Origin of the sequence: Brachybacterium sp. FME24 (assembly GCF_014897705.1) — a bacterium.
GTDB lineage: Bacteria > Actinomycetota > Actinomycetes > Actinomycetales > Dermabacteraceae > Brachybacterium.
Genome location: NZ_JABUXV010000019.1, coordinates 1 through 85,343, shown reverse-complemented (window position 1 = coordinate 85,343; position 85,343 = coordinate 1). Strand labels below are relative to the sequence as shown.

The window sequence follows — 85,343 nt, the reverse complement described above, 5'->3', positions numbered from 1 at the left end:
CATCTCGGAGAAAATCCCAGGAAGATCCTGTCAACGATCTCCTGAATCCAGACACCTCCGGGCGCACTTTTGTCCTGAGTCGCGTCATCGTTTACGAACGGTGACGCGGCTCAGGTTTTTTGTGGGGCTTCTTCGTGCGTGCGGATCAGAAGGGCTCGCCGGCCAGGATCACCGATCTGCCGGTGCGCGCCAGCCCGCCCGTCAGTAGCTGTGGGGATCCTGGTCCTTCGCGACGCCGGTGACGTGCTCGGCGTGCGAGAGGGTCTCCGCCAGCAGGCGACGCACGTGCTCGTCGGCCGCCCGGTAGAAGGCGAAGGTGCCCTCCTTGCGGCTCTCGACCAGGCCGGACAGGCGCAGTTTCGCCAGGTGCTGGCTGACGGCGGCCGGCGTCGCCCCCACGGCCTCGGCCAGCGCGTTGACGCTGGACTCCTCCTGGAACAGGGACCAGAGGATCTTCACGCGCGTCGGGTCCGAGAGCATCCGGAAGGTGCTCGCCGCGATCTGGGCGTGCTCGTCGTCGGGGACCGGGCGTGCGGGCTCGTCATGCATGGCAGCACTGTACGGGAACCTTGCTATCTGCATGCCTATGCAGATACATTGCAATGGTGAAACCCCACGTCTCCCCCCGCGCGCCCGAGCGACCGCACGACCACGACCACGACCACGACCACGACCACGACCACGACCACGACCACGGTGAGACCGGCTTCTGGGGCCGCGTGCGCCATGCGCTCACGCCGCACAGCCATGACCACGGCGAGGCCATCCGCACCGCCGAGGAGGCCAGCTCGATCGGGATCCGAGCCGCGTGGATCAGCCTGGCCGGCATGGGGGCCACCGCTCTGCTGCAGATCGTCATCGTCGCCCTCAGCGGCTCCGTCGCGCTGCTGGCCGACACCCTGCACAACCTCGGCCATCTCGCCACCACGATCCCGCTGATCATCGCGTTCCGCCTGGGGCGGCGCGCGCCCACGCGGCGGTTCAGCTACGGCTTCCGTCGGGCCGAGGACCTGGTGGGGCTGCTGATCGGCGCCGTCATCGCCGCCTCGGCCGCCCTGATCATCTGGGAGTCCCTGCGGGCATTGACCACCGCTCGCGACATGACGCACCTGGGCTGGGTGCTGGCGGCCGCGCTCATCGGCGCCGCCGGCAACGAACTGGTGGCGATCTACCGCATCCGCGCGGGCCGACGCATCGGCTCCGCAGCGCTCGTCGCCGAAGGCCACCACGCCCGCACCGACGCCCTGACCTCGATCGCCGTCGTCATCGGCGTGATCGGCGCCTGGGTGGGCCTGCCCTGGATCGATCCCCTCATCGGCCTGCTGATCGCTGCGGTCATCGTCCTCGTGCTCCTGGCCTCGATGCGCACCGTGATCCGGCGCCTGATGGACGGCGTCGAGCCCGGCACGCTGGACACCGTGGAGCGCGCTGCCGCCTCGGTCCCCGGGGTCCTCTCCGTCCAACAGGCGCGCGCCCGCTGGCTCGGGCACCGCCTGGAGGCCGAGCTCTCCCTCACCGTCGACCCCGCGCTCAGCCTGGGCGAGGGCGAGGCGATCGCGCGCGCGGTCCAGGAGGAGCTGCACCGGCATCTCCCCCACCTCGACCGGGCCGGGATCCACCTGCGCTCCGCGACACAGCAGGACCCGGTCGCGCCGTAGATCGACGCGCCGGGTCCGGTGCCTGACGGGAGGGCCTCACGGCCCGTGCGCACCCCTTACTGCGCGGCGGCGAGCACCTCGCGCACGGAGGTCCACGACTGCATGAGATCGCGGGCCCCGGGATGGGTCTCGGCCGCGATCGCATCGACGCGGGCCTGCTCGAGCAGCTCATCGATCTCGACGCGCACCCCGCGGTCGACCGAGGCGACGGCCGCCTCGACCATGGCGAAGCTGAGCAGGTTCTCGTGCACCTCGCACATCGGGGTACGACCCTCGCGCAACGCACTGACGAACTCGATCAGCGAGGCGGCGATCTGGTCGGGCTCCTCGCCCGACTCTGCCGCGACCGCGGCCTGCAGGTGCTTCGTCGCCTCCTCGTCGTCCGTGCCGAGCACGGGAGCGCCCTTGCCGTCCCAGGTGGCCGAGCCCAGCTGGGCCCCGATCCGCCACTCGCTGTTCCAGTAGGTGGGCAGCCCGCGCGCGTTCCACGTGCCGTTGTAGACGAACAGCGACCCGTCCGACATCTCGAACGTCGCCGTCACCGTCGCGTCATGGCTGTACACGCTCCAGTCGGGCTGGGCGCCGCGGGCGGTGACCGCGACCGGGTCCGCGTCCATGATGTAGCGCGCGGTGTCGAAGGCGTGGATGCCCATGTCCCGCAGCAGCGGGTGCAGCTGCGTGCGCCGGTACCCCTCCATCTCCGTGTACAGCGAGAAGAAGGCACTGGTCAGCACCGTCGGCCCGTGGGCGGCGACGAAGCTGCGCAGCTGGCGCACCTGCCGGAAGAAGCGCCGGGACTGGGAGACCATGAACGGCACCCCGGTCAGTTCCGTGTGCGCGACCAGGCTGAGGGCCTCGGGCAGCGTCTCGGTGACCGGCTTCTCGCCCAGCACCGGGATCCCGGCGTGCAGCGCCTTCACCGTCACCGGGTGATGGGCGACCGGCACGGTCGGGTCGATGAGCAGGTCCGCGCCGAGCTCGACGGCCAGGTCGACCCCGTCGGACCCGACGCCGACGGCCGACGGATCGGCGACCCCGGCCTGCTCGACGACGCGCTGCGGGGCACCCTCGACGAGGTCGGCGACGCCCACCAGCTCGGCGACCGGGCTCGCGGCGACCTCGCGCGCCCACCAGCTGCCCATCCCCCCGGCGCCCACCACGACCACGCGGGCCGGGCGGTCCGCGGGGAGCTTCGGGAATCCGGTGAGGTGCGGAGCCAGCGTGGGAGCGGCAGCGGTATCGGTGCCGTGACCGGCGTTGATGTCGACGTCAGATGACACGCGTGACTCCCTCGGCGTCGTCTCCGCGGAACCAGTCGCGCGGCGCATTGGCGATCTTGACCGGAGCGGCCGGGCGGTCCTCGGGGCGCGCCCACACCACGGCATTGGCCAGCACGCGCTGGATCTCGACCTGGCGGTAGACAGGGTACTCCTGGTCACCGGGGCTGAAGTAGAAGACCTTGCCCTTGCCGCGGCGGAAGGCGGCGCCGGAGCGGAACACCTCGCCGCCGGCGAAGGAGGAGACGAAGACGAGCTCGTCGGGCGCGGGGATGTCGAACATCTCGCCGTACATCTCCTGCTCGGGGATGACGATCGGGTGCGGGACACCGCGGGCGATCGGATGGGAGCCGCTGACGGTCCACACCCGCTCCTCCTCGCCCTCGTTGCGCCACAGCAGGGAGCAGGTGGTGCCCATGAGCGCCTTGAACGGCTTGGAGTAGTGCGCCGAGTGCAGCGGGATCAGACCCATGCCCTCGTGGACGCGGCGCACCACGCGGGCGACGACCTCGTCGGGGACGTCCTCATGGGCCATGTGGCCCCACCAGGTGAGCACGTCGGTCTCGGCGAGGGCCTCCTCGGAGAGGCTCTCCTCGATGTCGTCGAGCAGGGCGATCCGCACCTCGGCGTCGACGCCGTCGGCCGCGAGCACGTCGCGCAGGCCATCGGCGATGACCGTGTGCATGCCCTCGGGGTAGATCTCCTGGACCTTCGGATCGACCTTCTCGTGCCGGTTCTCGCCGAACACGGCGATGCGCAGTGTCATTGCAGTCCTTTGTTGTGTGGCAGATGCACTGAGGGCGACCCCGTCAGCGCGGTTCGTCCATCGTAGGGGCGCATTCCCACGAGGGAAGAGTCCTGTCCACGACGCGCCGCAACGGATTCGGGCGGGGCTCTGCGGGGCGACTCCTCGGCCCGTGGGCCGACGGGCGGGTCGATGGTGGGCCGATGGTGGGCTGACGACAAGCCACCGGACTCGCCGGACCTGCGCTCTTGCGCCCGTGCTCGCGCCGCGCCAGCTGTGCATCCCGAACCGTGACCTGGATGTGACGTGCTACTCATCGGTACGGGGCTACTGTCGTCGACGGGTTCCCTCAATGGCGAGGGAACCTGTCAGCCTGTCTGAGGCTCATGGCACGGAAGCCCACCGGGGACTCACGTCCGCCGCACCTGCACCAGTCGGCCCGCGTCCGCGAGCTGCTTCTCCAGGGCGGCGGCGGTCTGCTCATGCTCGCGAGCCGCACGGTCACGACCCAGCGTTCCCCCGAGCGCGGCGCCGACGTCGGCCCCCCAGCGGTAGCGGATATCCGTGGTGCGGGCCCCCTCCCGGATCTCGATCTGGGCGGTGAGGAAGAACCGTCGGCCCGCGAGGGCGCCGAGCAGGATCGTGCGGCGACGGCTTCCCCGCTCGTACTCGAGGCGCCCGTCCGCGCGCACCCGGGCTGTCCACCCCCGGCCCACGAAGAAGTCCTCGAGGATCGTGCGCACTGCGGCCTGATCACCGCGCACGACGAACACCACCTGCTCGGAGCGACGCCGGCTCACGCGTGCTTCTCCGCTGCCTCGGTCGCGGAGTCGGCCACGATGGGCGCCGCGTCAGCGAGCCGGGCGCCGCCGATGCGCCGCAGCTCGGCGTTGCCCAGGTGCGGCACGTCGCGGTGGTCATGAGGGTCCGCGCCGGCCCCGAGCGCGAGCGCGATCTGCAGGACGTCGCCGTGGGCCACCAGCACGACGGGCGCGCCGCTGGTCAGCCGGTCGGCCTCGCGCAGCACCTGGTCGACCCGGGTCGCGACGGCGGCGACCGCCTCGACCTCGTCCTGGTGCGCACCCCGCGCACGGTCCACGGCCCACACCAGGTCGTACGAGCTCGCGGGGCCTTCGTCGTGGATCCCGAAACTGCGCTCCCGCAATCGCTGATCCAACTGTGGAGCCGCGGCCCCGATCCCGCCGGCGAACTCCTCGGCGGTCTGGCGGGCACGCGCGAAATCGCTGGAGATGATCACCGCGTCGACCCCGAGGCCCTGCTCGCGCGCCGAGCGCGCGGCGCCCTGCGCCTGGTCCCGGCCCAGCGCGGTGAGTCCCACCTTGGTCAGGGCGCGCGGCCCGGGGGCCGAGACGATCACGCCGTCCACGTTGGCCGTGGACTCTCCGTGCCGCAGCACCCACACGTCATGCATCGCCGCTCCCGCTCGCTGGGGAGCATCCGGGGCTGTCTCGCCGAGCAGGACGCTCCCGGATGCTCATCGTCGGATCACCCTGGTCAGGGCGTGGTGACCTTCCCGGGGTTGAGGTTGCGGCCCGGGTCGTTGTCGGCGAACAGGCCCTTGACCATGCGCACGCCCACCTCGCCGATGTCCTCGGTGATCCAGGGCTGGTGCTCGGTGCCCACCGCGTGGTGGTGGGAGACGGTCGAGCCGAGGTCCACGAAGGCCTGCTGCACCGCGTTCTTGGCCGCGAAGTACTGCTCCAGCGCCTGCTCATGGGAGGAGTACGGGAAGGCGAAGGTGAAGTACAGGCAGGCGCCGGAGTGGTAGCTGTGCGACATGTGGCAGAACATGAAGCCGGGCAGATCCTGCTTCTCCTGCACCGCGTAGAACGCGTCGTACACCGACGTGTGGACCTCGTTGATGCTCGACCAGGTGGCCCCGGTGTCGCACACGTCGCCGAAGACCTGGTAGTTCAGCAGGAAGTCGCGCAGATACGGGGTATCGAACTTCTTCTGGTCGTAGATCGCTCCCGGCCCGGCGCCGAGGGTGATGCCGCCGGCGTTCTTGACGATCTTCTTCACGATCGACTTCTGCTGCTCGACCGACTCCTTGGACCCCTCGAAGCAGACGTAGGAGATCGACATCTCGTTCGTCGTGTCCCAGCCCTGGGAGCGCAGGTAGGCGAACAGGCCGTCCTGCACCTTGGCGGCCACCTTGCCCTTGGTGGAGCTGGGTTCCTTGACCATCGCGAGGCTGAACTCGGTCTCGGGGCCGTCGGACAGCCGGGTGAAGGTGGGGGCGACGTCGGTGGAGCGGGCGATCGCGTGCATCCCGCGGATGCCGTGCTCCCAATCGGGGTACATGTAGGCGATGACCTGGCGCACCGGGGAGATGCGGTGCACCTGCACGGTCGTCTCGGTGATCACACCGAGCCGTCCCTCGCTGCCCAGGATCATCTCGTGCACGCTCGGGCCGGAGTCACGGCCCGGGATCGCCTTGGTGACGGCGATGCCATCGGGGTGGACCACGCGCATGCCGCGCACGATGTCCTCGATGTCCCCGTACTTGTCGGACTGCATGCCCGAGGACCGCGTCGCCGCCCAACCGCCGAGGGTGGAGTACGTGAACGAATCCGGGAAATGGCCGACGGTCCAGCCCAGGGCGTTCAGCTGCTCCTCGAGGTCGGGGCCGTAGACGCCGGCCTCCACGCGAGCCAGGCCCGCGGTGTCGTCGATCTCGATGACTTCGCGCATCCGGCCGAGGTTCATGGTGAGCACCGGGCGCTGCTCGGTGATATCCGGGGTGACGGAGCCGGAGATGCAGGAACCGCCGCCGTAGGGGATCAGCACGAGGTCCTGGTCCAGGACGACCCGCAGGAGCTGCGCGACCTCCTCCTCCGAGGCGGGGTAGACCACGGCGTCGACCAGGCGGCCGAAGTCACCGGCGCGCACACGGAAGAGATCCGGCAGGGAACGGCCGAAGGAGTGCACCACGCGGTACTCGTCGTCATCGAGCAGGTTCTGCTCGCCCACCACGCCGGTGAGCTGCGCACGGATCTCGCCGGGCAGCCGGCTCGCGGGCACGTCGAACTCTGCGAGGTCGGGCTCGATCGGCGTCGCCTTCGCGGCCAGATCCACGCCCACCTTGTTCTTCGCCAGCGGCGCGAAGGCGGGCTTGTTGTCGTAGCGGAAGGTGACGTCGTCCAGGCCCCACCCCCACCACTTGTGCCGCTTGACCTCGCGGGCGCTCAGCCGTTCGCTCATGCGGTCTCCTCCTCGTCCCGGGCGTCCGCGCCCAGGACCTCATCGTGGTGCAGTTGGTACAGGTCTTTGACGCGTTCGCGGATCCGGCCGGAGAAGTCGACAGCGGATTCACCCTCGTCCGAGATGATCGGCTCGCCGAAGACGACGCGCACAGGGGGGCGACCCTTCTTCGGCCAGTTGCGGCCCTTGGGCATCGCCTCGTAGCCGCCGATGATCGCCGCCGGAACGACAGGCACACCGACTCCGATCGCGAGCGCCGCGGCGCCCGGGCTGAAGTCGGCCATCTTTCCCGTCGTCTGCCGGCCGCCCTCAGGGAACACCAGGATCGGGACCCCGGAGCGCAGCAGTCGGCGCGAGGTGCCCGAGTGCTTGCGGCTGCCGCCGCGGTCGATCGGGAAAGCATTGAGCATGGTGCGCACGAAGGCTCGGCGGGGCCACCCCTGCTCGAACCAATATTCCGTCGCAGCCCCCGTGCACAGGAATCGGCCCTGGTTCCACGGCAGGCTCATCGCCAGAAGCGGCCCATCGACGTGACTGGTGTGGTTCGCGACCAGCACGAACGGCCCGCGAATGCTCTTGACCCGGCGGTGCGCCTTGACTTCCGGAGTGACCACGGAGTTCACGAAGGCGCGGAAGAGCACGCGCTGCAGCACGAAACGTGCCGCAGCCCGCCAGCCCGAGCGGTACTTGGCCAGCTCGCCAGTGGGCTTCTCCCAGCCTTCGCCGCGCGATCGCGCGGAGAGCGACTCCATGAAGCGACGGCCGGCGCTGGGCCCCTTCGCCCCAGGTTCCTGCGAAGCATTGGCCTGACTGTCGGGGCCGACGTGCTCGCCGTCGTCGCCGGAGTCCTCGGAGGCGCCGGAGCCTGCGGATCCTGCCACACCGTCGACTCGCGCCGGGAAATCGGCGCCGGCAGAGTCGACGGGGTCGTCAGGTTCCTGCGCGGAGTTCTTCGGGCTCATGCGATCACTTCTCCCGGCTGCGACGATGACTGAGCACGGCGCTCAATCGGGCCACGATCCCACGCGGGGTCGTGCGCAGCACACCGGCGATCACCTTCCACCGCTTCGAGGGGACGGAGACCGGTTTGCCGCGCGCCACATCGCGCAGGCAGTCCTCGACCAGGCGGTCGGCGTCCAGCCACAGCACGCCCGGGATCGAGGATCCCTTGATGCCGGCGCGGTTGTGGAACTCGGTGCGCACCCAGCCCGGCATGAGTGCGGTGACCTGCACGCCCGTGCCGTCGAGCTGCACGCCGAGCGATTCGGAGTAGTTGCCCACCCAGGCCTTGATGGCCGAGTAGTTGTTCTGGGTCACCAGCGCGCTCACGGAGCCGACGTTGATGATCCAGCCGCGGCCCCGCTCGCGCATGCCGCGACCGGCGGCGCCGCCCAGCTTCAGGACGGAGCGGATCATCACCTCGAAGCCGAGGTCGTGCGCGGTGAGATCCTTCTCGAGCAGGCTCGCCTTCACCGAGAAGCCGGCGTTGTTCACGAGCACGTCGACGGGATCGACGGAGGTCTCGAGGCGGTCCGCGACGCGCTGCTGGGCGGCACGGTCGGCGAGATCGGCGACGAGGGTCTCGACCGCGACGCCGTACTCCCGTCGCAGCTGCTCGGCGTAGTCATCGAGGCGGGTGGCGTCCCGTGCGACGAGGACGAGGGAGGCTCCGCGACCAGCGAAAGCCTTCGCGAAAGCGGCCCCGATGCCCGCGGTGCCACCAGTGATCAGGGCCCTATGCATGGCGGCTACGATACACTAGCGCCGCCCTGACCAGCGCGGGGATGACCCCTGGTGAGGCGACCCCCAGGCGCGTCGAACGCGAGCTGGGCCACACACTTTCCACCTCCTGCCGTACCCGTCCACAGAGGGATTCCATGTCGAACAGCACCACGCCCGCCGACCAGCCCGCCACCTCCGGTGGGCTCCGAGCCGAGGACCGACGAATCCTGCTGACCGGTGTCACGGGCTTCCTGGGCCAGGCGGTTCTGCGCTCCCTGCTGGAGACCACCGAGGGCACCCGCGTCACCGCTGTCGTGCGCCCCAAGGGCTCCGTCAGCGGGCGCAAGCGCCTCGAACAGCTGCTGCGCAAGCCCGTGTTCTCCTCCTGGGCCGACGCGATCGGCGACGGGGGCAAAGAGACGGTGAAGGCGGCCTTCGACGCTCGCGTCGACGTTCTCGAGGGTGACCTGACCGACATGCCCGAGATCCAGGACCCCTTCGATGTGGTCATCCACTCGGCGTCCTCCGTCTCCTTCGACCCGCCGATCGACGAGGCCTTCCGCACCAACGTCGGCGGCGCCCGGAACCTGTACGAGGCGCTGCTCGCCTCGGGGCAGGATCCGCACGTCATCCACGTCTCGACCGCGTACGTGGGCGGCATCGCCAAGGGTCTGCGCCAGGAGGGCTCGCTGCAGACCGACGTCGACTGGCGCGCCGAGTACCAGGCCGCGCTCGACGCCCGGGCGCGGGTCGAGGCCGAGTCCCGTCGGCCCGAGACCCTGCGCTCCCAGATCCGCGGCGCGAAGCTGCGCGACGGCCGCATGGGCCCCAAGGCCGTGGCCGCCGCCTCCGAGGAGGCCCGCCGCAGCTGGGTCGACGAGCGTCTGGTCGACTTCGGCCGCACCCGCGCCCAGTCCGTGGGCTGGACCGATATCTACACCTTCACCAAGGCCATGGCCGAGCAGGTCGCCGAGGAGCTGTGGGCCGACGCCGGCCACCGCGTCTCCTTCGTGCGCCCCTCGATCATCGAATCCGCGGTGCGCAAGCCCTTCCCGGGCTGGATCGACGGCTACAAGGTCGCCGATCCGCTGATCATGGCGTATGGCCGCGGCGCCCTGCCGGAGTTCCCGGGCCTGGCGGATTCGATCCTCGACATCATCCCGGTCGACCACGTCGTCAACGTGATCGTCGCCCTGGCCACGCAGGACGTCTCCCGTCGCGGCGACGACGCCTACTTCCAGGTGGTCTCGGGCGCTTCGAACCCGCTGCCCTTCCACGAGATGTTCACCGCAGTGCGCGAGTACTTCGTGGAGCACCCGCTGCAGGACGACAAGGGCCGCCCGATCGAGGTCCCCGAGTGGACCTTCCCCGCCGTCGAGATGGTCGAGCAGCGGTTCCGCGCCAAGGAGCTCGCCGCGAAGGCCGGCTCGGCAGCGGTCGCGTTCCTGCCCGCCACCAAGCGCACCCGCGAGTGGACCTCCGGCCTCCACAAGGCGACCTCGGGCCTGACCACCCTGCGCATGTACATCGAGCTGTACCGCCAGTACACGAAGACCGAGATGGTCTTCGACGACGCCAACACGCGTGCCCTGCGCGAGGAATTGTCGGCCGATTTCCTCGAGGGCCACGACTTCGACATCTCCGGGATCGTCTGGTCCGACTACTTCCAGCAGCAGCACCTGCCGGCCGTCACCGACCTGACCAAGGCCTACTCGCGGGCGAAGTCCGCCCAGAACAAGCGTTCCTCGCGCCCCGCGCCGGAGCTCAAGCACGACGAGAGCTCCCTTGCCATCTTCGACCTCGACGGCACCGTGCTGGCGACCAACATCGTCCAGCAGTACTTCTCCGTGGTCCGCGCGACCCGCCCTCGCCGTGCCTGGCCCGCCGAGATCGGGGGCCTGCTGGCCGCCGTGCCCGGCTACCTGCGCGCCGAGCAGCGCGACCGCTCCGAACTGATCCGCCTGGTCAACCGCCGCTACAAGGGGTACCGCGGTGACGATCTGCGCACCCTCATGCAGGGCGAGGCGGGCCGTCGCATCCGCGCCTCGATCCGCCCCGAGGCTCTCGAGCTCATCGAGCGCCACCGCGCCGCCGGTCACCGCACCGTGCTGGTCTCCGGCGCCCTCGACCTGCTGGTGGAGCCGCTGGCGGACCTGTTCGACGAGGTCGTCGCGACCCATATGGACGAGGACGCCTCCGGGGTCATGACCGGCTACCTCGCCACTCCCCCGCTGGTCGACGAGGCCCGCGCGAACTGGCTGCGCAAGTACGCCGACTCCCACGGAGCGGACCTTGCGAAGTCCTACGGCTACGGCGACTCCCACGCCGACGCCGCCTGGCTCGCCCTGGTCGGCACCCCCACCGCCATCGCCCCGGACCTGGGGCTGTACGCGGTGGCGAAGAAGAAGCGCTGGCAGATCCTGGAGTGGTGACCTCCCCCGCCTGAACCGCACCACCCCGCACCCACCCACGCACCTCGCATCCCACGCACCCACGCACCACACGCACCACACGCACCACACGCACCACACGCACCACACGCACCACTGATGATGGTTACCGGCTAGTAGCCCGCGTGAAGAGGCGGAATAGCCCCCTCCATCCGCCTCCTCAGCCGGGGTGGACGCGCGGGGTGCTCTGCGTCCGGGTGCTCGTCAGGCGCCTCGGGGCACCAGGAGGTCCGCGACCACGGGCCGGTGGTCCGAGGCCTCGAGCGCGAGGTCGTCCTGCGCCACGTGGGCTGCGAGCACCTCGATCCCCGCGGAGACCGTCACGTAGTCGATGCGCTTGGTCGGTGCGGCCGCCGGGTACGTCAGACCCTCACCGGCGCCGGCCGCATCCCACACATCCGTGAGATCTGACCACAGCGGTCCGAGCTCGGGCGCCTCGGGCGGCGCATTGAGGTCGCCCATCAGGATCCGTGACGCGCCGGGACCGTCGGCGGCGAGGATCTCCTGGGTCTCGGCCACCTGGATCTCGCGCAGGGTCGGATCCCCGCGGTAGTCCAGATGGGTGGAGTACACGTGGATGCGCGCCCCCTTCACCTCGAGGACGGCCTCGGCGAAGCCGGGCAGCTTGGCGGCATCCGGGTCCGGGTCCGGGTCCTGTGTGGACAGGCGTGTGAGCTCATGGTTCGTCGAGGCGACGACCGGGAACCGGGACAGGATCGCGAGGCCGTACTCGCGTCGCGGATCGCCCGGCGCCTCGGGCTCGTGCGAGTAGATCGGTGCGAAGAGGTCCCGCATCCCCAGATCGCGGGCGATCTCGCCGATCAGGTCGCGGTACTCGCTGCGCTCGCCCCAGTGGCGGTCCACCTCCTGCAGGGCGATCACATCCGCCTCGAGGGATCGCAGAACGCCGATCGTGCGCTCCAGATCGAAGCGGGCGTCCCCGCCCGCGCCGCCTGAGCCCGCAGCGATGTTGTAGGTCGCGACCCGCAGGGGCACCGGTGGCGGCGCCGCCTGGGCCCCCGGGGTCATCCCCGGCGCGGCCAGGGCGGTGAGGGGAACGGCAGCGAGGATCGGGAGGACGGCGCGTCGACGGATCGACATGGTCTGCTCAGCTCTGTACGGGCGCGCTGAGGCGCCGTCGGGCGATCGGACGCCTCGAAACTAGCAAGCAGCCGACGTGATGTCGACCACCCACGAGGTCACAGCACGGAGGCGAGGAAGCCCTGCAGCCGCTCGGAGCGGGGATGGTCGATGAGCTGCTCGGGGGTGCCGCGCTCGATGATGCGGCCCTCGTCCATGAAGGCGACCTGGTCGGCGACCTCACGGGCGAAGCCCATCTCATGGCTGACCACGACCATGGTCATCCCGTCGGCCGCGAGATCCTTCAGCACGGCGAGCACCTCGGCGACCAGCTCGGGGTCCAGGGCGCTGGTGGGTTCGTCGAAGAGCATCAGTTCGGGCTCCATGGCCAGCGCGCGGGCGATCGCGACGCGCTGCTGCTGACCGCCGGAGAGCTCCGAGGGGTAGTGGTCGGCGCGGTCGGCGAGGCCCACGCGTTCCAGCAGCGTCCGTGCTCGCGCCTCCGACTCGGCCTTGGAGATGCGCAGCACCTGCACCGGTGCCTCCATGACGTTCTGCAGCGCCGTCATGTGGGGGAACAGGTGGAAGCGCTGGAAGACCATGCCGATGCGGGCGCGCTGCGCGGCGATCTGCTGAGCGGAGAGCTTCTGCAGGCGGCCGTCGGGCAGCGACTGCTCGGCGTAGCCCTGGGTGACGCCCTCGATGCGGATGGTGCCGGCGGTCGCCTCCTCGAGCTGGTTGATGCAGCGCAGCAGGGTGGATTTGCCGGAGCCGGAGGGGCCCACCAGCACCGCGACCTCGCCGGAGCGCACCGTGAGGTCGCAGTCCTTGAGGACGTGGAGGTCGCCGAAGGTCTTGTGCAGTCCTTCGACCTCGATGACGACGGGGCTCGACGGGGCGGTGGAGTCGGTGGAGTGGGTGGCGTCGGCAGCGGCTGAGCGGGCAGTGCCGTCAGGAGTGGGGTTCGAGGTCATCACAGCTCCACCTCCGGGAGCGGATCGTGCGGGGTGGTGCCGGAGCGGGTCACGGCGGCCTGGCGGCCGGAGCGGGAGCCGCGGCGCGGGGCGACCGGGGTGCGGTCGTCGAAGCCGCGGCCGAAGTGCTTCTCCAGGAAGTACTGGCCCACCATGAGCACGCTGGTGATCGCGAGGTACCACAGCGCTGCGACGATCAGCAGCGGGATCGGGGTGAACAGCTTGTTGGCGATGCCGTTGGTGGCGAACGTGAGGTCCAGGGTGAAGGGCACGGCGAGCACCAGCGAGGTGGTCTTGAGCATGCCGATGGTCTCGTTGCCCAGCGGGGGCACGATCACGCGCATCGCCTGCGGCACGATGATGCGGCGCAGGATCTTGCCGTTGCCCATGCCCAGGGCCTTGGAGGCCTCGGTCTGCCCGCGGTCCACGCTGTTCAGGCCCGAGCGGATGATCTCTGCGAGGTAGGCGCCCTCGTTCAGACCGAGACCGATCACCGCCGCCCAGAACGCGGTGAGCAGGTCACGGGTGGAGAAGCTCAGCAGCTCCGGGCCGAAGGGCACGCCCACCACGAGCTTGGGGACGATCACTGTGAACAGGCCCCAGAACACCAGCTGCGTGTACACGGGGATGCCGCGGAAGACGAAGATGTACGCCCAGGAGACGCCGCGCAGCACGGGGTTGTCGCTGCGGCGCATCACGGCCGCGAGCAGCGCCACGACAGTGCCCAGCACCATCGCCAGCACCGTCACCAGCAGTGTCCAGCCGACGCCCTGGACCACCTTCACGTCCAGGATGTAGGTGGCGACGGTGCCCCATTCGAGCACGGGGTTGGTGACCAGGAAGTTCACCAGGGCCAGCACCAGGAGGCCGACGATCACCGCGGAGACCCAGGTGCCGGGGCGGGGTGCTGCCTTGGCGCGGATCGGGGTGAACTGCTCGGGGTCGGCCGGGCGGGCGGTGGCCGCCGTCGTGCGCGACGCACCGGGGGTGCCGGACGGGGTGTCGCCGCCGGTCGGCGAGGCGGGGTGGGGGTCGGTGCTGCTCACGGCTGGGGGTTCACTTCCGCGGTCGGGATCAAGCCTGCTTCATTGCCCCATGCAGCGAGGATGCGCTCCATGTGGCCGGAATCGATGAGGTGCTGCACGGCGGCGCGGATCGCCTCGGCCAGCTCCGGCTGGTCCTGGGCGACGACGATGCCGTTGAGGGCGGATTCCTCGATCTCGCCGATGGCCTCGAGGGTCCCGCGGGAGCGGGCGATGGCGTAGGCGGTCACCGGGGAGTCGGCCATCAGGATGTCCCCCTTGCCGCCGGCGACGTTGGTGGCCGCATCGGAGTTGGAGGCGTAGGCGAGCAGGTCGTAGCCGGGCTCGCCCTCGTCCTTGCACTGCGCCGAACGCTCGAGCGAGAGCTCCTCCTGGTACGTGCCCACCTGGACGGCGACCCGCTTGCCGCAGAGCTCATCGGGGTGGATGTCGTAGGGGTTGCCGGCCTTGACCGCGTAGGAGATGCCCGCCTGGAAGTAGGAGACCATGCTGACGGCCGCCAGGCGCTCCTCGTTGACGGTGAAGCTCGAGATGCCCACGTCGTAGGTGGAGCCGACGGCGGGGATGATCTGGGCGAACACCGCGGCCTCGGTGCGGGTCGCCAGGCCCAGGACGGCGCCGATCCCGGCGAGGATGTCCACGTCGTAGCCGATGGCCTTGCCGGAGGAGCCGACGAACTCGCCGGGGGCGTAGTTCAGGGCGGCGCCGTTGATCAGCTCGCCGCGTTCGCGGATCCGGGCCGGCACCAGCTGCGCGATCTCCGGGATCTCGGCGATGTCGGAGTGGTCCACGACGGGGACCGCGTTGGATTCTGCATCCAAGCGCTCGGAGGCCCGGGTGCAGGAGGCGAGCGCGGGGGTCAGCGCTGCGGTGGCCAGGGCCAGCGGGGCGGCACGCAGCAGCGTGCGCCGACGGGGACGGGTGGAAGTCACTGGTGAATAGTATTCATGGTCTTGCATGGAAACCAAACGATGTCGCATGGCTCACCGCGACGGGGCGGCACCGGGATCCACGCGTCCGGTCTCATGCGCCCACATCGCGGCTTCGACCCGGTTCCTCACCCCCAGTTTGGTGAGGATTCCGCCGATGTGCGTCTTCACCGTCCCCAGCGAGAGGTGCAGCTGCGCCCCGATCTCCGTGTTGGTGCGGCCGACGGCGAGCAGCTCGAGCACCTGCTCCTCGCGCGGCGAGAGCGGGTCGATGGGGCTGCGGGGCGGGGCGGAGGGCCGACGGGAGAATTCACCGAGCATCCGCGCGGTCACCCGCGGGGCGATCAGCGCGTCTCCCGCCGCGGCGGCGCGGATCGCCTCACCCAGCAGCTCGGGGCCGGCATCCTTGAGCAGGAACCCGCGGGCTCCGGCGCGCAGAGCCCCGTGCACGTACTCATCGAGATCGAACGTGGTGATCACGACGACCGCGAGCGGATCTGCGACACGTTCGCCAGCGAGCTTCCGGGTCACCTCGATGCCGTTGAGGCCGGGCATCCGGATGTCCACGAGGCAGACGTCCGGCCGCAGCTCCTGGGCCCTGCGGACGGCCTCGATCCCGTCAGCGGCCTCGCCGATGACCTCGATGCCGTCCCGGGTGCCGAGCAGCAGGCGCAGCCCGGTGCGCACGGATTCCTGGTCGTCGGCCACCAGCACGGTGAGCGGGCGCTGCGTCGGGGCGCTCATCGTTGCGCCTGCGCCTGCGCCGGGGCGGTCGGGAGCTCGGCGCGCAGCAGCCAGCCTCCCTCGAGAGCCGGCCCGGCCTCGAGGGTGCCGCCCAGGAGGCTCGCGCGCTCCCTCATCCCGATCAGTCCGTGGCCGCCGGTGGGCACCTCGCCCTCCCCCAGGCGACCCGGCGCACCGGGGAGAGCACCGCGGCGGGAGACGGCACGCTCGGGTGCGTCATCGCGTATCTCGAGCACGACCTGGTCGGCGGCCACGCGCACGCTCACCTCGATCGACTGCGCGCCGTGAGCATGGCGACGGGCGTTGGTGACGCCCTCCTGGGCGATGCGGAACAGGGTGGTGCGCACGATCTGCGGCATCTCGGCGGTCTCGCGTAGGGAGCCGGGAGCGGTGGCGGAGGCGGCGGCTGCACTGGCGCCGGTGCTCGCGCTGGTGCCGGCGCCGGCGCTGGCCCCGAGCCTGACGGTGACCTGCGGCGGCCCGGGATCGGCGAGAGATTCGAGCTGTGCGATGCCGGGGGCGGGGTCGAGTTCGACGACGGACGGGTTCTCGGCCCCTGCCCCGTGCCCGCTCGGATCCCGCAGGGACCTGACCAGCGCGCGCATCTCGGCGAGCACCGACTGCGCCTCACGTTCGATGACCGCCAGGGATTCGGCGACCTGGGCGCGGTCCTCGGGCATCGCCGTCGCCACCTGGGCGCGGATGGCGATGGTGGTGACGTGATGGGCGACCGTGTCGTGGAGGTCGCGGGCCACGGCCTCCCGCTCGCGGGCACGCGCCATGTCGAGTGTCCTGGCCCGGGCGGCGACGCGTTCACGCACGAGTGCGCCGCTCAGCACCGCGGAACCGACCACCGCGAGCCCCACGAGGGTATCGGCGAGCGTGGCCGCGTGCTGCGTCAGGGTGGCCGACATCCCGATGGCGAGCACCACCCCTCCGACGGCACGCATGTTCTTCGTGCCGTGGCGGAACAAGGAGTAGGGCACGGCGAGCAGCACGATCATCGCCGCCATGGCGACCGGATCATGGCCGAGGCGCGCATGAACGATCGCGAGAGCTGCGCCGAGAACGGTGGTCCATCCCAGCAGGAGCAGCGGATGGCGTCGACGCCAGGGCAGGCCCCCGATCATCACGATCGTGAGCGCCGTGGTGAAGGCGGGCAGGAGGAGCTCGCTGCGCAGCATTCCCTCGGCCAGGGCGAGCGCCACGAAGGGCAGCACGAGCGCGGCATCGCGGGGGCGGGGGCCGACGGCCGACGTCGTGAACAGGTCCTGCACCCAGGAAAAGGCGGAGCGGAGCATGTTCGGCATCGTAGTCATCTCCCGGTTCCGCTCGGGACGCCTTGGGCCGCGCGGGTGCGTGGGCCTCGCCGTTTCCGCGAGCCGTGGGCGTCGCCGCGGCGCGGCCGGACGTAGCGGGCGATCACCAGTTCGGCGACCACGACGTTGAGCAGCCAGCCGGCGTCCATCTGGAGAAGCCGCCCGAGCTCGTCGGGCGCTCCGAACAGCAGCAACGGGGGCCCTGAGGTGAGCACCTGGGTGCCGGCGCCCATCGCCAGCGCGTACGCCCGGATCATCCAGGCCGCGTGGGTCGGCACGTCGCGTCGGCCGATCGCGATCAGCGCCAGCACGAGAGCCAGCGCCATGGCGGCTCCGACCACGTACCGCGAGATCAGCAGCCCGAGACCGTCGATGGCTGGGAACTGGTAGGTCGCCGTCATCCACAGCCCGCTCAGGGCCACGGCGAAGCCGGCCGGGACCAGCAGGTATCTGCCCAGGGCGCGATGGACTCCCAGGTGGCGACGGCGCATCGTCGGCAGGAACTGGAAGATCCCGAGGAGGGAGTAGATCAGGACGCTGACGATATGGATCGCGATGGGCACCGGCATCGCGACGAAGCGCGCCGTCTCCGGGGTCGCGGGAGCTCCGGAGGCGAGCCCCTCCAGTCGCATCGCGCCGGCCAGCGACGGCACCAGGGCGAGCAGGAGCAGTCCGGCGGCCAGCAGCCACTCGCGGCGCGGGATCCGCGGTCGTCGGCCTCGCGGTCGTCGGGCTCGCGTGGCGTCCGAGGCGGGCTGGGTGGGGTCGGTCGCGGTGGCGGGCTCGAGCTCCGAGGGAGGCGGGGTGCGATCGGTCGATGACGGGGCCGGGGGTGACGGGCGGGAGCTGGGTGTGGTGACCATGGGTCCAGATTCCCCGCTCCACCCCGGCTCCGCTTCGGCCATGTGGCCGAACCCGAGCGCAGTATCGGACCGGGCGAGCGGCGGCCCTCGGGCGATCGGCGAGGTGACCGGACGTGGGTCCCTCAGAGACGCAGGAGTTCCGCGCAGGCGAGGGCCAGGATCTCCTCGGCACGATCGATGGAGTGCTCACCGGACAGGACGGCCCCGACCAGACCTCCGGACAGCGCCACGAGCGCCTGTGCGCGCAGCTCACCGCCGGAGTCCTCGACCAGGCCAGCCGCATCGACCAGGACTGCGGACAGCATCGCCGGCGCAGCGGGCGGCGATCCTCCGTCCCGGATGGACGCATCGTGGAAAGCCTGGAGCACACGTGCGTCCTCGACCTGCTCGGGAGTGCGCGGGAGCAGGGCGAGCAGGATGATGCGCGCGTGCTCCGCTCCCCCGGGCTGCGCCTGGCCGACCGCAGCGCGCATCCTCCCGGCCGATCGCAGCATGGCCGCGTCCCGTACCGCCGCCAGCACGTCGCTCTTCGTCCCGAAGTAGTACTGCACCAGGCGGACGGAGCACCCGGCCTCCTGGGCGATCCGGCCGAAGGTCGCGGCCGCGAGCCCTGCGCGGAGGATGACCGCTCGGGCCGCTTCGGAGATCTCCCGGCGCCGCTGCTCATGGTCGACGCGCTTCGGCATCTTCCCTCCTTCCCTTTATGGTATATCGGTACCATAATAGGGCATCTCGTCCCACGTTCTGCAGGAGGATCCCATGGCCGCACGTCTCGGACGGTTCACCGACGCGGCAGCCGCCGCACGCTACCGGGAGGCCTACGACGCGCTCGCCGCGCACTGGCCCGCAGAAGCCGACGAACTGCATGTTCCCACTGCATTCGGTGACACCTTCGTCCGCAGGGCCCCGGGGGGCGACGGGCCGCCCCTGGTGCTCCTCCATGGTCTCGAAGGCACCTCCCTGTCGTGGGCCCCCTTCCTCGAGGAGCTCACCTCAGGCCGCACTGTGCTGGCCCCGGACACGCTCGGCACCGCCGGCCGCAGCACCCAGACCGCACCGATCCGGACGGAGGCGGACCGCGCCCGCTGGCTCGACGAGACCCTCGACGGCCTGGGTGAGGACCGGGTGCATCTGCTGGGGTACTCGAACGGATGCGCCTCGGTGCTGGCCGCGCTGATCCACCGTCCCCAGCGCATCGCCGGCGCGGTCCTCATCGAACCGATGCTCGCGCGACCGCCCCTGGCATCACTGGCCCGGTTCATGGTCGCCGGGGCGATCCCGACTCACCGACGGATGGATCGCATGTCGCGCTGGCTGACCCCGGGGGTGGATCCCGGGCCCGAGGAGCTCGCGCTGGCCACCGCTTCTCGCCGCTCCTATCGGACGGCGCTGCCGTGGCCCGCCCCGCCCACGCCCGAGGAGCTCGCTGGAATCCGGGCACCGGTCCTCGTGCAGATGGGGCAGGAGTCCGTGCTCTCGAACCCGGACGCCGCCGAGGAACTCGCCCGACGCCACCTGCCCCGCGCGAGCGTCCACCGCTACGACGGGCTCGGCCACGGGCTGCTCCATCAGGCGCCGCAACGCGTCCTGCCCGACGTCCAGGAGCACCTGCGCCGGGCGGACGCCGACTGACCATCCTGTCGTTCCGACCAGGAACGACGCCCCATTCCCCTGCCCGCCGCCGCCGTGCTCGCCGAGCGCCGGGCACCCGGGGACCGGGCTCGGATCGCGTCCCTCAGAGCGCCATGCCGCCGGTCGCGGTGGAGACCTCGGCCTCGGCGCCCTGACCGGCCAGCTCCTCCTCGGCGTCGATGTCGACCGCGGCGCCCTCGAACTGCGAGCGGTACAGGCGCGCGTAGGCTCCGTCGGCCCGCAGCAGCTGCTCGTGGGTGCCCTGCTCGACGATGTCGCCACTCTCCATCACCAGGATCAAGTCGGCGTCGCGGATCGTGGAGAGACGGTGGGCGATCACGAAGGAGGTGCGGCCCTCGCGCAGCCGGTTCATCGCGTTCTGCACCAGCACCTCGGTACGGGTGTCCACGCTCGAGGTGGCCTCGTCCAGGATCAGCAGACTGGGCGCCGCGAGGAACGCGCGAGCAATGGTCATCAACTGCTTCTCCCCGGCGGACAGCGAGGATTCGTCGTCGTCCACGACCGTGTCGTACCCGTCGGCCAGCTGGCGGGCGAATTCGTCGACGTGGGTGGCGCGGGCGGCCTCGAGGACCTCCTCGTCGGTCGCATCCAGGCGGCCGTAGCGGATGTTCTCCCTGAGGCTGCCCTTGAACAGCCAGGTGTCCTGGAGGACCATCCCGGTCCTCGAGCGCAGCTGGGCGCGGGTGAGATCGCGGATGTCGATCCCGTCGATCGTGATGCGGCCGCCGTCGACCTCGTAGAAGCGCATCACCAGATTCACCAGCGTGGTCTTGCCCGCGCCGGTGGGGCCGACGATCGCGACCGTGTGACCGGGATCCGCGACCAGGGAGAGGTCACGGATCAGCTCGCGCTCGGGCGTGTAGGAGAAGCGCACATTCTCGAACTCCACGCGGCCCTCGCGGATCCCCGCGGCCGCGGTGTCCACCGTCGTCTCCGCCTCCTGCTCGTCGGCGTCCAGCAGCTCGAAGACCCGCTCGGCGCTGGCCACCCCGGATTGCAGCATGGTCGCCATCGAGGCGACCTGGGACAGCGGCTGGGTGAACTGACGGGAGTACTGGATGAACGCCTGCACGTCGCCGAGGGACAGCTGGCCCGAGACGATCCGCAGGCCGCCGACGATCGCGACCGCCACATAGGACAGGTTCCCGACGAACATCATCAGCGGCATGATCAGCGAGGACACGAACTGCGCACCGAAGGTGGCCTTGAACAGCTTCTCGTTGCGCTCCTCGAAGCGCTGCGCGATCTGCTCACGACGGCCGAAGACGGTGACCAGGCTGTGCCCGGTGTACGCCTCCTCGACCTCGGAGTTCATCACCCCGGTCGCGTCCCACTGCTGGGCGAACAGCTTCTGCGCCTTCGACCCGACGACGGCCGTGAGCAGGACGACCACCGGGATCACGGCGAGCGCGATCAACGACAGCTGCCAGGAGATCGTGAGCATCATGACCAGCACGCCGAGCACCGTGAGGATCGAGTTCACCAGCCCCGTGACCGTGTTCATCAGGGTGTTCTGGATGTTGTCGATGTCGTTGGTGACGCGCGAGAGGATCTCGCCGCGCTTCATCCGGTCGAAGTACGCCAGCGGCAGGCGGTGCAGCTTCTCCTCGACGTTGCGGCGCAGGCGGTAGACCATGCGCACGATGATCCGGTTCAGTGCGACGCCCTGGATCCACATGAGCAGGGCAGAGCCGATGAACAGGGCGACGGCGAGCGCCAGCACCTGATGGAGGGAGGTGAAGTCGATGCCCTCGCCGGGGGTGAGCGTCATCCCCGAGAGCATGTCGGCGAACTGGTCCTCGCCCCGCTCCCGCATCTGCGCGATGACCTCCTTCGGGTCCGCGCCGGCGGGAAGGCCCTTCGAGATCAGCCCGGTGAAGATGATGTCCGTCGCGCGGCCCAGGATCTTGGGGCCGACGACGCTCAGCGCCACCGAGACCACGCCGATGAGGATCGCGGCGACCATGAACTTGCGTTCCGGGCCGATCTCGCGGACCAGCCGCTTGGTCGAGGGCCAGAAGTTCTTGGCGCTCTGACCGGGGCGCAGGCCGCGCTCGGCATCCTTCTCGCTCGCGATCTCGGCTGCTGCCTGGGCCTCGTCGCCGGCCGCCTCGTGCTTCTCGTCGGAGGAAGTCATCCGGCCACCTCCTCCTCGACGCCCTGGGACTGGACGATCTCCTGATAGGTCGACGAGCTCTCCAGGAGCTCGGTATGCGTTCCCTGGTCGACGATCCGGCCGTTGTCGAGCACCAGGATCAGATCGGCGTTGGTGATGGTCGTGATGCGCTGGGCGACGATCAGGACCAGCGCGTCCCCGGTCTCCGGGGCGAGCGCCGCGCGCAGCTTCGCATCGGTGGTCAGGTCGAGCGCGCTGAAGGAGTCGTCGAACAGGTACAACGACGGCGTCGCGGCGAGCGCACGGGCGATGCACAGGCGCTGACGCTGACCTCCGGAGACGTTGGTGCCGCCCTGGGCGATCGGGGATTCCAGCTGCGTGGGCATCGAGGCGACGAAATCGCGACCCTGCGCGACGGTCAGCGCATGCCACAGCTCCTGCTCGTCGGCCGCGGGATTGCCGAACCGGAGGTTCGAGGCGACCGTGCCGGAGAACAGGAAGGGCCGCTGCGGGACCAGGCCCACCCGGTCCCAGAGCACGCGGGCATCGAGGTCGCGCACGTCGTGGCCGTTCAGCAGCACCCGGCCCTCGCTCGCGTCCATCAGCCGCGGCACCAGGTTGATCAGCGTGGTCTTGCCGGCGCCGGTGCCGCCGATGATCGCGACCGTCTGGCCGGCGCGGGCGGAGAAGGAGATGTTCTCGAGCACCGGGCGCTCGGCGCCGGGATAGGTGAAGGAGACGTCATCGAAGGTCAGCTCGATGGGCCCGGAGATCTCGCGGACCCCGTCCAGGCGCTGGACCACGCTGGTATCGGTCTCCAGCACCGCGGTGATGCGGTCCGCCGAGACCATCGCGCGGGGGATCATCATCGTCATGAACGTCGCCATCATGACCGCGATGAGGATCTGCATCAGGTAGGCGATGAAGGCGGTGATCGAGCCGATCTCCATCTGACCGGAGTCGATGCGGGGCGCGGCCACCAGCAGCACCAGCACGCTGGAGACGTTGAGGATGAACATGATGATCGGGTTGATGAGGATCATCAGCAGGCCGATGCGGCGGTTCAGGTCGGTGAGCTGGTCGTTGACCACGCCGTAGCGCTCACGCTCACGGTCCTCGCGCACGAAGGCGCGCAGCACCCGAATGCCGGTGATCTGCTCGCGCAGCACCCCGTTGATGTCATCGATCTTGCCCTGCATCTGCTTGAACAGCGGTGCGGCCTTGGCGATCAGGATGCCGACGGCCACCAGCATCACCGGCACCATCACCGCGATCAGCCAGGCCATGCCCGGCTCGACCCGCAGCGCCAGCACGACGCCGCCGATCCCCGTCACCGGCGCCTGGACCAGCATGTTCAAGGAGAAGAAGACCAGCATCTGCACCTGCTGGACGTCATTCGTGGACCGCGTGATGAGCGAGGGAGTGCCGAACTCGCTCAGCTCCCGCGGAGAGAACGACGAGACCGTCGAGAACACCGAGGAGCGCAGGTCCTTGCCGACCTTCATCGCCGAGCGCGCGGCGAAGAAGTTCGCGACCACCAGCGCGATGATGTTGCCGAACGAGATGAGCAGCATGAGCTTGCCGAGATCCCAGATCACCGAGATGTTCGCCTTGGCCACGCCGTCGTCGATGATGTCGGCGTTCAAGGTGGGCAGGTACAGAGCAGCCAGCACGCCGATGACCTGGAAGAGCACCACCAGGGCGATCCACAGTCTGTACGGCTTGAGGGAGCTCAGCACGAGTCGCAGCAGGGTCACGGAGCTCCTTCGTCCACGGGCACGGGCCGGACCGTGCCAGTGCGCCTGGAAGAGCATAGTCCGCGCACCCTCCCGTCAGCATCAGACTTTCGTGGGTACCGCACGCGCGGCCGCGGAGGTGGATACCTCGAGCGAAGTTCGTACCGCGCGCGGGGGCCACGGAGGTGGGCACGTCGAGCCGGGTTCGTCCCGCCCACGGGCAGTGCCGTCGGCACGAAGGGGTCGCTGAAGGAGGTGCGCGCACGGGACGCGCACCTGTTCGCTGCCGGCTCGCGCACAGCCGGTGGCGCGCCGTTGGTGGCGCGCCGTTGGTCACGTGACGCCAGCCGCGGGGCTGGTCAGGCTGCGACTCGGTTCTCCGCACCGGGAACCTTATGCTGCGTCGTCTACCGTGGGGCGCGTGAATCGACCTGCTCAACGCATCATCATCGCCGTCCTCGCCCTCCTGCTGGTGGTGCCGATCGGCGTGATCGGGCTCAACTCCGCGCTGGGCCCCCGCGACGAGGAGCAGCAGCCGGAGGCGACGAGCGCCCCGGAGAACCCGGAGAACCGCCCCACGGCGGATCCGGCCGATCAGCCCCCGCGCCCCGACCTGCCCCGCCCCGAGGAGCCCGCCGGCCTCACGGAGCAGTCCCCCGAGGGCGCGCAGGCCACCCTGACCTATCTGCTGGAGTCCTACAGCTACATGATGAGCAGCGGCGACGTCTCCACATGGGAGAACTCCGTGGACCAGCAATGTCAGGTGTGCGTGTCCTTCCTCGACAACGCCCAGCTCCTGGCCGAGCAGGACGGCTACCTGGTCGACGGGGACTTCGTGGTCCACTCGACGACGTTCTCCGGCACCGGCGAGCCGCCCGCCACCGGTGAGGTCGTCGCGGACTTCACCCAGGAGCACAGCCTCCTGGTCGATGACCCGAACCTGCAGCCGAACGCGCTCGAGGAGATCTCCGGCCAGCTGATCGCCCAGATCGCCTGGGACGGAGAGCGCTGGCGCGTGACCGACATGAGCATCGCCCCCGAGGGCAGTGGCGCCTCCGACGGCGGCGGTAGCGGTGGCGCGAGCGATGCCGGGGGCGAGTCCGCCGGCGCCTGACGCCAGCTCTGGCGCTGGCGCTGGCGAGGGCGAGGGCGTATGCGCTGGCATGGGCGTTTGCACTGGCATGAGCGTTCGCGCTGGCATGAGCGTCGGTGGCAGCGGCGCCGGCTGATTCCCGACACCCTCTTGGCCACCCCGCTCACACTTGGCCACCCCGCCTGAATCGGCGGAAAGAGGCCTTGTCACCGCCTATTCAAGCGGGTTGCCCGCAGCCATCGCGACGGGGGCACGCTGTGGCGATGACGGGCAGGGCGACAACGCGCCCTTCGCTGGTACAGCTGGGAGTCGCCCTCGACGGTCGCCCGCGCCAGTCGGGTCACCGGGGCCACCGGGCCACCGCCCGCGGTGACGTGGGCCTGATCATCGCCGCGGACCGTTCCTCCACAGCGCCGGTTGTGGATGGTGAGCGAGGTCGCTGTCGACCTCGAGCCACCCTGGGTGCATGCCGCGTCCCCCGGATCCCCTCCCGAGCGCACTGCCCTGGCAGGTGTTCACCAGCGCAGAAGCGCGGAACGCCGGAGTCTCGTCGGATCGTCTCAAGCGAGGTGACCTCACCCGCCTCCGCCGGGGACTGCAGGCGAGAAAGGGGGACCCGGTCACTGAGGCCTCCCTCGCTGCTGCGATCTGTCGTCACGAGGGCCCGGCGGTCGTCGTCGGGCTCTCTGCGGCCCGTCTTCTGGGGATGCCACTGCCCCGACTGCTCGAGTCATGGAGCCTGCGCACACCGCTGCACGTGTCGATCCCCGGGGGTCGCAATGGATCGGACCGCGTCATCCGCTGGCACGATTTCGCGATCACCCCCGAGGAGACCCAACGACTCACCTATAGACAGCGCAGGTCATACACCAGTTCCGCAACGGCTCCGCGCTCCACCCTGCGGGTCACCAACCGCGCGCGCACATGGCGAGACCTCGCGCAGAATCTGCCGCACGTGCCGCTCGTCACGGTCGGGGACCACCTCGTCCGCACGCCCCGCCCGGACTTCGAGCCCGGGCGCGAGCTCCCCTGGTGCACTCTCGAGGAGCTCCGGGCCGTCTGCACTGGTCGCCACGCGCAGGCCCTTCGTCGTGCTCTCGCGGACATCCGGATCGGCTCCGATTCCCCGATGGAGACCTTGCTGCGCCTGGCGTTCATCGAAGCCGGTCTCCCAGAGCCGCTGATCAACAAGCCCTTGATCGGCGCCGACGGCCGAGCCCGCCACGACCCGGACTTCCAGTGGCCGCAGTACCGAGTGTGCGTTGAGTACGAGGGTGCCTCACATAAGGAAAATGACCAGGTGAAGCGTGACATTCGGAGGGCCCGTCAGGTGAAATCCGCAGGATGGGCAGAGATCCGGCTGTACGAGGAAGACACGCGACGCAACTGTGCGCAGGCCATTCGCCTCGTCCGGGACGAACTTCGGGAACGAGGATGGCGTCCATGACGGGAACCGTCACCACACGCCTGGTGCCTCCGCGTATGGCCCAGCTCCGCTCCCGCAGTGCCTGGAGTTTCACCGCGCGTGAGTAGGCGGAATCAGCCATCCTCAACGCCTATTCGTGCGGGGTACCGACGGGTAGCCCTGGTTCGTGCGGGGTACCGACGGGTAGCCCTGGTTCGTGCGGGGTACCGACGGGTAGCCCTGGTTCGTGCGGGGTACCGACGGGTAGCCCTGGTTCGTGCGGGGTACCGACGGGTAGCCCTGGTTCGTGCGGGGTACCGACGGGTAGCCCTGGGAGTGCGGGCAGGGGGCTACGGGGACGCGAGGGGTCGATGCGCCCGAGACGAGAGGGCCACCCGGACGGGTCATGGAACCCTCGGCTCTATTCCCTCGCCGGCCGGTAGAGGAACAGGTCGGTGCGGTACGGGACGCCGATGACGTCGCCCGGTGCGTGGCCGAGGTGCTCGTGCAGGTACCAGTCGAGGTTCGCGAGCACCTTCGCGCGGCGCTCCTCGGGGGCGGTGATGACGTAACTGCGGGTGCGGGCGAGGTCGATGACGTCCTGCGTGGGCATCGGATCCTCCCAGGCGTGCACGCTGCGCTGCACGAGGGAGGGGCCAGGGCCGACGGTGGGCAGGAAGTCCTCGCGGTGGATATCCCCGGCATGCATGATCCGCGAGAGCCGGTGCACCCAGGGGATCGTCACGTCGAGCATGTTCCACACCAGAGCGAGAACGCCGCCGGGAGCAAGCAGTCGCGTGACCTCGGCGGACGCCGCCTCGGCGTCGAACCAGTGCCAGGCCTGGGCGACGGTGACGAGGTCCGCCGAGGAATCCGGGAGCCCAGTTTCCTCGGCAGGGGCAACCCGCGTGGAGAGGGCGGTGGCGTGGGAAGGGCCGGGAGAGTCCGGATCGGAGGACGGGCCGCCGTTCCGCGCTGCCTCGAGCATGGCGCGACTGGTGTCCACCGCGGTGACGTGGAGGCCCCGCTCCGCGAGTGCCCAGGAGAGCTTGCCGGTGCCGGCCCCGAGGTCGACGGCGCGGAGGGAGCCAGGAGTCGAGGCACGGCGAACGTCGCCGTCGGCACTCGCCTCCGCGCCGTCACCGTTCACCGCGGCGAGGATCTCGTCGAGGGCGGCGCAGGGGTAACCGGGCCGAAGGCGGTCGTAGTCCTCGCCCTGGCTCTGGAAGGCAGCCGCGAGAGTCCCTTTGCGCTCCGCGTTGCCGAAGCGAGGCTCATGGCGTGCGGAGATCGGGGGGACGGGAGGGTTCTGAGGGTCCGGCACGATCTGGATCCTAGAGGAGCCTCGACCGGATCGCTCTCGAGGAGATCAGTAGACCCCGACCTGCGACGCCAGCCATGGGACCGCGAGACTCACCAGAAAGGCGATGACCAGCGCGAGGCACGCCAGGACCAGCAACCAGGGCGATGCCGTGCGTCGGCGCACAAGAGCCGCTACGGCGAGAGCGGTCGCCACGAGCGCGAGCAGCCCTGCGACGAGCGACACGGGGATGAGGGCCAGCACGCTCTCGATCCAGTCGTGACGCTCCACGGCCTCCGTGGAACCGTCCGGGGGCGGCAGGTAGTAGGTGACGCGAGCGGACGTCGAAGCCACCAGGGTCGCGAGGACGGACCAGAGCGTCGCAAGACCCCCGAGCCCGACCGTGAGAATCGTACGCCGGGACCGGGTTGACCGAGGAGTCCCTTCGTCGGCCCGAGCTCCCCTGCCCATGCCCGTTCCCGTGCTGCTCGCGTCGTGCCTCGTCCCCATGGTTCTCCCCCTCATGCCGGCCGTCCGGACACCCCTTCAGGTGCAAGAGTGCCCGGGAGATCGGCCCGCGTCGATGGGGAGTTCTCACCGCGACGAGCGGTGCGCCACCCAGGACTCGTGCAACCCGGCGTAGATCCCGCCCTCGAGCTCCACCAGTTCGGCGTGGGTGCCGGCCTCGACGAGGTCGCCGTGGTCGAGCACCATGATCCGGTCCGCGCGTTCGGCCGTGGAGAGCCGGTGGGCGATGGTGATGGTGGTGCGGCCTCGGGCGAGTCCGTCGATGGCCTGCTGCAGGCGCACGTCGGCCGCGGGATCCACGGCGCTGGTCGCCTCGTCGAGCACGATCACGTCGGGATCGGCGAGGTAGGCGCGGGCCAGGGCCACCAGCTGCCGCTCCCCCGCGCTGAGCGATTCCCCGCGCTGGCCGACAGGGGTGTCCAGTCCTGCGGGCAGTTCGTCGGCCCAGGAGCCGAGCCCCAGCTCGTCCAGGGCGCGGCGCATGTCCTCGCCGGTCGCGTCGGGTCTGCCGTAGGCGAGGTTCCCGGCCACGGTCGTGTCGAAGAGGAATCCTTCCTGCGGCACCATGATCACGCGAGAGCGCAGCGAGGAGTACGGGATGAGATGCAGCGGCACCTCGCCGATGAGGAGCTCGCCGCTGGCGGGGTCCATCATGCGGGTCAGGAGCTTGGCGAAGGTCGTCTTGCCGCTGCCGGTCTCGCCGACGATGGCGATGCGACTGCGGGCGGGGATGTCGACGCTGATGCCGTGCAGCACCTCGGGCCCGGTCGGGTAGGAGTAGCGCAGGTCGCGGATCTCGATGTCGAGCAGCCCCTCGGGCAGCGCGGTCGCCCCGGGCCTGGGGTCGAGGCGCTTCCCGGTACGGGGGTCCATGGCGCCACCGGGGTCGGAGACGTCGGCCGGGGTGTCGAGCACGCCGAGCACGCGCCGCCAGCCGGCCACCGCGTTCTGCGCCTCGGAGAGCATCTCGATGCCCATGCGCACGGGCTGGCTGAACAGGGAGACCAGGAAGACGAAGGCGATCACGCCGCCGGCGGTGAGATCCGCCCCGGGAAGGTTCACCCCGAGCGTCTGCGTGCCCAGCAGGATCCCGATCACGACGACGATCGCGGTGGCGAGTCCGTCGGCCGTCTCGGAGAGGAAGAAGGACGCGGACTGTGGTCTCAGCACGGAGAACTGGGCGTCCCGGACGTCGCGGACGCGCCCGAACTGCCCGGAGCGGGTGCGGTTCTCGACGCCGTAGGCGCGCACGGTGGCGGCGCCGACGAGGGATTCGGAGACGGAGCCGAGCATGGTCCCGACGTTCGCGCGGACCGTCTGGAAGCGGGCGCGGATGCGCTTCTGCAGGGAGCCCATGATCAGCAGGATCGGGAGGTAGCAGATCCACACCACCAGCGCGAGCGGCCACGAGTAGAACGCCATCACGGCGGTGGCCAGGACCAGCTGCATGCTCATCACCACGAGCATGATGCCGCCGAAGCTCATGAACTGGCTGACGGTGTCGACGTCGCTGGTCACGCGGGAGACGAGGGCGCCGCGCTGCTCGGTGCCCTGGGTGAGCAGGGACAGGTCGTGGATGTGGCGGAAGGCCCGCTTGCGCAAGGTGGCCAGCGAGGTCTCGGCGAGGCGGAACAGGCGCCGGTTCATGAGCACGTTGCAGGTCGCGGTCAGCAGCAGCACGACCGCCGCGAGACCCGCAGCGCCGGCGACGAAGCCGAGGTCGGGCTGCTCAGGAGCGATGATGCCGCGGTCCAGGATCGACTGCACCGCGATCGGCACGACGACCTTGCCGCCGGTGGCGACCACGGCCAGCAGCAGGGTGATCCACAGTCCGCGCAGCAGCTCGGGGGTCAGCGAGAGTCCGCGGCGGATCGTGTGCAGGGCGGATTCGTCGGTGGTGCTCTCGCTGCCGAGCGCCGAGGAGGCGCCGGCGTCGCGGGCGGCGGGTGCGGCGGTCATCGGCCTGCCTCTTCATCGATCGGGGCGGGGTCGTCGGCCGACGGGGCGGGCTCCTCGGCCGGCAGAGCGAGGTCGGCCGGTAGAGCGGGGCCGGCCGACGGGGCGGGGTCGTCTGCGGAGGGGCCCGATTCTGCGGTCCCGCCCGTCTCGGCGAGCGGGTCCACGGTGAACAGGGCACCGGTGGTCGCCGGCGGCTCGCTGTCGCACTCGCTATCTGCCGTGACGTCCTCCCGGCGGTAGCGCCCCTCCCCGTGCCGCTCGACGGCGTCGGTGACGGTGCGTGCACGCTGGGCGTCCACCGCGATGCTCGGGTCCGGGCCGTCGCTGGGCTGCGGTCCCGCGGACTCCAGCAGGTTGTGGGAGATCGCGGCTTCGTCGTACGCGTCGACCAGAGCACGGTAGCCCTCGCTGTCGGAGCGCAGGTCCTCGTGGGTGCCGGCCGCAGCCACCCGGCCATGGTCGAGGAACACGACCTGGTCCGCGAGCGAGATGGTCGACTTGCGGTACGCGATCAGCAGCAGCGTCGAGGTGGTCATCTCGCGGCGGATGCCGTCGAGGATCGCGAGTTCGACGCTGGGGTCGCAGGCGGAGGTGGCGTCGTCGAGGATCAGCAGGCGCGGCCGTCGGGCCAGCGCCCGGGCCAGTGCGATGCGCTGTCGCTGGCCACCGGACAGGGACCCGCCGCGCTCCCCCAGTTCCGTCTCGAGCCCGTCGGGCAGGTTGTCGACGAAGCTCTCCGCCTGGGCCACGCGCAGCGCCCAGCGCAGGGTGGTCTCGTCGATGTCCTCGCCGAGGGTGACGTTCTCGCGCACGGTCGCGTCGAACACGAAGGCCTGCTGCAGCACCAGGGCGACGTCCTCGGTGAGCGCGTCGACCGTGAGGGAGTGCAGGTCGGCGCCGTCGAGACGGATGCGGCCGGCGCTGGGCTCGATCAGGCCCGCGGCGAGCAGGGCCAGGGTGGACTTGCCGGAGCCGGTGGCGCCGACGATAGCGAGCACGCGGGTGCCGGCGTCCGGGTCCGCGTGCAGGCTGACGTCGTGCAGCGCGGCGCTGGTGCGCAGGATCTGATCCTCGGAGCGGGAGCCGCGGCCGAGGATCACCTGGGAGGGATCGTCGCGATAGACGAAGGCGACGTCGTCGAAGGCGAGCACGCCGGGCCCCTCGGGCAGAGGGTCGGGACCATAGGTGCGCTGCTCGGTGACGTCGAGGATCTGCTGCACGCGACCGCCGCCGACGACGGTGCGCGAGAGGTCGCCCAGCACCCAGCCGAAGGAGCGGATCGGCAGGGACATCAGGGTGAACAGGTAGGACACCTCGACGAGCTGGCCGGTGGTCAGGTGGCCCTCGCCGATGCGCCAGGCGCCCAGCACCGCGACTGCGAGGATGCCGAGGTTGGGAAGGGCATCGATCGCGGGGTCGAACCAGCCGCGCACATAGCCCATCCGGATACCGGTGGTCCGCAGGGAGTCGGCCGCGGTGTCGAACCGGCGCACCTCGATGTCCTCGCGGCCCAGGGACTTCACGACGTTCGCGCCGTCGAAGGATTCATGGGCGATCTCGGCGACCTCGGCGCGCAGCTGCTGGGAGCGCACGGCGATCGGGGTCGCGAAGCGCTGCAGGAGCACGTTCAGCACGATCAGCAGCACGATCAGGGCGACCATGATCAGCAGGATCACGGGGTCGATGCGGGCCACGACGATCGTCGCGTACACGAGCATCACGATGGTGGACAGGGCGAAGGGGAACGGCGCCATCGCGAAGAAGGTGGCTTCGACGTCGGAGTACACCGAGCTGAGCAGCGTTCCGGTGGACTGGCGGCGGTGCCACAGCAGCGGGACCTTCGCGTACACCGTGGTCAGGCGTTCGCGGTAGAGGCGGAACAGGTCGAACTGGGCGGCGGCCGCGAAGATGCGACGCGCCATCACGGTGACCGCGCGGGCCACGGCGATGCCCAGGATCGCTAGACCGCCGGCGATCACGACGCCGAGCTCCGGTTCACCAGTGGCGAAGGAGGGCACGACGACGTCTTCGGTGACGCGGCCGATGATCGCGGAGGTCGCGATCTGCAGCAGGGCGAAGGCGACGGCGCCGAGCACGGCGAGGGAGAACCAGGTGCGCTGCTCCCAGGAGCCCTTGAGCAGTCGCTTCAGGCCAGGGACCAGCACGGCGGGATGGTCGCGTTCGAGGTTCGCGGCCGCGCGCGTGGCGGGCGTGGTCATACGGTCACGAAGTGGACGACGACCGCGATCGCGAAGGTGATCGTGGACAGCATCGCCAGGGAGAACTCGATGATGATGCCCAGGCCGAGCGCCTTCATCGCGATCCAGGCGGAGTTCAGGCCCTTCTTCAGGTCCTTCTGGCGCAGCGCCTCGGCGATGCACAGGCCGAGCACGAAACCGATCGGCAGGCCCAGGAACGGGATCACGAAGATGCCGATGATGCCGGCGGCGATGCCGACGTAGATCGGCCACATCGGCACGTCGGCGCGATTCAGCTTCCGCCCGGTCAGGACGTAGCTGGTGGTCATGCCGATGGCGCCGAGCACCAGGACGATGGCGAACGCGATCCAGGCGGGCCAGCCGCCGATCACGATCGCCCAGATCAGGGTGGCGATGACCAGGGTGATGGTGCCCGGGAGCACCGGGACGATGATCCCGACGAGGCCGACGATGTAGGCCAGACCGACCAGGACGGTCACGATGATCTGGACGGTGAGGGAGTCCACGGGTCCTCCGGGAGAAGCAGGGATGCGGGGGCGCGATCGACCGACGGGAAAGCGCCGTGCCGAGCCTGGCCCATCCTATCGGCGCATCACACCGGCGGCGGGTCGACGTCGACCATCCACGCACTCCTCAGGGCAGGCGAGCCACCTGTCCGGCCCAGGAGAAGCCACCGCCGAATCCGATCATCAGGGCGATCGCCCCGGACGGGACCCGGCCCGCCTCCCGCAGCCGGGAGATCGCCAGCGGAATCGTGGCGGCCGAGGTGTTGCCGGAGGTGATGACGTCGTCGGCGACGACGGCATCGGGGCGCAGCTCCAGCGCCTGGGCGAGCGGTTCGATCATCCGCAGATTCGCCTGGTGCGGGATGAAGACGTCGATGTCGGACATCGTCAGCCCGGCGGATTCCACGATCCCTCGGGCGATGCCGGGGGCTTCTCGCAGCGCCCACCCCAGCACCTGTCGCCCTTCCTGGGAGAAGCAGGTCTGCGGCGGGCTGATCGTCACGGCATCGGCAAGATCGGGGACCGTCCCCCACATGACCGGGGACACCGCGGGCTCGTCGGTCGCGCGCAGCACCACGGCGCCGGCCCCGTCCGCCGTGAGGATGCAGGTGGTGCGGTCGGTGTAGTCCGTGAAGGCGGAGAGCTTCTCCGCCCCGATCACGAGGCTCGTGGTGGAGGCGCCGGCGCGGATCGACTGATCGGCCACGGCGAGCGCGTGGCTGAACCCGGAGCAGGCCGCGCCGACGTCGAAGGAGGCGGGACCGTCGAGGCCGAGAGCCTGCGCGACACGACCTGCCGTACTCGGGGACCGCTCTTCGTTGGAGCAGGTCGCCACGATGACCTGGGTGATCTCGGCAGGGTCCACCTCGGCGTCGACGAGGGCGGCGCGGGCGGCGGCGGTCGCCATCTCGGCGACCGTCTCGTCCTCCCGGGCCAGGCGTCGGGATTCGATGCCGGTGCGCTGGCGGATCCAGGCATCGCTGGTCTCGACCATCTGCTCGAGGTCGTGATTGGTCAGGATCCGGTCGGGACGATAGTGGCCGGTCCCGGCGATCCGCGACCCGGGCACGGCCCGTGGGGTGGAGAAGGTCGGCCGGTGGGAGCCGGTGGGCATCGTCATGAGATCTCTCCTGCGTCGGGGACCCGATGAGCCTAATGCGCATACCCGGCCGCACGGTGACCGCTGGCGCAGTGGTCAACGGCGCTGGTCAGCGGCGCTGGGGGATCTCACTCCTCAGAGCAGGTTGACCATCACGACGAAGGTGAAGGTGCCCAGTCCCACGCTGAGCAGGGTGCGCCGCCCGCCGAGGAGATGCGCAGCGATGGTCACGACGGTCGCCACCAGGGCAGGGACGATCCGCCCGGGATCAGCGTCGATCGAGGTGCGCAGGGTCGAGACCGTGAGGATCGCGAGGATCCCGACCGGCATCCACAGCGCCATCGCAGCCACGAAGCGGGAGTCCCGCAAGGGCTGCAGGATCACGAAGGGGACCGCGCGCAGGGCGAAGGAGATCCCGAGCCCGATCACCATGACGGCCAGGAAGTACCAGGTCTCAGGCATCGGCTGGCTCCCTGCGGGAGATGAACAGGAAGCGCGCGACGAGCAGTGCCAGGAAGCCGAGCAGCCCTGCGAACAACGCCGATCCCGGGACCAGCAGCAGGGCGAGGCTGAAGGCGAGGGCGGCGAGCAGCAGCGAGGGGATCTCGCGGCGGGACCGACAGGCGTCGAGGGTGAGGGTGATGAACAGGGCGCACAGCGCGAAGTCGAGGCCCTCGATCTGTCCGGGCAGGAAGGAGGCGATCGCGACGCCGACCAACCCGCCGCCCACCCAGTAGCTCTGGAACGCCATCTGCATCGCGACCAGACGGGGACCGGTCCAGGTGCCGGGCCGCGCGGCGGAGACGGCGTAGGCCTCGTCGATCAGGGCGTAGACCGAGTACAGGCGCGCGAGGGGGTGGCGCACCACGCGCAACGGGAAGGAGAACGCGTAGAAGACGTGGCGGAAATTGACCAGCAGGGTGGTCAGGGCGATGGTCGCCAGCGGGGTTCCGACCACCATCAGGCCCACCAGCAGCAGCTCGACCGATCCGGCGAACAGGAAGATCGACAAGCCCGGCGCGACCCACCACGGAAGACCGCTCTGCACCACGAGCAGGCCGAACGCCACCCCGATGGGGAACATGCCCAGCCCTGCCGCGAAGGAGAGCCGGATACCGGTGGCGATCTCATGGCGCCGACTCGGGGCGACGGGCTCGGCCGACGGTGCCGCCGGCATGACTGGTGGAGCGACCAGCGCGGCTGGTGCGGTCGCCGACGCGGCCGGTGGAGTCGCGAGCGCCGCCGGGGAGGCGAGCGCGGTCTCGGAGTCGACCTCCGCGCAGGCCGCGGGCTCGCCGCCGGGAGATTCCCAGGAGCTGAACTCGTCGCCGCGCCCGGGCTGGTCGAACCGGCCGGGCTCGTCGCCGTGGCCGGGCTGGTCGCTCTGCCCGGGCTGGTCGAACAGGTCGAGCCCAGGGGCGTTGCTCGAGCGCTGATCGCTCCACAGATCTGTCACACCAGCAATCATCCCAGCAGATCGCCGCCTCGCGATTGCGGACTTCCGTGCATCCTCCCCGTACACTGCAATATATGGACCTGGATGTGGTGGATCGCGCAATCATCGACCATCTCCGCGAAGATGGGCGCCTCTCGAACGTCGCCCTGGCGGAGCGAGTGCATCTGACCCCGGGCCCCTGCCTGCGACGAGTGCAGCGCCTGGAGGCCGAGGGAATGATCCTCGGATACGCCGCGCAGGTGGACCCGGCGGCGCTCGGTCAGGCCTTCGAGGTGATCCTGGACGTGGAGATGTCCGCATACGACAAGCGCACCATCGAGCATTTCGAAACCACTGTGGCCGGGTTCGACGAGGTCGTCGAGCTGTATCGGCTGTTCGGCGCCCCCGACTACTTCGTACGGGTCGCCGTGGCCGACCTCGCGGCCTACGAGCACTTCCTGACCGAGGAGATCATCACCATCGCGGGAGTCTCCAAGATCTCCTCGCGCTTCGCGATGAAGGTGCTCAAGAGCCAGCGTCCCGCTGCGAGCGCGGCGCCCGCTTCTCGGCCGACGCCGCGCCGCTGAGCACGACCCCTCTGGTCTCGTACAGCGCCGCGCCGTACCGTTCCCGGCGTGAGCGAGTTCGTGCGTCTGGCCCTGGCGGGCATTGCGGGCGGCCTGGGGGTCTTCGCGGTGATCGCGCTCCCGGCCGTGCTGCTGCAGCGCCGACGGTTCGGGCGCGTGCGACCGCTGCGGCTGGTCGGCGTGCTGGTCATCTGCGTGTACACGATGACCCTGGCGGGGCTGACCGTCGCACCCGCCTATGAGGTCGCGGAGACCTGCCGCGCCCGCGTGGGCGGTGAGCTGCGGCCTTACCCCTTCAACTCGATCGCGGAGATCCTTGCGGTGCGCGCGGAGGGCACGCGTGGTCTGGGCCTGTTGGTGAGCTGGCCGGTGCTGCAGCTGGTCTCGAACATCGCGTTGTTCATGCCGTTGGGGGCAGTGCTGCGCGGGGTGTTCCGGCTGGACGCGACCACGGCACTCGCGATCGGGGTGATGCTCTCGGTGCTGATCGAGGCCACGCAGTACACGGGAGCGTGGGGGCTGTATCCGTGCGGGGTGCGGATCGCGGACATCGATGACGTGTTCGCCAACTCTCTCGGCGCGCTGCTCGGCGCGCTGGTCGCTCCGCTGCTCACGCGGTGGAGGGTGCCGCTGTTCGTGCACGAGCGGCCGCTGGAGGACCATGCCGATCTCTGGCGGGGCGACGACTCGTAGGTCACGGGAGATCCTGAGCCTCGAGGTATCTCGTGAGGCGCTGACGCGCCGTCTCAGGCGGTGATGGTGAGCGTCGAGGAGCGGTCCGGGAGCCGGCGCACGTGGATCTGCTCGGCGATCTGGGATTTCATCTCGCCGACGTGACTGACGATGCCGATGGTGCGGCCGTTCTCGGCGAGCCGGCCGATCTCGGCGACGACTCGTTCGAGAGTCTCCGGGTCCAAGCTGCCGAAGCCCTCGTCGATGAAGAGCGTCTCCATCTGCACTCCCCCGGCTTCGGCGGTGACGATGTCCGCCAGGCCGAGGGCCAGGGCGAGGGAGACGAAGAAGGTCTCTCCCCCGGAGAGGGTCTCCGGCAGGCGCCTTTGATCGGTGCGGTGGTCGATGACCAGCAGGTCCAGTCCGGTCTTCTTGGCCCCGCGGGCGCCGGTGTCGCGCAGCAGCTCCAGGGTGGAGTCGGAGAACTCGGCGAGGCGGGTGTTGGCGGCCGAGACGACGTCCTCGAAGCGGCGCATGAGCACGTAGGTGGACAGCTGGATGCGGTTCTTCCCGTCGGCGGAGCGGCCGGTAGCAAGGTCCGCGATCCTCATGACGGCGCCGGCGGTGAGATCCAGAGCGGCGAGCTGGGCGAGAGCGGTATCGAGCGCGGTGCGGGCCCCTGTCGTGCGCTCGGCGGCGGCGCGCAGGCGGGCCGCATGGTCGCCTGTCTCGCGGGCTGCGGCGCGGGCGGCGGTGAGAGCTTCCTGCGCGGTGGCCACTGCGGTCTCGGCGATCGTGCCGGCCTCTTCGCTCGCGTCGACCGCAGCGATGCCTTCCTCGGCCATGCCGTCGGTGAGCCTGGCCTGGTTGACGGTGCGATCCGACAGGAGGGTCGTCAGGGACGCACGCTCGGCGTCGGGTAGGACTGCGGCGGTGAGGGCGTCGTCGTCGGCGAAGGGTGCGAGATCCGCGGCGTCCAGTCGCTCGGTGGCGTCCTGGCGGGCGGTGGCGCTCTCGGTCTCCAACTCGGTGACGCGGGCGGCGCCTTGCTCGATGGCGAGCTGCGCTTCTCGCAGGGAGGTGGCGGTCTTCGCGCGCTGCAGTTGGGCGGTGCGACGCTGTGCGACGGTCTCGTGCTCGCCGCGCGCCTCGCGGGTCCTCTCGGTGTCCGCCGCGAGGGCGGCCTCGGTCTCGCGCAGGGTGGCCGACCGGCCCTCCAGTTCCCGTTCGAGCGTGGTGCGCTGCGCGGTGAGGGTGGTCGTCTCCTGGTCGAAGGCGTCGATCCGTGCACCGAGGCCCGCCACGCGCGTTGCTGCGGCCTCGGCCGTGGCGACCAGTGCTTTCGCGTCGGTCTCGGCGGCGGTAGCGACGGCGAGGGAGCGGCCGCCGGCCTCCTTCGTGGCGGCATCGCGCTGGGTGCGCACGGTGGTGAGCGCCTGGGCGGTGCGGGACTGGTCGCCGTCCGCGGTCGCTCGGCGCTGTTCGGCGGCCTCGATCTGCTCTGGGCCGACGTGGTCCTCGGCGCGCTGGGCGGGCGCCGGATGCTCGGTGGAGCCGCAGACGGGGCAGGCGTCGTCGGTGCTGAGCTGCAGGGCGAGCTCGGAGGCGATGCCGGCGTGGCGTCGGTCGCGCAGGGACTTCTCCTGGTCGGCGGCCTGCTTCGCGGCGGCGAGGGCCTCGGTAGCGGTCTTCTCGGCGCGGGTGACCTGTGTTGCGAGGCGGTCGGCGGTCTTTGCCGCGGTGGCCCGCGCCGCGGCGGTGACCAGGGCTGCTCGCGCATCGCCGAGTCCGTCGGCCGTCTTCTGTGCGGTCGCGCGGTCGGCGAGGAGCGTTTCGCGAGCCCCGGGGCGGGCGCCGAGCTGCTCGGCGAGGCTCGCGATCCTGGTGGCGAGGGTGAGGTCCTCGGCCCGACGCTTCTCGAGGGCGGCGCCGCGGGCGGGAAGCTGTTTCTCGAGCGCGGCGAGTTCAGCCAGGGCGCCGGCCGCGGTGGTGGCCTCCTCGGCCGCTGCGGCGAGCGCGGGCAGCGGCTGGGCTGTCTCGAGCAGGTCGACGAGGTCCGGGTGCGTGGTGCGGTGAGCGGTCGCAAGCTCCTCGCGGGACTCCGTCAGGGCGCGCAACCGCTGAGTTGCCTGGGCGGCGCGGGCGAGCGCCGCAGCGGCGGGGCGTGCGGCCTCGTCCCCGGTCAGGCGTTGCTGCGCCTGAGCGGCGGCGGGCTCCTGGTCGACCAGGCGTGCGGCGAGGGCGTCGAGGGTGCGGCGTCGGGTGATGCGGGTGCGCAAGGCGGTGGCCTGCTCGGTGTGCCCCCGCGCAGTGGTCTCGCGCTCGGAGGCCGCGGTGGCCAGGGTGCCTGCCTCGGTGGCCTGCGCCGTCAGGGCTTGCTCGATCTCAGTCGCGGCCGCGACGAGGTCCTCACGACGGTTCGCCTTCGCGTGTTCATCCAGCGCGGCGCGGTGCTCGTCATCGGCCCCGGAGGCCTCGGCGAAACGGGAGACTGCCTTGTCGACCTGCCCCTTGGCGTCGGTGACGCTCGCGGAGGCCTCGCGGCGCATCTGTTCGAGCTGCTTCTCGATGTCCTGATAGATCTCGGTGCCGAACACGCGCTGCAGCACCAGCTGGCGCTCCCCCGTGCCGGCGCGCAGGAAGCGGGCGAACTCGTTCTGCGGGAGCAGCACGGTCTGGGTGAACTGCTCGCGGTTCAGGCCGATAGCGCGGGTGATCTCGCCGCCGATCTCGTCCAGGCGGACCGAGACGGGTTCGACGCCGGAGCCCTGACCGGCCTGGTCGGCGAGCGCCGCGGGGATGAGCTTCGGAGAGTCCAGCTTCCACAGGATCGCTCGGGCGTTCTCCTTGGTGGTGCCGCTGCCGCGGCGCTTGGCTCGCTCGTACTGCGGCTGGCGGCGCACCCGGTAGATGCCGTGGCCGGTCTCGAACACGAGGTCGACGACGCTGGCGGTGGAGGGGTCGGCGAATTGCGAGCGGATGCGCTCCGAGCTCGCATCGCTGCCGGCGACGGTGCCGTAGAGGGCGAAGACGACAGCGTCCAGGATCGTGGATTTCCCGGATCCCGTCGGGCCTTCGAGCAGGAACATCCCGCTGGTGGACAGTGCGGCGAGGTCGATGTCGACGGTGTCGCGAAAGGGGCCGATACCGGTCAGTCGCAGGTGGTGGAGTTTCACGAGGCCTCCTCCCGGCGGGAGTGAGCCGCGCTGTGGGCGCGTGCGAAGACGCCTCGTTCGGCATCGGTCGCTTCGACGCCGGTGACGTATTCGAGGAACTCGCCCATCACGTCCATCGGATCCTGTTCGCGCCGGACGACGGGTGTGAGGTCGCTGTCCTCGCGGCCCTCGGGCCGGTGCTCCGTGTGTCGCAGGTACGGGAAGGCGGCGCGCAGCCGGTCCAGCAGGTGGGGCGGCCGATGAGGGTCGGTGATGACCGCCTTGACCCAGTCCTCGCGGTGGGCGGCGGCCTTCGCGAGGACGTCGTCCAGGGACCCGCGCAGCTCGGCGAGGCGGCGCGGCACCGGGGTGGCGATCCGCTCGACCTCGACCTCCCCCGGGGCTCCGAGGTCGACCAGCAGCACGGACTTGCGCTGGTTCTTCTCGGAGAAGGAGAAGGCCAGCGGGGACCCCGAGTACCAGGCGGTGGTGCCGGCGCGCGCGGAGAGATCCTGGCACCCGTGCAGGTGCCCCAGGGCCACGTAGTCCACGCCGCCCATCACCGAGGCGGGGACGGAGTCGACGCCGCCGACGGAGAGGTCGCGTTCGGAGTCGCTGGGGTCACCGCCGGTGACGAAGGTATGGGACAGGACCACGGAGCGCGGGCGCGGGGCGTCGGGCCCCGCCGCCTCGGCGTACTGCGCGATCCGCGTGGTCACCTTGTCCATCGCTGCTCGGGTGACCGCTTCGTGGCTGCGGGCGAGCGGTTCGGACTCGTCGCTCACGAGGGCGAAGCGCGCGATGTCGGGCACCAGGTAGGGCAGTCCGAAGAACAGCACGTCGCCGTGCGCATCGGGCACCACCACGGGGTGCTCGAGCGCCGCCTGGGTATCGGTCAGGATGTGGACGCCGTCGCGCATCAGCTCGGCGCCGAAGCCGAGGCGGTCGGCGGAGTCGTGGTTGCCGGGGGTGAGGACCACGGTGGTCTTGGCGGACAGTCGCGTGAGGGTCCTGCCCAGCAGCTTCACGGCCTCAAGCGGCGGGACGGCACGGTCGTACACGTCGCCCGGGATGACGACCACGTCGATCGCGCGCTGGGTCACCAGCTCCACCAGCCAGTCGTGGAACTCCTCCTGGTGCGGGTGCAGGTTCGCCTCGTGGAAGGTGCGCCCCAGGTGCCAGTCCGAGGTGTGCAGGATTCTCATGGTGTCGACTCTAAGGAGCTGGACCGACAGACGTGGCCGGGGCGCGCGGATGTGGACGGGCACGGCGTGGGGAGGAAGGATGTTGCGGCTGGTGATGGCGAGATGGTCGCCCTCGCTCCCCCGGATCGGGCCGGTCGCGCACGGTCGCGCGAGCGGCACCCGTGACGCGGGCCCCGGATCGGCGTAGCGTCGCCACATGGCTACCGACACCCAGCCCGTGCCCACCCCCGAGATCACCGCCGATGTCGTCGTGCTCGGCGGCGGCCCCGTCGGCGAGAACGTCGCCCAGTACGCGATCGAGGGCACCGACCTCACCGCCGTGCTCGTCGAGGGCGAGCTGCTGGGAGGGGAATGCTCCTACTACGCCTGCATGCCCTCCAAGGCGCTGCTGCGGCCACTGGCCGTCGCCGACGCCGCCGCGCACCTCGACGGCATCAGCACGCCTGAGGTCGAGCGCGATGCGCTGCTCGCACGGCGCGACACGTGGGTCTCGCACTACGACGACTCCGGGCAGGTGCAGTGGGCCGAGGGCGCGGGGATGCAGGTGGTACGCGGGCACGGGCATCTCGTCGGCGAGCGCGAGGTCCGCGTCGAGGGCCCCGACGGGGGCGAGCCGACCCTCGTGCGGGCCACGCGTGCGGTCGTGATCGCCACCGGCTCGCAGGCCGCGATCCCCGAGCCGCTGCGCGCCCTCGAGCCGTGGACCTCGCGCGATGCGACCGGGGTGCAGGAGGTCCCCGAGCAGCTGCTGATCGTGGGGGGCGGCGTCGTAGCCGTGGAGGCCGCGACCTGGATGGCGGCGCTCGGCTCCCAGGTTCGACTGCTGGTTCGCGGCGAGAGTCTGCTGCGGGGCATGGAGCCCTTCGCCGGACAGCATGTGCTGGAGTCTCTGCAGGGTCTCGGCGTCACCGTCGAGCTCGGTTCCTCGGTGGTCTCCGGCGAGCGTGCCGACGCGCGCGACACCGGGCTGGGTCGGATCCACGGCGGCCGGGTGAGCCTGCAGGTCGACGGCCGTGAGGGAGCGCGAACGGTCAGTGGGGACGAGGTGCTGGTCGCGACCGGTCGCACGCCTCGATTGGACGACCTCGGCCTGGAATCCCTCGGGCTCACGGCCGACGACGTGACCGGCGTACAACGCCCCGCCTCCGACGATGCGACCGGCGCGCCGCTGCCGCCGTGGCTGCACGCGGTGGGCGATGCGAGCGGCGAGGCGCCGCTGACGCACTGGGGCAAGTACCGTGCGCGCGTGATCGGGCAGGCCATCCGGGCCGGTGCGACCGGGGAGCAGCTCGAGCCGGTGCCGGAGGTCGTCCCCGTCCCGCAGGTCGTGTTCACCGACCCTCAGGTCACCAGCGCCGGGCTCACCGAGGCGCAGGCTCGCGACGCCGGATATGACGTGGTCACCGCACAGGTGCCCTTCGGCGGCTCGGCCGGATCCGCCCTGCTGCGGGACGACGTCACCGGCACTGCCCAGCTGGTCGTCGATCAGCGGACGACGACCCTCGTCGGCGCGACGTTCGTCGGCCCCGAAGCCTCCGAGCTCCTCCATGCCGCGACCATCGCGATCCTGGGCCAGGTGCCTGTGCACGTCCTGCGCCATGCCGTCCCGAGCTACCCGACGGCCTCGGAGCTGTGGTTGCGACTGCTCGAGGAGCTGCCGCGCGAGCTGCGCGCGGGGTGACCGCCGGCGGGCGGGTGCGTTCGGACGCTCGCCGTGCGCGGGTCCATGCCGGCCGATGCTCGCCTGGAGTGACGGCGACGATCATCCGGCACCTTCGGACGAGATGACAGATCGCACTGGTGCTCGCGGCCGCGGTTCGGGTGCAATGGAGTCCACAGGGATCTCGACGACCTGCTCGCTGCGCCAGGAGGATCATGCTCGACTCGTTCAGACGACGACGCCGGCTGCGCCGGGCGCGACCGGGAGACGGGAGCGCCCTGCGGGACTACCGGCCCTGGCAGCTGTTCACCCGCACCCTGTTCACCCTCGAGCTGGAGGACGAGGAGCGGGGCGCCTCGGTCTATGCCGTGGACGTCCACTTCATGGCCGATGAGCTCGACGATCTCACGGAGGACTCCCTCGACGATCTCACGGAGGACTCCTCGAAGCGCTCCGAGGCCCCGCCCGTGGCCCTCTACCGGGACGGCGCCCAGCTGCAGATCGCGGACCCACCGGTGGCTTTCGCCGTGCCGGGCGGCGCGATCGAGGTCGCGACCAGTCTGTACGGCTTGAGCCGGATGCGGTACACGCCCGAGGACGCTCCCGCGAGAACCTTGACCCCCCACCGGTGGTCGCTCGAAGGGTGGCGGGCACGGTTCGGGCGCCGCTTCCCGCGCACGAGCGCGGCAGTCGGGATCCTCGCGATCCTCGTCCTGCTGGTGGGCCTCGTGCTGGGCGTCCCGCAGATCGCCGAGGTCATCACTCAGATCGATCTGGTCGCCGAGCACGTCGGCACATTCACCTCGCCCGTCAGCCTCCCGGTCTGGGCCAATGCGATGATGCTGTTCGCCGGGATCCTCGCGGCCACCGAGCGCGCACTGACCCTGCGCCATCACTGGCTCATCGACGCCGACACCACCTGGACTTCCCTCGCCTGAGCCCGCCCCGCGCATGCCCCCCTCCGCACCGCGTGCCGCCCGATCCGGCCACACCACCCTCGTCCCTTCCCGACCCAGTGCGACCCGCCCCGCCCCGCCCCGTCCCGGTCCGGCCCGGCATGGCGTTGTGACCTACGGCAGGTTTTGCCGGTCTCTCGAGGTGCCGTAGGTCGCAAGGGGTGACCCAGCGGCCCGGGCAAGTCGAATTCAGACGCGGCGAGACCGTACGGGATCGGACATGAACGGCCTGGAGATGGCGAGATCCCCTGGAGTAATCGGTGGCCGGCCTCCGTCGCGCGGCCTACTCTCGGCGTGTGACCACTGATGCCCCTGAACCCGACATCATTCCCGCCCCTGGAGTCGTCCCGGACGCCCTTTTCGCAGACCCCCGCCTCGCCGTCTGCTACGACACCTTCGACGGCGATCGCGACGACCTCGACCACTACGAGGCGATCCTCGGCGAGTTGGACGCGCGCACGGTGGTCGATGTCGGCTGCGGCACCGGGGCCCTCGCCGTCCGCCTGGCCGCGGCAGGTCTCACGGTGACCGGCGTCGACCCCGCCCTCGCCTCCCTCGACGTGGCGCGCACGAAACCTGCCGCGGATCAGGTGCGGTGGATCCACGGCACCGCCGAGGACCTCCCCACCCTCGGAGCCGACGCCGCGGTGATGACCGGCAACGTGGCCCAGGTGTTCGTGACTGATGACGCCTGGTCGGCCACGCTGCGTGGGATCCGTGGCGCCCTGCGCGAGGGCGGGACATTCGTGGTCGAGTCCCGGCGGCCCGAACGCCGCGCCTGGGAGGAGTGGCAGCAGGAGGCCGAAGAGCAGATCTGGGAGGTGTCGGGAGTGGGCCGTGTGGTCGGGCGGCCCGTCCGCTTCGAGGTGGACCTGCCGCTGGTCACCTTCGCGGACGAGTTCACCTTCGCCGACGGCACCACGGTCACCTCGACCTCGACCCTGCGGTTCCGCAGCGAGCTGGAGCTGAGGACCTCTCTGGGGGCGGCCGGATTCCGGGTCGAAGAGATCCGACAGGCCCCGGACCGGATCGGACGTGAGTTCGTGGTGATCGCTCGGGCGGTCTGAGTCGGCCTCAGGCGTCGTGCTGCAGCGCTGCGACGAGGGTCGGGGCAATGATCACGAGCTGGTAGGCGACCACGGCGATCCCGATGGCGAGGAACTCGGGCACTGCCCAGCCGACCGCGACCGTGACCAGCACGAATGCGGCGAGCACGATGGCCATCACGCTGACCACCCGGTACGCGCCGGAATAGACGCGTCCGCGGATCTGGGCTTGGCGTTCGTCGAGCACCTCCTCGGGCAGCTCCTCCACGCCGCGCGTCGACGCCTTGAGCATGCCGAGCACGACGACGAAGACGATGATCAGGACCGCCATGGCGGCGAGGAACGCCCAGATCGGGATCGCTCCGATCCCGGGCAGGACGACGATGATCGCTTCGACGGCGAGGAGGGCGATCATCGCCACAGCCAGGCGCCGCCGGGGACGTGGCGAGCGGTACTTCTCGAACATCGGGTCATCGAGCCTGGCTGCCCGACGTTCGAGCTTGCCGGCCTGTTCATGAGTGGTGTCCTGGGCCTGGCTCATCGTTTCTCCTTGTAGATCTGGTCCGCCATGCTGTCGAACGGGGCGAGTGCGAAGACAGCGTCGACCGGAACATCCAGGGTCTCTGCGATCTTCAAGGCGAGGACGAGGCTCGGACTGTATTCGCGTCGCTCGAGATACCCGATCGTCTGGTAATGCACACCGACCGCGTCCGCGAGCTCTCGCCGACTCACGCCTCGTTCCGCCCGCAGTACCGGGAGTCGAGTGAAGAACTGCGACCCATCATCGCTTTTTCGCGCCATCATGTAGCAAATGTACTACAGAAAGAGCGGGCGTCACAGGGCGACGCGTGGCGATCGAGCGGGTGGGCGGCAGTGAGTGCGCGAGGCGTCGGCCGAGCAGGCACGGAGAACGGCCCGTCTCCCCGGGCAGATGCGCCGGGGAGACGGGCCGGAGGTGCGGGAGCCCGACGTCTCGGACTCAGCACTCAGGACTCGGCGACCTGCACCTCAGACCTCGGTGCCGGTGTAGGTCCGGTAGGTGGCGTCGGCCTTGCGCGCGGCGACGTCGGAGTCGACCCCGTCGGCGACATCAGCAATGGCCCAGCCGTCGGCCGCCCCGCGGTAGAAGGACTTGCCCTCGTCGGTGCCCGCCCAGGCCTCCGCCTCTCCCGGGGCGAGAGAGCCTTCGGTGGCCCCCAGGTGCAGGCCGAGGCCGAGCAGGCCGCCGTCCCAGCCCACCCCGGTAGCGCCGGGGCCGTAGGTCTCCCACATCTCCTCGGGAACGCCCGCGACCGGGGCGACGTGCTCGAGCTCGAAGCGGGTCTGCTCCCCCTCTGCGGCCAGGCGCACGGTCACCCAGGTGACGGCGCCACCGAACTCCCAGGTGATGCGGTACTCGGCAGCGCCGTCGGCTGGTGGATGGCACTCCAGGACCGTTCCCCCGGCATTGCCCTGGAGCTGGTAGCTTCCGCCCGGCTCGAGGTCGCCGCTGATCGGCAGGAACCAGCGGGCGATGCGATCGGCGGTGGTCACGGCGTCCCATACGTCGTCGAGCGGGGAGGGGTAGAGCTGCTCGAGGGACTGGATGCGCGCGGGTTCCCCCTCGTGGTCCTCGGTGCGGACCGTGCGGGTGACGGACATCAGCTGGGTGGGGACATCGACCATGTCAGTTCTCCTTCTGGGATGGTTCTGCGTCGGGCCCGGATGACCCTGGCGCGGTTGCGGTGGTCTCGTCTGAGCCGTGCGGAGTCTCGGCGGCACGCCGACGCTCGCGCCGCCCTCGGGCGAGCTCGGTGCCCAGGGCATCGAGCTTGGGAAGCCAGAACCTGTCGAAGGCGCTGAGCCATTCGCCCGCCCGGCGGGGACCCTGGGCGTCCACGGCGTAGAGTCGCCGCCGCCCCTCGGGGCGGACCGTGGCGAAGCCCTGCTCCCGGAGGACCCGGAGGTGCTGCGAGACCGCCGGTTGGCTGATCGCGAACTCCTCCTGCACCACCTCGCCGATCTCGCCGGCACTGAGTTCCCCGTCGGCGAGGAGCTCGAGGATCCGTCGCCGCACCGGGTCACCGAGGACGTCGAGAGCGTGCATGCCCTCGATCCTCTCCCCTTCACTCATATAAGTCAAGGATTATGGTTCGAGGAGGGCGTCGTCGCCGAACGGACGATCAGTGCTTCCGGGTCGCCAGCACGATGCCCCGATACGCGACCCCGATCGCGACCAGCACCAGGCCTGCAACGATCGTGCGCCCGGGCAGGGCGGCCACCAGCACCAGACAGCCGATCAGTCCGAGGATCTGCAGGGCTCTGGGGAACAGTCGCCACTGCCCGACCTGGGTGAACGCGGCGAGGTTCGCGACCGCGTAGTACAGCAGCACCCCGAAGGCCGAGGCCGCGACGGCGACCAGGACGTCGGAGGCGAGCAGCACCAGCAGCACCACGGCGAGCGCGGCCACGATCTCGGCCCGCTGCGGCACGGCGTACCGGTTGCTGGACTTCGCGAGCGCTCGCGGCAGGTCGCCCCCACGAGCCATCGCGAGCATGGTGCGGGACACCCCGGCCACCAGGGCCAGCAGCGCCCCTGCGGCGGCAGCGACCGCCCCGACGGTGATGATCGCGCCCCACACGTCGCCGGCTCCGACGGATTCCAGCGCGGTGAGGAACGGAGCCGGCCCCCAGCCCTGATCGCCCGGGGCAGGGCCGACGAGGACCAGCACGATCGACAGAGCGAGATACAGCGCGCACACCGCGGCGAGGGCGATGAGGATCGCGCGGGGGATGGTGCGGCGCGGCTCGAGCACCTCTTCGCCCAGAGTGGCCACCCGTGCGTACCCGGCGAAGGCGAAGAACATGAGCGCCGCGGCCTGGACCACGGCGAACAAGATTCCCCCGATCCCGCCGGCCCCGGCGCCGAGCACCGCCGCCAGGCCGCCGTCCCAGAGTCCCGCACTGTCCCCGGCGAGAGGACCGGGGACGGTCGACGCAGGAGTGGTGCCCGCTGCGCCGCCGGCCGGATCGCTCGGGGCCGCGCTCAGCCCGACGAACAGTCGCACCCCGGTCGCCACCAGGGCCGCCAGCGCCACCGTGACCAGCACTCGGGCCACGACGGCGGTGCGGGTGATGCCCACCAGGTTCACTGCCGTGAGCGCGAGGACCACCAGCGCCGCCACGATCCGCTGCGCCGGTTCGGGCACCAGGTATGCGGCGATGACCAGTGCCATAGCGGCGCAGGAAGCGATCTTGCCGATCACGAAGCACCAGCCGGCGAGGAAGCCCCACCACGGGCCCAGCTGCTTGCCGCCGAAGTGGTAGGCCCCGCCGGAGGTCGGGTACTGAGCGGCGAGCTGCGCGGTCGAGGTGGCGTTGCACAGGGCGACCGCCGCGGCGATCAGCACCGCGAGCGGGGCCAGGGCCCCCGCGAGATCCTGGGCTGCGCCCAGGGAGACGAAGGCTCCGGCCCCGATCATCGAGGCCAGCCCGATCACCACGGCGTCACGGAGGCGAAGCCTGCGGGACAGGGCGCCCTCAGTGGGCACCGACGGTGCACTCACCCTTGGCGGCCGGAACCGTGGCCGATGCCGCTGTTGCTCCCCGGCGCCGAGCCGTTGTTGTGGCCCGGGCCCTTGTTGCCGTTCCCGTTCCCGTTCCCGTTCCCGTTCCCGTTCCCGTTCCCGTTCCCGTTCCCGTTCCCGTTCCCGTTCCCGTTCCCGGGATGGGTGTCCTCGTCGCCGCCGCCCTCGGGGAAGCCGGCGTCCAGGCCCACGATGATCGGGTCATGGTCGGAGGAGCCGAACACTCCCTCCTCATAGAGGTCGGTGGTGTTGTTCAAGTACCGCGAGTACTGGGTCATCACGGACTCGGCACCGTTGATCTGCCAGTCCGTCGCGCCGGTCACGCGCTCCGCGGCCGATGCGTTGGCCAGGACGTGGTCCAGCGAACCCACCATGCCGCTGTAGCTGTAGGACCAGCCCTCGGCGTCGTACGTCTCGCCGAGGTTCACATAGCCCTGGTCGTAGAACAGCTGCAGGGGATCTTCCTGGGTGTAGGCGTTGAGGTCGCCGCCGTGGAAGACGTCCTGGACCCCGAGCTCGTCTGCCTTCTGCTCGCTCCAGTCCAGCAGTGCCTCGGCCTGCTGCAGACGGGAGGTGCGGGCGTTGCCCTGCACCGGATCGGCCTCGAGGTCCGCGTCCTCAGCGTCCTTCGAGCCCTTGGACTTGAAGTGGTTGACGGTGTAGAAGAACGGCTCTCCCTCGACCTGCTCCTCGCCCTCCCCCTGGACGGGCGCGAAGACCTGCCCGATGGGCTCGCGGGCGTTGTTGAACGCCTCGTCGTTCGCGAGGATCTGCGCACCGCCCTGCGGCGACACGGCGGCGCTGCGGTAGATGATCGCGTTGGAGATCATGTCCTGGCCCCCGTCGAGGCCCTGCGCGGCGTAGGCGTCGTCGGTGGGGACATAGGCCCACGTGCCTGCACCGTCCTTCGCGTTCAGCGCGTCGACGAGGGTGGCGGTGGCCTCGTCAGCGGTCTCGCCCAGCCGGGCGGAGTTCTCGATCTCCATCAGGCCGACAACCTCGGCGTCGGTGCCGGAGATGGCCTCGACGAGCTTGGACTGCTGGCGCTCGAGGTCGTCGGCTCCCCACGCGCCGCGCAGGTCGCAGCCGCCGGAGACGTTGGTGCCCTCGCCCTCCATGTTCGTGTAGGGCTCGCAGCCGGGGGTGTCCTCCCCCAGGGTGGTGAAGTAGTTCAGCACGTTGAAGGTGGCCAGCTGCAGGTCGCCGCCCACCTCGTCGGGGGCGTCCTCGCGAGTGTCCTCGAAGGCCACCCCGTCGGTGTCCGCCACCGACCACGGGGTGGTGACGTTCAGTCGCCATTGGTCGAAGGAGTAGGTGACGACGACGGGCTGCTCGAAGGCGACACCGGCGCCGACGCGCACGGGCTCCTGCGTGGTCAGCCAGCTCACCGGCTGCTCGGGGTTCCTCGTGAAGTCGGTGGTGCGGCCGTCGTCCAGCAGCACCAGGTTCTGCGCCTGCGCCTCGAAGTACTCGGTGGCCTCCGCGCCGGGGGCCATGATGTCGCCGGCCTGCTGCAGCGGCTGATCACCGATCGCGAGACCGACTTCGCCGTGCTTGTTCGTGCCGTAGACGTCGGTGACGGTGAAGTCGTCCTCGCCGGGCAGGTAGAGCATGTGTTCGATGCTCTCGCGCTGTGCCTCGGCGGTGGGGAAACCGCCCTCGATCGAGATCGGCTCCACCGGCGCGAGCGGCTCGACGAGCGGCTCGAGGCCGTCGGCGCCGACCGTGATCTGGGTGGAGCCGTAGTACTCGGCGACCTCGCCGCTCACACGCACGGAGTCACCGATGGAGACCTGATCGGCGGTCGCGGAGGAGTAGACGAACACGGCGGTGGAACCGGTGTGCGAGGAGAAGTCCAGTGCGCCCCCGGTGCCGGCGGTCTGGATGACGTAGCCGTTCAGGCCGCCGGTGGCGTACACCGCGGTCACCACGCCTTCGGTGACCACGGTGGTCCCGGCCAGAGGGCTCGCCTCGCCGGTGCCCTGGATCTCGGCGATCGTGGCGGGGGTGGGCTCTACGGGTTCGCCGGGCTCTTCGGGTTCGTCGGGCTCCTCGGGGTCGGGCTGCTCGGCGCCGGAGGGGGTGGGGGTCGGTGCGCCGGCGGTGAAGTCGGTGGAGTTCTCGCCGGTCTCCGCGATGCGGGAGACGGAGGTGGCATTGGTGGTCGCGGGCGCGGGGGCCTCGCCCGAGAAGGTGGTGGCGGCGCCCCAGCCCACCAGGTCCACGACGGTCGGGTCCTCGGCGCAGGTGGTGCCGGTGCACTGGAGCTTCCCCGCGGCATCGGACAGGGCGAAGACGCCGCCGGTGCCCGAGGCGTTGATGCCTCCGGTCAGGTCGGCCTGCGGCAGCGGGTCTCCGTTGCCGTTGCCCGCGGCGAGCTGGACCAGGAAGGTGCCGCCGGCGGGAACGGTGCCCTGCAGGTCCAGGGAGTTGTTGAAGCTGCCGGTCTTGGACGCGTACTGCAAGGACCAGCCGTCGATCGACACGTCGGCGTCGGAGGTGTTGCGCAGTTCGACGAAGTCGTTCTGGACGCTCGCTCCGGAGTTTCCGCCGCCCCCGTAGACCTCGTTGATCTGGATGTCGCCGGGCGTGACCACGGCGGCCTGGGCGGTGGGGGCGAGGCCGGGGGTCAGGCTCAGGCCGAGTGCGAGGGCGGCTGCGGCGGTGCCGACGCGCATCAGGCGCGTCCGCAGGCCGGGGCCGTGGGTGGGAATGCTCATGCGGGGTCTCCTGGTGAAACTGACGGATTCAGGGTGACGGTGGTGCGGGCCGATGCAGGGGCCGAGCCCAGTCGAGGCTCGGCCCCTGCGCATCAGGGGAGGAGGGTCACTCGCGACTCAGGCGGTGGCGCAGGCCCAGGGCTCCCAGGCCCGCGAGTGCGGCGAGGCCGATGCCTGCGGCCAGAGGGCCGACGTCCGCGCCGGTGCGGGCCAGGTCGGACCGGTCGGAGCTGCCGCCGGCGTTGTCGCGGTCCGCGGAGCCGCCGCTGCTTCCTCCGGCCGCCGGGGGCGACGTGGCGTCGCCCTCATCGCTCGGGGGCGCGGTGGCACCGCCGTCGACATCCCCGCCGGTGCTCGGGGGCGGGGTGGTGTCGTCGTCCTGGCCATCGCTGGGCGGCGTGGTGGCGTCATCGTCCCCGTCATCGCTCGGCGGCGGGGTGGCGTCGTCGTCCCCATCGTCGCTGGGCGGCGGGGTGGTGTCGTCGTCCCCGCCATCGGCGCAGCCCTCGGGCGCGCCCCCGGCGGACCAGGTGAAGGACGGGATGTCGACGGTGACTGCGGTGCCGGAATCCGGGATGGCGGTGATGTTCAGCGGCACCTCGGTGCCCTCGGGCACGCACAGCCAGTCGGTGAGGGTGACGTCGCCGTAGTGGCGGCCGGCCTCCTCGAGCAGTGTGTAGGGCGCCTCGAAGGTGCCGTACTCACCGGCATCGACGACGACCGAGCTGATCTCGGGGGCGCCGAGGCTGAGGGACTCCAGGTTGCCGATGCGCAGCACCGGGTCGGTGTCGACCCCGGCCTCGGAGTCGTACTCGCCGGCGTTCAGGACCTGCAGCTCGACCTGCCGCTGCGCGAAGTCCGGAGCGAGATCCTGCTGCTCCTCGCCGTCGAAGTACGCGGCCAGGGCGTCGCGGTCGATGACGCCGGTGTCCTGCACGTTCTGCGCCTCGGCGAGGGTATGCATGCTGTCGCCGCCCTCGAACAGGAAGCTCGCCGCGACGATCGTGTAGGTCGCGTCGGGGTCCAGCTCCTCGCCGTTGATGCGCACGTCGGTGATGCGGTCGTCCTGCTCGCGGGTGCCGTCGTAGATGTAGGTGACGTTCTCGGAGACGCCGAAGGCGGCGAACTCGCCGAGATCGGTGCCGTCGGCCTCGCGCAGCCACTGCTCCTCGAGCATCTGCGCGAACTGCTCGCCGGTGACCTCACCGGTGTTCAGGGTGTTGCCGAAGCGCACGACGTTGTTGGCCTCGCCGTAGGTGACCACGCCGTCGCCCTCACCGGCGTCCTCGCCGTACCAGAGCTCCGAGCGCAGGCCGCCGGGGTTCATCCAGCCGATGACCTCCTGGTCCTCGTACCCGCCGCGCTGGCCGAGGAACCACTTCATGGAGTCGGCGAGCATATTGCCGTTGGCGGAGAAGCGGGTGCGGTCATCGCCCTTGATGTCGGCGCCGCCGGTCGCGCCGGTAGCGGTCCAGACCCCGTCGACGTACTCGGCCTTCGAGGAATCCCACGCGGTGGTGATGTCCCCGGTGACGGAGCCGACGGGACGGGAGCCCGCCTCGGCGGCGTCGGCGAGCGCCTGGTCGGAGACGGCGGAAGCGGCCTGGTAGGCCGGATCTCCCGCGCAGGCTCCGAGATCGGCGCCCTCGGTGGCGATCAGCTCGGTGCCGCCGTCGGTGACATCCCAGTCGTCGTCCTCACCCAGCGTGAGGGTGACGGAGCCGAGGAACTCGCCGCTGCTGCCGGCCTGGACGACGGGGCGGACCTCGCCGTCCTGGCCGGGGACCGGGGCGTCGTAGGCGTAGGTCTGGTGCGAGTCGCCGTTGAAGATCGCGTCGACCTCCGGGGACGTCTCCGTCACGATCTTGTCGAAGATCGGGTCGGAGTTCGCCGGGGCGGAGCCGGGCTCACCGTTGCCGCTGGCGCCCTCGTGGTACGAGGCGACGATGACGTCGTACTCCTCGCCGGAGGCCTCCAGCTCACCGACGGCGTCGTTGACCGCGTCGACCGGGTCGCCGAAGGTGAGGCCCTCGATCGCGGCCGGGCTGACCTTGCCGACGGTCTTGGTGGTGACGGCGCCGATCACGGCGACCTTCACGTCGCCCGCATCGACGATCGCGTACGCGTCGTGGGGGCGGGAGCCGTCCTCCTGATAGACGTTCGCGGCGAGATCCGGGAAGTCGGTGGCCGGCTCGATGCGATCCAGCAGGTCGGTGTAGCCCTGGTCGTACTCGTGATTGCCGATCGCGCCCGCAGAGACGCCCAGCGCGTTGAGGAAGTCGATGGTGGGCTGGTCGTCCTGGACCGCGGAGGAGAACTCCGAGCCACCCACGTTGTCCCCGGCCGACAGCAGCGTGGTGTTCGCATGCAGCGCCTGCGTGTTCGCCACGGTGCAGGCGAAGGGGTCGCCGACGCTCAACGCTCCGTGAAAGTCGTTGAAGGTCAGCAGGTTGACCTCGTCGCCGGGCTCGGCGGCGACCGCGGCGCCGAGCGGGACCACGGACGCGGCGAACGCGACCGCGGCAGCACCGAGGCCTACGGACGCGCCGCGCGCGAGGCGGCGAACAGAGGTGTCGACCATGAAAAGCTCCTGAAGGCGAGGTGGGAACACACGGTGTGCTCACCGCTATCTCACCCCACGGGTTCAAGACACGCCGAGGGGTTCCCCGACCCGGTCGACACCTGTCATCGAATGTTCACCCATGGAGGTGACCCGCGTCTCCGACATGACCGGACCTCGGTAACTGCTTTACTCGCAGTTGACTTCGAGTCCTAGGTCGGTCCCCTGCCGTCGCGAACGCGACCACGGCCCGCTGCAACCCGCCGCCGGCACTCGCGCCGGAGCCGCCGATCTCGCCCGCCGGAGGAGACGGCAGTCACCGGCGACCGCTTGCCGGGTGTGACGCACCTCGACGGCCCCGGCCCTCCGGTTTCCGTGCCTGCACGAAGTGGGTAGCATCGACGGGGACTACGGACGATCCGATCCCCCGTGCACCCGTCTCCGGCTACGAGCTCGAGATCTCGCACTCACCACCCCGGGTCGCTGCCCGCAGCCCACCGCTCCTCAGCCACTCTCCCGCCGACGCCGGCCCCCGATCAGGGATCGCCACGAGCGACCCCGGGGCACCGACCACCGTCACCCCAAGGAGTCAGTCCTCATGGTCATGCCGTTCCTCAGCCGCCGCCCCACCGTCCCCGCCAAGGACGGCGCGAGCTGGCCGCACGTGATCATCCTCGGCGGTGGCTTCGCCGGTGCGCACGCAGTGGGCGCCCTGCGCGATGCCCGGGTGCGGGTCACCCTGATCGACCGCAACGTCTACAAGACGTTCCAGCCGCTGCTGTACCAGGTGGCCACGGCCGGCCTGAATCCGGGCGACGTCACCATGTTCCTGCGCGGCCTCTCCCTGAAGGTCCCGAACATGCGCTACCGCCAGGGCGAGGTCGAGGGCGTGGACCCCGAGCGCAAGGTGGTCAGCCTCAACGAGGGCCAGAAGGGCCAGCACGAGATCGGCTACGACTACCTGATCGTCGCCAACGGCGCGACCACCACCTACTTCGGCACCCCGGGCGCCGAGGAGCATGCGATGCCGATGTACACGCGCTCGCAGTCCCTCGCGATCCGGGACCGCATCTTCTCCGAGCTGGAGCGCTCCAGCCGCGAGAGCGCCTATATGCACGACAAGCTCCACGTGTGCATCGTCGGCGGCGGGCCGACGGGCGTGGAGATCGCCGGCGCTTTGGCGGACTTCCGCCTGCAGGAGCTGGACATCCTCTACCCGGAGATGGACCCGGGCACCCTGCAGGTCACGGTGCTCCAGCGCGGCGGTGAACTGATCAAGGAGTTCAGCCCGCATTTCCGGGAGTATGCCGCCGAGGAGCTCGAGGACCGAGGCGTCTTCCTGAAGCTGGGACACGGCGTGAAGTCCGTCGGCTACGACCACGTGGTGCTGGATGACGATTCGATCCTCGAATCCGACATCACCATCTGGGCGGCCGGCGTGGCCATCCCCGACTCCGTCTCCGAGTGGGGACTGCCCCAGGATAAGCGCGGTCGCCTCGCAGTTGATGACTACCTGCAGGTCAAGGGCCACCCGGGGGTGTACGCCGCCGGTGACATCGCCGGTCAGGACGATCCCCTGCCCCAGCTCGCGCAGCCCGCGATCCAGATGGGGCAAGCCGCCGCCCGGGCCATCGCCGCAGAGGTCGCTGGAAAGCCCCGCAAGGCGTTCAAGTACACCGACCTGGGCACCATGGCCACCATCGGCCGCCACGCCGCGATCGCGCAGATCCCTCACGTCGGCGGACTGTCGGGCTCAGTGGGATGGGCCGCCTGGTTGGGCGTGCACATCACCAAGATGATCGGCCACCGCAATCAGCGCGCGGTCGCGATGAACCTGCTCTCGCTGTACGGCGGCACCCGCGCCACGCACCAGCCGAACCCCGTCGTGGGCGAGGTGGATTCGCTGCGCGCGGCAGGGATCTTCGAGCGCCAAGCCCCGAATCGCAAGTTCGGGAAGGGCGCACGCGCGGGCGGATCCGATGACCAGCAGGCGGCCGACGCGGCGCCCGGCGCACGCGAGGTCTCCGACCCGGTCAAGGACTGACCCCCGGGCCCGGCGCCCTGGCCGGGCCCAAGCGCGGCCCCCACTCCGTGACAAGACGGTATTGTGCGCCCGACTTCCACTGCGGGAAGTGGAGCGCACAATACCGTCAGGTACTCATCGAGAGAGGCGTCGGAACTCGATGCACTCTGCCCTCAGCGGTCGCGCAGAGCCTCTGATTCGGGCAGGCGCCGACGGATCACCTCGGGCCACTCGAGGCGCACCCCGAGCTCATCGCGCAGCACCGCTTGCAGCTCGCCGGTCAACTCGGCGTCGGCATGCACGGCGGCCGGGTCGAGGTCGTGGCGGTGGCAGACCTCCGCCAGAGCTCCCACTGCCTCCCCGATCGACCATTCCACGGGATGCAGTCGGTAGGCCCCGTTGGTGATGTGGGTGGTGCCGATGTTCTTGTTTGCGGGCAGCAGGTTCGCGACGTCCAGCGGAATCAGCGCGCCCAGCGGGATCTGGAACGGGAAGCAGTCGATGTCGACGTAGTTGCGGCCGGCGGTCGAGGGGTGCAGGTCGATCCGGTAGTGCCCGGTCCCGACCGAGTCGGCGAATTCTGCGGACCCGGCGAACTCGCCGCGCATCTCTCGGCCGATGTGCTCCTCGGTGATCGTGAAGCGTGCCCGGATGCGCCGGGATTCGCGAATGTAGGGCTGTCGGGCGAGACCGTCGGCGGTGCCCATCGCGTCGCCGTGCAGCCGCAGCTCCGGGTAGCCTGTGCCGCCTTCGCTGCGTGGCGCCTGCGTCTGCAACCAGTGGACGAAGGAGAGCGTCAGCTGGCGCGCCTCCTCCTCGGCGCGAGCTCGTGCCTCCGGCCCCACGCCGATCAGCGGCAGATCCCAATAGTCGACCTGAGGCCAGTTGACCAGGGTGATCTCGCCGCCCGGGGTGCCGGGCTCGAGGAGGGCGCGCGAGCGCACGCGGCGGTAGTGCCACATGTCCCGAGCACCTTCGATCACCTCCTGCTCAGAGGGGTCGCCCTCGAACACGGGCCGGTTACGCACTTCGAGGGTGATCGGGTGGACGTCGTCGAAGGAGAGCTGCGGGCCGGGCCAGAAGTCGGGCACGACGGTCGCGAACCGGTCGTACAGAGTGGGCTTGGGCACGAGGTCACCGTGGCCCGGAGCCCATTGGAGGGCGCAGCACCAGGTGACCGCCTGCTGGTCCAGTTCGTCGGCGTCATCGGGGGCGTGCAGCTCTCCGTGGTCGCGCCGGGCCTCGGCGCCGATCACGTGGTCCAGCCCGCCGAGTTCGAGCAGGTCCCCGAGCTCGGTGGCATCGACCACGAGCGGGGCGTGCAGCACCGTCTTCGTGCCGGAGCGCAGGTCACGCACGGTGACGGCGGTGATCCGGTCCCCTTCGCGGTCCACCCCGATCGGTTCGTGCTCGCGCAGCCACTGGATCTGCCCACTGGACAGCAGCGGGGAGAGCATCTGCTCCAGGACGAGGGCGCCGATGCGCGGCTCGTGGCACAGCAGGGACACGAATCCCGCGCCGGGGTTCAGCAGCGGAGCGGCCGCAGCCTCCGCCGTCAGGGGGAAGTGCTCGCGGTAGTGCGTACGGACAGCCTCACGGAACTCCGCGTAACTGGCGGAGTTCGGGTGCGATTCGACCCACGCCGATTCATCCGGTGGGACGGCCTGCACGGTGAGCTGCCCTCCGAGCCACGGATCAGCTTCGGTGAGGATCACGCGACGGCCGAGCCGGGCGGCCGTGAGTGCGGCCGCGACGCCGCCGAGGCCACCCCCGATCACGACCAGGTCGGCGGTCAGTTCACGCGCGGGGGCCTGAGGCGCAGTCGGGGCTGTCTCTGGGGAGGCGGTCATCGTGACGTCCTGTCGCTGGGAGTGGGTGACGGGCGGGGCATCGGGGTATCTCTCAGACGCGCTCGGCGGCAATGGTGCCGAGGTGGTGGGACGCGCACTGCACGGAGTCGTGGTGCCCACGGGGAAGCTTGCCGTCGAGGATCGCGGCGAGGAGATTGACGCTGCGGATACCGACCTCCCGCTTGGGGATAAGCAGATGCGACCAGCTCGCCGAGCGGCCACTGCGCAGGGGCGTGTCGAGGCAGGCGGCGGAGAAGTCATCCGGCACACGCAGCCCGGCGCGGGCGGCCGCGCGTTCGACCTTCTCGGCGATGTCGGGGTTCTCGGCGATGACCGCGGTGATACCGCTGTCCCGCCAGGTGCCCAGGGTGTTCTCGTCGAACTCGGTCTCGGTGAGGATCTGTGTGGTGTCGCCGCGGGTCGAGGCCGCGAAGGCATGTCGACGAGCCAGGGACGGAAGGCGCGCGTTATCCCCGGCGACGTAGGCGATGGCGCGGTGGCCGGCGCGGTGGAAGTCTTCGATGATCGCGCGCACGGCGCCGTCATAGTCGACCTCCACCCAGGCGGCTTCGGGCACCGGGTCGTAGCGGCCGACGCTGACGAAGGGGTACTCGTCCTTCGCGAGCCGGGCGAGCTCGTCGTCGTCGCGGTGCATGCCGAGGATGACCGATCCGTCGGCGTGCTGGAGCCGGCTGGATCCGCCGGCGTAGATGCTGCGCCGACCGTCGGCCTGCTGAGTGGAGGAGAACAGCACCAGGTCCTGCCCGCGATCGGCGGCTGCCATCTCGATACCGACGAGGAACTCGTGGAAGTACTCATCGGGCCGGGCGGGAAACACGGGCTCGTAGGTGAAGACGCCGACCAGCCCGCTGCGGCCGCCCCGCAGGGAGCGCGCGACCGGATCGGGCCGGTAGCCGAGCTCCTCCATGGCAGTACGGATCCGATCCTGGGTGCTCGGGGAGATGCCTCCCTCGGAGGCGCGGCCGCTGACCACGAGCGACACCGATGCCTGCGACACCCCTGCAGCCTGCGCGATATCCCGTTGACGCACTCGCATGGATCACTCCTGTTTCGTATAAGTGAGTTGAGGAGACCGTAGAGGAATCGTCCGCCAGGTTCAAGCCTTGCCGTCACCGGTCCACCTCTTGACCCGCCCCCGAGACCGCCCTATGCTCCCGGTCACATCCTGATACGTAACAGGTACGTATTACTCGTGGACCACCGTCGGTTCGCCGGCCCGGGAGCATTTTCCTGGAGCGCAGCATCCACGCCCGGTCCGCACAGGCGGTCTCCGCAGTTCAGCGGCCCCGCGCCCCACGGTCGACATCGAAATGAGGATTCACCATGGACCACCCTCGTAGACGTACCGCACTGAAGGCATCGGCAGCGCTGCTCGGTGCCCCGATGCTCCTGTCCGCCTGCGGCGACGGCTCCTCGGAGAGTGGTGGTGATCCCGAGGGGGACCTCGTCGTCTGGTTCCCCGGTACCAATCCCGCCGAGCAGACCTTCCTCAACGATGTCCTCATCCCCGCCTTCACAGAGGCGACCGGCCGCGGGGCGGCAGCGACCTTCATCGACTGGCCCGACATGTCCACCCGCCTCAATGCCGGGTTCTCCTCGGGGACCGGCCCCGACGTCCTTGGACACGGCCCGGCTGCGGTCGCCGACCTCGTTGCCTTCGGACGACTGGAGCCTCTGGACAGTTACCTCGACCAGCTCGAGGACTCGGACATCGCAGACTTTCAGACCGCCCTCGATTCCGGGGTGGTCGACGGCGTCTCCTACGCCTTCCCCATTGCCAGCACCGGGCGACAGATCGGGTACAACGCCGCGCACTTCGAGGAAGTCGGGCTGGACCCCGACGCACCTGTGACCACATTCGAGGCCCTCAAGGAGGCAGCCGATGCACTCGCCGTCCGTGACGGTGACCAGCTCACCCGGGCCGGCGTCGTCTTCGGCGCGGAGCCAGCCTCGATGCAACAGGCCTTCACCACGATGCTCTGGGCCAACGGCGGCGAGATGCTCAGCGAAGACAGCTCGTCGGTCTTGTTCAACTCTCCGGAGGGCGTGACCGCGCTCGAGTGGTACGTAAGCCTCTACCAGGGCGATGCCCCGGTCGACAATGGGCTCGGCGGCACCTGGAACGGGCTCCCACCGGCGCAATCTCCACTGGTCACCGAGGACACCTCGATGCTGTTCGCCGACCCGTCGACCTTCCAGCAGATCCTCGCGGCGGCACCGGAGATGGATCTGCGGTTCATGGATGTCCTGTCGTTCGAAGGCAAGGAGCCGGCGGCCTTCGGGGGCGCCGCGACCAGCCTGATGATCAACCCCGACAGCGCCCGCAAGGACGCCGCCTGGGAGTTCATCACGCTCATCGGCGAAGCTGACATGAACAACCGCTACGCGGAGGATGTCGGCCACGTGCCGGTGCGCGAATCGGCGATTGAGAGCGAGTACGTGCAGAACAATCCGTCGATCGCGACCGCAGTGGAGAACTCTGCCGCCTTCCGTTCCAACCCGAACGTCCCGGGATGGACGCGGATGCGCGACACGCTGGCTCAGTACCTCGAACAGGCGCTGAACGCTCAGGTCAGCCCGCAGGAGGCACTGGACCAAGCGGCTGCCGAGGTCGAACAGATCATCGCCGAGAACGGGTGAGCCCCGTGTCCAGCGCAACCATCCCTCGGGGATCGGAGCCGCCGGAGCACACGTCGGATAACCGCGCCTCTTCGGTTGCCTCGGTAAAGCACCGACGGCGACCCCTGCATTCCGCAAGAGCCCGCGCCGGGATGATCTTCGTGGCCCCTGCGGTGCTGTACGTCGTGATCTTCCAGCTCCTCCCCGTGGCCTACGGCTTCGCCCTGAGCTTCACCCGGTACAGCCCGCTGCAGCGCGGTGCACCGACGTTCGTCGGACTCGAGAACTATGTCGCGCTGCTGGGCGATGCCGACTTCCTCAACGCCCTCTGGATCACCGCGCGCTACACGCTGCAAGTCCTCCCGGTCACCGTCGCCATCGCACTGCTCCTGGCGATTCTCGCGAACCGGCCGTTCCGTGGGGTCGGGATCTTCCGCTCCGCCCTGTACATCCCGCACATCGTCTCGTTGACGGCGGTCAGCATGATCTGGCTGTGGATGTACTCCCAGAACGGCTTGTTCAACGAACTGCTGGCTCTGGTCGATCTGGGCCCGCAGCGCTGGCTGAACGATCCGGATTCCGCCCTCAACGGGGTCTCGGTGATGCGGGTCTGGAAGGCGCTGGGCTCGAACATGGTGCTGCTGCTCGCAGGCCTGCAGACCATTCCGAAAGATCTCTACGAGCAGGCGAGCATCGACGGCGCCACCCGCTGGCACCAGTTCCGCCACGTGACGCTGCCCGGCCTCCGACCGATGCTGATCTACGTCGTCGCGATGGACATCATCTATCTGTCCCAGAGCTTCGCCGAGATCTTCGTGCTCACCTCAGGTGGCCCCCTGAATTCGACCACGACCGTGAACTACCTGATCTACACCGAAGCCTTCGACTACAGCCGCATGGGTTCGGCGTCCGCCATGGCGTTCGTGCTGTTCGCGTTCATCGCGGGCCTCACGCTGATCGCCTTGCGGGCAGGGAGGGAACGATGAGCGCCATCACGAGGGGGCCCACGCGCAGGTCGAGAATGACCCGGACCCGGAAGGCACAGATCGTCAACATCGTTCTGCTGACGGTCGTGACGCTCCTGGTGCTGTTCCCGTTCGTCTGGATGGTGAGCCTGGCATTCACCCCGGCCGAGTCGGCGTTCCGTGACGTCACCCTCTGGCCGGCCAACCCCACCTGGGACAACTTCGTCACCGCGCTGACCGTGGGCAACCTGGGCCGGGCGTTCCTGAACTCGACGATCGTCGCGCTGGTGGCCGTGGCCACGAACTGCTTCATCACGGTCTCCGCCGGGTATGCGTTCGCCCACCTGCCGTTCCGGGGCAGCAATCTCATCTTCTACGTGCTGATCGCCACCGCGGCGATCCCGGTTGCCGTGACGCTGATTCCGCTGTTCCTCATGGTCTCCAACTTTCCGTTCGCCGGAGGCAATGACGCCCTGGGACGCGGCGGCAGCGGACTGGTCGACACCCTGGGTGGCATCGCGATCCCCTACCTGGTCGGCACGATGAGCATCTTCCTGGTCCGCCAGTTCTACAAGTCCATGAACCCCGATCTCGCCGAGGCCGCCCGTATCGACGGTGCCAGCGAGTTCCGCCTGTTCTGGAGCATCTACATGCCGCTGTCGAAGCCGATCATCGCCGTGGTCGCGATCTTCTCCTTCACGGGTGTGTGGGACGACCTGCTGTGGCCGCTGGTGGTGTCCTCCTCACCGCAGAGCCAGACTGTGCAGCTCGCCCTGACGCGCTTCAGCCAGACCGGCAACATCCAATACGCCCCGCTGATGGCGGCGACGATCATCGTCACCATCCCGGTGCTGCTGGTGTTCCTGCTGAACCAGCGCCACTTCATCTCCGGCCTTTCCGAGGGCGCGGTCAAGGGCTGAGAACGGCCTACGGTATTGCGCGCCCGACTTCCCTCCAGGGAAGTCGGGCGCGCATGACCATCAGGGCTCGGTGGTTGAGGGCTACGGGGCCGGCGGCGAGTGGCAGCAGCGGGTGGAGAGCAGCGGGTGGGGCTGTTCCCTACCCGTGACCGTAGTGGCCAGCGAAACTTGCGGACCGCAGCAGGGAGCCCGCCGCAGAGTGGGCGCCCTGCTGCGTGCGGTGGGGCCGTCGTGCGGGCCGGCGTCCGGACGTGCGCTGCACGGCGAGACGCGCGGTGGGCGACGAGGAATCCTCCGGTGCCTGACGGGAGCCCTCGTCTGCGTGGCCTGGAGCAGGCCGATGACGATTCGGCAGACGGGGTTGACATGGGTCACAAGCGCGCTCTACGTTCTGACTACGTCCTTACGTAACCACGCGAATCCCCCTCCGAGCGGCGCGACGTGCGCGCCGAAGCTTAGGTGTCCAGGCCATGAACAACGCCCAAATAGCGCTAAAACCGGTGAAGGTTGGCCTCGTCGGCTCCGGCCAGCGCGCAGCGTCTTATTTCCGTAACCTCCCGTCAGATATGACTGATTCAGTCAGCCTCGCGGCGATCGCCGACCCGGACCCCGAGCGTCGGGAAGCCTTCGCCGGACTCTTCGACTCGCAGCCTGAGTTCTACGACGACGGCGTGGAGATGGTGCGTGAACGCGACCTCGACGCGGTGGTCATCGCCACGCCGAACGACCAGCACGTGCCCTACGCGCTCGAGGCGATGTCGCGCGGTCTTCCGCTGATGCTCGAGAAGCCCGTCGCGACCACCCTGGAGGGGCTCTCCGCTCTCTGGAGCGGGGAGCAGGCTCGCCCGGCCTCCCGCACCGTGGTGGGATTCGTCCTGCGGTACACGCCCTTCTACGAGCGGGTCCGGGAGATCGTCCGCTCCGGCCGGTTGGGGGAGATCCTCGCGGTCCAGGCCGATGAGAACCTCGGCACCGGGCTGACGCTGATGCAGTACCAGGGGTGGCGTCAGGACGTCGAGCATTCCGGAGGGTGGATGCTCGAGAAGTGCTGCCACGACCTCGACGTCCTCGGGTACGTCCTGGACAGCCATCCCGTGCGGGTCCATTCGATGGCCTCCGCGCTCGCGTTCCGCCCCCGGCCCGAGGACGAGCAGCTGCCGCGATTCCGCCCGGCCGCCGCACCCGGCGAACTCGACTTCGGCGACGAGGCGACGAAGAACGCCCTGCGCTCGACCACGCAGCACTCCCCCTACGCGCCGTCGGGCCTCCCGGACCGCCAGGTCGCGACCCTCGAGTTCGCCCGCGGCACACTCGCCACCTTCACCTCCGTCATGGCGCAGCCGCGCACCACCCGTCGGCTGCGGATCTTCGGCACCGAGGGCCTGCTGGAGGGCGATCTCAGCGCTCGGAGCATCGACCTGTCGTTCCCCGACCCGATCGGCGGCTCCGAGTATGCGCAGGAGCACGAGACGCTGCAGGTGGGTGCGAGCGGCCACAACGGCGGCGACGAGGTCCTGGGCGATCTGTTCTGGCATCTCGCCGCCGGTGAGGACCGGGTCCCCCGGGCGGGCCTCGCCGAGGGCATCGACGCGGTGCTGTGCGCGATGGCGCTCCAGGACTCTGCCCGGACCGGGATGCCGGTGGAGATCGCGGAGCTGCGCCGACAGGTCTTCGGCGCCGCGGAACCGGCTGCCTGATGTCATCCGCGCCCCTGCCGGCCGGCTCCTCCCTCGGCGCCGCGACCGGTCCCGCCGCGGACGGGACCCGGACACTGCCGACCGCCGCACCTCCGTCCCGGAGGCGTCGGATGCGTCGGCGTGTGGCGGCGAGCTGGCAGCTGTACCTGCTCGCCGCCCCCGCCCTGATCTTCTTCCTGATCTTCAACTACGTCCCGATGTACGGGGTGCAGATCGCGTTCAAGGACTTCATCGCGAACCAGGGGATCACCGGCAGCCCGTGGAGCGGGTTCGAGAACTTCGAGCGCTTCTTCGGCTCGTTCTACTTCTGGCGTCTGCTGAAGAACACCCTGGTGCTCAGCGTCTACCAGATGATCCTCTTCCCGTTGCCGATCATGCTGGCGCTGGCGCTCAACGAGCTGAAGAGCAAGTTCTTCAAGCGGTTCACCCAGACCCTCACCTACGCTCCGCATTTCGTCTCCACCGTCGTGGTCGTCGGCATGCTGTTCGCCTTCCTGGACCCCAACACCGGGCTGCTGAACCATCTGCTCGGGTTGATCGGGTTCGAGCCGATCCAGTTCATGCAGGACCCGGCCTGGTTCCGGCACCTCTACGTGTGGTCCGGGGTCTGGCAGTCCCTGGGGTGGAGCACGATCATCTACCTCGCCGCGCTGGCCGGCGTGAACCCCGAACTGCACCAGGCGGCCGAGGTCGACGGCGCGAACCGCCTGCAGCGGATCCGGCACGTGAACATCCCCGCCATCATGCCGACGATGGTCATCCTGTTCATCCTCGACTTCGGCAGCTTCATGTCTGTCGGCTTCGAGAAGGTGCTGCTGATGACCAACAGCCTCAATGCCGAGACGGCCGACGTCATCCAGACCTTCGTCTACGAGACGGGTCTGATCCAGGGCCAGTACAGCTACGCCGCGGCCGTCGGGCTCTTCGACTCGGTCATCAACATCATCCTGCTGATCACCGTGAACCAGCTGGCCCGCAAGTTCTCCGAGAACAGTCTGTGGTGATCCCATGAAGACGACGACCAAGCCGCGCCCCGGCGGCGCAGCCTCTGACGACACCCTCGACGGCACCCGTGTCGTGCATCGCGCCGTGGGCAGCCGCGACGACAAGTGGTTCGACCGCTTCAACGTGGCGTTCGTGCTGTTCGTGGTGCTGGTGATCGGCTATCCCCTGTGGTTCGTGGTGATCGCCTCGATCAGCGACCCCCACGCCGTGCAGACGGGCAAGGTCTGGCTGTGGCCCGTCGACGTGACTCTCGACGGCTATCGGCGGGTCTTCGGGCAGGCCGCGATCTGGACCGGGTACCGCAACTCGATCCTCTACACCCTGGTGGGCGTCGCGGTGCACCTGGGCCTGGTGCTGCCCTGCGCCTACGCCCTCTCGCGGAAGCACATGGCCGGGCGCACCGGAGTGACCTGGTACATCCTGTTCACCATGCTGTTCTCCGGCGGCATCATCCCCACTTATCTGCTGGTCAAGGACCTCGCCCTGCTGGACACGATGTGGGCGGTGATCCTGCCCGGCGCCGCCGGTGCCTGGTCGATCCTGGTGGGGCGGGCCTTCTTCACCCAGACCGTGCCCGAGGAGATCGGCGAGGCTGCCAAGGTCGACGGCGCGAACGACGTCCAGACCTTCTTCCGGATCGCTCTGCCGCTGTCCGCCCCGATCATCGTCACGCTCGCGCTCTTCCACGGCGTCGGCCTCTGGAACGAGTACTTCAAGGCACTGATCTACCTCTCGGACCGTGACAAGTTCCCGCTCCAGCTGATCCTGCGCGAGCTCCTGATCGTCTCCGAGGACCCCTCCGCGGGCGGTGGGGGCGGCGGCGACGCCGGCTCGATCGTCGACCAGGTGCGCCTGGCGTCCCTGATCAAGTACGCGGTGATGATCGTGGCCTCCTTGCCGCTGCTGATCATCTACCCGTTCCTGCAGCGGTTCTTCACGCAGGGCGTGCTGATCGGGTCGGTGAAGGGATGAGCGTGCTCCGCTCCGGGCCGGCGTCGGCCGCTGCCGGGACGCCGGGCGGCTTCCGCCCCCTGGCAGGGCTGGACGCCCTGGTCCATCGCCTCGTGCAGCTGGTGTGGCTGAACCTGTGGTGGAGCGGGCTGACGCTGCTGGGAGGCGTCGTGCTCGGCATCGGACCCGCGAGCGTCGGCGCCCACGCGGTGGCGAGCGCCTGGGCCCGCGGCGACCAGGACGTCGACGTCCCCCGCACGATGTGGGCGCAGTGGCGATCCCAGTGGGGCCGATCGGCCGTGATCGGGCTGCTGGCCATCGCGCTCGCGTGCTCCCTGACGATGACGTGGTGGCTGTCCCGCGGCGGCCCGCCGATCCCGTCGGCCATCACCCAGGGGATCGTGCTGCTCACCGCGCTCCTGCTGGCCACGACCCTGCCCTATCTGCCCTGGGTGCTCGAGCGGATCGAGCCCGGCGCCCGTCCACGGGTCTCCCTCGTGGCCGCCTCGGCGCTCGCCCACGCGCTGAGCCGGCCCGTGCTGAGCGTCGTCCTGGTCGCGCTCTGGATCGGGTGGCCGACGCTGCTGATCGTCGCGGGCTGGCCCGGGCTCCTTCCCGTCCTCGGCGTCGGTGTCCCGTTCGCCGTCTCCGCGTGGTGCCTGCATCGCGCGCTCCCCCGTCCCTCCGAGATCCCATCCGCCCACCGCTCCCCCGGCACCGGCCACCCGGTCGCACTCCGTCCCCTGCACCAATCCGAGAGGAAATCATGACCCGCTCACCCTTCACCCGCCGCACCGTCCTCGCCTCCTCCGCCGTTCTCGCCTCCACCACCGCGCTGGCGGCCTGCGGCGGCGGGGGCGGAGGCGACGACGGCGGCGACACCGCCGAGAAGATCGAGAACCCCGACGACAACATCAACCCCGAGGGCATGCCGATCGTCGAGGAGGCGACCACGATCTCCTTCATGTCCCGCCGGTCCAACGCCTCGGCGGAGGACTGGAACGAGGTCGCCGCCGCGCAGAAGACCCAGGAGCTCACCAACATCGAGGTGAACTGGGGCCTGGTCGCCGAGGAAGCGGCCATCGAGCGTCGGAACCTGCAGCTGACCAGCGGTGACTACCCGGAGGCGTTCTACCGCACCGGTATCCCCAGCGCAGACATCGCGAAGTACGGCGAGCAGGGCACCTTCGTCGCGCTCAACGATCTGATCGAGCAGTACATGCCGAACCTGACGGCACGACTGGAGGAGTACCCGGCGATCCGCACCGGCCTCACCTTCCCCGACGGGAACATCTACTCCCTGCCGGGCATCTATGACCCGAAGACCCTCGGCCTGCGCTATCAGACGAAGCTCTGGATCCGCCAGGACTGGCTGGACCAGTTCGGCATGTCTGCCCCGGAGACCCTCGAGGAGTACCAGGCCTACCTCGAGGAGGTCGCCGCGAGCATCGACGGGGCGATCCCGCTGGGCGGCCAGGACATGGGTGCGCTTCTGGTGAGCCTGTACGGGACCTTCGGTCTCTCCAACCACGGCAACGACGCGGGCCTCATCGACCTCGACGCGGACGGGAAGATCCGCTACTTCCCCGCCAGCGACGAGTACCGCGACCTGCTGACCTTCCTGAACGGTCTGTACTCCAAGGGTCTCCTGCAGCAGGACATCTACTCGACCGACGCCGCCGCGTTCACTGCCAACGGCACCGAGGGGCTGCTGGGCTCCTGCGCCGTGCAGGCCCCGGCCGGCTACTTCGGGACGGAGGGCGAGAACTACGTCGCGATGAAGCCGCTGGTGCGCAGCGCCGGCGACGAGCCGGTCTGGCACGCGGTGCGCTCGGAGCTGTCCTCGATCGGCAACTTCGTGATGACCGACAACGCCGAGCACCCGATCGAGATCGCCCGCTGGATGGACTTCTGGTTCAGCGAGGAGGGCGCCAAGCTCTTCTTCCTGGGCGTCGAGGGCGAGAGCTACGAGGAGGTCGACGGGCGTGACGAGCTGATCCCGGAGCTCCTGGAGGACAAGACGGTCGACGAGGCGCTGAAGCCCTACGTCCTGTACCTCGGCGGCTGGTACCCGGGCTGGGCCACGGGCGACTGGTTCCGCGGCGTGGAGACCTCGGAGCAGTCGACCGAGGGCGCGAAGGTCGTCGAGCCGTACGCGCTGAAGGAGGTGTGGCCCGCCTTCACCTTCAGCGCGGAGGAGTCCCAGCAGGTCACCACGATCGGCAACGACATCTCGAAGTACGCCGCGGAGTCCCAGGCCGCGTTCGTCACGGGTGACCGATCGCTGGATGAGTGGGACGACCACATCGCCACCTTCGAGCAGATCGGCCTGGCGGAGTTCGTGACCGCGCATCAGACCGCGTACGACCGCCGTCAGTGACGGCACCCGTCCCGAGGTGCGCAGCGGGCCGGGCCTGCCGCGCACCTCGGGACGGAAGCGGTGGCGCGCCGCGCGTCGTGTGTCGCGCGTCGCGCGCGGCGCGTGGCGCGTGGCGCGTCGCGACAGGCACTGGTCACGGGACCGAGCAGGTACCGTGAGCGACCTGTGGCCCGCGGAATGGACGTGCCCCGCGATCCGGCCGACGAGCCCCATGCTTCGCCCCGCGACGATGCCTCCATCTGCCCTCTTTGATCGACCGTAGAGAGTCCTTCCATGACGACGAGCCCTTCGAGCGCCGGCCCCTCCGGCGCCGACACCACGCTGGTGCGGCGATGGAATCGCAGGACGGTCCTCACCTCCCTGCGCGCGGGTCCGGAGATGACCCTGACGGAGATGGCGAAGGCGACCGGGCTGTCCCGACAGACCCTGACCGCCGTCTTCGCCGAGCTGGACGACCGGGGTCTGGTCGAGGTGCACGCGCCGGCTACCGGGACCTCGGGCCGCCCGGCGCGCCGGTACAGCTTCCAGTCCACTGCCGGATACGTGCTCGGGCTCTACTTCTCCCCGACGCAGGTGTTCGCCGTCGTCACGGACCTCGACGGCCGCATCATCTCCCGGGAGCATGCCGCGACACCGCCCGACCTCCCTGCTCCCGAGAGGCTGCAGATGGCTCGAGACATCGCCGTCCGGGCCACCGCGCCCGCAGGAGACGTGTGGGCGGTCGGGGTGGCCACCACCGGCGTCGTGGACCAGCAGGGTCACGTGCGCCGGGCGAGTCAGATCGCCGGCTGGACCGGGCTCGATCTCGCCGGAACAGTCGGTGGATGGTTCCACTGCGCGGCGGTCGCGGGGAACGACGGGACGCTCGCCGCGCTCGGCGAGAAGTGGCTAGGAGCCGCCCGCTACGCGCACGACGTCGCCCTGATCCTGTCGGGGCGCCCCACCGGCCAGGGGATCCTGCTGGGCGGTCGTGCGCACCATGGCCGGTCAGGTGCTGCTGCCGAGCTGGGACGACTGCTGCACGACCAGACCTGGAATGCCGCCGCTGTCCTCGAGACGGCCGGCCGGAGCGCGGAGGAGGTTTTCCGAGCCGCCGGGGAGGGTGAGCCGGAGGCGGCCCAGCTGGCCGATCATCTCGCCCACCACACGGCCCGCGGAGCCTCCGTCCTCGTCTCGGTGCTGGACCCCGAGCTCGTCGTGATCGCCGGCGAGTTCACGGCCGGCGGGCAGCCCTTCGTCAACGCCACGCGTCAGCACTTGGAGACGATGTGCATCAACGTCCCGGAGGTCGCCCTGTCCGTGCTGGGGGACGACGTCGTCCCCCTCGGTGCGGCGCGTCTTGCCCTCGATCACCTCGAGGAGCGGGAGTACGTCCTGGACGTGTAGGCGGAGCGCGGGCGGGTCAGCGGGAGTTGCGGATCAGGGTGATGATCTGGTCCGCATCGTGACGCAGCGGAGGCATGACGCGCTGCTCTCCCGCGGCCCGTCGCCCTCCCGCGGCCCGTCGCCCTTCCGCGGCCCGTCGCCCTCCCGCGGCCCGCTGCTCCTCTTGTGACCTTGGAGCGGTCTTGGAACCTTCATTCCGTGCCGAAGGTCGCAACGCATCCCCACCCTCCGGCACCGGGGCTCCCGATCGCTCCTCTTGTGACCTTGGAGCGGTCTTGGAACCTTCATTCCGTGCCGAAGGTCGCAACGCATCCCCACCCTCCGGCACCGGGGCTCCCGATCGCTCCTCTTGTGACCTTGGAGCGGTCTTGGAACCTTCATTCCGTGCCGAAGGTCGCAACGGTCGCTCGTCCTCCGGCACCGGGGTGGCGGGCTCCGACACCGGGGTGGCGGGCTCCGGCACCGGGGTGGCGCGAGCGGCCGCGGCCGGCTCCGGCAGCGGGGCGGCGTAGCGGGCGGCGGTGTAGGCGGAGGCGATGCGACCTGCAGCCTCCCGGTTCTCGGGCGTGACCTCGGTGTCGCCCTCGGCGATCTGATCGAGCAGGTCGCCCAGAGCGCGGGTCGGGGGCAGTGCCTCGTCGAGCGTGAGCTGCTTCGGGGGTGTGCCCCAGGCCCCGGTCCAGCTCAGGACCCGGATCACGCGGGCGCGCACCGTCAGCTCACCGGTCAGTTCCGACCAGGCCAGCTCACCGGCACGACGCCGCTCCCGCTCGATCGCGACCGCAGCGGCGGCCGCACCGGTCCCACCCGACCCGTCAGGCCTACCGGGCCCGCCGGGCTCACCGGTGGCCCCACGCCCGCCCTCGCCATCGGGTCCCCCTCCGGGCCCTCCGAGTCCACCGGGCCCACCGGCACCATCGGGCCCGCCGGCCCCGCGGCCGTCGCCGCCGTCGCCCTCTGCTCCTCCCCCGGGCCCGCCGGCGACCAGGGCGTTCCAGCGCTCGTCACGCAGGCGCACCCGGTGCCGACGGATCAGCACCACGGCCGCTGCTCCGCCCGCGGCCACGATGAAGGCGAGAGTCAGGCTGACGAACAGCCCGGACTCGACCCGCTGCACGGTCACCGGGTCGGTGACCAGGCCCCCGCCGTCGGACGTCGCGGCCTCGGTGGTGTCCTCCGGGTCCTCGGTGGTGGTGGCGTCTTCGCTGGGGGTCGTCTCGGGGTCCTCCGGGGTGGGCGACTCGCTGGGCTCCTCAGCGGGTTCCTCCTCGTCGGCGGCGGCGGGGTCGGTGACGCCGGGAGGGCTGACCCCGTTCGCGGCGGCGGCCGGCGTCGGCTCGAAGCGCACCCATCCGTGCTGGCGGCCGAACCACACCTCGGGCCAGGCGTGGGCGTTCTGCGCGCTCACGGACCACTCTTCGTCGTCCTCCTCGCCCGGGGTGAAGCCGATGACCACGCGCGTGGGGTAGCCCTGGGAGGTCATCATCAGCGCGAAGGCGGCGGCGAACTGCTCGCAGTAGCCGATGCGGTCGCTGAGGAACGATTCCAGCGGGTCCTCCCCCGGTGGGGAGTTCACCGTGAGGGAGTACGCGAAGGAATCGCGGAAGTAGTTCTGGTAGGCGACGGCGGTATCGAAGGCGTTCTCGCTCCCGGCGTCAGCGGCGACCTCGGTCGCAAGGTCCACGGCGATCTGCGGGACCTCGTCGCGGGAGGTGTACCCGGTCTCGAAGGGCTGCTCGAACACCGCGGGGTCCGCGGCCCGCAGCTCCTCAGCGGTGGCGGTGCTCTCCTCGGAGAGGATCGTGTAGTCCAGGCCGACCAGGCTGGTGCGCACCGGCTCCACGTCGACCTCACCGTTGGAGGCCCTGAGGGACAACGCGCTGGTCACTTCCGGCTGGGAGGTGTCGATGTCACGGATGTGGTCGGGGGCGGGGAGTCGGGCGCCGGCGAGGTTCTCCACGCTGAACTGCGAGCGGATGAGGTCCTCGTCCGAACCGAAGACGGCGGCTCCGTCGTTGCGGGCGTCGGAGAAGGCGGTCATCCCCATCACCGGCTCCTCCCCGCGGGCGGTGCCGCGGTAGGTCTCGCCGTCGAAGCTGTTCAGGGTGCGCAGGCGCAGGTAGGAGGGGTCCTCGCTGGTGGTCGAGTAGCGCAGAACTTCGGTGTCGTCCTGGTCGAGGAGGGAGCGTCGCACGGAGACGTCGTCGTCGATCATGACCGGGCCCAGCTGCGGCATGTCGCGGTTCTGCCACTGGTTGATCACGTCCATGTTCAGCGCCACCCGGGTGGGCGCGACGTGCGGCAGGAGGGTGCCGACGGGCACGGCGAGCGCGGCCACCAGCAGCACGCACAGCGCGGCGGCGCCGACGGTGCGGGCGGGGCTGGCCAGGGGGCCCGCCTGCGGCCGGCGGTCGCCCTCGATGTAGGCGGGGTCGGCGTGCACGGTGCGGGTCGCGAGGATCATCAGTCCTCCGGCCAGTGGCGCCGCGACGGTCCACCAGGCACCGCCGGCGGGCTGCTGCAGGGCGGGCACGAGGAGCGCGCTCATGATCGCCAACCCGGTGGGTGTGTGCCAGCCGAGGTCCACGTAGATGAGGTCCAGGACCAGCGTGACCAGGGCGATCAGCAGCACCACGATCACGGTGCCGCGGGAGCCGAGGGTCAGCGGCGCCATCCCGGAGGCGAGCTCGCTGACGGCGCCCGGGAAGATCACGGCCTGGTCGGTGAGCAGTGCGAGGGGCCCGTCGGTGACCTGCACGAGCCCTTGTGCGGCCTCGACCACGAGCATCATCAGCGCGATCACGGCCAGTTGCAGGACCGGCACCAGTGCCAGTCGCCGCAGCACGTGACGCAGCACGATCCCGGCCACGATCACCGGGGTCGCCGCGGTGAAGGTGAGTACGAACCAGGAGGAGCCGGCCAGCAGGATCGACATCGGCGCCGAGGCGAGCAGGATCGCGAGCAGCAGCAGGAGGGCACGGCCCACGAGGGCGTTGCCCTGCAGGGCGGGCCGGCCCATCAGCGGGCTCATGACTCGTCCGCCGCGTCGGTCGCGGTCAGCAGGTCATCCAGGGTGTCGGCGGTGGTGCCGCGCACGAGGGTCCAGGCGCCGAGCGAGGAGCGGGTGGGCAAGGAGGCCTGGCGGGCGGCGGCGAGCTGCTCGGCGTGGCCCTCGTGGGCGTTGCCGAAGTCGTCGCCGTCGGCGGGGCCGATGCGGCGGGCGCGGCGAGGCTGCTCGGTCTCCTCGTCGGCGAGGACGGGGGCCAGGGCGATCGCGGTGCGGTGGGTGGAGCGGCCGGCGAAGCGGTCCAGTTCGAGGCCGGCGAAGGGTTCGCCGTGGTCCGGCCCCAGGGCGATGGCGAGCGCCGTGTGCCCGGCGGCGTGATCGATGCCGACGCCGATCGTCGCGACCTCGTCGTCGTCGAAGTCGACGTCTGCCAGGGCCATCAGCGAGGCGCGCTGCTCGACGGCGTCGGCCTCGCTGCCCAGCGGGGAGGGGCCGGGGATACCGCGGCGGCGGCCGGTGCGGGTGATCTCGTCGCCGGAGGCGTCCAGGATGCGCACCTCCCAGCCGTTGAGGCCGAGGCTCTCGAGCACGGTGGCGGCGTGGGAGACCAGGCGGTCCTCGACCTCGGGGCTGGCCTCGCCGCGCCGGGTGGTGTCCAGGACGATCACGGCGCTGTGCCCGGCCGAGGGTTCGTCCTCGCGCGTCATCAGTTGACCGGTGCGGGCGCTGGCGCGCCAGTTGATGCGGCGGATGTCGTCGCCGGCGGCGTAGGGGCGGGCGATGGGGCCGATCTCGCCGACGCCCGGGGCTGCGACGGCGCTGAGGGGACCGGCCTGGGCGATGCCGGTGGCGCGCTCGGCGCCGGGGGCGAGCTCGGTGATCACGGGCAGCCCGGTGATGCGCAGGCCGTCTTCGACGGTGCGGCGCAGGTGAAACAGGCCGAACACGTCGCGCACGATGAGGCTGTAGGGGCCCAGCTCGTGAGCGCCGCGGTGCCGTACTCGCAGCACGTGCGGCATGCGCCGGGTCAGCGGCAGGTCGCCCTGGCCTCCGAGCGCTGTGGGAAGGTGTTCGCGCACGGCGCCGCGACCCAGTGGCAGCACGGTCAGCGGTGGGGTGCCGAGCAGCTCGAGCTGCACGCGGGCGACGGAGCCGACGGGCGCGGCGTCGTCGATCACCTGACGGCGGGCGTGCAGGCCGATGCTGCTGACGGCGATGCCGATCGCGCCGATCAGCAGGGCCAGCAGCAGGCCTGCGGCGAGGTAGCGGGCGGGCATCACCCGGGTGAGGTCCGAGAAGACCCAGCACAGCAGGGCCAGCACGAGCACGACGATGCCGCGTGCGGTGGGCCGCAGGGCCGTGCCGGGTCGCGGTGTCACGTCTGCGAGGTGCTCCGCAGCACCTGGTCGACGAGCTCTCCGGCGCTTCCGCCCCGCGAGAGGGCTTGCGGGGTCAGGTGCATGCGGTGGCGCCATACCGGCATGATCACGGCGCGCACGTCCTCGGGATCCACGAAGGTGCGGCCGACGAGGGCGGCGTGGGCCTTGGCCGCGCGCACCAGGTGCACGGCCGCGCGGGGGGAGGCTCCCAGCGTGACCTGCGGGTGGGTGCGAGTGGCGTCGGCCAGGCGCACCACGTAGTCCAGGATCAGCGGCGAGGCGTGGACGCGGCGCACTGCGCGCACGTGGGCGGCGATCCGTTCCGGGGTGGTGCGCCTGGCCACGGCGTCGAGGATCTCGCGGTCGCCCTCGGGGACCGGACCGGCCTGGGCGGCGAGCATGCGGGTCTCGGCGGAGTGGATCGGGTAGCCCATGGAGGTCTGGGCGAGGAAGCGGTCGCGCTGCGCCTCGGGCAGCCGGTAGGTGCCCTCCATCTCCACCGGGTTCGCGGTGGCGACCACCATGAACGGCTCCTCGAGCTCGTAGGTGGTGCCGTCGACGCTGACCTGGCGCTCCTCCATGGCTTCGAGCAGGGCGGACTGGGTCTTCGGGGAGGCGCGGTTGATCTCGTCGGCGAGCAGGATCTGCGTGAACACTGCACCACGGCGGAACTCGAACTCGCTGGTGGCCTGGTTGAAGATGCTCGCGCCGGTGACGTCGCCGGGCAGGAGGTCCGGGGTGAACTGGATGCGGTGGCGCTCGGCGCCGAGGGTTGCGGCGAGGGTCTTCGCGAGCATCGTCTTGCCCACGCCGGGGATGTCCTCGATGAGGAGATGACCGCCGGCCAGCAGCACGAGCAGCGCGATCTGGGCGACCTCGCTCTTGCCCTCGACGACGGTCGAGATCTCGGCGACCACCGCCTCGGCCTCGGCGGCGATCTCCTGGGCCTCCGCCTCGGTGAGGGGACTGAGGGCGCTGGTCGGAGCATCTTCGGGGCCACCGGCCAGTGGGGTGCCGGGACTGCGGGCCGGGTTCCACTCGTCGTGCGGAGCGCCGCCAGGTGCATCATCCTGAGTCATGCGTACTCCTTCGAGTGGTCGCGGTGAGGGTGTTCACGAAGAGTTTGCCCGGTCATGTGACGCACTTGGGCGCGATTCGAGGTGGCCTCCCCATAGAGTATGCCGGGTTGTCCCTGTCTTCCGAGGAGTGTTTCTGTGACCAGCAGTCGCCGCTCGACCCTCACCGGTCTCGGTGCCGGTCTGGTGCTCATGGCGTCGTGCGCGCTTGTTCCCGCAGCGTCGTTCGCAGCGCCGGTTCCGGGCGAGATGACTCCGATGTCCCCGACGGTGTGCGAGGGCACGGGGAACAGTGTCGCCGCGTCCCCGCAGTCCGTGAGCGTCGGTCAGAGCGTCACGATCTCCGGCGAGTGCTTCACGCCGCGTTCCAGTGGCACGGTCACGGTCATCCCGCCCGCGAGCGAGTCGGGGCCGACGACGATCGACGTCACCACCGACGAGGCCGGCAGCATCGTCGCGGACAGCTACCAGCCTGCTGTGGCAGGCGACTACTCGTACCAGGTCACGGTCGAGGGCGTCCAGAACAATGGGTCGTTCACGGTGACCGAAGCTGCCGGTGGTGGTGGTGAGGACGAGCCGACTCCGGACCCCGAACCGACCCCGGAGCCTGAGCCGACTCCCGAGCCGGAGCCGACGCCGGACCCCGAGCCCACGCCCGCTCCCGAGCCGACTCCCGAGCCGGAGCCCACTCCGGATCCCGAGCCGACACCGGATCCTGAGCCGACACCGGATCCCGAGCCGACTCCGAGCGAGCCCAGCGATCCCACGGATCCTGCCCCGACCGAGCCGGAGGAGTCCGATGACCCGGACGAGACCACGGCGCCCGTCGAGGACCAGGATCCGACCACGCCGGTCGAGGATGGTTCCTCCCCTGTCACGACGCCGAATGGCACCCCCTCCACGGATGACGAGCCCGCACCGACCGTCGGCGGCGCGCCTGCCGGCGGGGACCAGCCGTCCGCGCCTGCTGAACCGACTGGGCCGACTGGGCCGACTGAGCCGGTTGAGCCCACGGACTCGTCGGAGCCTGCTGAGTCGACCGGGCCCACGGACCCGTCGGAGCACACTGAGCCGACCGAGGCCGCGGACGCGTCGGAGTCCACTGAGCCCACAGACCCGTCTGAGCCCGCAGACCCGTCGACGTCGTCAGTTCCGGCGCCCGACGGCGCCTCGGCCGCGCAGCAGGTGAGCGCCGAGCAGGAGCGCGCCGTGGCCGCGGCACTGGGTCTCGGCGACGCTCTGAGCACTGCCGGTTCTGACCAGGACGGTTCGTCCGACGACGGCGAGCTCGCCGAGACCGGCACCGAGGTCACCGTCCCCGCCGCGCTGTCGGCCCTCGCCCTGGGTGGCGGAGCGCTCGCACTCTGGGCCGGTCGCCGCCGCCACCAGGACTGACCAGGGCCCCAGCGTCGCCAGGACCGGCCAGGTCACCGGCGCTTCCCGCACCGGCCCGCGGGTCGTGAGCCCAGGGCGACCGCACCTGCTCGCACCGGCGGGGCATCCCACGACGGCTGCGGGCTGATCAGGCTCGTCGGCTTCGGGCCGTCTGCAGGGTGGTCAGCAGCGCGATCGCCAGCGCCCCGAGCACCAGGCCGATGCCCCCGACCGCCACCGCGCCGCTCACGCCCAGCAGGGCACCGAGTCCGGCGATGGTGATGCCGTTGCCGGTGCGCATGCCGCTGCCGATCATGCCGTAGACCCCGACCACTCGTCCGCGCTTGTCGGCGGGGGCGCGCAGCTGCACGATGGCCTGCCCGACGGAGGTGGCCGCGAGGTTCGCGACCCCGCCGATCACCAGGGCCACCACGGCGACGGCGTAGTGCGTGGTGGTCGCGACGACCACAGTGGTGAGGCCGAACATCACCGCGGCGACCACGGCGGCGCGCACGTCGGCCTTGATGATGCCGGTGGCCTCGAGCAGGAAGCCTCCCACCACCCCGCCGATGCCGTTGGCGAACAGCAGCAGCCCGTAGCCGATGCCGCCCTCGTCCCCTGCGCCGAGGGTGTCGGCGAAGTTCGGCATCGCCACCGTCAGCGAGGAGCCGACGCACACGGCGATCAGCCCGGCCAGGGCGATCATCCCCACCAGCACCTTGTCCCCGGCGACGCCGCGCAGCACCTTCCCGGTGTCCAGGATCGAGACCCGATCGCGCAGGATCAGCCCGCTGCGGGTGTGCCCGGTGAACGGTGTGCGCAGCATCAGCAGGGTCATGGGCAGGTAGAACAGGACGTTCGTGAAGATCCCCCACGTCGGCCCGAGCAGCAGCATCAGCGCGGAGCCGACGACCGGCCCGGCCAGCACCCCGAGGCTCTTGAAGGTCGCGTTCAAGCGCACGGCGCTGGGCAGCTCTCGGGGTTCGGCGAAGTCGTGGAGCATGAGCTGTTCGGCCGGTCCCCACAGGGCGCCGGCGCAGCCGTGCAGCACCAGCAGCACGCAGGCGCTCCACATCTCCAAGGTGCCGGTCAGGAACAGGGCACCCCAGGCCAGGGAGACGAGGGCGAACAGGCCCTGGGCGATCTGGATGATGCGTCGGCAGTCGTACTTCTCGGCGAGGCCGCCGAAGAACACCGACAGCAGCAGGAACGGCAACCAGTGGCTGATCACCTGGAAGCCGACCAGCCAGGGCGACTGGAAGGTCTGCCAGAGCACCCAGTAGGTGATGACGTGCTCGATGTTGTCGCCCATCATCGACAGGCCGGCGGTGATCAAGTAGGGCCGGGAGTGCTTGTCGCGCAGCGGGCCGAAGCGGCGGGGGCGGGAGGCGGTGGTGGTCACGCTGTGTCACGTCCGCTCGCGGTGAGCAGGGCGCTCGTGCTCACGACGAGGCACCGAGCCCGGCCGACGGGTTTTGCCGGCACCGGTGCGTCCCGACGGCGGATTGCGGCGCCCCGGGTCGGAGCACGCTGCAAGCGGTGGTCGGCCACGGTCGTCCTTCATCTCCAGGGAAGCGCTCACCGACAGCACGACCGGTGAGCATGCGCCAGCGTATCGGGGCGCGGCGTCCGCGGGAACGGGGGGCCACGGCGTGGAAGGCCCCGTCGCGACCACCCGGTCGAGGAACAATCCCGCCAGCCCCTGCGGCCGGAGCATCGCAGGTCACAGCGGACGCCTCCGGGCCGACCCGCCTCGCGCCCCACCGTCGCCACGGCGAGGGACCGTGCTCGCGCCTAGCCTGAGGCTCCCGGCTCGTCCTGGGCCGGGAAGATCCGGCCGTCGGCGTCCTCATCAGCCGACTGCCCCCGCTGGCCCGAAGGGAGCATCTCGTGAGCAGTCCCCGTCCACCGGAAGAACCCTCCGTCGCCGATCTCGTCGATCGGCTGTCCGAGCAGACCTCCCGTCTGGTGCGTGACGAGCTGAGGCTCGCGCGCGCCGAGTACACCGAGAAGGCCAAGCAGGGCGGGACCGCCGCCGGGCTGTTCGGCGCCGGCGCTGTTCTCGCCTGGTTCGGGCTCGGGGCGCTGATCGCCACCGCGATCCTGCTCCTCGCGCTGGTCCTGCCGGCCTGGGCTGCGGCCCTGATCGTCACTGCCGTGATCTTCGCCGCCGCCGGTATCGCCGCGCTGCTGGGCAAGAAGAAGACCGAGGGCCTGTCCCCGACCCCCGAGCGGACCGTCGCCACCGTGCGCCGCGACGCCGACGAGATCAAGGAACGGATCTGAGATGACCACTGCACCCCACGGAGGTCCGCACTCCGACAACACCGGAGCCACGCCCGCCCGCGCTTCCGATCCCGCGACCGAACCCTCCCCGGATGCGACGCCCGAGGAGATCGAGGCCGACATCGCGCGCACCCGTCGCGAGCTGGGAGACACCGTCGGCGCGCTCTCCGAGCGACTCAATCCCAAGACGCAGGCGAAGCAGCAGGCGGAAGACCTCAAGGCGCAGGCCAAGCACCAAGCCGATGATCTCAAGGGACGCGTGCGCGACCAGGCGGAGCACGCCCGTCAGACCGCTCAGTCCTCCTTCGCCCAGGCGCGCGACGCGACCGTGGGAGCGGACGGCCGGCCCAGCCCGACCGGGTGGGTCGTCGCGGGCGCCGCCGCGGGCGCACTTGCCGCGGTCACCGCGCTCCTCATCCGGCGTGCCCTGTGAGCTTCGCACGCTGCTGCTGACCATCACCGCAGAACCACCGACTGTCGAAGGAGAGCACACATGGCCCACACGAAGGCCACGAGCACGTCCGCCAAGGTCCTCTACCGTCCCGTCGGGATGCTGAGCGGCATCGCCGCCGGCGCGGTCGCAGGGGTCGTCTTCAAACAGATCTGGAAGGTCGCCTCCCCGTCCAGCTCCGAGGACACTCCCAACGCGCTGCAATCGGAGTTCCCGCTGCGCGAGATCATCCTCGCCTCCGCCATCCAGGGGGCGATCTACGCGACCGTCAAGGCCGTCGTGGACCGTGGGGGCGCCCGGGCGTTCGAGCAGGTCTTCGGCGAATGGCCCGGCGACTGAGCCGCTCCCCCGCTCGGGAGGCGGCCTGCGGTGCGCGCACCGCCGGCCGCCATGGCGTGGGCGCACTACCGCGCAATAGACTGACCAGCCTCCCGTCCCGACCTCCACGGAGGACGATCATGATGACCAAGGCCCCCACCACGATCCAGGGCGCCGCAGGCGCTCAGGCGATCGGCGACCGCCTGATCCTGCCCCTCCCCGAGGCTGCCAGCGCCCAGCTGCCCTCTCGCGGCCAGGTCGCGGTGGCCGGCGACCTGAACGGCCGCGAGCTCGCCACAGTGCTCGAGCCCGACGGCCGCAAGGGCCACTGGATCTCGCTCACCGACGCGCTGCGGCAGGAACTGGACCTCCACGACGGCGAGGAGGTCACCTTCACCCTCACCACCACCAAGGAGTGGCCGGAACCGGACGTGCCCCAGGACCTCGTCGTCGCACTGGACGAGGCGAGCGATCTCGAGGAGACCTGGCGCGCCATCACCCCGATGGCCCGCTGGGAGTGGGTGCGCTGGGTGGGCGCGACGAAGAATGCCGAGACCCGCGCCAAACGCGTGGACGTCTCCATCGACAAGCTGCGCGGGGGCAAGCGCCGCCCCTGCTGCTTCGACCTCGCCTCCTGCACCGACCCGGAACTGTCCAAGAGCGGGAAGCTGCTCGGGATCGAGTGACCGCGAGTCCGCGTCCCTGGAGACGCCGGAGCCGGCCGAGACGGGGGATGGCGCTGCGCGTCCCGCAGGGCCATCCCCCGCAGTTCGTCAGCTGACCGTCAGGACGGTCTTGCCCACGAGCTTGCCCTGCGCCGAGTCATCGTGCACGCCGCGCAGTTCCTGCAGCGGCCGGCGGTCGACGATGTTCAGTGCGATCCGGCCCTGGTCCAGGCGCGACACCAGGTCCGCCAGGTGGGAGCCGTTGGGCTGCACCCACACACTCGCCGTGCGGACGGCGCGCTGGTCGTCCGCTGGCACCGCCCCCGCGGAGCTGACCGCAATGCCGTCGTCCGCGACATAGGCGGTCAGCTTCGCCAGGTCGTCCGGGCCGAGGCGGACGTGGTTGACCACGACATCGAAGGGCCCGCCCACGGCGCTCGGGCCCGCATCGAGATCCAAGGGATCGATGACCGTGGACGCGCCGTACCCGAGCAGACGGTCGGCGTGCTTGGGCCTGTCCACAGCGGTCACCGTCGCGCCGGCATCTGCAGCAAGCTGCACGACGATGCTGCCCACTGCTCCACCGGCGCCGTTGACCAGCACGCTCTGCCCGGCCTGGATGTCGGCCAGCTCGATGGCGGCCTGCCGGGCCGCCAGTCCGGTCAGCGGCAGTGCCGCGGCATCGACCAGTGGCAGCGTGCGGGGTGCCCTCGCGACGGAATCGGCGGCGATGACCGCGTAGTCCGCGGCGCCGCCGTGCTGGTTCAGCGGGAACATCCCGATGACAAGGTCTTCGACCTGGATCCCGGTGACGCCCTCCCCCAGTTCGACGACGGTGCCGGCGACGTCCAGCCCCGGCGTGATCGGCAGCGGGGTCGGGATCGCTTCGGCCAGCACACCCAGACGGATGTGGTCGTCCACCGGGTTGAACGAGGTCGCGGCCACCTTCACCAGCACCTGGCCGGGACCGGGCACGGGGAGGTCCACCTCCTCTGTGCGCAGAACCTCGGTGCCGCCGAACTGGTGGTATCGAATCGCCTTCACAGGACTCTCCTCATGATGTCTGTTGTCAGCGGCCCTCCCGGAAAGAGGACCGGATGCCACCTCGGGACTTGCCTAGGCAACTCCCGGCAGTCTGTCGGACTTGCCTAGGCAAGTCAACTGGGATGGATCGAGGGTAGGGTCTCGTCCCATGACCGATTCCCCTCCATGGCTCGACGAGCAGCAGCAGGCGGTGTGGCAGGACCTGCTCACCATCGTGATCGCGCTGCCGACGCTACTCGATCGGCAGCTGGAACGCGATGCCGAGACGACGAACTTTGAATACAGCGTGCTCGCCCGCCTCTCCACCGCCCCGGACCGCGCCCTGCGCCTCAGCACCCTGGCCACCCAATGCGACAGCACCCAGCCCCGGCTCTCGAAGGTCATGGTCCGCTTCGAGCAGCGCGGCTGGGTCACCCGGAGCCCCGATCCGGGCAACGGGCGCTACACGCTGGCCACATTGACCGACGCCGGGATGCAGAAGGTCGTCGCGAGCGCCCCGGGTCATGTGGATCGCGTGCGCGAGCTGGTGTTCGACCCGCTCAGCGCCGCGCAGCAGCGCAACCTCGGGATCGCTCTCTCCCGCATCGCCGGGCCCCTCCGCGAACAGCTCGACGACCGCACCTGACTCGGGCCCGGGCGTGCGGGTTCGAGTGTGCGGCCTTCGGGCCCCGGACACGGCGCCTGACCGACACGGCGACGGGCGCGAGCCCGCGATGGGCGCCTGAGGGCCGGATCAGTATCCGGGCTCAGGGCCCTGATCTGGCACTGTTCGGCAGCGGTCCTGCTCGGCAGCAGAGGGTCTCACTCCACCGGGGCGGGCTCGGCTTTCTCGTCACGCCGGGTCTCCCCTGCTGGCGCGGTCTTCCTTGCACGCAGAGTCCCGACCTTCTCGGTGAGACGCAGGGCGAAGCGGTTCTGCGTCAGCGTCGTGCGCAACCAGGTCGCGATCGCGATCCAGGTGGCCCCGGAGACCAGGACGGCGTCGGCCGAAGCCATGATGCCGGAGAAGAACGGAAGCCCCATGAGCACCGCGATGCTGAGGTGCATCCCCAGCAGGGTGATCAGCGCAATCCGTCGTGTCACCGTGTTGAACAGCAGGAACGGGAACGCGATCTGCGCGATCACGGTCACGTAGGTCGCGATGAAGACCGGCAGTGTCCACTGGGTCAGCAGATCCGTGAGCCCGGGGAACACGCCGTAGGCCACGGACTGCAGCGGGTAGTACACCGCGGTGCCGTTCTGCCACAGGGTGCCCTGGACCTTGTAGAGCCCGGCCTCGAAGTAGACGATGCAGACCTGGGCGACCACGAGGCAGAGACCGATGTTGTGCAGCACGGAGCCGGTCTGCGTCTCGGGGCTCGCCGTCGCGGCCCGGCGCCGAGCATCGAGGGACCAGCGGCGCGAGACATCCACCAGGATCAGGTAGATGAGCATGATCCGGATGAAGTAGTTGCCGCCGTCGGAGATCGGCGTGTTCTGGCCGTTCAGCGCGGTGTAGGCGATGAACAGCAGCGGGGTGACGATGCGGGTGCGCCAGCCCAGGAGGAAGGCGACCACCAGCGCGATGGTGACGATGTACCAGAGCCAGAACACTCCTGGGCCCGCGGATTGCAGCAGGTCGAAGGGGAAGTTGTAGCCGAGGATCTCGCGGTACGGCTGCCAGTACCCGGAGCCCGGGCCCCAGATCCGGGAGGCGATGGGGAGGTTCAGCAGCAGCCAGCCCAGCAGGAAGCTGCCGGAGGCGATGCGCATGACGGCGAAGCCGTAGTCGGCGTGACGGTCCGCGATGAACCAGGTGACGACGCGGTCCAGCAGACGCTGGGGCAGGTCGCGCTGGTGGCGCAGCCAGCTGCGGATCGGAGTGGTGGTGCTCGGTGCGTTCACGCCCATGCCGCCTTCACGTCGTCGTCGAACTCCATGGCGGGGCGCCACCCGATGTTCATCCACGACTGGGAGCGCTCCTCCGGCGGGTCATCTCGCTGCGCAAAGCTCGGTACGGCCTCTCGGAGCATCCGCACTTCGACCAGGGTCACGGCGTCCCCGTACTCCTGCTGCATGTACAGCGTGCCGAGGCCCACGGCGGTGTCCTCGAGGCGTTGGTAGGTGCGCAGGTTGCTCAGCTGGGACGGGTTGTACGTCTCCTCGGCCTCCGAGGAGTAGAGGTCGACACCGAACACTGGATCCCCGTCGATGTGGTTTCCCTCGACCGTGGAGCGCTGCTCGTCGGTCAGCCGCGAGGCGGCTGGCCAGAACCGGCCATGGACGACCTTGGACTGCCGGTTCTCGCGATTGGCGAAGACGTTGTACTTCACGGACTCCATCTCCTCCGCGGTCACGTTGTGCCAGTCGGTGAACTCAGCGCCGGCTTCGGCGCCACCCGCGCACGCATCGAGCTCGCTCACGCAGGCGCGCACCATCATGTATTCGTCCTGGGAGTACGGGCCCGGGGCGAAGAGGTTCCAGCCCTGGTCCAGCGGGCCGAGGAAGTAGCGGTTCAGCGCCGGCTGCAGGGAGGCCTTGAGGGGCGTGTCCGGGCCGGTGTAGGCGAGAGTCGCACCGATGTGACCGGTGGCGAGGAGTCCGACGGCTGCCAGGACCACCGCGGGCAGACGGCGGATGCGGGGCTTTGTCATGCGAGATGAGTCCGTTCTGCGAACTTAGCGAGGACGCGTGTATGACGGCCCGATGGCCGCCGGGCCGACACCTGAGTGTCGGCCCGACGGCCATCAGAGATGGTTCCGTATCGCTCAGCGACCGGAGCGACGGGAGACGACCAGGCCCGCGCCACCTGCAAGCAGGAGCAGGGCGGCCAGTCCGACCATCGCAGCGGTGCCCGCGGCACCGGTCTGGGCGAGGGAGCCCGAACCGTTGCTCGAGGAGCCGTTGCCACCGGTCGAACCGTTACCGGTCGAACCGTTGCCACCGGTCGCGTTGTCCGCATCGTTGGCGCCGGTGTTGTCGGACGCGTTGTCCGCACCGTTGGCAGCAGCGTTGTCCGCGCCGTTGTCGTCGCCGGAGCCGGCGGTCACGGTGAGGTCCGCGGTAGCGGTCTCTCCGGTCTCGGCGGAGGCGTCGACGGTGTAGTCGCCGGGGGCAGAGCCCTCGGGAACCGTGATGTCGGCGGTGAAGTTTCCGTCGTCATCGGTGGTCACGGTGACCGAATCGCCGACGGCATTGCCCTCGGGATCGACCAGCTGCACCTCGACCTCGGTGTTCGGCGGGAAGTTCTCGCCGGTCACCGTGGTGGAGTCGCCATCTTCGACCGTGTCCGGATCGACGGTGACGGTCGGATCGACCGTTGCGTCATCACCGGTGTTGTCGTCGCCGTTGGTCACCGCGAGGTCCGCAGAAGCTTCGTCGCCGGCTTCCGTGGTGGCGTCGACGGTGTAGTCACCGGCGACACTGCCCTCGGGGACGGTGATGTCGGTGGTGAAAGCACCCTCGTCATCAGTGGTGACCGTGACCGGATCGCCGACGGCATTGCCCTCGGGATCGACCAGCTGCACCTCGACCTCGGTGTTCGGCGGGAAGTCCTCGCCGGTCACCGTGGTGGAGTCGCCATCTTCGACCGTGCCCGGATCGACGGTGACGGTCGGATCGACCGTTGCGTCATCACCGGTGTTGTCGTCGCCGTTGGTCACCGCGAGGTCCGCAGAAGCTTCGTCGCCGGCTTCCGTGGTGGCGTCGACGGTGTAGTCACCGGCGACACTGCCCTCGGGGACGGTGATGTCGGTGGTGAAAGCACCCTCGTCATCAGTGGTGACCGTGACCGGATCGCCGACGGCATTGCCCTCGGGATCGACCAGCTGCACCTCGACCTCGGTGTTCGGCGGGAAGTCCTCGCCGGTCACCGTGGTGGAGTCGCCATCTTCGACCGTGCCCGGATCGACCGAGACGACCGGGTTGTCGGCGGTGGCGTCGTCACCGGTGTTGTCACCGGTGTTCTCAGCCGCATTGTCAGCCGTGTTCTCGGCTGCGTTGACCTCGGTGTTCACCTCAGTGTTCGCGTCCGTGTTCACCTCAGTGTTCTCAGCCGCATTGTCAGCCGTGTTCACGTCAGTGTTCTCGGCTGCGTTGACCTCGGTGTTCACCTCAGTGTTCGCGTCCGTGTTCACCTCAGTGTTGTCGGCCGTGTTGTCGGCGGCGCCGTCCTCGACCGGGACGACGGTGAACGAATCGGAGTCTCCGAGAGTCGGATCCTCGTTGTCGATGACCGTCACCGTGTAGTCGCCGAGCTCGTAACCGGACGACGGCAGCCGGAAGCTGACTTCGCCGTTCTCATCAACTGCGACCGTGGTGATGTTCTCCCCGGGGACAGCAATCGCTGCAAGCAGCGAGATGGTCTCGTTCGCGATTGCGAGCGTCTCGGTCCGCGGCTCGATGACCGGGCCGTCAACCGGCTTCAGGTAGACCTCGGCCGACCCGTTCGCGGTGTAGCCGTTGCCCTGGACCAGGACGTCGTCCTGACCCTGCACTGCACGCTTGGGAGTCAGATCGATCTCCGCGCGAGCCGTGTTGTCCTCCGTGTTGTCGCCGGTGTTGTCCGCCGTGTTCACCTCGGTGTTCACGTCAGTGTTGTCCGTCGTGTTGTCCGCGTCGTTCTCCGTGGTGTTCACGTCGGTGTTGTCCGTCGTGTTGTCCGCGTCGTTCTCCGTGGTGTTCACGTCGGTGTTATCCGTCGTGTTGTCCGCGTCGTTCTCCGTGGTGTTCACGTCGGTGTT

71 protein-coding genes are annotated in these 85,343 nt (G+C 70.1%); 26 read left to right on the top strand and 45 right to left on the bottom strand.

The window, feature by feature from the left end:
* Positions 1 to 201: 201 nt before the first annotated feature.
* Positions 202 to 549 carry a metalloregulator ArsR/SmtB family transcription factor gene (locus tag INT51_RS18470; protein WP_193106808.1) on the bottom strand — a complete coding sequence of 116 codons (348 nt, stop codon included), beginning with the start codon at positions 547 to 549 and terminating at the stop codon, positions 202 to 204.
* Between the two features lie 56 nt (positions 550 to 605).
* On the opposite strand from INT51_RS18470, the gene INT51_RS18465 reads away from it, so the two are divergent.
* Entirely contained in the window at positions 606 to 1,658 is a 1,053-nt protein-coding gene (locus tag INT51_RS18465) for a cation diffusion facilitator family transporter (RefSeq protein WP_304502254.1), read from the top strand.
* A 56-nt stretch (positions 1,659 to 1,714) separates the two neighbouring features.
* Here INT51_RS18465 and INT51_RS18460 read toward each other — a convergent pair whose 3' ends face one another.
* From INT51_RS18460 to INT51_RS18430, 7 genes are all read right to left on the bottom strand, one after another.
* Entirely contained in the window at positions 1,715 to 2,938 is a 1,224-nt protein-coding gene (locus tag INT51_RS18460; protein ID WP_304502253.1) for a Gfo/Idh/MocA family protein, read from the bottom strand.
* On the bottom strand, positions 2,928 to 3,701 hold the full coding sequence (locus INT51_RS18455) for a ThuA domain-containing protein (RefSeq protein WP_193106805.1): 774 nt from the start codon (positions 3,699 to 3,701) through the stop codon (positions 2,928 to 2,930). Before INT51_RS18455 ends, INT51_RS18460 begins: the two co-directional genes overlap by 11 nt.
* Positions 3,702 to 4,090: 389 nt before the next feature.
* Entirely contained in the window at positions 4,091 to 4,480 is a 390-nt protein-coding gene (locus INT51_RS18450) for a hypothetical protein (protein WP_193106804.1), read from the bottom strand.
* On the bottom strand, positions 4,477 to 5,112 hold the full coding sequence (locus INT51_RS18445; protein ID WP_193106803.1) for a histidine phosphatase family protein: 636 nt from the start codon (positions 5,110 to 5,112) through the stop codon (positions 4,477 to 4,479). The genes INT51_RS18450 and INT51_RS18445 overlap by 4 nt, the downstream gene beginning before the upstream one ends.
* An 83-nt stretch (positions 5,113 to 5,195) precedes the next feature.
* Positions 5,196 to 6,905, bottom strand: coding sequence for an FAD-binding oxidoreductase (locus tag INT51_RS18440; protein ID WP_193106802.1), 1,710 nt, complete (start codon positions 6,903 to 6,905; stop codon positions 5,196 to 5,198).
* Positions 6,902 to 7,867 carry a lysophospholipid acyltransferase family protein gene (locus tag INT51_RS18435; RefSeq protein WP_193106801.1) on the bottom strand — a complete coding sequence of 322 codons (966 nt, stop codon included), beginning with the start codon at positions 7,865 to 7,867 and terminating at the stop codon, positions 6,902 to 6,904. Before INT51_RS18435 ends, INT51_RS18440 begins: the two co-directional genes overlap by 4 nt.
* Before the next feature lie 4 nt (positions 7,868 to 7,871).
* The gene (locus INT51_RS18430) at positions 7,872 to 8,648 is read right to left on the bottom strand and encodes an SDR family oxidoreductase (RefSeq protein ID WP_193106800.1); all 777 of its coding nucleotides are present in this window, start codon (positions 8,646 to 8,648) and stop codon (positions 7,872 to 7,874) included.
* A 134-nt stretch (positions 8,649 to 8,782) separates the two neighbouring features.
* Between INT51_RS18430 and INT51_RS18425 the strand changes: the two genes are divergently transcribed.
* Positions 8,783 to 11,059 (top strand): HAD-IB family hydrolase, encoded by a 2,277-nt coding sequence (locus INT51_RS18425; protein ID WP_193106799.1) that lies wholly within the window; start codon positions 8,783 to 8,785, stop codon positions 11,057 to 11,059.
* A 222-nt stretch (positions 11,060 to 11,281) separates the two neighbouring features.
* Here the strand turns inward: INT51_RS18425 and INT51_RS18420 are convergent, their stop codons facing one another.
* The 8 genes from INT51_RS18420 to INT51_RS18385 all read right to left on the bottom strand — a co-directional run bounded on the left by INT51_RS18420 (position 11,282) and on the right by INT51_RS18385 (position 18,715).
* Positions 11,282 to 12,178: an endonuclease/exonuclease/phosphatase family protein gene (locus tag INT51_RS18420; protein ID WP_193106798.1), complete on the bottom strand. Its 897-nt coding sequence runs from the start codon at positions 12,176 to 12,178 to the stop codon at positions 11,282 to 11,284.
* A 98-nt stretch (positions 12,179 to 12,276) separates the two neighbouring features.
* The gene (locus INT51_RS18415; protein WP_193106797.1) at positions 12,277 to 13,131 is read right to left on the bottom strand and encodes an amino acid ABC transporter ATP-binding protein; all 855 of its coding nucleotides are present in this window, start codon (positions 13,129 to 13,131) and stop codon (positions 12,277 to 12,279) included.
* Positions 13,131 to 14,054 carry an amino acid ABC transporter permease gene (locus INT51_RS18410; protein ID WP_193106814.1) on the bottom strand — a complete coding sequence of 308 codons (924 nt, stop codon included), beginning with the start codon at positions 14,052 to 14,054 and terminating at the stop codon, positions 13,131 to 13,133. Before INT51_RS18410 ends, INT51_RS18415 begins: the two co-directional genes overlap by 1 nt.
* Positions 14,055 to 14,173: 119 nt before the next feature.
* Positions 14,174 to 15,106 carry an ABC transporter substrate-binding protein gene (locus tag INT51_RS18405; RefSeq protein WP_193106796.1) on the bottom strand — a complete coding sequence of 311 codons (933 nt, stop codon included), beginning with the start codon at positions 15,104 to 15,106 and terminating at the stop codon, positions 14,174 to 14,176.
* Positions 15,107 to 15,157: 51 nt separating this feature from the next.
* Positions 15,158 to 15,847: a response regulator transcription factor gene (locus INT51_RS18400; protein ID WP_193106795.1), complete on the bottom strand. Its 690-nt coding sequence runs from the start codon at positions 15,845 to 15,847 to the stop codon at positions 15,158 to 15,160.
* Positions 15,844 to 17,148, bottom strand: coding sequence for a sensor histidine kinase (locus INT51_RS18395; RefSeq protein ID WP_193106794.1), 1,305 nt, complete (start codon positions 17,146 to 17,148; stop codon positions 15,844 to 15,846). Before INT51_RS18395 ends, INT51_RS18400 begins: the two co-directional genes overlap by 4 nt.
* A gap of 14 nt (positions 17,149 to 17,162) precedes the next feature.
* Positions 17,163 to 18,029 carry a DUF2306 domain-containing protein gene (locus INT51_RS18390; RefSeq protein WP_193106793.1) on the bottom strand — a complete coding sequence of 289 codons (867 nt, stop codon included), beginning with the start codon at positions 18,027 to 18,029 and terminating at the stop codon, positions 17,163 to 17,165.
* A 122-nt stretch (positions 18,030 to 18,151) separates the two neighbouring features.
* Complete coding sequence (locus INT51_RS18385) at positions 18,152 to 18,715, bottom strand: TetR/AcrR family transcriptional regulator (RefSeq protein WP_193106792.1); 564 nt, start codon at positions 18,713 to 18,715, stop codon at positions 18,152 to 18,154.
* A gap of 73 nt (positions 18,716 to 18,788) precedes the next feature.
* On the opposite strand from INT51_RS18385, the gene INT51_RS18380 reads away from it, so the two are divergent.
* Positions 18,789 to 19,661 (top strand): alpha/beta fold hydrolase, encoded by an 873-nt coding sequence (locus INT51_RS18380; RefSeq protein ID WP_193106791.1) that lies wholly within the window; start codon positions 18,789 to 18,791, stop codon positions 19,659 to 19,661.
* A 103-nt stretch (positions 19,662 to 19,764) separates the two neighbouring features.
* On the opposite strand, the gene INT51_RS18375 is transcribed toward INT51_RS18380, so the two are convergent.
* Entirely contained in the window at positions 19,765 to 21,819 is a 2,055-nt protein-coding gene (locus INT51_RS18375; protein ID WP_193106790.1) for an ABC transporter ATP-binding protein, read from the bottom strand.
* On the bottom strand, positions 21,816 to 23,555 hold the full coding sequence (locus tag INT51_RS18370) for an ABC transporter ATP-binding protein (RefSeq protein ID WP_304502252.1): 1,740 nt from the start codon (positions 23,553 to 23,555) through the stop codon (positions 21,816 to 21,818). The genes INT51_RS18375 and INT51_RS18370 overlap by 4 nt, the downstream gene beginning before the upstream one ends.
* 400 nt (positions 23,556 to 23,955) lie before the next feature.
* Here INT51_RS18370 and INT51_RS18365 point away from each other — a divergent pair, with 400 nt between their 5' ends.
* Together INT51_RS18365 and INT51_RS18360 are read left to right on the top strand one after the other, a co-directional pair.
* Positions 23,956 to 24,648 carry a DUF6318 family protein gene (locus INT51_RS18365; RefSeq protein WP_304502251.1) on the top strand — a complete coding sequence of 231 codons (693 nt, stop codon included), beginning with the start codon at positions 23,956 to 23,958 and terminating at the stop codon, positions 24,646 to 24,648.
* Positions 24,649 to 25,333: 685 nt separating this feature from the next.
* The gene (locus INT51_RS18360) at positions 25,334 to 26,074 is read left to right on the top strand and encodes a DUF559 domain-containing protein (RefSeq protein ID WP_226985900.1); all 741 of its coding nucleotides are present in this window, start codon (positions 25,334 to 25,336) and stop codon (positions 26,072 to 26,074) included.
* A 379-nt stretch (positions 26,075 to 26,453) separates the two neighbouring features.
* On the opposite strand, the gene INT51_RS18355 is transcribed toward INT51_RS18360, so the two are convergent.
* From INT51_RS18355 to INT51_RS18320, 8 genes are all read right to left on the bottom strand, one after another.
* Positions 26,454 to 27,356 carry a class I SAM-dependent methyltransferase gene (locus INT51_RS18355; RefSeq protein WP_193106786.1) on the bottom strand — a complete coding sequence of 301 codons (903 nt, stop codon included), beginning with the start codon at positions 27,354 to 27,356 and terminating at the stop codon, positions 26,454 to 26,456.
* Between the two features lie 45 nt (positions 27,357 to 27,401).
* Positions 27,402 to 27,686, bottom strand: coding sequence for a hypothetical protein (locus INT51_RS18350; protein WP_193106785.1), 285 nt, complete (start codon positions 27,684 to 27,686; stop codon positions 27,402 to 27,404).
* A gap of 240 nt (positions 27,687 to 27,926) precedes the next feature.
* Positions 27,927 to 29,819, bottom strand: coding sequence for an ABC transporter ATP-binding protein (locus INT51_RS18345; RefSeq protein WP_193106784.1), 1,893 nt, complete (start codon positions 29,817 to 29,819; stop codon positions 27,927 to 27,929).
* Positions 29,816 to 32,038 carry an ABC transporter ATP-binding protein gene (locus tag INT51_RS18340; protein ID WP_193106783.1) on the bottom strand — a complete coding sequence of 741 codons (2,223 nt, stop codon included), beginning with the start codon at positions 32,036 to 32,038 and terminating at the stop codon, positions 29,816 to 29,818. Before INT51_RS18340 ends, INT51_RS18345 begins: the two co-directional genes overlap by 4 nt.
* Positions 32,035 to 32,544 carry a DUF456 domain-containing protein gene (locus INT51_RS18335; RefSeq protein ID WP_193106782.1) on the bottom strand — a complete coding sequence of 170 codons (510 nt, stop codon included), beginning with the start codon at positions 32,542 to 32,544 and terminating at the stop codon, positions 32,035 to 32,037. Before INT51_RS18335 ends, INT51_RS18340 begins: the two co-directional genes overlap by 4 nt.
* A gap of 127 nt (positions 32,545 to 32,671) precedes the next feature.
* Positions 32,672 to 33,664, bottom strand: coding sequence for a beta-ketoacyl-ACP synthase III (locus INT51_RS18330; RefSeq protein ID WP_226985899.1), 993 nt, complete (start codon positions 33,662 to 33,664; stop codon positions 32,672 to 32,674).
* Positions 33,665 to 33,778: 114 nt separating this feature from the next.
* Complete coding sequence (locus tag INT51_RS18325) at positions 33,779 to 34,105, bottom strand: branched-chain amino acid transporter permease (protein ID WP_193106781.1); 327 nt, start codon at positions 34,103 to 34,105, stop codon at positions 33,779 to 33,781.
* Complete coding sequence (locus tag INT51_RS18320; protein WP_304502250.1) at positions 34,098 to 35,099, bottom strand: AzlC family ABC transporter permease; 1,002 nt, start codon at positions 35,097 to 35,099, stop codon at positions 34,098 to 34,100. Before INT51_RS18320 ends, INT51_RS18325 begins: the two co-directional genes overlap by 8 nt.
* Positions 35,100 to 35,173: 74 nt before the next feature.
* Here INT51_RS18320 and INT51_RS18315 point away from each other — a divergent pair, with 74 nt between their 5' ends.
* Together INT51_RS18315 and INT51_RS18310 are read left to right on the top strand one after the other, a co-directional pair.
* Positions 35,174 to 35,665, top strand: coding sequence for an Lrp/AsnC family transcriptional regulator (locus tag INT51_RS18315; protein ID WP_193106780.1), 492 nt, complete (start codon positions 35,174 to 35,176; stop codon positions 35,663 to 35,665).
* A gap of 48 nt (positions 35,666 to 35,713) precedes the next feature.
* Positions 35,714 to 36,358, top strand: coding sequence for a VanZ family protein (locus tag INT51_RS18310; protein ID WP_193106779.1), 645 nt, complete (start codon positions 35,714 to 35,716; stop codon positions 36,356 to 36,358).
* Between the two features lie 53 nt (positions 36,359 to 36,411).
* Here INT51_RS18310 and INT51_RS18305 read toward each other — a convergent pair whose 3' ends face one another.
* Positions 36,412 to 39,513, bottom strand: a complete 3,102-nt coding sequence (locus INT51_RS18305; protein WP_193106778.1) for an AAA family ATPase — start codon at positions 39,511 to 39,513, stop codon at positions 36,412 to 36,414.
* Positions 39,510 to 40,697 (bottom strand): exonuclease SbcCD subunit D, encoded by a 1,188-nt coding sequence (locus tag INT51_RS18300; RefSeq protein ID WP_193106777.1) that lies wholly within the window; start codon positions 40,695 to 40,697, stop codon positions 39,510 to 39,512. Before INT51_RS18300 ends, INT51_RS18305 begins: the two co-directional genes overlap by 4 nt.
* A 196-nt stretch (positions 40,698 to 40,893) precedes the next feature.
* Between INT51_RS18300 and INT51_RS18295 the strand changes: the two genes are divergently transcribed.
* From INT51_RS18295 to INT51_RS18285, 3 genes are all read left to right on the top strand, one after another.
* A complete protein-coding gene (locus INT51_RS18295) occupies positions 40,894 to 42,378 on the top strand; it encodes an NAD(P)/FAD-dependent oxidoreductase (RefSeq protein WP_193106776.1) in 1,485 nt (494 codons plus the stop codon).
* 194 nt (positions 42,379 to 42,572) lie between these two features.
* Positions 42,573 to 43,295 carry a hypothetical protein gene (locus tag INT51_RS18290; protein WP_193106775.1) on the top strand — a complete coding sequence of 241 codons (723 nt, stop codon included), beginning with the start codon at positions 42,573 to 42,575 and terminating at the stop codon, positions 43,293 to 43,295.
* A 314-nt stretch (positions 43,296 to 43,609) separates the two neighbouring features.
* On the top strand, positions 43,610 to 44,380 hold the full coding sequence (locus INT51_RS18285) for a bifunctional 2-polyprenyl-6-hydroxyphenol methylase/3-demethylubiquinol 3-O-methyltransferase UbiG (protein ID WP_304502249.1): 771 nt from the start codon (positions 43,610 to 43,612) through the stop codon (positions 44,378 to 44,380).
* Between the two features lie 7 nt (positions 44,381 to 44,387).
* Here the strand turns inward: INT51_RS18285 and INT51_RS18280 are convergent, their stop codons facing one another.
* From INT51_RS18280 to INT51_RS18250, 7 genes are all read right to left on the bottom strand, one after another.
* Complete coding sequence (locus INT51_RS18280) at positions 44,388 to 44,900, bottom strand: hypothetical protein (protein ID WP_193106774.1); 513 nt, start codon at positions 44,898 to 44,900, stop codon at positions 44,388 to 44,390.
* Positions 44,897 to 45,163, bottom strand: a complete 267-nt coding sequence (locus INT51_RS18275) for a helix-turn-helix transcriptional regulator (protein WP_226985898.1) — start codon at positions 45,161 to 45,163, stop codon at positions 44,897 to 44,899. The genes INT51_RS18280 and INT51_RS18275 overlap by 4 nt, the downstream gene beginning before the upstream one ends.
* A 204-nt stretch (positions 45,164 to 45,367) precedes the next feature.
* Complete coding sequence (locus INT51_RS18270; protein WP_193106773.1) at positions 45,368 to 46,024, bottom strand: SRPBCC domain-containing protein; 657 nt, start codon at positions 46,022 to 46,024, stop codon at positions 45,368 to 45,370.
* A gap of 1 nt (position 46,025) precedes the next feature.
* Complete coding sequence (locus INT51_RS18265; protein WP_193106772.1) at positions 46,026 to 46,445, bottom strand: helix-turn-helix transcriptional regulator; 420 nt, start codon at positions 46,443 to 46,445, stop codon at positions 46,026 to 46,028.
* 76 nt (positions 46,446 to 46,521) lie between these two features.
* On the bottom strand, positions 46,522 to 47,889 hold the full coding sequence (locus INT51_RS18260) for an APC family permease (RefSeq protein WP_304502248.1): 1,368 nt from the start codon (positions 47,887 to 47,889) through the stop codon (positions 46,522 to 46,524).
* A gap of 11 nt (positions 47,890 to 47,900) precedes the next feature.
* Positions 47,901 to 50,645 (bottom strand): ExeM/NucH family extracellular endonuclease, encoded by a 2,745-nt coding sequence (locus tag INT51_RS18255; RefSeq protein WP_193106770.1) that lies wholly within the window; start codon positions 50,643 to 50,645, stop codon positions 47,901 to 47,903.
* A 106-nt stretch (positions 50,646 to 50,751) separates the two neighbouring features.
* Positions 50,752 to 53,226 carry a bifunctional UDP-sugar hydrolase/5'-nucleotidase gene (locus tag INT51_RS18250; protein ID WP_193106769.1) on the bottom strand — a complete coding sequence of 825 codons (2,475 nt, stop codon included), beginning with the start codon at positions 53,224 to 53,226 and terminating at the stop codon, positions 50,752 to 50,754.
* A gap of 577 nt (positions 53,227 to 53,803) precedes the next feature.
* Between INT51_RS18250 and INT51_RS18245 the strand changes: the two genes are divergently transcribed.
* A complete protein-coding gene (locus tag INT51_RS18245; RefSeq protein ID WP_193106768.1) occupies positions 53,804 to 55,249 on the top strand; it encodes an NAD(P)/FAD-dependent oxidoreductase in 1,446 nt (481 codons plus the stop codon).
* Positions 55,250 to 55,401: 152 nt separating this feature from the next.
* Here INT51_RS18245 and INT51_RS18240 read toward each other — a convergent pair whose 3' ends face one another.
* Positions 55,402 to 57,078, bottom strand: a complete 1,677-nt coding sequence (locus INT51_RS18240; RefSeq protein WP_193106767.1) for an FAD-dependent oxidoreductase — start codon at positions 57,076 to 57,078, stop codon at positions 55,402 to 55,404.
* Between the two features lie 52 nt (positions 57,079 to 57,130).
* A complete protein-coding gene (locus INT51_RS18235; protein ID WP_226985897.1) occupies positions 57,131 to 58,135 on the bottom strand; it encodes a LacI family DNA-binding transcriptional regulator in 1,005 nt (334 codons plus the stop codon).
* 287 nt (positions 58,136 to 58,422) lie between these two features.
* On the opposite strand from INT51_RS18235, the gene INT51_RS18230 reads away from it, so the two are divergent.
* The 9 genes from INT51_RS18230 to INT51_RS18190 all read left to right on the top strand — a co-directional run bounded on the left by INT51_RS18230 (position 58,423) and on the right by INT51_RS18190 (position 69,022).
* The gene (locus tag INT51_RS18230; protein WP_193106765.1) at positions 58,423 to 59,739 is read left to right on the top strand and encodes an ABC transporter substrate-binding protein; all 1,317 of its coding nucleotides are present in this window, start codon (positions 58,423 to 58,425) and stop codon (positions 59,737 to 59,739) included.
* A gap of 131 nt (positions 59,740 to 59,870) precedes the next feature.
* Complete coding sequence (locus tag INT51_RS18225) at positions 59,871 to 60,704, top strand: carbohydrate ABC transporter permease (protein ID WP_193106764.1); 834 nt, start codon at positions 59,871 to 59,873, stop codon at positions 60,702 to 60,704.
* 35 nt (positions 60,705 to 60,739) lie between these two features.
* Positions 60,740 to 61,603, top strand: a complete 864-nt coding sequence (locus tag INT51_RS18220) for a carbohydrate ABC transporter permease (protein WP_193106763.1) — start codon at positions 60,740 to 60,742, stop codon at positions 61,601 to 61,603.
* Between the two features lie 470 nt (positions 61,604 to 62,073).
* On the top strand, positions 62,074 to 63,300 hold the full coding sequence (locus INT51_RS18215) for a Gfo/Idh/MocA family protein (RefSeq protein WP_193106762.1): 1,227 nt from the start codon (positions 62,074 to 62,076) through the stop codon (positions 63,298 to 63,300).
* Positions 63,300 to 64,304 (top strand): sugar ABC transporter permease, encoded by a 1,005-nt coding sequence (locus tag INT51_RS18210; RefSeq protein WP_226985896.1) that lies wholly within the window; start codon positions 63,300 to 63,302, stop codon positions 64,302 to 64,304. Before INT51_RS18215 ends, INT51_RS18210 begins: the two co-directional genes overlap by 1 nt.
* Positions 64,305 to 64,308: 4 nt before the next feature.
* Positions 64,309 to 65,277 (top strand): carbohydrate ABC transporter permease, encoded by a 969-nt coding sequence (locus INT51_RS18205; RefSeq protein ID WP_193106761.1) that lies wholly within the window; start codon positions 64,309 to 64,311, stop codon positions 65,275 to 65,277.
* Positions 65,274 to 66,026, top strand: a complete 753-nt coding sequence (locus tag INT51_RS18200; RefSeq protein WP_193106760.1) for a YesL family protein — start codon at positions 65,274 to 65,276, stop codon at positions 66,024 to 66,026. The genes INT51_RS18205 and INT51_RS18200 overlap by 4 nt, the downstream gene beginning before the upstream one ends.
* Positions 66,023 to 67,636, top strand: coding sequence for an extracellular solute-binding protein (locus INT51_RS18195; protein WP_193106759.1), 1,614 nt, complete (start codon positions 66,023 to 66,025; stop codon positions 67,634 to 67,636). Before INT51_RS18200 ends, INT51_RS18195 begins: the two co-directional genes overlap by 4 nt.
* Positions 67,637 to 67,909: 273 nt before the next feature.
* Positions 67,910 to 69,022, top strand: a complete 1,113-nt coding sequence (locus INT51_RS18190) for an ROK family transcriptional regulator (protein ID WP_193106758.1) — start codon at positions 67,910 to 67,912, stop codon at positions 69,020 to 69,022.
* Between the two features lie 16 nt (positions 69,023 to 69,038).
* Here INT51_RS18190 and INT51_RS18185 read toward each other — a convergent pair whose 3' ends face one another.
* Genes INT51_RS18185 through INT51_RS18175 form a run of 3 tightly spaced genes read right to left on the bottom strand, consistent with a single transcriptional unit; the run spans position 69,039 to position 74,487 of the window.
* Positions 69,039 to 72,053, bottom strand: coding sequence for a DUF3488 and transglutaminase-like domain-containing protein (locus INT51_RS18185; RefSeq protein ID WP_193106757.1), 3,015 nt, complete (start codon positions 72,051 to 72,053; stop codon positions 69,039 to 69,041).
* Positions 72,050 to 73,408 (bottom strand): DUF58 domain-containing protein, encoded by a 1,359-nt coding sequence (locus INT51_RS18180; RefSeq protein ID WP_304502247.1) that lies wholly within the window; start codon positions 73,406 to 73,408, stop codon positions 72,050 to 72,052. The genes INT51_RS18185 and INT51_RS18180 overlap by 4 nt, the downstream gene beginning before the upstream one ends.
* A complete protein-coding gene (locus tag INT51_RS18175; protein ID WP_193106755.1) occupies positions 73,405 to 74,487 on the bottom strand; it encodes a MoxR family ATPase in 1,083 nt (360 codons plus the stop codon). The genes INT51_RS18180 and INT51_RS18175 overlap by 4 nt, the downstream gene beginning before the upstream one ends.
* 135 nt (positions 74,488 to 74,622) lie before the next feature.
* Between INT51_RS18175 and INT51_RS18170 the strand changes: the two genes are divergently transcribed.
* A complete protein-coding gene (locus INT51_RS18170; protein ID WP_193106754.1) occupies positions 74,623 to 75,879 on the top strand; it encodes a hypothetical protein in 1,257 nt (418 codons plus the stop codon).
* A gap of 127 nt (positions 75,880 to 76,006) precedes the next feature.
* On the opposite strand, the gene INT51_RS18165 is transcribed toward INT51_RS18170, so the two are convergent.
* Positions 76,007 to 77,260 (bottom strand): MFS transporter, encoded by a 1,254-nt coding sequence (locus INT51_RS18165; RefSeq protein ID WP_193106753.1) that lies wholly within the window; start codon positions 77,258 to 77,260, stop codon positions 76,007 to 76,009.
* A gap of 488 nt (positions 77,261 to 77,748) precedes the next feature.
* Here INT51_RS18165 and INT51_RS18160 point away from each other — a divergent pair, with 488 nt between their 5' ends.
* From INT51_RS18160 to INT51_RS18145, 4 genes are all read left to right on the top strand, one after another.
* Positions 77,749 to 78,144, top strand: coding sequence for a phage holin family protein (locus tag INT51_RS18160; protein WP_193106752.1), 396 nt, complete (start codon positions 77,749 to 77,751; stop codon positions 78,142 to 78,144).
* A 1-nt stretch (position 78,145) separates the two neighbouring features.
* Positions 78,146 to 78,577, top strand: coding sequence for a DUF3618 domain-containing protein (locus INT51_RS18155; RefSeq protein ID WP_193106751.1), 432 nt, complete (start codon positions 78,146 to 78,148; stop codon positions 78,575 to 78,577).
* 60 nt (positions 78,578 to 78,637) lie between these two features.
* Positions 78,638 to 78,934 (top strand): DUF4235 domain-containing protein, encoded by a 297-nt coding sequence (locus INT51_RS18150; protein WP_193106750.1) that lies wholly within the window; start codon positions 78,638 to 78,640, stop codon positions 78,932 to 78,934.
* Positions 78,935 to 79,056: 122 nt separating this feature from the next.
* On the top strand, positions 79,057 to 79,599 hold the full coding sequence (locus tag INT51_RS18145; RefSeq protein WP_370540830.1) for a YdeI/OmpD-associated family protein: 543 nt from the start codon (positions 79,057 to 79,059) through the stop codon (positions 79,597 to 79,599).
* Between the two features lie 87 nt (positions 79,600 to 79,686).
* On the opposite strand, the gene INT51_RS18140 is transcribed toward INT51_RS18145, so the two are convergent.
* The gene (locus INT51_RS18140; RefSeq protein WP_193106748.1) at positions 79,687 to 80,622 is read right to left on the bottom strand and encodes an NADP-dependent oxidoreductase; all 936 of its coding nucleotides are present in this window, start codon (positions 80,620 to 80,622) and stop codon (positions 79,687 to 79,689) included.
* Positions 80,623 to 80,770: 148 nt separating this feature from the next.
* On the opposite strand from INT51_RS18140, the gene INT51_RS18135 reads away from it, so the two are divergent.
* Complete coding sequence (locus INT51_RS18135) at positions 80,771 to 81,247, top strand: MarR family winged helix-turn-helix transcriptional regulator (RefSeq protein ID WP_193106747.1); 477 nt, start codon at positions 80,771 to 80,773, stop codon at positions 81,245 to 81,247.
* 176 nt (positions 81,248 to 81,423) lie between these two features.
* On the opposite strand, the gene INT51_RS18130 is transcribed toward INT51_RS18135, so the two are convergent.
* The 3 genes from INT51_RS18130 to INT51_RS18120 form a co-directional block, all read right to left on the bottom strand.
* On the bottom strand, positions 81,424 to 82,506 hold the full coding sequence (locus INT51_RS18130; RefSeq protein WP_193106746.1) for an HTTM domain-containing protein: 1,083 nt from the start codon (positions 82,504 to 82,506) through the stop codon (positions 81,424 to 81,426).
* Positions 82,503 to 83,255 carry a DUF5819 family protein gene (locus INT51_RS18125; protein WP_193106745.1) on the bottom strand — a complete coding sequence of 251 codons (753 nt, stop codon included), beginning with the start codon at positions 83,253 to 83,255 and terminating at the stop codon, positions 82,503 to 82,505. Before INT51_RS18125 ends, INT51_RS18130 begins: the two co-directional genes overlap by 4 nt.
* Before the next feature lie 114 nt (positions 83,256 to 83,369).
* The coding region (locus INT51_RS18120) for a hypothetical protein (protein ID WP_193106744.1) at positions 83,370 to 85,343 on the bottom strand (1,974 nt) is incomplete at its 5' end.

What these genes read in the sequence shown, in the direction of transcription:
- INT51_RS18360 (WP_226985900.1), top strand. Translation starts at nt 25,334, where the DNA reads ATGCCACTGCCCCGACTGCTCGAGTCATGGAGCCTGCGCACACCGCTG.
- INT51_RS18420 (WP_193106798.1), bottom strand. Translation starts at nt 12,178, where the DNA reads ATGTCGATCCGTCGACGCGCCGTCCTCCCGATCCTCGCTGCCGTTCCC.
- INT51_RS18250 (WP_193106769.1), bottom strand. Translation starts at nt 53,226, where the DNA reads ATGGTCGACACCTCTGTTCGCCGCCTCGCGCGCGGCGCGTCCGTAGGC.
- INT51_RS18385 (WP_193106792.1), bottom strand. Translation starts at nt 18,715, where the DNA reads ATGCCGAAGCGCGTCGACCATGAGCAGCGGCGCCGGGAGATCTCCGAA.
- INT51_RS18430 (WP_193106800.1), bottom strand. Translation starts at nt 8,648, where the DNA reads ATGCATAGGGCCCTGATCACTGGTGGCACCGCGGGCATCGGGGCCGCT.
- INT51_RS18205 (WP_193106761.1), top strand. Translation starts at nt 64,309, where the DNA reads ATGAAGACGACGACCAAGCCGCGCCCCGGCGGCGCAGCCTCTGACGAC.
- INT51_RS18210 (WP_226985896.1), top strand. Translation starts at nt 63,300, where the DNA reads ATGTCATCCGCGCCCCTGCCGGCCGGCTCCTCCCTCGGCGCCGCGACC.
- INT51_RS18415 (WP_193106797.1), bottom strand. Translation starts at nt 13,131, where the DNA reads ATGACCTCGAACCCCACTCCTGACGGCACTGCCCGCTCAGCCGCTGCC.
- INT51_RS18290 (WP_193106775.1), top strand. Translation starts at nt 42,573, where the DNA reads ATGCTCGACTCGTTCAGACGACGACGCCGGCTGCGCCGGGCGCGACCG.
- INT51_RS18220 (WP_193106763.1), top strand. Translation starts at nt 60,740, where the DNA reads ATGACCCGGACCCGGAAGGCACAGATCGTCAACATCGTTCTGCTGACG.
- INT51_RS18295 (WP_193106776.1), top strand. Translation starts at nt 40,894, where the DNA reads ATGGCTACCGACACCCAGCCCGTGCCCACCCCCGAGATCACCGCCGAT.
- INT51_RS18455 (WP_193106805.1), bottom strand. Translation starts at nt 3,701, where the DNA reads ATGACACTGCGCATCGCCGTGTTCGGCGAGAACCGGCACGAGAAGGTC.
- INT51_RS18425 (WP_193106799.1), top strand. Translation starts at nt 8,783, where the DNA reads ATGTCGAACAGCACCACGCCCGCCGACCAGCCCGCCACCTCCGGTGGG.
- INT51_RS18315 (WP_193106780.1), top strand. Translation starts at nt 35,174, where the DNA reads ATGGACCTGGATGTGGTGGATCGCGCAATCATCGACCATCTCCGCGAA.
- INT51_RS18245 (WP_193106768.1), top strand. Translation starts at nt 53,804, where the DNA reads ATGGTCATGCCGTTCCTCAGCCGCCGCCCCACCGTCCCCGCCAAGGAC.
- INT51_RS18135 (WP_193106747.1), top strand. Translation starts at nt 80,771, where the DNA reads ATGACCGATTCCCCTCCATGGCTCGACGAGCAGCAGCAGGCGGTGTGG.
- INT51_RS18395 (WP_193106794.1), bottom strand. Translation starts at nt 17,148, where the DNA reads ATGCTCCGCTCCGCCTTTTCCTGGGTGCAGGACCTGTTCACGACGTCG.
- INT51_RS18125 (WP_193106745.1), bottom strand. Translation starts at nt 83,255, where the DNA reads ATGACAAAGCCCCGCATCCGCCGTCTGCCCGCGGTGGTCCTGGCAGCC.
- INT51_RS18275 (WP_226985898.1), bottom strand. Translation starts at nt 45,163, where the DNA reads ATGATGGCGCGAAAAAGCGATGATGGGTCGCAGTTCTTCACTCGACTC.
- INT51_RS18400 (WP_193106795.1), bottom strand. Translation starts at nt 15,847, where the DNA reads ATGAGCGCCCCGACGCAGCGCCCGCTCACCGTGCTGGTGGCCGACGAC.
- INT51_RS18200 (WP_193106760.1), top strand. Translation starts at nt 65,274, where the DNA reads ATGAGCGTGCTCCGCTCCGGGCCGGCGTCGGCCGCTGCCGGGACGCCG.
- INT51_RS18240 (WP_193106767.1), bottom strand. Translation starts at nt 57,078, where the DNA reads ATGACCGCCTCCCCAGAGACAGCCCCGACTGCGCCTCAGGCCCCCGCG.
- INT51_RS18330 (WP_226985899.1), bottom strand. Translation starts at nt 33,664, where the DNA reads ATGACGATGCCCACCGGCTCCCACCGGCCGACCTTCTCCACCCCACGG.
- INT51_RS18190 (WP_193106758.1), top strand. Translation starts at nt 67,910, where the DNA reads ATGACGACGAGCCCTTCGAGCGCCGGCCCCTCCGGCGCCGACACCACG.
- INT51_RS18340 (WP_193106783.1), bottom strand. Translation starts at nt 32,038, where the DNA reads ATGACCACGCCCGCCACGCGCGCGGCCGCGAACCTCGAACGCGACCAT.
- INT51_RS18265 (WP_193106772.1), bottom strand. Translation starts at nt 46,445, where the DNA reads ATGCACGCTCTCGACGTCCTCGGTGACCCGGTGCGGCGACGGATCCTC.
- INT51_RS18145 (WP_370540830.1), top strand. Translation starts at nt 79,057, where the DNA reads ATGACCAAGGCCCCCACCACGATCCAGGGCGCCGCAGGCGCTCAGGCG.
- INT51_RS18155 (WP_193106751.1), top strand. Translation starts at nt 78,146, where the DNA reads ATGACCACTGCACCCCACGGAGGTCCGCACTCCGACAACACCGGAGCC.
- INT51_RS18280 (WP_193106774.1), bottom strand. Translation starts at nt 44,900, where the DNA reads ATGAGCCAGGCCCAGGACACCACTCATGAACAGGCCGGCAAGCTCGAA.
- INT51_RS18175 (WP_193106755.1), bottom strand. Translation starts at nt 74,487, where the DNA reads ATGACTCAGGATGATGCACCTGGCGGCGCTCCGCACGACGAGTGGAAC.
- INT51_RS18445 (WP_193106803.1), bottom strand. Translation starts at nt 5,112, where the DNA reads ATGCATGACGTGTGGGTGCTGCGGCACGGAGAGTCCACGGCCAACGTG.
- INT51_RS18255 (WP_193106770.1), bottom strand. Translation starts at nt 50,645, where the DNA reads ATGAGCATTCCCACCCACGGCCCCGGCCTGCGGACGCGCCTGATGCGC.
- INT51_RS18215 (WP_193106762.1), top strand. Translation starts at nt 62,074, where the DNA reads ATGAACAACGCCCAAATAGCGCTAAAACCGGTGAAGGTTGGCCTCGTC.
- INT51_RS18470 (WP_193106808.1), bottom strand. Translation starts at nt 549, where the DNA reads ATGCATGACGAGCCCGCACGCCCGGTCCCCGACGACGAGCACGCCCAG.
- INT51_RS18185 (WP_193106757.1), bottom strand. Translation starts at nt 72,053, where the DNA reads ATGAGCCCGCTGATGGGCCGGCCCGCCCTGCAGGGCAACGCCCTCGTG.
- INT51_RS18270 (WP_193106773.1), bottom strand. Translation starts at nt 46,024, where the DNA reads ATGGTCGATGTCCCCACCCAGCTGATGTCCGTCACCCGCACGGTCCGC.
- INT51_RS18195 (WP_193106759.1), top strand. Translation starts at nt 66,023, where the DNA reads ATGACCCGCTCACCCTTCACCCGCCGCACCGTCCTCGCCTCCTCCGCC.
- INT51_RS18150 (WP_193106750.1), top strand. Translation starts at nt 78,638, where the DNA reads ATGGCCCACACGAAGGCCACGAGCACGTCCGCCAAGGTCCTCTACCGT.
- INT51_RS18230 (WP_193106765.1), top strand. Translation starts at nt 58,423, where the DNA reads ATGGACCACCCTCGTAGACGTACCGCACTGAAGGCATCGGCAGCGCTG.
- INT51_RS18390 (WP_193106793.1), bottom strand. Translation starts at nt 18,029, where the DNA reads ATGGTCACCACACCCAGCTCCCGCCCGTCACCCCCGGCCCCGTCATCG.
- INT51_RS18225 (WP_193106764.1), top strand. Translation starts at nt 59,871, where the DNA reads ATGATCTTCGTGGCCCCTGCGGTGCTGTACGTCGTGATCTTCCAGCTC.
- INT51_RS18235 (WP_226985897.1), bottom strand. Translation starts at nt 58,135, where the DNA reads ATGCGAGTGCGTCAACGGGATATCGCGCAGGCTGCAGGGGTGTCGCAG.
- INT51_RS18325 (WP_193106781.1), bottom strand. Translation starts at nt 34,105, where the DNA reads ATGCCTGAGACCTGGTACTTCCTGGCCGTCATGGTGATCGGGCTCGGG.
- INT51_RS18435 (WP_193106801.1), bottom strand. Translation starts at nt 7,867, where the DNA reads ATGAGCCCGAAGAACTCCGCGCAGGAACCTGACGACCCCGTCGACTCT.
- INT51_RS18300 (WP_193106777.1), bottom strand. Translation starts at nt 40,697, where the DNA reads ATGAGAATCCTGCACACCTCGGACTGGCACCTGGGGCGCACCTTCCAC.
- INT51_RS18380 (WP_193106791.1), top strand. Translation starts at nt 18,789, where the DNA reads ATGGCCGCACGTCTCGGACGGTTCACCGACGCGGCAGCCGCCGCACGC.
- INT51_RS18375 (WP_193106790.1), bottom strand. Translation starts at nt 21,819, where the DNA reads ATGACTTCCTCCGACGAGAAGCACGAGGCGGCCGGCGACGAGGCCCAG.
- INT51_RS18440 (WP_193106802.1), bottom strand. Translation starts at nt 6,905, where the DNA reads ATGAGCGAACGGCTGAGCGCCCGCGAGGTCAAGCGGCACAAGTGGTGG.
- INT51_RS18345 (WP_193106784.1), bottom strand. Translation starts at nt 29,819, where the DNA reads ATGACCGCCGCACCCGCCGCCCGCGACGCCGGCGCCTCCTCGGCGCTC.